Source organism: Alcaligenes sp. WGS1538, from assembly GCF_043187505.1.
GTDB lineage: Bacteria > Pseudomonadota > Gammaproteobacteria > Burkholderiales > Burkholderiaceae_B > Alcaligenes.
Genome location: NZ_CP171109.1, coordinates 904,227 through 1,017,282, shown reverse-complemented (window position 1 = coordinate 1,017,282; position 113,056 = coordinate 904,227). Strand labels below are relative to the sequence as shown.

General features: G+C 65.4%; 99 protein-coding genes, 4 tRNA genes, 1 other RNA gene and 1 pseudogene (2 of these 105 only partly in view). 43 read left to right on the top strand and 62 right to left on the bottom strand.

Translation table 11 applies throughout. The features are described from left to right. From ACF3ND_RS04725 to mutS, 5 genes are all read left to right on the top strand, one after another. A protein-coding gene (locus tag ACF3ND_RS04725) for an ABC transporter ATP-binding protein (protein ID WP_394064737.1) crosses the window boundary here: on the top strand, window positions 1–1,617 show its 3' portion. It extends 228 nt beyond the left edge of the window; the window shows 1,617 of its 1,845 coding nt (coding positions 229–1,845); its start codon lies beyond the left edge, outside the window; it ends in the stop codon at window positions 1,615–1,617. Between the two features lie 169 nt (window positions 1,618–1,786). Then, complete coding sequence (nagB, locus tag ACF3ND_RS04720) at window positions 1,787–2,551, top strand: glucosamine-6-phosphate deaminase (protein WP_394064735.1); 765 nt, start codon at window positions 1,787–1,789, stop codon at window positions 2,549–2,551. Window positions 2,552–2,717: 166 nt separating this feature from the next. After that, window positions 2,718–3,878, top strand: a complete 1,161-nt coding sequence (locus ACF3ND_RS04715; RefSeq protein WP_394064733.1) for an efflux RND transporter periplasmic adaptor subunit — start codon at window positions 2,718–2,720, stop codon at window positions 3,876–3,878. Continuing rightward, window positions 3,875–6,979, top strand: a complete 3,105-nt coding sequence (locus ACF3ND_RS04710; protein WP_394064731.1) for an efflux RND transporter permease subunit — start codon at window positions 3,875–3,877, stop codon at window positions 6,977–6,979. Before ACF3ND_RS04715 ends, ACF3ND_RS04710 begins: the two co-directional genes overlap by 4 nt. A gap of 204 nt (window positions 6,980–7,183) precedes the next feature. Then, on the top strand, window positions 7,184–9,811 hold the full coding sequence (gene mutS, locus ACF3ND_RS04705; protein WP_394065780.1) for a DNA mismatch repair protein MutS: 2,628 nt from the start codon (window positions 7,184–7,186) through the stop codon (window positions 9,809–9,811). Window positions 9,812–9,886: 75 nt separating this feature from the next. On the opposite strand, the gene ACF3ND_RS04700 is transcribed toward mutS, so the two are convergent. The 4 genes from ACF3ND_RS04700 to ACF3ND_RS04685 all read right to left on the bottom strand — a co-directional run bounded on the left by ACF3ND_RS04700 (window position 9,887) and on the right by ACF3ND_RS04685 (window position 13,616). Next, a complete protein-coding gene (locus ACF3ND_RS04700; protein WP_394064729.1) occupies window positions 9,887–10,207 on the bottom strand; it encodes a 2Fe-2S iron-sulfur cluster-binding protein in 321 nt (106 codons plus the stop codon). A gap of 28 nt (window positions 10,208–10,235) precedes the next feature. Further along, complete coding sequence (locus ACF3ND_RS04695; protein WP_394064727.1) at window positions 10,236–11,459, bottom strand: NAD(P)/FAD-dependent oxidoreductase; 1,224 nt, start codon at window positions 11,457–11,459, stop codon at window positions 10,236–10,238. Between the two features lie 82 nt (window positions 11,460–11,541). Next, a complete protein-coding gene (locus ACF3ND_RS04690) occupies window positions 11,542–12,591 on the bottom strand; it encodes a xylose isomerase (RefSeq protein ID WP_394064725.1) in 1,050 nt (349 codons plus the stop codon). Further along, entirely contained in the window at window positions 12,588–13,616 is a 1,029-nt protein-coding gene (locus ACF3ND_RS04685) for a Rieske 2Fe-2S domain-containing protein (protein ID WP_394064723.1), read from the bottom strand. Before ACF3ND_RS04685 ends, ACF3ND_RS04690 begins: the two co-directional genes overlap by 4 nt. A 209-nt stretch (window positions 13,617–13,825) precedes the next feature. Here ACF3ND_RS04685 and ACF3ND_RS04680 point away from each other — a divergent pair, with 209 nt between their 5' ends. Then, the gene (locus ACF3ND_RS04680; protein WP_394064721.1) at window positions 13,826–14,494 is read left to right on the top strand and encodes a TetR family transcriptional regulator; all 669 of its coding nucleotides are present in this window, start codon (window positions 13,826–13,828) and stop codon (window positions 14,492–14,494) included. Window positions 14,495–14,518: 24 nt separating this feature from the next. Here ACF3ND_RS04680 and ACF3ND_RS04675 read toward each other — a convergent pair whose 3' ends face one another. Next, complete coding sequence (locus ACF3ND_RS04675) at window positions 14,519–15,595, bottom strand: porin (protein ID WP_394064719.1); 1,077 nt, start codon at window positions 15,593–15,595, stop codon at window positions 14,519–14,521. Window positions 15,596–16,025: 430 nt separating this feature from the next. On the opposite strand from ACF3ND_RS04675, the gene ACF3ND_RS04670 reads away from it, so the two are divergent. Continuing rightward, the gene (locus ACF3ND_RS04670) at window positions 16,026–17,342 is read left to right on the top strand and encodes an MFS transporter (RefSeq protein WP_394064717.1); all 1,317 of its coding nucleotides are present in this window, start codon (window positions 16,026–16,028) and stop codon (window positions 17,340–17,342) included. Between the two features lie 163 nt (window positions 17,343–17,505). After that, on the top strand, window positions 17,506–18,693 hold the full coding sequence (locus ACF3ND_RS04665; RefSeq protein WP_394064715.1) for a JmjC domain-containing protein: 1,188 nt from the start codon (window positions 17,506–17,508) through the stop codon (window positions 18,691–18,693). 238 nt (window positions 18,694–18,931) lie between these two features. Here ACF3ND_RS04665 and ACF3ND_RS04660 read toward each other — a convergent pair whose 3' ends face one another. Continuing rightward, the gene (locus ACF3ND_RS04660) at window positions 18,932–19,276 is read right to left on the bottom strand and encodes an antibiotic biosynthesis monooxygenase family protein (protein WP_394064713.1); all 345 of its coding nucleotides are present in this window, start codon (window positions 19,274–19,276) and stop codon (window positions 18,932–18,934) included. A 254-nt stretch (window positions 19,277–19,530) separates the two neighbouring features. On the opposite strand from ACF3ND_RS04660, the gene ACF3ND_RS04655 reads away from it, so the two are divergent. From ACF3ND_RS04655 to trpA, 3 genes are all read left to right on the top strand, one after another. Continuing rightward, on the top strand, window positions 19,531–20,784 hold the full coding sequence (locus ACF3ND_RS04655; protein ID WP_394064711.1) for a benzoate/H(+) symporter BenE family transporter: 1,254 nt from the start codon (window positions 19,531–19,533) through the stop codon (window positions 20,782–20,784). Window positions 20,785–20,855: 71 nt separating this feature from the next. Continuing rightward, window positions 20,856–22,091, top strand: a complete 1,236-nt coding sequence (gene trpB, locus ACF3ND_RS04650) for a tryptophan synthase subunit beta (protein ID WP_394064709.1) — start codon at window positions 20,856–20,858, stop codon at window positions 22,089–22,091. Beyond that, window positions 22,088–22,915 (top strand): tryptophan synthase subunit alpha, encoded by an 828-nt coding sequence (trpA, locus tag ACF3ND_RS04645; RefSeq protein WP_394064707.1) that lies wholly within the window; start codon window positions 22,088–22,090, stop codon window positions 22,913–22,915. The genes trpB and trpA overlap by 4 nt, the downstream gene beginning before the upstream one ends. Before the next feature lie 62 nt (window positions 22,916–22,977). Here trpA and ACF3ND_RS04640 read toward each other — a convergent pair whose 3' ends face one another. Then, a complete protein-coding gene (locus ACF3ND_RS04640) occupies window positions 22,978–23,631 on the bottom strand; it encodes a GntR family transcriptional regulator (RefSeq protein WP_394064705.1) in 654 nt (217 codons plus the stop codon). A gap of 240 nt (window positions 23,632–23,871) precedes the next feature. On the opposite strand from ACF3ND_RS04640, the gene ACF3ND_RS04635 reads away from it, so the two are divergent. The 8 genes from ACF3ND_RS04635 to bioD all read left to right on the top strand — a co-directional run bounded on the left by ACF3ND_RS04635 (window position 23,872) and on the right by bioD (window position 32,204). Further along, window positions 23,872–24,357, top strand: a complete 486-nt coding sequence (locus tag ACF3ND_RS04635) for a cupin domain-containing protein (RefSeq protein ID WP_394064703.1) — start codon at window positions 23,872–23,874, stop codon at window positions 24,355–24,357. An 87-nt stretch (window positions 24,358–24,444) separates the two neighbouring features. Next, window positions 24,445–24,969 carry a TRAP transporter small permease subunit gene (locus ACF3ND_RS04630; protein ID WP_394064701.1) on the top strand — a complete coding sequence of 175 codons (525 nt, stop codon included), beginning with the start codon at window positions 24,445–24,447 and terminating at the stop codon, window positions 24,967–24,969. After that, the gene (locus ACF3ND_RS04625; protein WP_394064699.1) at window positions 24,966–26,321 is read left to right on the top strand and encodes a TRAP transporter large permease subunit; all 1,356 of its coding nucleotides are present in this window, start codon (window positions 24,966–24,968) and stop codon (window positions 26,319–26,321) included. Before ACF3ND_RS04630 ends, ACF3ND_RS04625 begins: the two co-directional genes overlap by 4 nt. A 41-nt stretch (window positions 26,322–26,362) precedes the next feature. Continuing rightward, window positions 26,363–27,484: a TRAP transporter substrate-binding protein gene (locus ACF3ND_RS04620; RefSeq protein WP_394064697.1), complete on the top strand. Its 1,122-nt coding sequence runs from the start codon at window positions 26,363–26,365 to the stop codon at window positions 27,482–27,484. 392 nt (window positions 27,485–27,876) lie between these two features. Then, window positions 27,877–29,004 (top strand): cytochrome P450, encoded by a 1,128-nt coding sequence (locus ACF3ND_RS04615; RefSeq protein ID WP_394064695.1) that lies wholly within the window; start codon window positions 27,877–27,879, stop codon window positions 29,002–29,004. Further along, complete coding sequence (locus ACF3ND_RS04610; protein ID WP_394064693.1) at window positions 29,001–30,263, top strand: aminotransferase class I/II-fold pyridoxal phosphate-dependent enzyme; 1,263 nt, start codon at window positions 29,001–29,003, stop codon at window positions 30,261–30,263. The genes ACF3ND_RS04615 and ACF3ND_RS04610 overlap by 4 nt, the downstream gene beginning before the upstream one ends. Beyond that, window positions 30,181–31,521: an adenosylmethionine--8-amino-7-oxononanoate transaminase gene (bioA, locus tag ACF3ND_RS04605; RefSeq protein ID WP_394064691.1), complete on the top strand. Its 1,341-nt coding sequence runs from the start codon at window positions 30,181–30,183 to the stop codon at window positions 31,519–31,521. Before ACF3ND_RS04610 ends, bioA begins: the two co-directional genes overlap by 83 nt. Beyond that, entirely contained in the window at window positions 31,518–32,204 is a 687-nt protein-coding gene (gene bioD / locus ACF3ND_RS04600) for a dethiobiotin synthase (protein WP_394064689.1), read from the top strand. The genes bioA and bioD overlap by 4 nt, the downstream gene beginning before the upstream one ends. Before the next feature lie 21 nt (window positions 32,205–32,225). On the opposite strand, the gene ACF3ND_RS04595 is transcribed toward bioD, so the two are convergent. Next, on the bottom strand, window positions 32,226–32,612 hold the full coding sequence (locus ACF3ND_RS04595) for a FecR/PupR family sigma factor regulator (protein WP_394064687.1): 387 nt from the start codon (window positions 32,610–32,612) through the stop codon (window positions 32,226–32,228). Next, window positions 32,605–32,823: a sigma factor-like helix-turn-helix DNA-binding protein gene (locus ACF3ND_RS04590; RefSeq protein ID WP_394064685.1), complete on the bottom strand. Its 219-nt coding sequence runs from the start codon at window positions 32,821–32,823 to the stop codon at window positions 32,605–32,607. The genes ACF3ND_RS04595 and ACF3ND_RS04590 overlap by 8 nt, the downstream gene beginning before the upstream one ends. Before the next feature lie 45 nt (window positions 32,824–32,868). On the opposite strand from ACF3ND_RS04590, the gene ACF3ND_RS04585 reads away from it, so the two are divergent. After that, on the top strand, window positions 32,869–33,168 hold the full coding sequence (locus ACF3ND_RS04585; RefSeq protein WP_394064683.1) for a hypothetical protein: 300 nt from the start codon (window positions 32,869–32,871) through the stop codon (window positions 33,166–33,168). 631 nt (window positions 33,169–33,799) lie between these two features. Here ACF3ND_RS04585 and bamC read toward each other — a convergent pair. From bamC to ACF3ND_RS04565, 4 genes are all read right to left on the bottom strand, one after another. Then, window positions 33,800–34,933: an outer membrane protein assembly factor BamC gene (bamC, locus tag ACF3ND_RS04580; RefSeq protein ID WP_394064681.1), complete on the bottom strand. Its 1,134-nt coding sequence runs from the start codon at window positions 34,931–34,933 to the stop codon at window positions 33,800–33,802. Then, complete coding sequence (gene dapA, locus ACF3ND_RS04575; protein WP_394064679.1) at window positions 34,930–35,835, bottom strand: 4-hydroxy-tetrahydrodipicolinate synthase; 906 nt, start codon at window positions 35,833–35,835, stop codon at window positions 34,930–34,932. The genes bamC and dapA overlap by 4 nt, the downstream gene beginning before the upstream one ends. 78 nt (window positions 35,836–35,913) lie before the next feature. Continuing rightward, on the bottom strand, window positions 35,914–36,564 hold the full coding sequence (locus ACF3ND_RS04570; protein ID WP_394064678.1) for a site-2 protease family protein: 651 nt from the start codon (window positions 36,562–36,564) through the stop codon (window positions 35,914–35,916). Window positions 36,565–36,728: 164 nt separating this feature from the next. Continuing rightward, window positions 36,729–37,355 carry an L-threonylcarbamoyladenylate synthase gene (locus ACF3ND_RS04565; protein ID WP_394064676.1) on the bottom strand — a complete coding sequence of 209 codons (627 nt, stop codon included), beginning with the start codon at window positions 37,353–37,355 and terminating at the stop codon, window positions 36,729–36,731. 188 nt (window positions 37,356–37,543) lie between these two features. Here ACF3ND_RS04565 and ACF3ND_RS04560 point away from each other — a divergent pair. From ACF3ND_RS04560 to ACF3ND_RS04550, 3 genes are all read left to right on the top strand, one after another. Further along, a tRNA-His gene (locus ACF3ND_RS04560) sits at window positions 37,544–37,619 on the top strand. A gap of 272 nt (window positions 37,620–37,891) precedes the next feature. Then, window positions 37,892–38,149, top strand: coding sequence for a hypothetical protein (locus ACF3ND_RS04555; RefSeq protein ID WP_394064674.1), 258 nt, complete (start codon window positions 37,892–37,894; stop codon window positions 38,147–38,149). Further along, complete coding sequence (locus ACF3ND_RS04550) at window positions 38,134–39,603, top strand: phospholipase D-like domain-containing protein (RefSeq protein ID WP_394064672.1); 1,470 nt, start codon at window positions 38,134–38,136, stop codon at window positions 39,601–39,603. The genes ACF3ND_RS04555 and ACF3ND_RS04550 overlap by 16 nt, the downstream gene beginning before the upstream one ends. 18 nt (window positions 39,604–39,621) lie before the next feature. On the opposite strand, the gene ACF3ND_RS04545 is transcribed toward ACF3ND_RS04550, so the two are convergent. Beyond that, window positions 39,622–40,416, bottom strand: coding sequence for an enoyl-CoA hydratase/isomerase family protein (locus ACF3ND_RS04545; RefSeq protein WP_394064670.1), 795 nt, complete (start codon window positions 40,414–40,416; stop codon window positions 39,622–39,624). A gap of 272 nt (window positions 40,417–40,688) precedes the next feature. Here ACF3ND_RS04545 and paaX point away from each other — a divergent pair, with 272 nt between their 5' ends. Next, entirely contained in the window at window positions 40,689–41,633 is a 945-nt protein-coding gene (gene paaX, locus ACF3ND_RS04540; RefSeq protein WP_394064668.1) for a phenylacetic acid degradation operon negative regulatory protein PaaX, read from the top strand. Between the two features lie 245 nt (window positions 41,634–41,878). Here the strand turns inward: paaX and ACF3ND_RS04535 are convergent, their stop codons facing one another. The 3 genes from ACF3ND_RS04535 to ACF3ND_RS04525 all read right to left on the bottom strand — a co-directional run bounded on the left by ACF3ND_RS04535 (window position 41,879) and on the right by ACF3ND_RS04525 (window position 44,172). Beyond that, window positions 41,879–43,597 (bottom strand): cation acetate symporter, encoded by a 1,719-nt coding sequence (locus ACF3ND_RS04535; protein ID WP_394064666.1) that lies wholly within the window; start codon window positions 43,595–43,597, stop codon window positions 41,879–41,881. After that, on the bottom strand, window positions 43,594–43,902 hold the full coding sequence (locus tag ACF3ND_RS04530; protein ID WP_394064664.1) for a DUF485 domain-containing protein: 309 nt from the start codon (window positions 43,900–43,902) through the stop codon (window positions 43,594–43,596). Before ACF3ND_RS04530 ends, ACF3ND_RS04535 begins: the two co-directional genes overlap by 4 nt. 193 nt (window positions 43,903–44,095) lie before the next feature. Continuing rightward, a tRNA-Arg gene (locus ACF3ND_RS04525) sits at window positions 44,096–44,172 on the bottom strand. A gap of 257 nt (window positions 44,173–44,429) precedes the next feature. On the opposite strand from ACF3ND_RS04525, the gene ACF3ND_RS04520 reads away from it, so the two are divergent. Beyond that, on the top strand, window positions 44,430–45,734 hold the full coding sequence (locus ACF3ND_RS04520; protein WP_394064662.1) for a phospholipase A: 1,305 nt from the start codon (window positions 44,430–44,432) through the stop codon (window positions 45,732–45,734). Between the two features lie 6 nt (window positions 45,735–45,740). Here ACF3ND_RS04520 and ACF3ND_RS04515 read toward each other — a convergent pair whose 3' ends face one another. Next, window positions 45,741–46,694: a LysR family transcriptional regulator gene (locus tag ACF3ND_RS04515; protein WP_394064660.1), complete on the bottom strand. Its 954-nt coding sequence runs from the start codon at window positions 46,692–46,694 to the stop codon at window positions 45,741–45,743. 125 nt (window positions 46,695–46,819) lie between these two features. Here ACF3ND_RS04515 and ACF3ND_RS04510 point away from each other — a divergent pair, with 125 nt between their 5' ends. From ACF3ND_RS04510 to ACF3ND_RS04495, 4 genes and pseudogenes are all read left to right on the top strand, one after another. After that, complete coding sequence (locus tag ACF3ND_RS04510; RefSeq protein WP_394064659.1) at window positions 46,820–50,377, top strand: indolepyruvate ferredoxin oxidoreductase family protein; 3,558 nt, start codon at window positions 46,820–46,822, stop codon at window positions 50,375–50,377. Between the two features lie 221 nt (window positions 50,378–50,598). Further along, a pseudogene (locus tag ACF3ND_RS04505) lies at window positions 50,599–52,489 on the top strand (LTA synthase family protein). 75 nt (window positions 52,490–52,564) lie between these two features. Beyond that, window positions 52,565–52,641 (top strand) — tRNA-Pro (locus ACF3ND_RS04500). An 81-nt stretch (window positions 52,642–52,722) separates the two neighbouring features. Then, the gene (locus tag ACF3ND_RS04495) at window positions 52,723–52,983 is read left to right on the top strand and encodes a hypothetical protein (RefSeq protein WP_394064657.1); all 261 of its coding nucleotides are present in this window, start codon (window positions 52,723–52,725) and stop codon (window positions 52,981–52,983) included. A 13-nt stretch (window positions 52,984–52,996) separates the two neighbouring features. Here ACF3ND_RS04495 and ACF3ND_RS04490 read toward each other — a convergent pair whose 3' ends face one another. Genes ACF3ND_RS04490 through ACF3ND_RS04480 form a run of 3 tightly spaced genes read right to left on the bottom strand, consistent with a single transcriptional unit; the run spans window position 52,997 to window position 55,540 of the window. Further along, window positions 52,997–53,485, bottom strand: coding sequence for a DUF421 domain-containing protein (locus tag ACF3ND_RS04490; protein ID WP_394064655.1), 489 nt, complete (start codon window positions 53,483–53,485; stop codon window positions 52,997–52,999). A 13-nt stretch (window positions 53,486–53,498) separates the two neighbouring features. Further along, the gene (locus tag ACF3ND_RS04485; protein ID WP_394064653.1) at window positions 53,499–53,915 is read right to left on the bottom strand and encodes a c-type cytochrome; all 417 of its coding nucleotides are present in this window, start codon (window positions 53,913–53,915) and stop codon (window positions 53,499–53,501) included. Continuing rightward, entirely contained in the window at window positions 53,912–55,540 is a 1,629-nt protein-coding gene (locus tag ACF3ND_RS04480) for a flavin monoamine oxidase family protein (RefSeq protein WP_394064651.1), read from the bottom strand. Before ACF3ND_RS04480 ends, ACF3ND_RS04485 begins: the two co-directional genes overlap by 4 nt. A gap of 341 nt (window positions 55,541–55,881) precedes the next feature. Here ACF3ND_RS04480 and ACF3ND_RS04475 point away from each other — a divergent pair. Beyond that, window positions 55,882–55,958: transfer RNA gene (locus tag ACF3ND_RS04475), tRNA-Pro, on the top strand. A 106-nt stretch (window positions 55,959–56,064) separates the two neighbouring features. Here ACF3ND_RS04475 and ACF3ND_RS04470 read toward each other — a convergent pair. The 3 genes from ACF3ND_RS04470 to ACF3ND_RS04460 form a co-directional block, all read right to left on the bottom strand. Beyond that, window positions 56,065–56,286 (bottom strand): hypothetical protein, encoded by a 222-nt coding sequence (locus tag ACF3ND_RS04470; RefSeq protein ID WP_394064649.1) that lies wholly within the window; start codon window positions 56,284–56,286, stop codon window positions 56,065–56,067. Between the two features lie 22 nt (window positions 56,287–56,308). Then, window positions 56,309–57,505: a S8 family serine peptidase gene (locus ACF3ND_RS04465; protein ID WP_394064647.1), complete on the bottom strand. Its 1,197-nt coding sequence runs from the start codon at window positions 57,503–57,505 to the stop codon at window positions 56,309–56,311. Window positions 57,506–57,714: 209 nt separating this feature from the next. Then, the gene (locus tag ACF3ND_RS04460; RefSeq protein WP_394064645.1) at window positions 57,715–58,440 is read right to left on the bottom strand and encodes a transporter substrate-binding domain-containing protein; all 726 of its coding nucleotides are present in this window, start codon (window positions 58,438–58,440) and stop codon (window positions 57,715–57,717) included. An 83-nt stretch (window positions 58,441–58,523) separates the two neighbouring features. Here ACF3ND_RS04460 and ACF3ND_RS04455 point away from each other — a divergent pair, with 83 nt between their 5' ends. Then, complete coding sequence (locus tag ACF3ND_RS04455) at window positions 58,524–58,925, top strand: DoxX family protein (RefSeq protein WP_394064643.1); 402 nt, start codon at window positions 58,524–58,526, stop codon at window positions 58,923–58,925. Between the two features lie 12 nt (window positions 58,926–58,937). On the opposite strand, the gene ACF3ND_RS04450 is transcribed toward ACF3ND_RS04455, so the two are convergent. From ACF3ND_RS04450 to ACF3ND_RS04440, 3 genes are read right to left on the bottom strand one after another with little or no spacing between them, the layout of a single operon-like run. After that, window positions 58,938–60,299: a sensor histidine kinase gene (locus ACF3ND_RS04450; protein WP_394064641.1), complete on the bottom strand. Its 1,362-nt coding sequence runs from the start codon at window positions 60,297–60,299 to the stop codon at window positions 58,938–58,940. Beyond that, window positions 60,296–60,961, bottom strand: coding sequence for a response regulator transcription factor (locus tag ACF3ND_RS04445; protein ID WP_394064639.1), 666 nt, complete (start codon window positions 60,959–60,961; stop codon window positions 60,296–60,298). Before ACF3ND_RS04445 ends, ACF3ND_RS04450 begins: the two co-directional genes overlap by 4 nt. Before the next feature lies 1 nt (window position 60,962). Next, window positions 60,963–61,496, bottom strand: a complete 534-nt coding sequence (locus ACF3ND_RS04440) for a PepSY domain-containing protein (protein ID WP_394064637.1) — start codon at window positions 61,494–61,496, stop codon at window positions 60,963–60,965. A gap of 221 nt (window positions 61,497–61,717) precedes the next feature. On the opposite strand from ACF3ND_RS04440, the gene ACF3ND_RS04435 reads away from it, so the two are divergent. Continuing rightward, entirely contained in the window at window positions 61,718–62,140 is a 423-nt protein-coding gene (locus ACF3ND_RS04435; protein WP_394064635.1) for a hypothetical protein, read from the top strand. Between the two features lie 206 nt (window positions 62,141–62,346). Further along, on the top strand, window positions 62,347–63,969 hold the full coding sequence (locus ACF3ND_RS04430; RefSeq protein WP_394064633.1) for an acyl-CoA synthetase: 1,623 nt from the start codon (window positions 62,347–62,349) through the stop codon (window positions 63,967–63,969). Between the two features lie 341 nt (window positions 63,970–64,310). Here ACF3ND_RS04430 and pstB read toward each other — a convergent pair whose 3' ends face one another. The 5 genes from pstB to ppk1 all read right to left on the bottom strand — a co-directional run bounded on the left by pstB (window position 64,311) and on the right by ppk1 (window position 70,368). Further along, window positions 64,311–65,090: a phosphate ABC transporter ATP-binding protein PstB gene (gene pstB, locus ACF3ND_RS04425; protein WP_394064631.1), complete on the bottom strand. Its 780-nt coding sequence runs from the start codon at window positions 65,088–65,090 to the stop codon at window positions 64,311–64,313. A gap of 35 nt (window positions 65,091–65,125) precedes the next feature. After that, on the bottom strand, window positions 65,126–65,989 hold the full coding sequence (gene pstA / locus ACF3ND_RS04420) for a phosphate ABC transporter permease PstA (RefSeq protein WP_394064629.1): 864 nt from the start codon (window positions 65,987–65,989) through the stop codon (window positions 65,126–65,128). A gap of 12 nt (window positions 65,990–66,001) precedes the next feature. Next, window positions 66,002–66,940, bottom strand: coding sequence for a phosphate ABC transporter permease subunit PstC (pstC, locus tag ACF3ND_RS04415; RefSeq protein ID WP_394064627.1), 939 nt, complete (start codon window positions 66,938–66,940; stop codon window positions 66,002–66,004). A 214-nt stretch (window positions 66,941–67,154) separates the two neighbouring features. Next, window positions 67,155–68,198, bottom strand: coding sequence for a phosphate ABC transporter substrate-binding protein PstS (pstS, locus tag ACF3ND_RS04410; protein ID WP_394064625.1), 1,044 nt, complete (start codon window positions 68,196–68,198; stop codon window positions 67,155–67,157). Between the two features lie 97 nt (window positions 68,199–68,295). Beyond that, the gene (ppk1, locus tag ACF3ND_RS04405) at window positions 68,296–70,368 is read right to left on the bottom strand and encodes a polyphosphate kinase 1 (RefSeq protein ID WP_394064623.1); all 2,073 of its coding nucleotides are present in this window, start codon (window positions 70,366–70,368) and stop codon (window positions 68,296–68,298) included. A gap of 253 nt (window positions 70,369–70,621) precedes the next feature. Here ppk1 and ACF3ND_RS04400 point away from each other — a divergent pair, with 253 nt between their 5' ends. Beyond that, the gene (locus ACF3ND_RS04400; RefSeq protein WP_394064621.1) at window positions 70,622–72,112 is read left to right on the top strand and encodes an exopolyphosphatase; all 1,491 of its coding nucleotides are present in this window, start codon (window positions 70,622–70,624) and stop codon (window positions 72,110–72,112) included. Between the two features lie 84 nt (window positions 72,113–72,196). Here the strand turns inward: ACF3ND_RS04400 and ACF3ND_RS04395 are convergent, their stop codons facing one another. The 5 genes from ACF3ND_RS04395 to ACF3ND_RS04375 all read right to left on the bottom strand — a co-directional run bounded on the left by ACF3ND_RS04395 (window position 72,197) and on the right by ACF3ND_RS04375 (window position 77,908). Then, complete coding sequence (locus ACF3ND_RS04395) at window positions 72,197–72,979, bottom strand: GNAT family N-acetyltransferase (RefSeq protein ID WP_394064619.1); 783 nt, start codon at window positions 72,977–72,979, stop codon at window positions 72,197–72,199. A 68-nt stretch (window positions 72,980–73,047) separates the two neighbouring features. Further along, window positions 73,048–74,391, bottom strand: coding sequence for a phosphoglucosamine mutase (gene glmM / locus ACF3ND_RS04390; protein WP_394064617.1), 1,344 nt, complete (start codon window positions 74,389–74,391; stop codon window positions 73,048–73,050). Next, window positions 74,388–75,230, bottom strand: coding sequence for a dihydropteroate synthase (gene folP / locus ACF3ND_RS04385; RefSeq protein WP_394064615.1), 843 nt, complete (start codon window positions 75,228–75,230; stop codon window positions 74,388–74,390). Before folP ends, glmM begins: the two co-directional genes overlap by 4 nt. Before the next feature lie 24 nt (window positions 75,231–75,254). After that, complete coding sequence (gene ftsH / locus ACF3ND_RS04380; protein ID WP_394064613.1) at window positions 75,255–77,162, bottom strand: ATP-dependent zinc metalloprotease FtsH; 1,908 nt, start codon at window positions 77,160–77,162, stop codon at window positions 75,255–75,257. Window positions 77,163–77,269: 107 nt separating this feature from the next. Then, the gene (locus ACF3ND_RS04375) at window positions 77,270–77,908 is read right to left on the bottom strand and encodes an RlmE family RNA methyltransferase (protein WP_394064611.1); all 639 of its coding nucleotides are present in this window, start codon (window positions 77,906–77,908) and stop codon (window positions 77,270–77,272) included. A 17-nt stretch (window positions 77,909–77,925) separates the two neighbouring features. On the opposite strand from ACF3ND_RS04375, the gene ACF3ND_RS04370 reads away from it, so the two are divergent. Then, the gene (locus ACF3ND_RS04370) at window positions 77,926–78,513 is read left to right on the top strand and encodes a YhbY family RNA-binding protein (RefSeq protein WP_394064609.1); all 588 of its coding nucleotides are present in this window, start codon (window positions 77,926–77,928) and stop codon (window positions 78,511–78,513) included. 97 nt (window positions 78,514–78,610) lie between these two features. On the opposite strand, the gene greA is transcribed toward ACF3ND_RS04370, so the two are convergent. Next, on the bottom strand, window positions 78,611–79,087 hold the full coding sequence (gene greA, locus ACF3ND_RS04365) for a transcription elongation factor GreA (protein ID WP_394064607.1): 477 nt from the start codon (window positions 79,085–79,087) through the stop codon (window positions 78,611–78,613). 304 nt (window positions 79,088–79,391) lie between these two features. Then, window positions 79,392–80,717 carry a solute carrier family 23 protein gene (locus ACF3ND_RS04360; RefSeq protein ID WP_394064605.1) on the bottom strand — a complete coding sequence of 442 codons (1,326 nt, stop codon included), beginning with the start codon at window positions 80,715–80,717 and terminating at the stop codon, window positions 79,392–79,394. Between the two features lie 312 nt (window positions 80,718–81,029). Between ACF3ND_RS04360 and ACF3ND_RS04355 the strand changes: the two genes are divergently transcribed. Beyond that, window positions 81,030–81,668, top strand: coding sequence for a histidine phosphatase family protein (locus tag ACF3ND_RS04355; RefSeq protein ID WP_394064603.1), 639 nt, complete (start codon window positions 81,030–81,032; stop codon window positions 81,666–81,668). A 16-nt stretch (window positions 81,669–81,684) separates the two neighbouring features. On the opposite strand, the gene ACF3ND_RS04350 is transcribed toward ACF3ND_RS04355, so the two are convergent. From ACF3ND_RS04350 to carA, 5 genes are all read right to left on the bottom strand, one after another. Then, entirely contained in the window at window positions 81,685–82,317 is a 633-nt protein-coding gene (locus ACF3ND_RS04350; protein ID WP_394064601.1) for a LysE/ArgO family amino acid transporter, read from the bottom strand. Between the two features lie 5 nt (window positions 82,318–82,322). Beyond that, on the bottom strand, window positions 82,323–83,093 hold the full coding sequence (locus ACF3ND_RS04345; protein WP_394064599.1) for an SDR family oxidoreductase: 771 nt from the start codon (window positions 83,091–83,093) through the stop codon (window positions 82,323–82,325). Window positions 83,094–83,182: 89 nt separating this feature from the next. Further along, the gene (lpxO, locus tag ACF3ND_RS04340; RefSeq protein ID WP_394064597.1) at window positions 83,183–84,079 is read right to left on the bottom strand and encodes a lipid A hydroxylase LpxO; all 897 of its coding nucleotides are present in this window, start codon (window positions 84,077–84,079) and stop codon (window positions 83,183–83,185) included. A 302-nt stretch (window positions 84,080–84,381) separates the two neighbouring features. After that, complete coding sequence (gene carB, locus ACF3ND_RS04335; protein WP_394064595.1) at window positions 84,382–87,624, bottom strand: carbamoyl-phosphate synthase large subunit; 3,243 nt, start codon at window positions 87,622–87,624, stop codon at window positions 84,382–84,384. Between the two features lie 15 nt (window positions 87,625–87,639). Then, on the bottom strand, window positions 87,640–88,809 hold the full coding sequence (gene carA / locus ACF3ND_RS04330; RefSeq protein ID WP_394065779.1) for a glutamine-hydrolyzing carbamoyl-phosphate synthase small subunit: 1,170 nt from the start codon (window positions 88,807–88,809) through the stop codon (window positions 87,640–87,642). Window positions 88,810–88,978: 169 nt separating this feature from the next. On the opposite strand from carA, the gene tal reads away from it, so the two are divergent. Continuing rightward, window positions 88,979–89,941, top strand: coding sequence for a transaldolase (gene tal, locus ACF3ND_RS04325; RefSeq protein WP_394064593.1), 963 nt, complete (start codon window positions 88,979–88,981; stop codon window positions 89,939–89,941). An 81-nt stretch (window positions 89,942–90,022) separates the two neighbouring features. Here the strand turns inward: tal and ACF3ND_RS04320 are convergent, their stop codons facing one another. The 9 genes from ACF3ND_RS04320 to ACF3ND_RS04280 form a co-directional block, all read right to left on the bottom strand. After that, the gene (locus tag ACF3ND_RS04320; RefSeq protein WP_394064591.1) at window positions 90,023–90,817 is read right to left on the bottom strand and encodes an ABC transporter permease; all 795 of its coding nucleotides are present in this window, start codon (window positions 90,815–90,817) and stop codon (window positions 90,023–90,025) included. A gap of 1 nt (window position 90,818) precedes the next feature. Beyond that, complete coding sequence (locus ACF3ND_RS04315; RefSeq protein ID WP_394064589.1) at window positions 90,819–91,625, bottom strand: ABC transporter ATP-binding protein; 807 nt, start codon at window positions 91,623–91,625, stop codon at window positions 90,819–90,821. Beyond that, a complete protein-coding gene (locus ACF3ND_RS04310) occupies window positions 91,618–92,658 on the bottom strand; it encodes an ABC transporter substrate-binding protein (RefSeq protein ID WP_394064587.1) in 1,041 nt (346 codons plus the stop codon). The genes ACF3ND_RS04315 and ACF3ND_RS04310 overlap by 8 nt, the downstream gene beginning before the upstream one ends. Window positions 92,659–92,768: 110 nt before the next feature. Beyond that, a complete protein-coding gene (gene recR / locus ACF3ND_RS04305; protein WP_394064585.1) occupies window positions 92,769–93,380 on the bottom strand; it encodes a recombination mediator RecR in 612 nt (203 codons plus the stop codon). Continuing rightward, window positions 93,380–93,706 carry a YbaB/EbfC family nucleoid-associated protein gene (locus ACF3ND_RS04300; protein WP_394064583.1) on the bottom strand — a complete coding sequence of 109 codons (327 nt, stop codon included), beginning with the start codon at window positions 93,704–93,706 and terminating at the stop codon, window positions 93,380–93,382. The genes recR and ACF3ND_RS04300 overlap by 1 nt, the downstream gene beginning before the upstream one ends. A 39-nt stretch (window positions 93,707–93,745) precedes the next feature. After that, a complete protein-coding gene (locus ACF3ND_RS04295) occupies window positions 93,746–95,842 on the bottom strand; it encodes a DNA polymerase III subunit gamma/tau (protein WP_394064581.1) in 2,097 nt (698 codons plus the stop codon). 115 nt (window positions 95,843–95,957) lie between these two features. Continuing rightward, an RNA gene (ffs, locus tag ACF3ND_RS04290) (signal recognition particle sRNA small type) lies at window positions 95,958–96,055 on the bottom strand. 16 nt (window positions 96,056–96,071) lie between these two features. Next, window positions 96,072–99,374, bottom strand: coding sequence for a UvrD-helicase domain-containing protein (locus tag ACF3ND_RS04285; protein WP_394064579.1), 3,303 nt, complete (start codon window positions 99,372–99,374; stop codon window positions 96,072–96,074). Further along, window positions 99,374–102,028, bottom strand: a complete 2,655-nt coding sequence (locus ACF3ND_RS04280; protein WP_394064577.1) for a PD-(D/E)XK nuclease family protein — start codon at window positions 102,026–102,028, stop codon at window positions 99,374–99,376. Before ACF3ND_RS04280 ends, ACF3ND_RS04285 begins: the two co-directional genes overlap by 1 nt. A gap of 279 nt (window positions 102,029–102,307) precedes the next feature. On the opposite strand from ACF3ND_RS04280, the gene ACF3ND_RS04275 reads away from it, so the two are divergent. The 3 genes from ACF3ND_RS04275 (at window position 102,308) to ACF3ND_RS04265 (ending at window position 105,356) form a co-directional block, all read left to right on the top strand. Continuing rightward, the gene (locus ACF3ND_RS04275; RefSeq protein WP_394064575.1) at window positions 102,308–103,114 is read left to right on the top strand and encodes a hypothetical protein; all 807 of its coding nucleotides are present in this window, start codon (window positions 102,308–102,310) and stop codon (window positions 103,112–103,114) included. A gap of 30 nt (window positions 103,115–103,144) precedes the next feature. After that, a complete protein-coding gene (locus tag ACF3ND_RS04270) occupies window positions 103,145–104,065 on the top strand; it encodes a DMT family transporter (RefSeq protein ID WP_394064573.1) in 921 nt (306 codons plus the stop codon). Between the two features lie 478 nt (window positions 104,066–104,543). Continuing rightward, window positions 104,544–105,356, top strand: a complete 813-nt coding sequence (locus tag ACF3ND_RS04265) for a TOBE domain-containing protein (RefSeq protein WP_394064571.1) — start codon at window positions 104,544–104,546, stop codon at window positions 105,354–105,356. Here the strand turns inward: ACF3ND_RS04265 and ACF3ND_RS04260 are convergent. Genes ACF3ND_RS04260 through modA form a run of 3 tightly spaced genes read right to left on the bottom strand, consistent with a single transcriptional unit; the run spans window position 105,337 to window position 107,507 of the window. Further along, window positions 105,337–106,062: a sulfate/molybdate ABC transporter ATP-binding protein gene (locus ACF3ND_RS04260; RefSeq protein WP_394064569.1), complete on the bottom strand. Its 726-nt coding sequence runs from the start codon at window positions 106,060–106,062 to the stop codon at window positions 105,337–105,339. The genes ACF3ND_RS04265 and ACF3ND_RS04260 overlap by 20 nt on opposite strands. Continuing rightward, window positions 106,059–106,739 (bottom strand): molybdate ABC transporter permease subunit, encoded by a 681-nt coding sequence (gene modB / locus ACF3ND_RS04255; RefSeq protein ID WP_394064567.1) that lies wholly within the window; start codon window positions 106,737–106,739, stop codon window positions 106,059–106,061. Before modB ends, ACF3ND_RS04260 begins: the two co-directional genes overlap by 4 nt. 18 nt (window positions 106,740–106,757) lie before the next feature. After that, window positions 106,758–107,507 carry a molybdate ABC transporter substrate-binding protein gene (gene modA, locus ACF3ND_RS04250; protein ID WP_394064565.1) on the bottom strand — a complete coding sequence of 250 codons (750 nt, stop codon included), beginning with the start codon at window positions 107,505–107,507 and terminating at the stop codon, window positions 106,758–106,760. Window positions 107,508–107,649: 142 nt separating this feature from the next. Between modA and xerD the strand changes: the two genes are divergently transcribed. The 3 genes from xerD (at window position 107,650) to ACF3ND_RS04235 (ending at window position 110,337) form a co-directional block, all read left to right on the top strand. Further along, the gene (gene xerD, locus ACF3ND_RS04245) at window positions 107,650–108,546 is read left to right on the top strand and encodes a site-specific tyrosine recombinase XerD (protein WP_394064563.1); all 897 of its coding nucleotides are present in this window, start codon (window positions 107,650–107,652) and stop codon (window positions 108,544–108,546) included. A gap of 16 nt (window positions 108,547–108,562) precedes the next feature. Then, entirely contained in the window at window positions 108,563–109,057 is a 495-nt protein-coding gene (gene ybaK, locus ACF3ND_RS04240; protein ID WP_394064561.1) for a Cys-tRNA(Pro) deacylase, read from the top strand. Between the two features lie 65 nt (window positions 109,058–109,122). Beyond that, on the top strand, window positions 109,123–110,337 hold the full coding sequence (locus ACF3ND_RS04235) for an MFS transporter (RefSeq protein ID WP_394064559.1): 1,215 nt from the start codon (window positions 109,123–109,125) through the stop codon (window positions 110,335–110,337). A gap of 60 nt (window positions 110,338–110,397) precedes the next feature. Here the strand turns inward: ACF3ND_RS04235 and ACF3ND_RS04230 are convergent, their stop codons facing one another. The 6 genes from ACF3ND_RS04230 to ACF3ND_RS04205 all read right to left on the bottom strand — a co-directional run. Beyond that, window positions 110,398–110,823: a PACE efflux transporter gene (locus ACF3ND_RS04230; protein ID WP_394064557.1), complete on the bottom strand. Its 426-nt coding sequence runs from the start codon at window positions 110,821–110,823 to the stop codon at window positions 110,398–110,400. Window positions 110,824–111,163: 340 nt separating this feature from the next. After that, complete coding sequence (locus ACF3ND_RS04225) at window positions 111,164–111,397, bottom strand: hypothetical protein (RefSeq protein ID WP_394064555.1); 234 nt, start codon at window positions 111,395–111,397, stop codon at window positions 111,164–111,166. Further along, window positions 111,397–112,017: a transglycosylase SLT domain-containing protein gene (locus tag ACF3ND_RS04220; protein ID WP_394064553.1), complete on the bottom strand. Its 621-nt coding sequence runs from the start codon at window positions 112,015–112,017 to the stop codon at window positions 111,397–111,399. The genes ACF3ND_RS04225 and ACF3ND_RS04220 overlap by 1 nt, the downstream gene beginning before the upstream one ends. Before the next feature lies 1 nt (window position 112,018). Beyond that, window positions 112,019–112,477 carry a hypothetical protein gene (locus ACF3ND_RS04215; protein WP_394064551.1) on the bottom strand — a complete coding sequence of 153 codons (459 nt, stop codon included), beginning with the start codon at window positions 112,475–112,477 and terminating at the stop codon, window positions 112,019–112,021. A 50-nt stretch (window positions 112,478–112,527) separates the two neighbouring features. Then, window positions 112,528–112,962: a hypothetical protein gene (locus ACF3ND_RS04210; protein ID WP_394064549.1), complete on the bottom strand. Its 435-nt coding sequence runs from the start codon at window positions 112,960–112,962 to the stop codon at window positions 112,528–112,530. Beyond that, window positions 112,952–113,056, bottom strand: partial view of a hypothetical protein gene (locus ACF3ND_RS04205; RefSeq protein WP_394064547.1) — the end only. The gene runs 246 nt beyond the window's last position; only the last 105 of its 351 coding nucleotides appear in the window; its start codon lies off the right edge, out of view; its stop codon occupies window positions 112,952–112,954. The genes ACF3ND_RS04210 and ACF3ND_RS04205 overlap by 11 nt, the downstream gene beginning before the upstream one ends.

Sequence of the window (113,056 nt, the reverse complement as noted above, 5' to 3'; positions counted from 1 at the left end):
AGCCAGCAGGGCCCCACGCTGCTGGGCATCGCCGCCGTGCTGCTGGGCAGCGTCCTGCTGCTGGGGCTGCACACCATGGTCATGCACCAGGCCCTGGCCATCAACTTTCCCATGCGGCTGCGCTGGCTGTTCCACAAGCTGATGCTCAACCAGAGCATGTCCTTTTACGCGGACGAGTTCGCCGGCCGCATCACCACCAAGATCATGCAGACCGCCCTGGCGGTGCGCGAAACCCTGTTCATGGCGGTGGAAGTGGTGGTGGGCATGGGAGCCTATCTCATCAGCATCCTGATCCTGACCGCCAGCTTCGAGCGCCTGCTGATGATTCCCTTCCTGCTCTGGGTGCTCTGCTATGCCTTCGTATGCTGGTATTTCGTGCCGCGCCTGGGCAAGATAGGCAGCGAACAGGCCGACGCCCGCGCCCTGATGACCGGCCGCATCACGGACGCCTACACCAATATCACTACCGTCAAGCTGTTCGCCCATACCCGCCGCGAGGCCGATCACGCGCGCCGCGCCATGGAGCGTTTCCAGCAGACCGGCTACGCGCAGATGCGCCTGGTCAGCCAGTTCGAAGTCGCCAACCACGTGCTGGCCACCTTGCTGCTCATCGGCTCCACGGGCCTGGCACTGTACTTGTGGTCGCAAGGACAGAGTTCGGCCGGCGTGGTGGCGGCCATCATGGCCGTGGCCTTGCGCCTGTCGGGCCACTCCCACTGGCTGATGTGGGAACTGACCAATCTTTTCGAGAACGTGGGCACCATCCAGGACGGCATCAACACGCTGACGCGCGAACCCACCGTGGTGGACGCGCCCGACGCCCGTCCCCTGCAGGTGCGGCAAGGCTGCATCGAGTTCCAGGACGTCAGCTTCGCCTACCGCGACAAGAGCCGCCAGATCATCGACAAGCTGAACCTGGTCATCCAGCCGGGCGAGCGCGTCGGCCTGATCGGGCGCTCGGGCGCGGGCAAGTCCACGCTGGTCAACCTGCTGCTGCGCTTTCACGACGTGGACAGCGGCGTGATCCGCATCGACGGGCAGGACATCGCCCACGTCACCCAGGACAGCCTGCGCGAGGCCATCGGCATGGTCACGCAGGACACCTCGCTGCTGCATCGCTCCATGCGCGACAACATCCTGTACGGACGGCCGGACGCCGCGCCGCAGCAACTGGAAGAGGCCGTAAAGCGCGCGGCCGCCGCGGACTTCATCGTCAATCTGCACGACCGCGAAGGCCGCCAGGGCCTGGACGCGCATGTCGGCGAGCGCGGCGTCAAGCTGTCCGGGGGCCAGCGCCAGCGCGTGGCCATCGCCCGCGTCATGCTCAAGGACGCCCCCATCCTGCTGCTGGATGAAGCCACCAGCGCGCTGGACTCGGAGATCGAGGCCGCCATCCAGGAAAGCCTGGACACGCTGATGCAGGGCAAGACCGTGATCGCCATCGCCCACCGCCTGTCCACCATCGCCGCGCTGGACCGCCTGATCGTGCTGGACCAGGGCCGCATCGTCGAACAGGGCAGCCACCAGGAACTGCTGCAGCAAGGCGGCCTGTACGCCCGCCTGTGGGCGCGCCAGAGCGGCGGCTTCCTGGGCGAGACGGGCCGGCAGGAACACTAGAAGACCTGCGGACAGGCCTGCGCGCCGCCCCGGCGGAGTCATTCTGTTGCCAAAAAATACTGACGGCCGCCGCGACTGACATTAGAATTCCGGGAGCTGAAGCTTCGCCCGTGCACGGCGAAGCTTTTTTTTCAACCCGATACGCACTCAATACCAGACGCTCGTCATCATGTTTCTAGTCTTCCCTGATTCCGACGCCATCGCGCGGCACCTCAGCGCACGCCTGACCGAGATCATCCGCAACGATCCGCAGGCCGTCCTGGGCCTGGCCACCGGCGGCACCATGGAGCCCATCTACGCCCGCTTCGTACAGGACGCCCTGGAAAGCCGGCTGGACGTGTCGCAGGTCAGCAGCTTCAACCTGGACGAGTATGTCGGCCTGGCGGCCGCCCATCCGCAAAGCTACAACCACTACATGCACCAGCACCTGTTCGATCACCTGGCTTTCGACGAGTCGCGCCTGCGCCTGCCCGACGGCCTGACCACGCAACTGGAGCAACACTGCCGGGATTATTCGGACGCGATCGCCTCGCACGGCGGCGTGGCCTTGCAGCTGCTGGGCGTGGGCACCAACGGCCACATCGGCTTCAACGAACCGGGCACCCCCTTCGACAGCCGCACGCACGTCGTGGAACTGTCCGAGCGCACCCGCGTGGACAACAGCCGCTTCTTCGATTCCATGGAGGAAGTGCCCACCTCGGCCGTCACCATGGGCATCCAGGACATCCTGAGCGCGCGCGAAATCGTGCTGGTGGTCACCGGCGAACACAAGGCCCGCACCATGTTGAACTACCAGGAAGGCGGCATCACGGAAAAGCTGCCCTTCACGGCGCTCAAGCTCCACGCCAACACGCACATCCTGCTGGACGAAGCCGCCGCCAGCCTGCTGGACGACACGCTCTGCCAGAGGCCGCCGCAACAGGCCTGCGCCTGATCCGCCGCCCCGACCCGTCCTGGACGGGTATTTTTTTGTCCCCTGTTTCCAAGCAGCGGTCCCCGGCCGATCCCCCTCCCTTCACTCCTTATCAACGCTCTCCACGCCATGATGACCAGGTTTCCGGCGCGCTCCGCGCCTTGCAACCCCTTTTCCATCTGGCGCCATGAACATTTTCCCCTTCTGGTCCGGCAAATGGCGCGCGCGGCTCGTGCCGATCGCCTTGATCATCCTGCCTCTGCTGTCCGCTGCGCTGCTGCTGAACCGGCCAGCCTCGGACGCGCCGGCTGCCGACCCGGCCCAAGCGGCGGCCCCCGCCGTCAGCATCGCCAGCGCCCAGCCGGCCCGATGGACGCGCACGCTGCGCGTCTTCGGCACATTGGTGGCGCAGGACGCGGTGGCCATCAGCAGCACGCTGGCCGACCTGCGCATCGCCCGCGTCCTGGTGGAGGAAGGCGACCACGTGCATGCAGGACAAGTCCTGGCCGAGCTGGACGATACGCAGCACCGCGCGCGCCTGCGGCAGGCGCAGGCCGAACTGGACAAGGCCCGCGGTGAATTGCGCGCGCATCAGGCCGAGCATGACGACGCGCAGCGTCACCATGTCCGCCTGCAGGCCTTGGGAGTGGGGCCCGTCAGCGCTCATCTGATCGAGGAACAGAAAGCCCGCGCACAGGCTGCGCTGGCGCGCATGCACGCGGCGCAGGCCCAGGTGCAGCGCGCCCATGCGGCCGTGGAGCAGAACAGCGACCAACTGGAACAGACGCGCATCCTGGCTCCCCAGGCGGGCCTGCTGTTGCAGCGCCATGCCCAGGCTGGCGCCCTCAGCGGCACGCAGCCCCTGTTCGTGCTGGCCGGCCAGGGCAGGCTGGAGCTGGAAGGCGAGCTGCCGGCCCAGGAGCTGGCCTTGCTGCAGCCGGGCCTGACCGCGCGCATTCGCCTGCGGGAACAGGAGCTGACGGGCACGGTGCGCCTGGTGTCGCCGCGAATCGATCCCTATACCCGCCTGGGCAAGGTACGGATCGCCCTGCCGGACTCCATCCCGCGAATGCAAGCCGGACAGTTCGTGCAGGCGGTGCTGGAGCTGCCCAGCCGGGACCTGTCGGTAACGGTGCCTGCAGCCTGCCTCGTCATGGACACGGCGGGCCACGCCGGCGTCATGGTCGTCAACGAACATCGGCAAGCCATCTGGCGCCGCATCCGGCCCGGCGAGCGCCACGACGGACAAGTGGAAATACTCGCCGGGCTGCAGGCCGGCGAGCATGTCGTGGCCCAGGCTGCTGCTTTCCTGCGCGACGGCCAGGAAATCATCCCGTCCGCCCCATGAGCTTCCAGCTGTCCTCCTGGGCGATACGCCGCCCCGTCCCCACGCTCGTCCTTTTCCTGATCCTGACCCTCTGCGGCTGGCACGCCTTTCGCATGCTCCCCATCCAGGCCAGTCCGCAGGTCAGCTTCCCCCTGGTGTCCATCACCGTGACCCAGGCGGGCGCCGCCCCCAGCGAGCTGGAACTGGACGTGGCGCGTCCCGTGGAAGACGCGCTGGCCGCCCTGCCAGGCCTGAGGCGCATCACCTCCACGTTGAGCGACGGCCTTTACCTGGGCATGGCGGAATTCCAGCTGGACGTGGCGCCGGACCGCGCCGTCAGCGACGTGCGCGACGCCATCGCCAAAGTGCGCGCCGAGCTGCCCGGCTCCATCCAGGAGCCGCAGGTCGCCCGCGTGGACGTGGAGAACGAAGCGCTGAGCTACTACGCCGTGGGCGGCGAAGGCCAATCGCCTGCAGACCTGTCCTGGTTCGTGGACGACACGGTGCGGCGCGCCTTGCTGGCGGTGCCCGGCGTCGAGCAGGTCGAACGCCTGGGCGGGGTGCGCCGCGAGATACGGGTGGAGCTCAAGCCCGAGCGCCTCCTGGCGCTGGACCTGAGCGCGGCCGAGGTGAACGCGCAGGTGCGCCGCCTGAACGTCAATCTGCCCAGTGGACGCGCCCGGCTGCATGGCCAGGAGCAGGCCATACGCACGCTGGGCGGGCAGCCTGACCTTGAGGCCCTGGCGGCGCTGCCGATCAGCCTGGGCGAGCGGCGCTGGGCCCGCCTTTCGGAACTGGCCGATATTCATGACGGGCATGAAGAGATCCGCCAGCAGGCCAGGCTGGACGGACGGGAGGTCGTGGCCTTCGCGGTCTACCGCGCCAAGGCCGCCAGCGACACCATCGTGGACCAGGGCGTGCGGCAAGCCTTGGCCCAGTTGCAGGACCAGCACTCCCAACTGCGGATAGAGCCCATCCTGACCCTGGTGGACTACACCTACGACAGCTTCAAGACCTCCATGACGGCCTTGCTCGAAGGCGCTGCGCTGACCGTGCTGGTGGTGCTGCTGTTCCTGCGCAACGGCCGCGCCACGCTGGTGGCCGCGCTCGCCCTGCCCCTGTCCATCCTGCCGGCTTTCGCCGTCATGGCCGTGCTGGGCTACACGCTCAACAGCATCACCCTGCTGGCCCTGACTCTGGTCATCGGCATCCTGGTCGACGACGCCATCGTGGAAATCGAGAACATCGAGCGTCACCTGGCCATGGGCAAGCGTCCCTTCCAGGCCGCCATCGACGCCGCCGACGCCATCGGACCCGCGGTGATCGCCATCACGGCGGCCATCGTGGCGGTGTTCCTGCCGGTCAGCTTCATCGGCGGCTACATAGGCCAGTACTTCGAACAGTTCGGCGTCACCGTGTCGGCGGCCGTCCTGGCCTCCCTGCTGGTGGCGCGCCTGGCCACGCCGCTGCTGGCCGCCTACCTGCTGCGCCCCGCCGCGCCGGCGCCGGCCGCGGCCGAGCACGGCTGGATGAAGCGTTACCTGGCGCTGCTGTCCCTGGCCCTGGCGCACCGCCGCCTGGCCCTGTCCAGCGGCGCAGCCATTCTTGCCTCGTCCCTGCTGCTGGTGCCGCTGCTGCCTTCGGGCTTCCTGCCCGCCGCCGACCAGGGTCTGAGCCACCTGAATGTCACGCTGCCTCCCGGATCCACCCTGCAACAGACCGATCTGCGCCTGCAGGAACTCAGCCGCGTCATCGCCCGTCACGAGGACGTCGCGCTGGTGTTCGCCACGGCGGGCGGAGCGGACTCCAGCGGCGCACAGGACGTCTCGCGCGGCCGCCTGCTGATCCGCCTGAAACCCTACGAACAGCGCCGCCGCAGCCAGAAAGACGTCGAACAGCAACTGCACGAGCAATTGTCCGGATTCAGCGACCTGCGCTACTACTTCCGGGGCCGAGGCGACGAGCGCGACCTGAGCATCGTCCTGCTGGGCGCCGACGCACAAAGCCTGTCGCGCAGCGCGCACGAATTGGCCGCGCAGATGCGCGCGCTGCCCGGCCTGGCCGGGGTGCAGGTCAACGAGCCTTTGCTGCGGCCGGAATTGCAGGTGCGGGTGAACGCCGAGCAGGCCGCCCTGAGCGGGGTCACCAGCCAGGATATCGGCGCGACGCTGCGCGTGGCCACCCTCGGAGAGACCGACACGGAATCGGCCCGCTTTTCGCTGCCCGACCGGCAGGTGCCCGTACGCGTGCTGCTGCCCGCTTCCGCCCGCCAGGACCTGGACCTGCTGAAGCGGCTGCCCATCCCAGCCGGTCCCGAAGGCGGCGCGGGGCTGCATGCGGTCGCCGAACTGAGCCTGGGCGCGGGGCCGGCGCGCATAGACAGGCTGGACCGCCAGCAACGCATTTCGGTGGACGCCGACCTGCTGCCCGGCCGGACCCTGGGGCAGGCCCTGGAAGCCATAGAGGCCCTGCCCGCCCTGCGGAACCTGCCGGCCGGCGTCACCCGCAGCGATACGGGCGATGCCGAACTGATGCAGGAAATGTTCGACAAGTTCGGCCTGGCGATGGGTTTCGGCGTGCTGATGGTCTATGCCGTGCTGGTACTCCTGTTCCGCGATTTCCTGCAGCCCCTGACCATCCTGGTCGCCCTGCCCCTGTCCATCGTGGGAGCCATCGCCGGGCTGCTGCTCTACCGGGCCGCGCTGGACCTGGCCGCCATCATCGGCATCCTGATGCTGATGGGCATCGTCACCAAGAACTCCATCCTGCTGGTGGAGTTCGCCGGCGGCAAGCGCCGCCAGGGCATGGACGCGACAACCGCCCTGCTGCAGGCCGGCCGCGAGCGCGCCCGCCCCATCGTCATGACCACGTTGGCCATGGTGGCGGGCATGGCGCCCACCCTGTTCCTGAGCGGCGCCGACGCCGGCTTTCGCGCGCCCATGGCCGTGGCCGTGATCGGCGGGCTGATCAGCTCGACCCTGCTCAGCCTGGTCTACGTGCCCGTGGTCTACAGCTACCTGGACCAGCTGCGGCACTGGCTGGGCCGCCGCCTCGCCCCGCTGAGCTCGGTCACCGCCGAGGACCGGCGCCAGGCCGAGGAGCGGGCGGCGGGGAAAGGCTGAAACTCAGGCCGGCCCAGGCTGCCGCTCAAGAAAGCCGATCTGTTCAAAATTCACCCTTGGCTTCATGGGTGAACACATACCGGCACGATCGCGACCACAAACTTGTCCCGGCACGCCTGGCCCCACCCCGCCCCCGCTCGCTACAATAGCCAATTGGCCGTCCTCGAGACGGCGTTGTTGTTGATTTCCGACCTGTACTGCGCCATGACCTCCACCGTCGACCTGTCCGCCCACACGCCCATGATGCGCCAATACCTGCAGCTGAAAGCCGAAGCCGGCTCGCATCTGCTGTTCTATCGCATGGGGGATTTCTACGAAATGTTCTATGCGGACGCGGAGCGGGGCGCGCGGCTGCTGAACCTGACGCTGACCAAGCGCGGCTCGTCCAACGGCGAACCCATTCCCATGGCCGGCGTGCCCTTCCACGCCATGGAAGGCTACCTGGCCCGTCTGGTCGCGCTGGGCGAATCCGTGGCCATCTGCGAGCAGATCGGCGACCCGGCCGCCAGCAAGGGGCCGGTGGAGCGCAAGATCGTGCGCGTGGTCACGCCCGGCACGCTGACCGACGACGCCCTGCTGCCGCCCAAGGCGGACCGCATGATCGCCGCCTGCACCACCCTCAAAATACAGCGCCAGGAGCTCGTGGGGCTGGCCTGGATGAACCTGGCCAGCGGCGAATTCATGGTGTGCCAGTGCGAGCCGGACATGCTGGAAACCGAGCTGAACCGCATCAGCCCGGCCGAACTGCTCTACCCCGAAAGCCTGCGCCATCTGCCCGAGCTGCCCGGCGCCAGCTGCCACACGCTGCCGGACTGGCATTTTGCGCAGGACGGCTCGCGCCAGACGCTGCTGAATCACTTCAAGCTGGATTCCCTGGCCAGCTTCGGACTGGACGATCTGCCCGCCGCCTCGGCGGCGGCCGGCGCCCTGCTGCGCTACGTGGGCAGCACGCAATCGCAGTCCCTGGCGCACATCAGCGCCATCCGCGTGCAGCACGGCTCGGACTTCGTGGTGCTGGACGCGGTCACGCGCAAAAACCTGGAGATCACCGAAACCATCAGCGGCGAGACCAGCCCCACCCTGTTCTCCACCCTGGACCACTGCCAGACGCCCATGGGCAGCCGCCTGCTGCGCCGCTGGCTGCACCATCCGCTGCGCCTGAACCAGGCCGCCCAGCAGCGCCAGGACATCGTCTCGCTGTTCTTCCAGTCCCAGCAGGCGGCCAGCCTGGACGCGCGCGATCCCCTGGGCCTGCTGCGCCGGGCATTGAACAGCTTCCCCGACCTGGAACGCATCGCCACGCGCATCGCGCTGCGCAGCGTGCGGCCGCGCGAACTGGCCAGCCTGCGCGACGCCCTGGCCAGCCTGCCTGAACTGCGCGCCGGGCTGGAGCAGAACTTCGGCGCCGCGGGCGGATTGCACGACCGTCTGCAGCGCCTGGCGCTGAACCCCGAACTGGCCGCCCTGCTGCAGGCCGCCATCGCCCCTGAACCCGCCCTGCTGGTGCGCGACGGCGGCGTCATCGCCGACGGCTATGACGCCGAGCTGGACGAATTGCGCAGCCTGGCCAGCGACAGCGGCGACGTGCTGATGCGCATCGAAGCCCGCGAACGCGAGCGCACCGGCATCGCCACCCTGCGCGTGGAATACAACCGCGTCCATGGCTTTTTCATCGAGGTCAGCCGCGGCCAGGCCGACAAGGTGCCGGACGACTACCGCCGCCGCCAGACCCTGAAGAACGCCGAACGCTTCATCACCCCGGAACTGAAGGAATGGGAGGACAAGGTGCTCTCGGCCAAGGACCGCAGCCTGGGCCGCGAGAAGCTCCTGTTCGACGCCCTGCTGGACCGGCTGCAGGATTATGCCGGCCCCCTGGCCCTGTGTTCCTCCGCGCTGGCGGAGCTGGACGCCCTGTCCTCGCTGGCCCTGCACGCCCTGGACAACGACTGGGTCGCGCCCGAACTGAGCGAACAGGCGGGGCTGTGGATCGAAGCCGGCCGCCACCCCGTGGTGGAGCGCAGCATCGAACACTTCACGCCCAATCATTGCGAAATGCACGCGCAGCGCCGCATGCTGCTGATCACCGGCCCCAACATGGGCGGCAAGTCCACCTATATGCGGCAGGTGGCGCTGATCGCCCTGCTGGCGCGCGTGGGCAGCTTCGTGCCGGCGCGCAGCGCGCGCATCGGCCAGATCGACCGCATCTTCACGCGCATCGGCGCGGCCGACGACCTGGCGGGCGGCCGCTCCACCTTCATGATGGAGATGACCGAGGCCGCCGCCATCCTGGCCGGCGCCACGCAGTACAGCCTGGTACTGATGGACGAGATAGGCCGGGGCACCTCCACCTATGACGGCCTGGCGCTGGCCTGGTCCATCGCGCATCGCCTGCTCAGCCACAACCAGGCGCTGACGCTGTTCGCCACGCACTACTTCGAGATCACCCGCCTGCCCAACGAACTGCCCACGGCGGCCAATGTGCATCTGGCCGCCGCCGAATCCGCTTCGGGCATCGTGTTCCTGCACGAAGTCCAGGAAGGACCGGCCAGCCGCAGCTACGGCATCCAGGTGGCGCAGCGCGCCGGCATCCCGGCCGCGGTCATCCGCCAGGCCAGCCGCGAGCTGAACCGCCTGGAAACCCAGAACGACCCCAGCGCGCAGCTGGATCTGTTCAATGCCGGCAGCGCGCCCGCCGCCCGCGAAGAGCCCGACCCCGCCACCGAGCAGGCCCTGGACCTGATGGACCAGTTCAAGCGCCTGGACGTGGACGACTTGAGCCCGCGCGCCGCGCTGGACTTCCTGTATCAGGTCAAGAAAAGCCTGAAGGACTGAAAGAAAAACGGGCCGGTGGATTCGAACCCCCGGCCCGTCCCCGGGTCAGGCCCGAAAGCCCGGCGCCTTCGGCCTTCAGTATTGACTGGCGGGCAGATGCACCATCAGCCCATCCAGTTCGGGCGTCAAGGCGATCTGGCAGGCCAGCCTGGAGTTCCCGCGCACCTCGCTGGCGCACTCCAGCATATCCACTTCCTGTTCCTGCGCAGGCGGCAGGCGCGCCTGCCACTCCGGCGGCACGTACACATGACAGGTAGCGCAAGCGCAGGCCCCTCCGCACTCCGCCACGATGCCCGGCACATTGTTCAGCACCGCGCCCTTCATCAGGCTCAGGCCCGGCTCCACCTGCACGGCGTGCGTCGCGCCGCCGTGCTCCACATAATTGATTGTAATCATCTCGGTTCCTTGTAAAGCACACCCGCGTTCAGGCGGGCACGGCGGCCAGCGCCGCCGCCAGCTTGCCGGCGCCGTCCAGTTTGTCCAGGTCCAGCTCGCGCCCCTGGGCGATGGCCTTGCGCGCCTGCATGAAATCCGCCGGCGCATTGACGCATTCGGCGGCCTGCAGGCGGGCGCCCTGCAGATGCAGCACGCAGAACCGCCCCTGCCGGACATCGCCCAGCACGTGGGTCCGCGCGCCGGCTCCGGCCAGGCCCGCCATCTGCAGCTTGGCCTCGTATTGATCCGACCAGAACCAGGGAACATCCGGCTCGGCCGGCGGCCGGCCGCACAGGTGCAGGGCCAGTTGGCGCGCCTGCTCCAGCGCGCTGGGCACGCTTTCCAGACGACGCCGGGCGCCATCGGCCAGGGTCCGCACGCTGACATCGCCGATGGCATACACCCGCGGCCACGGGCTGCGGGCGGATTCGTCCACCGGAATGCCATCCGCGCAATCCAGGCCGGCTCGCTGCAGCAGCTCCGTATTGGGCGTGGAGCCGACGCCGACCAGCACCACGTCGGCGTCCAGCTCGCGCCCGTCGCCCAGGCGCACGCCGCGCACGGCCGTCTCGCCCAGCATGGCCTGGACCTGCACGCCCAGCTCCACCGTCACGCCCCGGCTGCGGTGCAAGTGCGCCAGATGATCGGACAGCGTCGCCGACGCCAGCCGCGACAACAGGCGCGACTGCTGTTCCAGCACGACCGCCTCCACGCCCAAGGCCCTCGCCGTGGCCGCCACTTCCAGGCCAATGAAGCCGCCGCCGACGATGGCCAGGCGCCGCGCGCCCGCCAGGGCCTGCTTCAAGGCCCGGGCATGACCCAGCTCCCGCAACGGGTGCACACCCTGCAACTCCCGTCCCGGCAGGTCGAGCTCCCGGGCGCGGGCGCCGGTGGCCAGGACCAGATGGTCGAAAGCCACCTCGGATCCGTCCGCGCAGCGCAGCCGCCGGTCCTGCAAGGACAGGTCCTGCACCACGCAGCCCAGGCGTAGGTCTATGTCCTGCTCGGCATAGAAAGCGGGTGCTCGCAGCAGCAGATCCTGCTCCTGCGCTTCGCCCTTGAGCCAGGCCTTGGACAGGGGCGGGCGCATGTAGGGCGGACTGGACTCCCGGCCCAGCAGGACGATGGGGCCGCGATAGCCCTGCTGGCGCAACTGCCCGGCCAGGCTGCCGCCGGCATGGCCTGCGCCCACGATCACGAGGCGGCCGTCCATATCAGGCCTCCGTCCGCTTGTAGCCCGCTTTCCGGGCAAGGGCTGCACGTGTCTTCATGATGGTTCTCGTCTCGAAGGTGAATCAGGCGTCGATCAGGCCCGCCGCATGCAGGGCGCTGATCTCTTTCCAGGACTGCCGGATGAAGCGCGCGGCGGCCACGTTCTGCTCGAACAGGTCGTAACGCGCCGCAAGGCCGTAATCGGGCAGATTGATCATCTCGGTGGTGATGTAGCACAAAGGGCTTTGCGGATGCGTGATGTGGTAGCGCAGCACCTGGCGTATGGCCTCCTTGGAAGGCTCGAGCTGCCAGGCGTGCCAGGGGGAATGCCACTGGCCGGGGCCGGGCTTGACCATGGGATATTGGATGCCGCGCGCAAACCGGCCGTCCTCGTTGCGATGCCACAGATTGGCGGGCTGCTTGGGCGCCACGGTGCGCAACTGGGTCCATTTCACGATGTTCATGTCCAGCCAGCGCTCGCACAGCGAGCCGGACTCGAAGGGATCCAGGACCAGCTCCCCGCGCTCCACCTGCTCCCGCACCCCCGACAGGGCCAACTCCCCGGGCTGGTGCATCTTGAAGACCACGTGACTGTAGTCCAGCGTGAAGTTGAACGGGACGCCGCGCTCCTGCACGGCGCGCGCGACGGTCTCCACTCGCGGAAAAAACTCCGTCCACATGTTCACGTGCAGTTCGAAGCTGGGCTCCACGCCCAGCGCCATGCCTTCGTCATACACCTGCAGGTAGTGGTCGACGATTTCCTGGTCGCTCAACTCATGACCGTCCGCATGATGCGTGAAGGTCATGATGTTGTGGCAGGCCGCGCCGATGTCGCGGCAGATGCGCAGATTGTCGCTGAGCAGGGCCTCGTCCTGGCCCAGGCGATAGAACCAGCTGGCGGTATGCACAGGCAGGTCATGGCGCGCCATGGCCTGTTCATATTCGCGCAGATTGCCGCGCAAGGGGATGCGGTCGAAATAGTCGAACACGCCCGACTCCTTGACCATGCGGAACTGCTCGTCGATGGACGCCTCCTGCAGCCCGACCGGTTTGTCCAGTCCGGAGCGCTGCGCGCCCCGCCCGTTGCAGCCGATCAGAAACGGCGGCGCGGACTTCTGATTTGCCGTACTCATGCCGTCACCGCGCTGTCATCCATCATGCGCTCGACCATCTTGCGCATGCGGCGCGGCGCGGCATCGATGGCGATCTTGACGGTACGCCGGTCCGCATAGCGCCGCTCGTTGGCCTCGATGGCTTCCAGGATGGCCTTGTCTTCCGCGAAGGCCTCGCGGAACGAGGCCGACAGGGCGCGGTTGGTGGCCTCGTCGGCCGTGAAATTCTTGACGTGCAGCCAATGGTCGATGGAGTTCTCCGCATCCACGGGCGTGATGAAATGGCAGGCGTAGATCTGCATGCAATCGTCGCGCCGCCCCTCGGGCGCGCCCGTGCCCGTTTCGGCCGAGCCGAAGTCGATGATGGCGATGCTGGGCGCGTAGTAGTGGTAGTAGTGCCAGCGGTCCACATTGCCCTTGAAGTTGCCGAACTTGGCGAACAGGGGGATGGGCTCGGCGTCGATGATCCAGCGCCAGGTCACGAGCTTGTCCGCCTCCTCGGCATGCTGCACCGGCACGTCCTCGCTGGCGGCATTGCCCAGCGTGGTCTGGTGCACGAAGCTGACGTGCGCCGGATCGCACAGATTGTCCGCCAGGCTCAGGTAATTGGCACGGATATGCAGCGCATCGCCCTCCACGGCGCTCCAGGCCGGGTCGTGGTACTGGGGCAGGTCGAAGATGCGGCCCGGATCGGCCAGTTCGGGCTCGCCCATCCATATCCAGACCAGGCCCATGTTCTCGGCCGTGGGGAAATGGCGCACCCGGGCGCTGGCGGGCGCCATGTCCTGGCCCGGCACCCGCACGCAGCGGCCGCTGCAGTCGAACGTCATGCCGTGATAGCCGCACTCCACGCTGTCACCCTTGAGCTTGCCCTTGGACAGGGGCAGCAGGCGATGCGGGCAGACGTCCTCCAGCGCCACCACCTCGCCCGCCTGGTTGCGGAACAGCACCACGTCCACTTCGATGACGCGGTGCGCGCTCAGTTCCCGGCCGACCTGCCGGGACCAGGTCAGGGGGTACCACGTGTTGGTCACGTACTTCTGCATTGCTGTCTCCTGGATAGTCGTTGATTTGAGTGATTGCTCAAAATTCTATTTGAGCGTTTACTCAAACTCAATAGGGTAAACACCAACAAAAAGCGTACACGCTGTTTTTTTGGAGCAGGAGACAGCGGGAAAAATGCGGTCGGCTACGTTATGATGCAGGCAGCGCCCTCTTGCGGCGTCCGCTTTCCCCACCTTTCTGCGATCGCGCCATGGAAGAGACACCCGCCAGCACGAAAACCAGCGCGCCCGGCCGGCAAGGCCGGCGCGCCCGCCCCAGCAACACCACCAGCGACACCATCCTGGACGCCGCCGAATTCGTCTTCGCGCGGCACGGCTACGCCGGCGCCACCGTCAAGCGCATCGCCAAGCAGGCCAAGTGCTACGAGAGCCTGATCTACTACCACTTCGGCAGCAAGGACAAGCTGTTCGCCGCCGTGCTCAAGAACGCCTATCAGAAGCTGATAAAAGCAGAGCAAGCGCTGGAACTGGACATGGACTCGCCCGAGCAGGCGCTCAGCGACATCGTGCTGTTCATGTGGAACTACTATCAGAAGAACCCGGAACTCATCATCCTGCTGAACACGGAGAACCTGCTCAAGGGCAAGCACCTGGCCAAGCTGGGCTCCATGGACGAGTTCCTGTCGCCCGCGCTGTCCGTCATCCGGCAGGTCGTGCTCAAGGGCGGGGAAAGCGGCGTCTTCCGCCAGGACGTGGACATCCTGGACCTGTACACCACCATCATGGGCCTGGGCTATTTCTACTTGTCCAACCGCTATACGCTGTCGGTCTTCTTCGGCCGCGACTTGATGACGGACGCCGAGCGCCGGCGCTGGGGCCAGGTCATCGTGCAGACCGTCCTGGCCACCCTGCGCCCCTGACGCGCGCCAGGGGCATGCACTGCGCTAGAAGGTGTGGCGCATGCCCACGCCGACGCTGTGGCCGCGCCCGACCACATCCACCCGGTCGGAGAAATAGCTGGCGTACAGCTGCGTGCGCTTGGACAGGCCCATCTCATAACCCAGAGCCCAGGTGTTGCGCTTTTCCTCGCTGCGCCCGGTGCTGCGCGAATAGGCGTAAGACAGCAGAACCCGATCCTGGCCGCGCACCGGGATCGCAGCGCCGGCCTGGCCGCCGCGCACGCGCAGGTTCTGCAAGGGACCGCCGCGGTTGTCGATCTGCTGGAACTGGCCGTACAGCTTCACAGGACCGAAATCATAGGCCAGGCCCGCCAGCACGGCGCGCTGCTTGTCCTGGCGCCCGGCCAGATCGCCCGAGTAGCGTGAAAAGTTCAATTGCTGCAGAGCCACGGTGGCGGTCAGCGGCCCCTGGTCATACGACAGGCTGCCGCCCCACTTGTAGGCGCCGGACTCCTCGCTCCAGTCGCCGCCGGCGCCCGGATTGCCGCGCCCATACAGCACATTGAGCTTGAAGCCCCCTACTTTGGGCGACGCGTAGGCCACGGAATTGCTCCAGCTCGAATCACCCAGCAGCGGCGCGGCAACGGCGCCGTTGCCGCCATAGCTGTGATAGATGGACGGGCCGAAACCGAAGGAGCCGCCGAACGGGTTGGTGCCGACGACGGACACGAAATACGGCGTGGTGTTGCGGCCCACGGTCAGCCGGCCCCAGTCGCTCTCCAGCCCCACATAGGCGCTGCGCGAGAAGAAGTCGTCGCTGTCGTAGCGGCCCGCCTGGCCGGTGTTGACCCGCATGAAGGACTCCAGCGCGAACACGGCGCGCCAGCCCTGGCCCAGGTCCTCGCTGCCGCCCAGCCCCCAGTAGGAGGTCTGCCAGCCGCCGCTGCCCACCGTGCCGCTGCTGCCGGCCGCGCCGATGGGCTTGCTGCTGCCCGCCCAGGCGTCCACCGTCCCGTACAGCCGGACCGAGGAGTCGCCCTGCGCCAGGGCCGGCGCCGACGCCAGCGCGCCGCACACCATCAGAACCAGTCCCCAACACCCTGTTTTTTCCAATGTCTTCATTCTTTTCCTTTGTGTAGTGCGCTCCCTGTTGTCGAGGCGAAAGCCAGCGGCCGCGCCTCTCCCGATCGCGCGAGAGCTGCGCGACGGAATGGCGAAATATAGCGTATACAAAGTTTATTTACAAAGACACCGGCTCGGGTAAAAACCCTAATTTTAGTGTTTACTCAATTAAATTAATCTTCATGAACTTCGCAAACAGCGGCCTCGCATGGCTTAAGAAAATTTCATGCAGGTAAAAAAACACGCTGTAAAAGACGAAAAAAATAAAGGTGCACGCTACTAAAACAGGATCAAGCACTTGAGGAGACACACGTGCCTACACAAGCCAGATGCACCCGTTTGCAGAACTCCGGGGGGAGTTCGGGCAAACGCCGTTTTCGCGCCTTGCCGGCCGCCGCGCCGATGCGGCGCCCGTCGTAAGGAGCGCGCCATGTCCCAATCCCTGGAAAACGCCCTGAATCCGGCCCTGGCCGTGCCGCAAGACGACAACGCCGCCCTGTACGCCAAAGTCACCTGGCGCCTGATTCCCCTGCTCTGCATCTGCTATGTCGCGGCCTACCTCGACAAGATCAACATCGGCTTTGCCAAGATGCAGATGCAGGCCGACCTGGGCTTCAGCGAAACGGTCTACGGCCTGGGCGCAGGCCTGTTCTTCATCGGCTACATGCTGTTCGAAGTGCCCAGCAACCTGATCCTGCAGCGCGTGGGCGCGCGCGCCTGGATCGCCCGCATCATGATCACCTGGGGCGCCATCTCCGCCTGCATGATGTTCGTCACCACGCCCACGCAGTTCTACATCCTGCGCTTTCTGCTGGGCATCGCCGAAGCCGGCTTCTACCCCGGCGTCATGCTCTACATCACCTTCTGGTATCCCACGTTCCGGCGCGGCAAGATCATGGCGTTCTTCCTGCTGGGCATCCCCTTGTCCAGCATGATAGGCGGCCCCCTGTCGGGCTGGATCCTGACGGCTTTTTCCGGCGTGCACGGCATGCCGGGCTGGCAATGGCTGTTCCTGCTGGAAGCCATCCCGTCCGTCGTGCTGGGCGTGGCCGTGCTGGCCTGCCTGCCCAACGGGATCCAGAGCGCGAAATGGCTGAGCACTGACGAAAAACGCATTCTGGCCGACGAGCTGGAGCACGACGAACTGGCCCAGACGCACACCTCGGTGCGCGAGGCCTTTGCCAGCCTGCGCGTCTGGCTGCTGGGCGTCATCGACACCTTGCTGATGCTGGCCGTGTACGGGCTGAACTTCTGGCTGCCCACCCTGATCAAGGAATCGGGCGTGCACAGTGACCTGCACATCGGCCTGATGACCGGTCTGTCCAGCGCCCTGGCCGTCGCGGCCCTGGTCCTGAACGGCATGAGCTCGGACCGGCGCCGGGAACGCCGCTGGCACATCGCCGTGCCCGCCTTCGTCGCCGCGGCCGGCATAGGCCTGAGCCCGCTCTACAGCCATGACCCCGTCGTCACCGTGCTGCTGTTCTCCATCGCCAACCTGGCGCTGATGGCCACCTTCCCGGTGTTCTGGTGCATACCGCCCACCTTCCTGAAGGGCCGCGCCGCCGCCGCCGGCATTGCGCTGATCGCCTCCATGTCCACCTTGGGCGGCATCGCGGCCACATATCTGATGGGCGTGCTCAAGGATCTGACCCAATCCTCGCAGGCCGGACTGATCATGTTCGCCGTCTGCCTGCTGCTGGCCGGACTGCTGACCCTGACCCTGCCTCGCCACGTGGTTAACCGCTGAACTGCCCCAAGCAGTCATGGCGGACGGCGCGGTCCAGCCATGCCCGGCGGGCGTGCACCCCCGCCGGGCCGGCCCGCGCCGTTTTTTACACCCCTGATCCGCGGGCTCCCAGCCCGCGGATCAGTTAAGCTTACGGCTGACTCATTTCTTGTTCGGGCAGCCCATGAACATCGACCAGCCACTGGCCCTCCTGGGCGGCATCAGCGCGCATGAATTCATGCAGATCTACTGGCAGCGCAAGCCATTGCTGATCCGCCGCGCCATCCCCAACTTCAAGCCTTCGCTGAGCATCGCCAACATCCGCGAACTGGTGACGCGCGAAGAAGTCGAGTCGCGCCTGATCAGGCACGACGAGGACGGCTGGCACATGGAAACCGGTCCCTTCGAGGAACTGCCTCCCGCCTCCCAGCCCAACTGGACGGCCCTGGCCCAAAGCGTGGACCTGCACGACGACGCCACCGCCGCCCTGATGCGCCAGTTCCGCTTCATCGCCGACGCCCGCCTGGACGATGCCATGATCAGCATCGCCTCGGACGGCGGCGGCGTGGGACCGCATTTCGACAGCTACGACGTCTTCCTGCTGCAGGCCCACGGCCGGCGCCACTGGCGCATCAGCCAGCAAAAGGACCTGAGCCTGGTGCCCGAGCTGCCGCTGAAGATATTGCGCAACTTCCAGGCCGAGGAAGAATTCATCCTGGAACCGGGCGACATGCTGTACCTGCCCCCGCACGTGGCGCACGACGGCATCGCGCTGGGCGACTGCATGACCATCTCCATCGGTTTCCGCTCGCCCACGCTGGCCACGCTGGCGCGCGGCCTGATGGACGCCGCCTCCGATCAGCTGGCCGCCGCCAGCGGCGACGGCTACGGCCTGTATTCCGATCCTCCGCTGCCCATGCCCGACCTGCAGGCCCGCTACACCGACCCGGGCGCGGGCGCGACGCGCACCCCGGCCGCCCTTCCCGAGAATCTGGTGCAGAAGACGCTGGACGCCTTGAACGCGGTGCGCTTTGACGAGGCGCTGGCCTCGCGCTTTTTGGGCGTATGGCTGACGGAGCTGCCGGCCAATTCCTGGTTCGACATCGCCGAGGATCCCGTGGACCTGCACGATCCGGAGCTGCCCGCCGGCCGGCTGGCGCTGGATCGCTGCACCCGCATGATGTATCGCGGCGAGGAACTGTACATCAATGGCGAAGTGGCTCCCTGCCCTGCCGGCCGTTCATTGCGCCTGCTTGCGGATGAGCGGGAGATCAAGGTGGGCAGCGCCGCCTTCCAGGACTTGGACGAGGATGCGCTGGACATGCTGAACGCCTGGCTGGATGACGGCTGGCTGCAGTTCCATCCTCTCTGAGGCGTTTTCTTTCTTGTTTACTTGAAGCCGATTCCGATCGGCTTTATTTTTTTATCTATCCGAAACGGTAATTCGTATTTTTTCGATAATGGCACTTGCCGCCAATAACCACATCATCACACATTAAACAAGAAAAGCTGAAAGGAATGAATACCGGCTGGCTCGACAGGCCAGCCGGTATTCATTTCCCGCCGTCAGGCGTCGGCGCGATTCGAGACATATCGGCCGGCTTTCACGCTCAGGCCTGGCCCAGCAGGCTGTCCGACGGCGCCTGTTCGCGCTGGTGCAGGCCATAGTCGCGGATGACGGACATCACGCGCACCCGGTAGTCCTTGAAGATGCGGTCGCGTCCCGCCTTCTGCGCCGCCAGGTGGGCGTCGACATTGCGCCACTGAACCACCGCCTCTTCGTCGCGCCAGGTGGTCACGGACATGACCTTTTCGGGATTGGCCGCGCTCTGGAAGCACTCCACCGAAATGAACCCCTCGATGGGCTTGAGCAAGGGCGTGAGCTTGTTGACCAGATCCACATAATTCTGGTTCTGGCCCGGCATGGCCTGCAATTCGAACAGAACGACTATCATCTCCATCTCCTCAAGGGCTTGAATATAAAAACGCCTTCTGGAAAATCCGTAGGACCAGCGGCATGAAGTTTATAAAGCAATAAAACTAGCAATATTCAATCCATTTTTTACATGCCTGCTAGACCACTTTTCCCATTTTCAAAAGTGGTCTGCCTCAAACTCCGCAAGCGTACCGTCCAGGTAGGCCAATCAGGCGCTATAAAAGCCTTTTGGCTTCTATCCAACGCGCACCCCCTGGGGAGTCCTGCAACACCATGTCCACGTCCAAACCATCTTCAGCCATCCTGCTCAGCGACCTGACCCACCCCGTCGTGGCCGGCCTGATCTCCGTCATCGTCAACTACGGCGGCACCTTCATCCTGGTCTTCCAGGCAGCCCAGGTGGCCGGACTCAGCCCCGAACTGACGGCTTCCTGGGTCTGGTCGGTGTCCATCGGCGTGGGCGTGACCGGCCTGCTCCTCAGCTGGATCTCGCGCGAACCCATCATCACCGCCTGGTCCACGCCCGCGGCCGCCTTCCTGGTCACGGCGCTGGCCAGCACGCCCTATGCGGAAGCGATCGGCGCCTACATCATCTCCGCCGCGGCCTTCGTGGCGCTGGGCCTGTCAGGCTGCTTCGAACGGGTCATACGCCTGATTCCGGCCGGCATCGCCTCCGGCCTGCTGGCCGGCATCCTGCTGCAGTTCGGCATCGGCGCCTTCGGCGGCATGAGCGTGGATCCCATCCTGGCCGGCCTGCTCATCGTGGCCTACATCATCCTCAAGCGCTTCACGGCCCGCTACGCCGTGGTCGGCATCCTGGTCCTGGGCCTGGGCTTTCTGGTGCTGCAGAACCGGGTGGACTTCAGCGGCCTGCAGCTCCAGCTGGCCACGCCCGTCTTCACCATGCCCGTGTTCTCGCTGAACGCCCTGCTCAGCGTGGCCCTGCCCTTGTTCCTCATCACCCTGACAGGCCAGTACATGCCCGGCATGCTGGTGCTGCGCAACGACGGCTTTCGCACCAGCGCCAACCCCATCGTCACGGTCACCAGCCTGGGTTCGCTGCTCATGGCCCCGTTCGGCTCGCACGCCATGAACGTGGCCGCCATCACCGCCGCCATCTGCACCGGCCCCGAAGCCCACGAAGACCCGTCCAAGCGGTGGATCGCCGGAATCGCGGCGGGCGTCTTCTACATCCTGATCGGCGTGTTCGGCGTCACCCTGGCAGCGGTCTTCATGGCCTTTCCCAAGACCTTCATCACCACGCTGGCGGGCCTGGCCCTGCTGGGCACCATAGGCGGCAGCCTGGCTGGCGCCATGGGCGACTCCAAAACCCGTGAAGCCGCCCTGATCACCTTCCTGGCCTCGGCCGCCAACATCACCCTGTTCGGCATAGGCGGCGCATTCTGGGGCCTGCTGATCGGCCTGCTGGCCTACCTTGCGCTCAACGGCAGGATGCCGCGGCGCAAGGCCGCGCCCGCCGCCGGCCTGGCCGCCGAACCCCTGGCCGAAAAACCAGCCGCCAACTAGCACGACCCGCTGCGCCCGGCCGTGCCGGACGCAGCAGCACCCATGCCGGGCCTCCGGCCAGGAATACGATCATGAACACCCGTTCCAGCTACGCCCAACCCGACGCCCAAGGCTTCTTCGGCCGGTTCGGCGGCTGCTTCATCAGCGAAACCCTGGTGCAGGCGGTCGAACAACTGAACCACGCCTATATCCGCTACCGCGACGACCCAGACTTCCTGCGCGAGTTCCGCCAGGACCTGGCCGACTACGTCGGACGCCCCTCGCCCGTCTACTATGCGCGCCGCCTCAGCGAGGAGATCGGCGGCGCCCGCCTGCTGCTCAAGCGCGAGGACCTCAACCACACCGGCGCGCACAAGATCAACAACGTCATCGGCCAGGCCCTGCTGGCGCAGCGCATGGGCAAGCGCCGCATCATCGCCGAGACGGGCGCCGGCCAGCACGGCGTGGCCGTGGCCACCATCTGCGCGCGCGCCGGCCTGGAATGCGTCATCTACATGGGGTCCGAAGACATGCAGCGGCAAAGCCCCAATGTGCAGCGCATGCATCTGCTGGGCGCCACGGTCGCGCCCGTGACCAGCGGCAGCCGCACGCTCAAGGACGCCATGAACGAGGCCATCCGCGACTGGGTCGGCAATGTGGACACCACCTTCTACCTGATCGGCTCGGTGGCGGGCATGCACCCCTACCCGACCATGGTGCGGGACTTCCAGACCGTCATCGGACGCGAATGCCTGGAACAGCTGCCCGAACTCTTCCAGCGCCTGGGCATGGACAAGCGGCACCCGGACGCCGTAGTCGCCTGCGTGGGCGGCGGCAGCAACGCCATAGGCATCTTCCATCCCTACATAGACCATTCCGACGTACGCCTGATCGGCGTGGAAGCCGCCGGCCTGGGCCTGGACAGCGGCAAGCATTCGGCCTCGGTGCAGCGCGGCCGCCCCGGCGTCCTGCACGGCAACCGCTCGCTCATCCTCCAGGACAGGCACGGCCAGGTGCTGGACACCCACAGCATCAGCGCCGGGCTGGACTACCCCGGCGTAGGCCCCGAACACGCCTGGCTGCACGAACTGGGCCGCGCCGAATACGTGGGCGCCACGGACCGCCAGGCGCTGGACGCGTTCCACCGGCTCAGCCGCGTGGAAGGCATCATCCCGGCCCTGGAAGCCAGCCATGCCCTGGCCCATGCCTTCGAGCTGGCGGCAGGCATGTCCCGGGACCAGGCCATTCTCGTCAATCTGTCCGGGCGCGGCGACAAGGACATGGACACCGTCATGGCGCAGTCAGCCCCTCCGGGAGAGTCCTCATGAGCCGGCTCCACGATACCTTCCAGGCCTTGCGGCGCGACGGCCGCAAGGCGCTGATTCCCTACATCACGCCCGCCTATCCCTGCCCCGGCGTCACGCCGGCCCTGATGCACGCCATGGTGCAGGCCGGCGCCGACGTCATCGAACTGGGCATGCCTTTCTCGGATCCTTCCGCGGACGGCCCCGCCATCCAGGAGGCCAACGAACAATCATTGGCCAATGGCATGAATCTGCCGCAAGTGCTGGCCATCGTGGAAGAATTCCGTCGCCGGGACCAGCGCACGCCCGTGGTGCTGATGGGCTACGCCAATCCGATCGAACAATACGACCAGCACGCCAGGGCGGGCGCCTTTGCCGCCGACGCCGACCGGGCCGGCGTGGACGGGGTGCTGGTCGTGGATTATCCGCTTGAAGTGTCCGCCGAACTTTCCCGGGAGCTGCAGCGCCACGGCATGGACATGATCCTGCTGCTGACGCCCGCCACCTCCGACGAACGCATACGGCTCATTGCCGAGCGCGCCAGCGGCTATGCCTATTGTGTTTCGGTCAAAGGCGTCACGGGCGTCCGCAGCCTGGACCTGGACCAGGTGCGGCACACCCTGCGGCGCGCCCGCCGCCACATCAGCCTGCCTCTCGGGGTCGGCTTCGGCATCCGCGACGCCGCCACGGCGCAAGCCGTCGCCCAGATGTCCGACGCCGTCATCGTGGGGTCGTGGCTGCTGGAGACATTGCGCGGCAAGACCGCCGAACAGGCCCTGCAGGCGGCCGGCGCCCTGATCCAGAACCTGCGCCGCCATCTGGACGCCACCAAGGCATCCGCCTCCTGATGCTGGCCCGCGTCCGCCCCTGCGGCGGGCGCACGCCCCTTGCGGCATATGGAACGCGCCGTTCAGTCCGCTTCCATCCAGTCGATCACCAGGCGCATGGTCTGCAGCACATGCTCCGCCATGGCTTCCCTGGCCGCCGGCCCGTTGCGGGCGGCCAGGGCCTGGATGATGTCCTCGTGCTGCTGGATGTTGTCCTCCATCAGGCGCGGCGGCATCTTGGAGGCAAAGCTCAGCACGCTGGCCACGCCCCCGCCCTGCAGCTCCTGAACCAGGTCGTGCAGGCGGCCGTTATGGCTGGCCTGCGCGATCAGCATGTGGAAATCCTGGTTGTGGCTGCGCCATTGCGAGCCGCTTTCCCCCTGGATGCGTCCGCGCAGCGTCTGGGCGTACAGATCCTGGTGCCGGCGCAGGCTCTCCAGGTCCGAATCCTGCAGCCAGTCCACCGCCAGCTGGGCCGCCAGGCCCTCCAGTTCGGCGCGAATCTGGAAGGTTTCGCGGATGCTGCGCACGGAAGGAACGGCCACCATGGCGCGTCCGCTGCTGCTCAAGGCGATGACGTGCCTGGCCTCCAGCAGGCGCAAGGCCTCGCGCACCGGCGTGCGGCTGATGTTGAATTCTTCCGCCAGCTCGTACTGGCTCAAAGGGTCGCCGGGCAGATAACGGCCAGACTGGATGCGCCGCTGGATTTCCTCGGCTACTTCAATCGACGATCTCATGGTGGATGCGGCCGGGCTGCGGCCTTTGGGCTGAACAAACAATACAAGTCCGCCGCTGGAGCGGACGCGGCCGGCCCGCGCGCCGCAGCGCGCCGGCTGCCATGTCCGAAGACAAGGCGGCCAGGGCCGAAATCATCATAGGGTAATTCCGGCTGTCGTGCCTGTTTTTTCTATTTAGAATCCCTTTTACCGTTAATGGGATCCCGTTTTTAAACTATAGCATCCTGAATGGAGTTTGCAATGAGCGACATCGACACCATCACCGCCGCCAAAATCATCAACCCCGGCGGCCGAGGCGGCCCCCTGACAGAAAAGCACCAGCCCATGCAGGTCAAGCACCGCGACCAGCTGGACTGGGAGAATCTGCGCTACGAAGGCCAGCGCACCAAGATGATGTTCCACCCCACTGCGCAGGACGCCACCATTCCCAACGCCGGCGTCGTCCACTACGCCAAAGGTTCGGGTCATCCGCTGCACAACCATTACTTCGCCCAGATCTGGTACGTGCTCAGCGGCAAATTCCAGATCGACGGCAAGGTCTATGGCGAGGGCACCATGGTCTTTCACCCCGACCCTCACTACGAGCACGAACTGACCACGCTCGAAGAAGGAGAGATCCTGTACGTGCAGTACATGGGCCCCAGCACGCGCCAGCCGCCCATCTATGACGGCCGTTTCAACCTGAAGACGCGCCGCGCGCTGGAAGACGAATCCACCGCCGTTTAAGCACGGCCCGACCGCCGCCCTGCGGGGCGGCGGCCGCAACGCGTCTTCGCAGAAAGACGCACGACCATAATTTCCGGGGGCAAAAAAATGATTACATTCCGTGCCTGGCTCGATGCGCTCAACGAGCGCATCGGCCGGCTCGTCAGCCTGTCCATGCTGCTCATCCTGGCCATCGCCTTCACTGTCGTGGTGCTGCGCTACCTGTTCGGCATAGGCCTGATCTGGCTGCAGGACAGCTATGTCTGGCTGACCAGCCTGTTCTTCATCGGCCTGTCCGGCAGCGCCCTGCTGCACGACAGGCACGTGCGCGTCGAGCTTTTCTATTCCCGCATGCGCCGGCGGCGCCAGGCCCTGGTCAATGCGCTGGGCGTCGTGCTGCTGCTCTGGCCCACGCTGCTGGTCATCACGCTGACCAGCATCAAGCCGATCTCCCGATCCTGGCAGTTTCTGGAGGCTTCGCCCAACACGGGCGGCCTGCCCTTCGCCTATGTCCACAAAAGCCTGATCTACGTCTTCTGCGCCCTGCTTTTCATCCAGGGCCTGTCCTTGCTGCTGAGCTCGCTGGCCGCGCTGCTGGACAGTCGTGAACCCGCCGCAGGAGCACAGCCATGAGCCTGAACGAACTGTTGTGCATCCTGATGTTCGCCAGCGTCATGGGCGTGATGATGTTCGGCTTTCCCGTGGCCTTCACGCTCTCGGGCGTGGCGATCGCCTTCGGCCTGCTGGGCAGCGCCCTGGACGTCTTCCAGTGGCGCACCATGGGCGGAGTCATGGGCCGCATCTACGGCATCATGAGCAACGAGATGCTCGTGGCCATCCCGCTGTTCATCTTCATGGGCATCATGCTGGAAAAGTCCAAGACTGCCGAGCGGCTGCTGGAAACCGCGTCGCGCCTGTTCGGCTCCCTGAGCGGCGGCCTGGCCTTCACGGTCGTGGCCGTGGGCACCCTGCTGTCGGCCGCGACCGGCATGGTGGCCGCCACGGTGGCCACCCTGGCCATGATCAGCGTGCCGGCCATGCGCCGCGCCGGCTATCAGCCCTCCTTCATGGCAGGCTCCATCTGCGCCTCGGGCACGCTGTCGCAACTGATCCCGCCTTCCACCGTGCTGATCCTGATCGGGGACATGCTGCGCGGCGTCACCCCGCCGGGCCGGGTCGGCGGCCCGGTCACGGTCAGCGACCTGTTCGCGGGCGCCGTCGTGCCCAGCGCTCTGCTGGTGGGCCTGTTCCTGCTCTATGTGCTGTACAAGGCGATCTTCCAGCCCAAGACCTGCCCGCCCCTGCCCGGCGCCGGACGCGAACCCGTCAGCATCCGCCAGATACTGACGCAGGCGCTCGCTCCCCTTGCCCTGATCGTGGCCGTACTCGGCTCCATCCTGGCCGGCATCGCCACGCCCACGGAGTCGGCGGCCGTGGGCGCGGCCGGCGCGACCCTGATGGCCTGGGGCTGCCGGGCGCTGAACTGGTCCATGGTCCGCCAGGCCTGCCTGGCCACCGGCCATCTGGTCGCCATGGTCTACACCATCATGATAGGGGCCGCCATCTTCTCGCTGGTCTTCAAGGGGCTGGGCGGCGAACAGCTGGCGCACCACCTGCTGTCCCAGGCTCCCGGGGACACGCTGGGCGCGCTGGTCCTGGTGCTGGCCATCGTCTTCGTGCTGGGATTTTTCCTGGACTCCTTCGAGATCATCTTCATCGTGATCCCCATCTTCGGCCCGCCCCTGATCGCGCTGGGCGTGGATCCACTGATGTTCGGCGTGCTGCTGGCCGTCACGCTGCAGACCAGCTACCTGTCCCCGCCCTTCGGCTTTGCCGTGTTCTACCTGCAGGGCGTCTACAAGGACATCACGGCCGCCACGGCCTATCGGGGCGTCATGCCCTACATCTCGCTGCAGGTGGCCGCCATCACCGCCCTGCTGATCTTTCCGCCGCTGGTGCTGTGGCTGCCCTCGATCCTTTACTGAACACACGAAGTCATCCCTACCCATAACGACAGGAGACAAACATGACCCACATCGTTCCCGCTCGACGCCTGCTGCTCAAGACCGGCGTCACCGCCGGCCTGGCCGGCATTCTGACCGGCCGCCAGGCGCCCGCCTTCGCCAAAGGCAAGGTACGCTGGCGCATGGGCATGGCCTGGACCAAGACCGCTCCCGGCTACACCACGCCCGTGATCGCGCTGGCCAACTTCGTGAACACGGCCAGCCAGGGCGAATTCCAGATCGACTATTTCGGCGCCGGCGAAGTCGTGCCCGCGATGCAGACTTTCGATGCCGTGCTGGACGGCACCCTGGACTGCGGCCACGGCTACCCCAGCTACTGGGCCGGAAAGTCCATCGCCATGAACCTGGCCATGAGCATGCCCTTCGGCACCACTGCCCAGGAAAAGAACGCCTGGCTGCAGTTCGGCGGCGGCCAGGAACTGCTGGACAAACTCTACGGCCGCTTCGGCGCCAAGTTCCTGCCGCTGGGCAACTGCGGCACCCAGCCCATGGGCTGGTTCCGCAATGAAATCCGCTCGCTGGACGACCTCAAGGGGCTGAAATTCCGCGTCACCGGACTGGCCGGCCAGATCCTGGCCGAATGCGGCGTGGCCGTGGTCGGCATGCCCACCGGCGAATTGCTGCAGGCCATGCAGTCGGGCGCGGTGGACGCCTGCGAGCTGACCGGACCCTATGTGGACAGCTCCCTGGGCATCCAGCGCGTGGCCAAGAACTACTATTTCCCGGGCTGGCATGAACCTGAAGGCTTGTTCGACCTGATCATCAACCTGGAGGCGTGGGAACAGCTCCGCCCCGAACACCAGGAGATGCTCAAGGTGGGCGCCTATTACGCCAACAGCGTGATGCTCAACGAGATGACCGCCAGGAACGGCGCGGCCTTCGAAGAGCTGCGCGACAAGCACGGCGTGCAGGCCCGCCTGCTGCCCGCCGACGTGCTGCAGCGCCTGCATGACATCTCCCGGGACGTACTGGGCAAGACCTACGGCGCCGATCCCCAGGCTCGCGAGATCCGCGACAGCCTGCAAGCCTTCCTGGGCAAGGTCGCTCCCTACTCGGAATACTCCGAGCTGCTGTACATGCAGAACCGCGCCCGGCTGGCGGGGCGCAATGCGCTGCTGGCCTGACCTTCCGCCCGCCCAGCGCCCTCTCCCGGTCCGGCACAGCATGAACGGCGCCGAACCGGGAGCCGGGCAAATCACTGAAACCAGGCCGCAAGGATCGCCGTCCCCTCTCGAAATGTGAGCGGGCAAGGCGCCCTGGGCGATCCGATACCCGGCATGGATTTGTAAAAACCGGATACTCAAACCAAGGCTATTTCAGGCTTTTTTCATCTACTTCTGGCTACGTCGTTCTAAATAAGCACAAACAATTAATGGATACAGCTTGCCGGCTGTTGTTTCGGCGACCGCATGCTAGCCTGCGCTGGCTTTGGTTTCCCAGGAGGCTTGCCGTGTTCGGCGCGGAGTTTGTTGCTGATCCTTATGCGTTCTACGCCCGTTTGCGCCAGGGGCCGCCCTTGATCTGGAGTCATGATTTCTGCGGCGGAGCCTGGCTGCTCCATCGGCACGCCGACGTGCAGCAGGCGCTGCGTGACCCGGACCTGAGCGCGCGCCGCATCGGCGGCTGGGTGGCCAGGTCCGCTCTGCCGCCCTCTCCACGCCTGCAGGCTTTCAAAGGTCTGATGGCCAGGACGCTGGTCTTTCTGGACCGTCCGCGCCACACCCGGGTCCGGCGCGTGTTGAACGCCGCCTTCGCCCCCGACGCCTTGCGCACCCTGGAACCCGTCATCCGGGCCCGCTGCCGGGAAGCGGCGCAGCATCTGCAGAACAATCTGCGCGCTGGATGCGCCGACCTGATGCGCGACGTCTGCCGGCCCCTGCCGGCCCTGGTGATGATGGACCTGCTCGGCCTGCGTGAATTGCCGGTCGCGCTGTTCCAGGACTGGGCGATGCGGCTGGCGCGCTTCATCGGCCAGCCCACCCCCGATGCCGTGCTGTTGCGCGACACGCAGGAGGCGCTGCTGGACATGGCGGACTGCCTGCAATCGCCCCGCCATATCGCCCAAGACGGCCTGGCCTGGCGTCTGCTCCATGACGACAGCCTCTCCCTGCTAGGCCGGCAGGAGCGCCTTGCCCAATGCTGCATGCTGCTGTTCGCCGGCTACGAGACATCCCGGCACCTGCTCGGCAATATGCTGCTCACCCTGATCGAACAGGACGCGCTGCGCCAGGACCTGATCCGCCGCCCCGAGCGCATACCCGCAGCCGTCAGGGAATTCCTGCGCCATGACAGCCCGGTCCAGTACACGGCCCGACGACTCGGACAGGATTGCCGCTGGCACGGACAGGCCCTGCGCAAAGGGCAACTGCTGGTCCTGCTGCTGGGCGCCGCCAACCGCGACCCATCGGTCTTTCCCGATCCGCAGCGGCTGGATTTCGACCGTCCGGACCAGGCCGAATTGTCGCTGGGACACGGCATACACCGTTGCCTGGGCGCCGGCCTGGTGCAAATGGAAGCCAGGCTGGCGCTGCACGCCCTGCTGCCGCTGCTGCCCACGCTGATTGCAGGCCGGGGCCGCCGGCTCGGCCTGCCTGCCTACCGGGGCTGGGAATCCCTGCCCGTACGACAGGCCATGGCGGCATGAGCGCGCTGCAAGCGCGCCTGCGGCTCGGCCTGGCCGCCCTGCAGGACCGGGACCTGCTGCGCCGCCGCGCGCTCTGCCGCCCTTTGCCCCACGGGCGGCTGGAGCGCAACGGCCGGACGCTGCTGAGCTTCGCCGGCAATGACTACCTGGGCTTGAGCCTGCACCCCGACCTGGCGCCCGCCCTGGCGAACGCCGCCGCCGGCGCGACCGCTTCGCCCCTGGTCTGCGGCCATCACCCCGAAGCCCAGGCGCTGGAACAGGAGCTGGCCGCCTGGAGCGGTTTTCAGGCCGCGCGCCTGTTCGTCAGCGGCTACCAGGCCAGCCTGGGCGTGATCCCGGCCCTGGCCGGGCCGGGCGACACGATTTACTGCGACCGCCTGAACCACGCCAGCCTGATCGACGGCAGCCGCCTGTCCGGCGCCCGCCTGCGCGTATATCCGCATCTGGACCTGGAGCGGCTGGACGCGTTGCTCTCACGCCCCCATTCCGGGCTGAAGCTGGTGATCTCGGACAGCGTCTTCAGCATGGACGGCACGCTGGCTCCGGTGGACCGGCTGCTGGCGCTGTGCGAGCGCCATGACGCCGTGCTGTACCTGGACGACGCCCACGGCCTGGGCGTGCTGGGCGACACCGGCCGGGGCGCCCCGGAACATTTCGCGCTGACGGAGACGCAGCGGCGCAGACTGGTCTACCTGGGCACGTTCGGCAAGGCCGCGGGCCTGGGCGGCGCCTTCGTCGCCGGCGATGCAATCCTGGCGGAATGGCTGACCCAGCGCGCCCGCAGCTATGTCTACAGCACAGGGCTGGCGCCCGCGCATTGCGCCGCGCTGCGCGCCTGCCTGCCCCTGATCACGCGCGCCGCGCCGCAGCGCGCCAGACTGCAGAACCATGTCCGGCGGCTGCGCGAACAGTCGCAGGACCTGCCCTGGCCGCTGCCCCCGTCCGACACGCCCGTGCAAAGACTGATGCTGGGCGACGCCCGCACGGCCCTGATCCTGTCCGAATACCTGGCCGGCCAGGGCGTCTGGGTCCCGGCCATCCGCCCGCCCACGGTGCCGCGCGGTCAGGCGCGCCTGCGCATATCCCTGTCGGCCGCCCACGGCGACGACGACATCCTGCGCCTGGCAGACTGTCTGCGCCAGGCGGCCCATCACCTCTCCTGCCTATCGGAACGCCATGAGCAAGATCGAACTCCCTTCCCTGTCGCGCCGCAGCCTGGACGCCGTCTGGCACCCCTGCACGCAGATGCAGCACCATGACCAGGGCGTGCCGCTGCCGGCCATCGCCCGCGCCCAGGGCGCCTGGCTGCATGACCAGGACGGCAAGCCCTACCTGGACGCCATCAGCTCCTGGTGGGTGAACCTCTTCGGCCACAGCCACCCGCATATCGTGCAGGCGGTGGCGGACCAGCTGCATACGCTGGACCACGTCATGCTCTGCGGCCTGACGCACGAACCCGTGGTGCAGTTGTCCGAACAGCTGGCCGCACTGACCGGCAACCAGCTGGGACACGCCTTCTACGGCAGCGACGGCGCCTCCGCCGTGGAAGTCGCCCTGAAGCTCAGCGTCCAGTACTGGCGCAATCAAGGCCAGAGCCGCAAACACCGCTTCGTCGGCATACGGCAGGGCTACCACGGCGAAACCCTGGGCGCGCTGGCCGTGACGGATGTGCCGCTCTTTCGGGAACACTATGGCGAACAGCTGGCGACGGCTTATACCGCGGCCAGTCCGGACCTGCGCCAGACGCCGCACCCGGACGGGCATGAAGCCGTCACCCAGGCCGCGCTGGACTCCCTGGCAGACGTACTGGCCAGCCACGCCGACATCGCCGCCGTCATCCTGGAGCCCCTGGTGCAGTGCGCCGGCGGCATGGCCATGCATGCGCCCGCCTATCTGAGCGGCGTGCGCGCGCTGTGCGATCGCCACCAGGTTCACCTGATCCTGGACGAGATCGCCGTGGGCTGCGGGCGCACCGGCACCTTCTTCGCCTGCGAGCAGGCCGGCATCTGGCCGGACCTGCTGTGCCTGTCCAAGGGCATCACGGGCGGCACGCTGCCCTTGTCCGTGGTGCTGTCCAGCCATGCGCTCTACCAGGGCTTCTACCATGCCGACCTGCGCCGTGGCTTCCTGCACTCGCACTCCTATTCCGGCAACCCATTGGCCTGCCGGGCCGCCCTGGCCACGCTGGAGCTGTTCCGTCGTCTGCCCGTCTTTGAATTGCAGGCCGCCCTGGGCGCCAGGCTGGACCAGGGCCTGCAGGATCTGGCCGCCCGCCACCCCGGCATGCGCCATCTGCGCCGCTGCGGAATGATCTGGGCTTTCGAGCTGGACGCCGGCCCGGCGCGCTGCGACCACCTGGGCTTTGCCCGCCGTTTCTACCGGTCTGCCATGCAGCAGGGCCTGCTGCTGCGCCCCATCGCCGACACCGTCTATGTGATGCCGGGCTACCTGTGGCAGCAAGCCGAGACCGATCACCTGCTGTCGGGACTGCACGCGCTGCTGAAGGAGTACGCATGAACGCCTGCTTCGTGACAGGCACGGACACCGAGATCGGCAAGACCCTGGTCAGCGCCGCCCTGCTTCGCCTGCTGGCCGGCCAGGGCGCACGCAGCCTGGGCATGAAGCCCATCGCTTCCGGCGCCGAATGGATAGCGGGACGCCTGCACAATGAAGACGTGCAGGCCCTGGCCCGGCACTCCAGCGTGCGGGGCGACCCCGACCTGCTCACGCCCTACCTGTTCCAGCAGGCGGCGGCGCCGCACATTCTGGCGGCCCGGGACGGCGTGACCCTGGACCCGCGGCGTATCCAGGCGAATTTCCAGGCGCTGCGCGAGCAGGCCGACTACATGGTGGTGGAAGGCGTGGGCGGCTTCATGGTGCCGCTGGGCGCGGGCCGGACCGGCGCCGACCTGGCGCAAGCCCTGAATCTTCCGGTGATCCTGATAGTGGGCTTGCGCCTGGGCGCGCTCAACCACGCCCTGCTCAGCGCCCGGGCCATACGCGCCGCCGGCCTGCGCCTGCTGGGCTGGGTTGGCAACCAGATCGATGCGGACCTGCTGCACGCGCAAGCCAATTTGCAAAGCCTGCGCGACTATCTGCCCGGCCCCTGCCTGGGCGTCATACCGCGCCTGAACGCGCCGGACCTGGACGAGCGCATCCGCCAGGCAGCCGGACATCTGAGCCATCCCTGGGCGGGCTGAACGCGGGACGCCGCATCCTCGCTAGCCCAGGTAGCGCCCCAATCCCCCCAGAATGAACAGCCCCGCCAGCAGGCACAGGGCCCCGCCCAGCGCCAGGCGCCGGGCAGGATGCGCCAGCCAGAAGTCGGCGCAGACATCCTGCACGCGTCGCAGCCATCCGCAAGGCGCCGCATTTTTGCCGGCAGGCTGCGGACGCAGGGCAAGCCGTTGTTCGGCGCTGATGCCCTCCAGGGCTTCCCACTCCCGGCGCCAGCGCGCGTAGGCGGCTTCATGATCGGGGTCGATATGCAGCCAGGCCCGGAAAGCTGATTCGCTGCGGGCGTCGGCGTCATTGTTCAGTTTCAGCAGCCATTCCAGCGCTTGTGCGTCGATGCGCCTGACGCGCTCGTCGTCATGCTGCTCAGCCACGGCGCATGGGACTCTGATGGCCCGCACCGGGCCGGGGCTGCGCCCATTGGCTCTGGCGGCACGCCAGCATGGCCATGCGTACATGCTCCCGCACCATGCGCCGCGATGTATTCATGCGCAGGGCGATCTGCGCATGGGAGAGCCCTTCGAATCGATGCAGCACGAAGGCCTCGCGCCGGCGGCGCGGCAAGGAGCGGATCACGGCCAGCATGCGGACGGAAGCATCCTGCCCCGCGCCGGCCGCCGCAGCTTCGCCATGAGCCAGGCGCGTGCAGAAATTCAACAATCCACGGTAGTAGCGTTCCAGCATGAGAACACCTCGCACAACGATCAAACGATAATAGTTCTTATTATCTTTTCATCGTTACTGAAAGTCCAGTTGTCGCGGGCGAAAAAAGGTTCTTCGAAGAATTCCGGGGACTGGGTTGCCAAGTCGATGCCGAACTGGTTTTTTGAAGACGCCGTTCAAGGCGCAGGAAGATCGGACGGCGCTGACGGCTTGCCGGCGCGCCGCGCCGGTGCCCTGGTCGGGGCGCTTGGCCGGGCGCGTCGTTAACTCCGGCGGGTTGCTCGCCTCCCAGGCGAGCAACAAGCGCCGCCGTCGAACAGAACGACGCTTGCACCCCGCCTGCGGCAAGTCATCCGACCCGCCCCGTCCGATCTTCCTGCGCCTTGAACGGCTCAAAATGCCGATGGCATCGACCCGGCCCTAAATATCCATACCAAGCAGAAAACTCAGCGGATGGTTGATACGTTGTGCGGCTTTTGCGCGGACGTCTCGCCGTTTGGGCCAAAACAGCGGCGCCGTTCTCGCGAGGCAGGCCGGGGCGGGCCGGCGGGCGAGTCAGGGCCTTCGCCGCAGGCGGGGTGCTGGGGCGGGAGGCAAGGGGCGTGCTGCTCGAGCAGGGCGCTGGTGATTCGTCCAGTGGACGAATCACCCTGCGAGTTCACGCCCCGCCCGCCCCAGCATCCTGACCAGGGAACCCGCGCGCAGCGCGGGCGAAGGACCCAGCCAAGCCGGCCCGCCCCGGCCTGCTTCGCGAGAACCCCAGGTTCTTTCTGCTTGGCCCAAACAGCTCGCCAAACACGGAGGAATCCCCGGAATTCTTCGAAGAACTCAAAAAAAAAAACCCTGGCTACGGGAGCCAGGGTTCTGCCGTCCGGCCTTGGCGGCCGGCGTACATGCTTCAATTGCCGGGGCGCATATTGCTCGAGAGCACGTTGATGATGCGCTTGGCCGTGGGCGTGGTCTGCTCCTGGCCGTTCTGGTCCAGCACGGTCACGCGCGTGGCGTTGCCCTGGCCCGTCAGCTTGATGCGCAGCGGCACGGCTTCGGCGGTATTGCGGCTGCCGAAGATGCGGCCGATGATGTTCTGCTGCTCGATCTTCTCGCCGGTATCGGAGTCCAGATAGCGGATGAAGAACTCGCCGGCGGAACGGTCCCGATCCTCGACGGAGAAGCCGGCCGAATCGATGGCCACCCCGACCCGGCGCCATGCCCGGTCGAAGGACTCGTTCAGCAACAGCTCGGCCTGGCCGGCGGCGTCCAGCGTCTGCACCTGAGCGGCCGACGGATCCTTGGAAGCGTTGGCGACCTGCTCGCGGGCGGAATCGATGTCCGACCCCAGGAACACCATCATGCGGGCCAGCATGGCGGCGTTCAGGCCCGGATCTTCCTTGGCGTAAACCCATTTGAAGGCGGAACCGTCGGCGGTGGGCGTCTCTTCCATGTGCTGGTGCGAGACGTAGACTTCGGTCTTGTTGCCCACGCGCTCGATGCGAGTGCGGAAGCGATCCCGTTCGCCGCTGTCGAACACCTGGTCGATGATGGAGCCCAGGGCGCTGCGGATCCAGCTTTCGGGGATCTTGGCGCGGTTCTCGGCCCAGTCGGTCTGGATCAGGCCGGCGCGCGGATCCTGGGACTGGATGGTGAAGCCCTGCTCGCCCCAGAAATCCACGATGCGAGGGAAGATCTGGTCCACGGGACGGTCGATGACCAGCCAGCGCAGATCGCCGTCGCGCATGACCTGGATGCCCGCGGCCTGCGGCAGGACCTGGTCGGCGCCGCCGGTGGCCTGCTGGGCGCTGCGGCCCTGCGCGTACTGGGAATAGGAGGTGACGCCTTCCGGGGCGCGGTAGTGGGCATCGCGATTGGCCTGGGTCAGATCCGGAGGAATGCTCAGGGGATCGCCCGCCACGGTGCTCTTGTAGTCAATGGACTCCTCCTTGCCCAGGATCTGGTCCACGGAGGAACACCCCGACAGGACCAACAGGCTCAAGGACAAGCCGATCAGGCTCTTACTAGCTGGCTTAACTATCATGAAATCAGATCCGCAACTTTCAAGGATTGGCGCAATAAATCATGGTACTGCTGGCTCAACGGCGTCAATGGTAAACGATAACCGAGCTGAGTAAGGCCCATTTCTGCAACCGCCCATTTCACGGGAATGGGATTGGCCTCGACGAACAAGTTCTTGTTCAGCTCGGCCAGCTGGGCATTGAGACGGCGCACGGTGGGCACGTCCATGTCCAGCGCGGCGCGGCACAGCTGGCTCATCAGGCGCGGCGCCACGTTGGCGGTGACCGAAATATTGCCGCGCGCGCCCAGCAGGATGTAGGAGGCGGCGGTCGGGTCGTCCCCGCTGATGACCAGGAAGTCCTCGGGCGCGTCGCGCAGCAGCAGGCCGCCGCGCGCCAGGTCGCCGGTGGCGTCCTTGATGCCGATGATGTTGGGAATCTGGGCCAGGCGCAGCACGGTGGCGTTGCTCAGGTCGGCCACGGTGCGGCCGGGCACGTTGTACAGCAGCTGGGGCAGTTCCACCGCCTCGGCGATGCTGCGGAAATGCTGGTACAGGCCTTCCTGGGTGGGACGATTGTAGTAAGGCACGACGGACAGGCCGGCGTCCGCGCCCACTTCCAGCGCATGGCGGGACAGTTCGATGGCTTCGCGGGTGGAGTTGCCGCCCACGCCGGCCACGACCGGAATGCGGCCGGCGGCGTGCTCGACGGCCACCTTGATCAGTTCGGCATGCTCATCCACGGACACGGTGGGCGATTCGCCCGAGGTGCCCACGACCACCAGCACATTGGTTCCTTCCTGGATGTGCCAGTCGATCAGTTTTCGGTAGGCGGCAAAATCCAGACCCCCATCGGGATCCATGGGTGTGACAAGGGCAACCATACTGCCCTGAAGGTTGGAAATAGCAGAGTCCGAACTTGCCATGATGAGAAGAATCTCCGGATTTAAGGCGCAACAGCCGAAAAAATATTGACCTACAAGTTTAACGGATAAGCGGTCAAATCATAAGAACCATTTCAACACGCCCTCGCCCAGCGCGATCAAGGGGCGCATCAGGGTCCAGAGCACGCCGGTGAACATCAGCACGATCAGGATGATCATCCCGTAGGGCTCGATGCGCGAATATGGATAGGCGAGTCGATCGGGCAACAGGCTGAAGACCACCCGCCCGCCGTCCAGGGGCGGCAGAGGCAGGAGATTCAGGGCCATCAGCACCAGATTGACCTGTACGCCGGCGATGGCCATGCCCATCCAGAACGCGCTGTCGCCCTGCCCGATCGCCACCATCAGGTGAGCATAGAACACCCACAGGATGGCCATGAGCAGATTGGAGCCCGGCCCGGCCAGGGCCACCCACAGCATGTCGCGCTTGGGGTTGCGCAGGCGTCCCCAGTCGACCGGCACCGGCTTGGCCCAGCCGAACAGGATGCCGCCCATGCCCATCAGCGAACTGCTCAGCAGCAGCACCAGGGGCACCACGATGGTGCCCACCGGGTCGATGTGGCGCAAGGGATTGAGGCTGATGCGGCCGGCCAGCATGGCGGTGGGATCGCCGAACATGCGCGCCACGTAACCGTGCGCGGCTTCATGCAGGGTGATGCCGAAAATGACCGGCAAGGCGTAGACGGTAATTGTCTGTATGAGTGAATCCATGGCAATCCTGATTCCGGGCAAGCGGCCGGCCCGCCTGGCTAGCTGGGCGGCGGGCTTGCCGCCGGCGGGTCCGGCCGTCTGGATTGGACAGCAAGCGCTGCCCCAGGTTCAGGATTGAAACACGAATGCGCGTCCGGGCGCGAATTTTTTCCTGCCGCCCGCGGTCAGGACAGGCCCAGCAAGGACGGATCGCCCGAGCCGCGGCGCAGCACCTCGGGAGTCGCGCCGGTCAGGTCGATCACGGTGGTGGCCTGCAGGGGGCAGGGGCCGCCGTCGACCACGGCCGCCAGTTGATGGGCATAACGTTCCAGGATCTCCTGGGCGTCGTTCAGGGGTTCGTCCTCGCCCTCTGGGATCAGGGTGGTGGAAATCAGCGGGCTGCCGGCCTGCTCGATCAGCGCCAGGGCCACATTCTGGCCGGGCACGCGTATGCCTATGGTCTTGCGCGACGGGTGCGACACGCGGCGCGGCACTTCCTTGGTGGCTTCCAGGATGAAGGTCCAGGGGCCGGGCGTGGCCATTTTCAAGAGTCGGTATTGAGGATTGTCGACCTTGGCGAACAGGCTGATCTCGGCCAGGTCGCGGCACAGCAGAGTCAGGTGGTGGCGCTCATCCAGACCGCGCAGGCGCCGCAGGCTTTCCGCGGCGGACTTGTCATCCAGGCGCGCCACCACGGCATAGCTGGAGTCGGTGGGAACGGCGACCAGCCCTCCTTTGGCCAGCAGCTCGGCGGCCTGAGCCATGGCGCGTGGCTGGGGATTCTCGGGATGAACGACGAATAACTGAGACATATCGCGCTTCCTTTATTATTGGGAGGATGATTAAACCTGATGCTTGCGCAGCGCGGCAAGATCGCTTGCGTATCCGGAAGGAGAAATGCGAACGCAAGTATTGCACTTTCCAAAAAAGCCATGCTAGAATAGCTTTTTTACATCAAGGCCCGCAGGCCAAGAGTAAAAAAGCGATCAGCAGTACAGTGGTGACCGTAGCTCAGTTGGTAGAGTCCCGGATTGTGATTCCGGTTGTCGTGGGTTCGAGTCCCATCGGTCACCCCACTAAACATGCTGTTTCCCGCATTTTTCTTTCTCCTGCTTTGGTGACAAGAATCGGAAATGGTGCACGCACCTGAAAAGCCCGCCCGCTGAGCGGGTTTTTTTTGCGTCCGTTCATCGTAGCAGAGCCGGGCCGCTCACGCATCTGCATGCCGGACAAACTGTTCCCGCACCGGACCAGCGGCCGCCCCGCCCCTTTCACCGAGTCTTGGAAACTGGCACAAAACGATACTTTCTTATACCCTAGTCTGTCCCCATTTCCTGGAGGCATGCGGATGGAATACGGCTTTCCCTGTTGGGATCAGGCGCCGGCGGGCTGGGACTGGCTGGCCCAGGATGAAGACGGCCAATGGTACTGGTATGGCGTGACGCCCTCGCCCGGCATAGGCGGCGGCGTCTGGCGCGCGCCCTCGCGCCTGCAGAAACCCGCGGGCCAGGGCCGGCCCAATCCGGCGTGGGCGCAGGCCCTGTATCAACGCCCGGCCCTGCCGGACAACGACACGTCCCGCGAGTCCGCATGCAGGAACACCTGATCCATCTGCGCGCCCTGCTCCAGGACTACTGGCCGCATCTGGCTCTGGGCCTGAGCGTAGTGCTCGGCGTCTCGGCGGCCATCCACGCCGCCATGACCAAGAACGACGTGCGCGCCGCCATCAGCTGGGTGGGCGTGATCGTCATGTCGCCGCTGCTCGGCCCTTTCCTGTATCTGATCGCCGGCATCAACCGGGTGCGCCGGCAGAACCTGCTCGAGCACGGCGCTGAGGTCTTTCGCGAGCAGGCCTCCTATCTGTACCCGCCGGTGTCCGACGTCGGCCCGCTGGCCGGTCCGCAGTTCCGCTCCCTGCAGATACTGGGCGACCGGGTCAGCCGCAGCCAGCTTCGCAACGGCAACAATGTGCAGGTGCTGGACGGCGGCGACCAGGCCTATCCCGCCATGCTGCAGGCCATACGGGAAGCCCGCAGCACCATCGCCCTGCAAAGCTATATCTTCGACAGCGACCGACTGGGGCGCGAATTCGTCCAGGCCCTGGCCCAGGCGCATCAGCGCGGCGTCCAGATCCGCGTGCTGGTTGACGCCATAGGCGCCAAGTATTCGCGCGTCCCCGTGGTGCGCCTGCTGCGCCGCGAAGGCATACGCTGCGCGCTGTTCATGACCAATCCGCTGGGATTCATGCGCATGCCCTATGCCAATCTGCGCAGCCACCGCAAGCTGCTGATCGTGGACGGCGCCATCGGCTTCACCGGCGGCATGAACCTGCGCGAGAGCTTCATGGCGCAGTACACGGACGGCCATCCGTCGCGCGACACGCATTTCCGCCTGGAAGGCCCTGTCGTGGTGCAGCTGGCCGCCTCCTTCGCGCACGACTGGCAGTTCACCACCCGCGAAGCGCTGCCGCATTCGCAATGGTGCGCGGACAACTGGCAGGCGCCCAAGCCGCACGTGCCGGCACGCTGCATCTGCACCGGCCCGGACCGGTTCATGGCCAGCACGCATCACATGCTGCTGGGCGCCTTCGCGGTGGCGCAGCGTCACATCCGCATCCAGTCGCCTTATTTCCTGCCCGACCAGATCCTGCTGGGCGCGCTGAACACCGCCGCCCGACGCGGCATTCAAGTGGATATCGTGATTCCGGGACAGAACAATCTGCGCCTGGTGAACTACGCCATGACGGCGCAGCTGGACCAGGTGCTGCGCGCCGGCTGCCGGGTCTGGCGCGCCAGCGGCCCGTTCAACCATTCCAAGCTCATCACCATCGACGGCGCCTGGTCCTACGTGGGCTCGTCAAACCTGGACCCGCGCAGCCTGCGCCTGAACTTCGAGCTGGACGTGGAGATATACAGCCGCGAAACCGCGCGCCACATCCAGAACCTGATCGACAAGGAAATCGAAGACGCGCAGGCCGTCAGCCTGGAATCGCTGGGAGCGATCCCCTTCGGCAAGCGCCTGCGCAACCGCCTGATCTGGCTGGCCAGCCCCTACCTGTAACGATCCGGGCGCGCGGCCTCAGTCCCCCGTGAAGGTCGGCGACTCGCCGGCCAGGAAGGCGCGCACGCCTTCCTGGTGATCCTTGGTCTCGGCGTAGCGGAAGAAATCGTGCATCTCTCCGATGCTCAAGGGCGCGTCGCTCTTGAGCAGGCGGTTGATCATCTGCTTGTTCAATCGCGCCGCCAGCGGGCCGCCATCGCAGATGCGGGCGGCCGCGCGAGCGACTTCCTCGGCCACTTCGCCGTCGTCCACGATGCGGGTCAGCAAGCCTTTTTCCTTGGCTTCGGCCGCGCTGAACACCCGCCCTTCCAGCAGCAGCTCGCGCGTCACGGCCGGCCCGGCCAGGGACAACAGGGTGCGGATTTCCTCAGGAGCCATGGGCAGGCCCAGCTTGTTGGTCGGCGCGCCGAACCGGGCGCTCTGGCCCGCAATGCGCAGGTCGCACTGCACCGCAATCTCCAGACCCTCGCCCACGCATACGCCTTCGATCTGCGCAATGACCGGATGCGGGCAATTGGCGATTTCCTGGAGCGCCGGCGCAAGCACCTTGGTGTGATAGTGCATCACGCTGTCCAGGTCGGTGCGGACATACTGGAATTCGCTGACGTCCGCTCCGGCGGCGAACTGGCGGTCGGCGCCGCGAATGATGACCGCGCGCACGTCCATATCCTGCGAGACGGTCTTCATGTGGGCCTGCAACTGCCCCCACATGGATACGGTCAGCGCATTGAGCTTGCCCGGGTTGGACAAGGTGATGAAGACCTGATCGCCTTCGCGTTCGAGAGTCACTTCTGCGGTATTGAGTTGAGTCATAACCATCGGCTCGTCAGTTTGGTTTCGAGTTGCACCGTCGCCATCAGCGCGCGCAGGGCTCCACCCTAACATGAATGGCTTGGCGATAGAAAATCAGAAAATCCATATAAACCCTCGCCAGTTTCAGGTAGAGAGCGGGCAGGCGCTTTATAATCCAGGCAGAAACAGGCCTGGCAAGGCAGGCGATCCACCCGACTTCAGCCTCCGGGACCTGTTGACGAGCTTCAAGGAGATCGTTAACAAGCCCTGGCCCTTACAAAAACAATAGAACAATGTCCGACCTTCCCTACCGCGACCTGGCCCATTGGGCCGCCCACCATCTGGAATCTCGTCCTCCGCGCGCCAAATCCCTGGTCATGACCTTGTTTGGCGATGTCATCCGTCCGCACGGCGGCAAGCTGTGGCTGGGCAGCCTGATCCAGCTGCTGGCTCCCTTCGGCATCAGCGATCGCCTGGTGCGCACCAGCGTCTACCGTCTGGCCGAGGAAGGCTGGCTCAGCGCGCAGCGCGAAGGCCGGCGCAGCCAGTACACCCTGCGTCCCGAGGCCAGCCGGCGCTTCGAGCATGCCTACCAGCGCATCTACACGCCCACCTACCTGGCCTGGAACGGCAAATGGACGCTGGTGTTCAGCCTGCCGGGCCTGATGATGAATTCCAAGCAGCGCGCCGACCTGCGCAAGGAACTGCTGTGGGAAGGTTTCTGCGCCTTGTCGCCCACGGCCTTCCTGCACCCCAATCCGGACCACACCATACTGGACTACATCCTGCAGGCGGCCCAGGCGAGCGCCCAGGTCTACGTGGCCAAGCTGGAGCCGGCCGAGCTGCCCGAAACCCGCCCGCTGGCGCAATTGATCGAAGAAAGCTGGGACCTGGCCCTGGTGGCCAAAGGCTACGGCGAATTCATCCGGCGCTTTGCGCCCGTGCGCGAGCTGCTGGCTGGCGACCGGCGCTACAGCGACGAGCAGGCTTTCGTCGCGCGCACGCTGCTGATCCACGAGTTCCGCCGCATCCAGCTGCACGACCCGCAACTGCCCATCGAATTGCTGCCGGCCGGCTGGGCGGGCAAACAGGCTTACGAATTGTGCCGGGACATCTACCGCCAGGTCTGCGGCAAGGCCGAACAGTACATCCTGGCCACGCTGCGCGCCGAAGACGAGCACGCCCCCGAAGCGGCCCCCTATTTCTATGAACGCTTCGACGGCTTGCCGCAGGCCTGAAAAGAACACGGCGTCCCGTCTGAGCGCATGAATCCAAAGCCCCCCCGGCCGGGGGGCTTTGCTCATCCAGCAGCAAAAAAACCGGCGCGACTCGTAGTCACGCCGGCGGGAAGCCCCGTCCGCCTGTAAGGCTCGGGGCACACTGCTGAAGGCGCCCTGCGGACGCCTTCCGGAGCACGGTTGAAGAACGATATCGCCCCGCCTGGCCTCGCCGTGAACGGCGAGGCTGTCGCGAAGGCGCGTGGTCAGTGCGAAGAAGCCGCAGCCGCGCCTATGCCGGTTTCGGAGCGCACGGACTGCGCCGCGAAGCCATCGCGGTCGATCTGGGCGCGCGGGCTGTTGTCCAGCACCGAGAACAGCCAGATGGAGACGAAGGCCAGAGGCATGGAGAACAAGGCAGGCGAGGCATAGGGGAACGGCGACGAGCCTGCGGGATTGCCCAGGGTGGCTTCCCAGACCGAGGGCGAGAGCAGGGTCAGGATCAGGGCGGTGAACAGGCCCAGGAATCCGCCTATCGTGGCCCCACGCGTCGTGCAGCCCTTCCACAGAATGGACAGGAACAGCACGGGGAAGTTGGCCGAGGCGGCGATGGCGAAGGCCAGCGACACCATGAAGGCGATGTTCTGCTTCTCGAACAGGATGCCCAGCAGCACGGCGATCACGCCCAGGATCAGGGTAGTGATGCGCGAGACGCGCAGCACTTCTTCGTTGCTGGCGTCGCCCTTCTTGATCAGGGTCGAGTACAGGTCGTGCGATACGGCCGAGGTTCCCGACAGCGTCAAGCCGGCCACCACGGCCAGGATGGTGGCGAAGGCCACGGCCGACATGAAGCCCAGGAAGATGTCGCCGCCCACCGCGTCGGCCAGGTGCACGGCCGCCATGTTGGAGCCGCCGATGAGCTCGCCCGTGGCTTCCAGGAACTTGGGATTGGTGGACACCAGCACGATGGCGCCAAAGCCGATGATGAAGGTCAGGATGTAGAAGTAGCCGATCCAGGTCGTGGCCCAGAACACCGATTTACGCGCTTCCTTGGCATCGGGCACGGTGAAGAAGCGCATCAGGATGTGAGGCAGGCCGGCGGTGCCGAACATCAGGGCCATGCCGAAGGAGATGGCGCTGATCGGATCCTTGATGAAATTGCCCGGCCCCATGATGGCCTGGCCTATGCTCGATGCCTGGGCCGCATCCTTGCCGGCGGCCAGGGCGGACTCGGTCTTGACCTGCACGGCGGCGGCGAACAGCTTTTCAGGCGAGAAGCCGTATTGGGCCAGTACCATGATGGCCATGAAGGAAGCGCCGAACAGCAGCAGGCCGGCCTTGATGATCTGCACCCAGGTCGTGGCCGTCATGCCGCCGAACAGCACGTAGACCATCATCAGCACGCCCACCAGCACCACGGCCACCCAGTACTCCAGGCCGAACAGCAGCTTGATCAACTGGCCCGCGCCCACCATCTGCGCGATCAGGTAGAACAGCACCACCACCAGCGTGCCCGAAGCCGCGAAGGCGCGGATGGGGCCCTGGCGGAAACGGTAGGCGGCCACGTCGGCAAAAGTGAACTTGCCCAGGTTGCGCAGCTTCTCCGCCAGCAGGAAGGTGATGACGGGCCAGCCCACCAGAAAGCCGATGGAGTAGATCAGGCCGTCGTAGCCGTTGATCATGACGGCCGCCGAGATCCCCAGGAAGGAGGCCGCGGACATGTAGTCGCCGGCAATGGCCAGGCCGTTCTGAAAGCCCGTGATGCCGCCGCCGGCCGTATAGAAGTCGGACACGGACTTGGTGCGCGCAGCCGCCCATTTGGTGATCCACAGGGTGGCCAGCACGAAGACGCCGAACATGGCGATGGCCGTCCAGTTGGTGGCCTGCTTCTGCAGCTCGCCCAGATCGCCGCCGGCCGCCATCAGGACGGGGCTGGCCAGCAGCAGCCCCAGCGCCAGCCCGGAACGAAGAAGGGAATGCTTCATTTGCGCACCTCCTCGAGGACTTCGCGGGCCATGGCGTCGAACTTGGTGTTGGCGCGCCACACGTAGATGCCGGTGATGACCACGGCCAGCACGATGACGCCAAAGCCCACGGGGATGCCTACGGTCATGACGCCCTCGCCCAGCCGCCGGGCGAACAGCTCCTTGTCGAACGCAATGATGCCGATGTAGCTGTAATACGCCGCCAGCATGATGATGGTCAGAATCCATCCCAGGCGCAGCCGGGTCTTGACCAGTTTCTGATAACGGGGATTGGCCGTGATCCGGCCTACAAGAGGATCCTGCATGTTTTGTCTCCGTATTGTTCTGACCGCCTGATTGGCCGGCGGATCTTTTGAACCGGACCGGCCCTGGCAGGGCCGGCGACGGTGCTGTGCAGACGCCTTCCGGCGTCTATGCGGTGAACATTAGACGGCGACACTTACACCATGCTTACTGGAAAGCGGGATAAGGGTAACTGCTGAGGGATAGGTGTGACGCTGGCACGGGTGGAGGGATTCGAACCCCCGGCCCCAGGCTTAGAAGGCCTGTGCTCTATCCAACTGAGCTACACCCGCCAGGATGAAGACGCGCAAGGCCGACGGAAGGCTACCGTGGCAAGCCGTGCGGAACATTCGCCCCGGGCGCCCTGCCTGTGCACGCCATGCGAACAAGGCAACCCAAGGTAATCAGGCATTTTAGCGCGAAAACGACTTTTGCATAGCAACCAGACGCAAGCCCGGCGTAAGAACGTAAAAAACCAGGGGCACAAATACCATTCCCGCATTGCAATGGTACAGTCGTGCACGGATAAATGAGAATCATTGGGAAAGCCATGCAGACGACGAAGACCCAACGCAAACACCCGTTTCTCCTTGCCGCCCCGTTCATCGTGCTGGGAGCCGCCCTCGGCACCGCGCAGGCGGGCGTCAATTACCAGCTGCGCCAGGTGCACGCCAGCTCGGGCGAAAGCGTCAACATCGATGCGCTGGTGTTCAACGACACCGGCAGCCTCATGACCTGGACCGCCCCGCGCAACCTGGTATTGCAATGGCGCGACAACGCAGGCAATGTGGTGCGCAGCCTGGCTGAACTGGAGACGCCGAACCGCCAGGCCTCGATTCCAGTCAACAATTTCACCGCCTACAGCTGGCGCGCCGTCGTGCCCAACGGCCTGAAAGGCCTGCAGGCCGTCAACATCGAAGGCGAGCGCGTCATGCTGGCGCTGGACACCAACTCCCAGGGCAACAGCCCCATCACCTCCACGCCGGCCGTGGCCGCGGTGGTCGACGCGGGCGCCAGCGGCAATCCGCGTTCCCCCGACCCAGCGCTGCCGGCAGCCCAGGTAGCCGCCGCAGGCGCCTCCGAACACGGCCCCGCGATCAACAGCGGCCAGGGACTGCGCCCGGCGACGTCCAGCTTCGAGAATTTCCGCAACGCGATCTCCGCGCACGACCCCACCTATTTCGTGGTCGGCAACAAGGACGGCAACAATGCTCGCTTCCAGCTGAGCTTCAAGTATCGCCTGCATTCGCCGTCGGACCCCAACAATCCGCGCTTCTACGACCACTTCTACCTCGGCTACACGCAGACCGCGCTCTGGGACCTGCACTCGGATTCCAAGCCCTTTGTGGACACCACCTACAACCCCAGCCTGTTCTGGCGCAAGGACTCCATCTGGGAGTCCGAACAGAAGAGCGTCTTCGTGGGGCTGGCCACGGGCTACGAACACGCCTCCAACGGGAAGGCGGGCGCCGATTCGCGCTCCATGAACGATTTCTTCATCCAGCCTGAATTCAACTACCGTTTCGATCACGGCGCCACGCTGACTTTCGCGCCGCGCGTCAAGCACTACGTATTCATGGGCGAGAACGACGACTGGGCGGACTACCGCGGCCGTGTGGACTGGCGCCTGCGCTACGCCCAGGACAACGGGCTGGTGCTGTCGGGCCTGTACAACCGCGCCTCGCAGGGACGCGAAACCAAGGAGATCTCGATCGCCTGGCCGCTCAAGCGCACGCCGCTGAACATGAACGGCTACCTGTACGGCCAGTATTTCTCCGGCTACGCCGAAACCATGCTGGGCTACCGCGAACGCAGCCCCGGCCAGTTCCGCATCGGCCTGGCCCTGGTCCCCTAGCGCTCTCTAGAGCAGACCGCCCCCGCGCCGCCCTCCCAGGCTGGCGCGGGCCATGTCCTGCTCGCAGGCCTGGATCAGGAAGCGCTGGAACAGCGCCACCAGGCCGATGGGCTCGCGCCCCCGGGGCCAGAGCAGGCCTACTTCCATGGGCTCGACCGGATCGCTGATGCCGACCGCATGGATGCGCTTGCCTTCCAGCGACCAGGGCCGGTAGACCATGTCCGACAGGATGCTGACCCCGAATCCGTAGGCCACCAGGCCCCGCACCGCCTCCAGCGAACGCGTCTTCATGGCCACCCGCTCCGGAAAGGCGCCCTGCCCCCCATGGCGGGCCGCCGCCGTGTCCGCGTCGTCCACCGTCAGCAGGATATAAGGCTGCTCATTGATCTGCGCCAGTGTCACGCTGGATTCGCGCGCCAGCGCGTGCTGGTCGGACACCCACAGCCGCCGGCGCGAACTGGCCAGGCGATGGTGGCCGTACTGCTCCAGGTGAGCGATATTGGACAGCAGCCCTATGCCCAGGTCGATCTCCTGGCGTTGCAGAGCCTGCTCCATGGCCGGACGCTCCATGTCCACGAGGGCGATGTCGATATTCGGGTAGCTGTGCTTGAAGCGGCTGAGCAGGTCGGGCAGGAAATAGCCCAGAACGGTATAGCCGGCGGCCACGTGGATCTGGCCCCTGATGTTCTGCCGCTTCAGGTCGGCATGATTGAGCGCGTCATTGACGGCATCCAGCACGTGATGGGCATGATGAAAGAAAACCTGCCCCTGGGGCGTAAGCGCCACGCCGTGCGGCAGGCGCTCGAACAAGGGGGCGTTCAGGCGCCGCTCCAGGCTCTGCACCGCATTGCTGATCGCCGACTGGGAAACGTTCTCCGCCTCGGCGGCCGCCGAGAACTGGCCGCTCACGGCGGCGGCGATGAAATATCGGAACTGCCGCAAGGTCACTTCGTGTTTCATGGCCCATCCGTTTTTCAGATATCAGATACACGTAAATTTGATTTTACGATAGCAAAAAGCTTCACTAGACTAAAGCCATAATTACGACAACTTGCACGAACACAATTCCTGCAGGAGACAAAACCATGAATGCTCCACTCAACAAGCCCCACAAGGCCATGTTGGAGTCCGTGTCGCTGGACGATAAATACACTATCGAACAGGGGCGCGCCTACATGAGCGGCACCCAGGCGCTGGTGCGCCTGCCCATGTTGCAGAAAGAACGCGACCGGCGCGCCGGCCTGAACACGGCCGGCTTTGTGTCAGGCTACCGGGGCTCTCCGCTGGGCGGCCTGGACCTGGCATTCTGGCAGGCCGACAAGCACCTGAAGGAACACGACATCGTCTTCAAGCCGGGGCTGAACGAGGACCTGGCCGCCACGGCGGTCTGGGGCAGCCAGCAGACCAATCTGTACGACGGCGCCCAGTACGACGGCGTGTTCGGCATGTGGTATGGCAAGGGGCCGGGGGTGGACCGCTCCATGGACGTGCTCAAGCACGCCAACTCCGCCGGCAGCTCGCGCCACGGCGGCGTGCTGGTGCTGGCGGGCGATGACCACGGCGCCAAATCCTCCACCGTGGCCCACCAGTCCGAACACGTCTTCGCGGCCGCCGGCATTCCCGTGCTGTATCCGGCCAATGTGCAGGAATATCTGGACTTCGGCCAGCACGGCTGGGCCATGAGCCGCTTCTCGGGCCTCTGGGTGGCGCTCAAGTGCGTCACGGAAGTGGTCGAATCCAACGCCTCGGTGGACCTGGATCCGGAACGCGTGCGGATCGTGCTGCCGCAGATCGAGGACCTGCCCGCCGACGGGCTGAACATACGCTGGCCGGACCCACCGCTGGTCCAGGAAGCGCGCATGATGAACCACAAGTGGTATGCCGCCCTGGCCTACGTGCGCGCCAACAAGCTCAACCGTATTGAAATCGATTCCCCGCAGGCGCGCTTCGGCATCATGACCGCCGGCAAGGCCTATCTGGACACCCGCCAGGCGCTGGCCGACCTGGGCCTGTCCGATCAGTTGTGTTCCGAGCTGGGCATACGCCTGCTCAAGGTCGGCTGCATCTGGCCGCTGGACGCGCAGGATGCGCGCCAGTTCGCCACCGGCCTGACGGAAATCCTGGTCATCGAAGAAAAGCGCCAGATCCTGGAATACGCCCTGAAGGAGGAGCTGTACAACTGGCGCGACGACGTGCGCCCCAAGATCTACGGCAAGTTCGACGAGACCGAACACGGCGGCGGCGAATGGTCCATGCCGCGCTCGCCCTGGCTGCTGCCCGCGCAGGGCGAATTGTCCCCCGCCATCATTGCGCGCGCCATCGCGCGCCGCCTGAACACCATGGACATTCCGGACGAGCTGCGCGCCCGCATCCAGGCGCGCCTGGCCATCCTGGACGCCAAGGACCGCGAAGCCCGCGTGCCGCGCGTGACCGCCGAGCGCAAGCCCTGGTTCTGTTCCGGCTGTCCGCACAACACGTCCACCCGCGTGCCCGAAGGCTCGCGCGCCATGGCCGGCATAGGCTGCCACTACATGACGATCTGGATGGACCGCAGCACTTCCACCTTCAGCCACATGGGCGGGGAAGGCGTGGCCTGGATAGGCCAGCAGCCTTTCACCAAGGAAAAACACGTCTTCGCCAACCTGGGCGACGGCACCTACTTCCACTCCGGCGTCCTGGCCATACGCGCCTCGATCGCCGCCAACTCCAACATCACCTACAAGATCCTGTACAACGACGCCGTGGCCATGACGGGCGGCCAGCCGGTGGACGGGGTGCTCAAGGTTACGGACGTGATTGCCCAGGTCCATGCCGAAGGCGCCAAGAAGATCGTGGTGGTCACCGACGAGCCGGAAAAATTCAAGGGCGTGAGCCTGGCCGGCAATCCGCCTGTCTACCACCGCGACGAACTGGACCGCGTCCAGCGCGAGCTGCGCGACATTCCGGGCACCACAGTGCTGGTCTACGACCAGACCTGCGCCACCGAGAAACGCCGCCGCCGCAAGAAAGGCACCTACCCGGATCCCGCCCTGCGCGCCTTCATCAACGACACGGTCTGCGAAGGCTGCGGCGACTGCTCGGTCAAATCCAACTGCCTGTCCGTGGAGCCCCTGGAAACGCCGCTGGGCACCAAGCGCACCATCAACCAGTCCTCGTGCAACAAGGACTTCTCCTGCGTGAACGGCTTCTGTCCCAGCTTCGTCACCCTGAAAGGCGCCCAATTGCGCAAGCCGCAGGCCAAGGGCCGCTCGCTGGAGTCCTTCCACCTGGCGGACCTGCCCCTGCCCGTGCTGCCTGAGCTGGACAAGACCTTCGGCATCCTGATCGCGGGCATAGGCGGCACCGGCGTCATCACCGTCGGCGGCCTGCTGGGCATGGCGGCCCACCTGGAGAACAAGGGCGTCACGGTCCTGGACATGGCCGGCCTGGCCCAGAAGGGCGGCGCGGTGCTCAGCCACGTCCAGATCGCCCGCCATCCCGACCTGCTGCACGCCACCCGCGTGCCCACGGGCGAAGCGTCGCTGCTCATCGGCAGCGACGCCCTGGTCAGCGCCTCCACCGAGGTGCTCAGCCGCGTGAGCCGCGACCAGACCCGCGCCATCATCAACACCGCCGCCAGCCCGACCTCGGACCTGATCGGCAACGCGCACTGGAAGTTCCCTCTGAAGACGGCCTGCACCGACATCGAGAACGCCATCGGCAGCCACACCCGCTACCTGGACGCCAACGCCCTGGCCGTGCACGTGATGGGCGACGCCATCTACGCCAATCCCATCCTGCTGGGCTACGCCTACCAGCGCGGCTGGATTCCGCTGCAGATGAACAGCCTGCTGCGCGCCATCGAACTGAACGGCGTGGCCGTGGAAGCCAACCGCCAGGCCTTCCAATGGGGCCGGCTGGCCGCCGCGCGCGGCATGCAGGCGCTGATGGAAGGCTCGGAGCCCAGCGCCCGCCCCGTCGCCTTTCCCGAAACCGTGCAGTCCCTGGTCAAGCGGATGGAGGCCCACCTGAGCGCCTACCAGAATCCGGACTGGGCCCAGCGCTACCGCGACGCCATCGACCCCCTGCTGGCTCGCGAAGCCCGGCTGGGGCTGGACAAGTCCCTGCCCCTGACCCGCACGGCCGCCACTCAACTGGCCAGGCTGATGAGCTACAAGGACGAGTACGAAGTCGCGCGCCTCTATACCGACCCGGCTTTCCTGGACAAGCTGCGCGCCCAGTTCGCCGGGGAACCGGGCACGGACTATCAGATCCAGTATCATCTGGCGCCGCCCATCCTGGGACGCAAGAACAGCCAGGGCCAGCCCATCAAGAGCCGTTTCGGGCCTTCCACCATGACGCTGTTCCGCTTCCTGGCGCGGCTGCGCGGCCTGCGCGGCACGCCGCTGGACATGTTCGGCTACAGTCAGGAACGCCGCCACGAACGCCAGGGCATCGAGGATTACCTGGCCGACCTGGCCGAGGTCTGCGAACACCTGAACGCGGACAATATGGAAACCGCCCAGCGCTGGCTGAGCTACCCCGAACTGATACGCGGCTATGGCTACATCAAGGAAGCCGGACGCCTGAAGGCCTATGCGCTGCGCGAACAGCAGCGCGGCCAGTTCCGGGCGCGCACCGGACCGCGCCAGCACGTCGCCTGAGCACGCGCCAAAGCACACCGGCCCCCTCGTTCGCGAAGGGGCCGGAACTCCCCGCACCTCCCCGGGCGGTGCCGGTTCCCGCCGCTCGTTTCCAGCCCCGGACCGGATCAGGTCCGGGGCCTTTTTACCGCAGGGTCCAGCGGGAAAAACTGTCATACAATCGAGGCGAATCCAATCTTCGTTCCGCCGCCGGCGCCCGGCGCGGCGCGGGACAGCTCCTTATGCGCCACCTCATCTATCTGTTCGTTCCCTCGGCCCTGATCCTGCTAACCTCTTTCCGGCTGGCCTTCGCATTCTGGCAATGGCCGCGCGTGCGCCAGGCCGGCGGCCTCGTTCCCGTGCTGCTGGGCGGACTGCGCATCGACGCGCTGATGATCGCCGCCCTGTGCGCGCCGATCGCCCTGCTGGCTCCCTGGCTGGGCCACCATGCCTGGGCCACGACCGCAGCCGCGGTCTGGTTCACGTTCGCCTGGTTCATGCTGGCCCTGCTGGAAGTGTCCACGCCCCAGTTCATCATCGAATACGACACCCGGCCCAACCGCCTCTACGTGGACTACCTCAAGCACCCCCAGGAAGTCCTGGGCATGCTCTGGAAAGGCTACAAGCTGATGATCGCCGCCGCCCTGGCGGGCCTGGCTCTGATCGTCTGGTCGGGCTGGACGATTTTCGGCAACTCCGCCCCCGATCCCGTCATGAGCTGGTGGCTGCGCCCCCTGTGGATGCTGGCCGCCGCCGCCCTGTGCGCCCTGGCCATACGCGGCACGCTGGCGCACCGTCCCATCAATCCCTCCACCGTGGCCTGGTGCGGCGACAGCATGGTCAATACCCTGCCCCTGAACTCGCTGTACAACGTGGCCTATGCCGTCTACAGCATGAAGAACGAGCGTTCGGCGCAGGACATCTACGGCCACATGGATCCGCAGCGCATGAATGAGATCGTGCGCCAAGCCGCGCAGTTGCCGCCCGGCCCGCGCGGCCCTGCCCACCCTGCACCGCCAGCAGCCCACCCACGCCCGGCCCCGCAAGCCCAAGCTGGTGCTGATCGTCGAGGAAAGCCTGGGCGCGCAGTACGTGGGCAACCTGGGCGGCGCGGGCCTGACGCCGGAGCTGGACAAGCTGGCCCTGACGGGCTGGAACTTCCGTCGCGCCTACGCCACCGGCACCCGCTCGGTGCGCGGCCTGGAAGCCGTCAGTGCGGGCTTCCCGCCCACCGTGGCCGACGCCGCGCTGCGCCTGCCCGGCTCCCAGAGCCGCTTCTTCACCCTGGCCCAGCTGCTCAAGGAGCAAGGCTACCGCTCGCGCTTCATCTACGGCGGCGAAGCCCACTTCGACAACATGAAGAGCTTCTTCCTGGGCAACGGCTTCGACGAGCTGCATGAACAGTCCAGCTTCGAGTCGCCGCAATTCGTGGGCACCTGGGGCGCCAGCGACGAGGACATGTTCAACAAGCTGCACGAGCTGCTCAGCCGGGACGGCGACCAGCCCACGCTGACGCTGGCCTTCTCGGTCAGCAATCACTCGCCCTGGGAGTATCCGGCCGGCCGCATCCAGGTGCAGGGCGACCCGGCCACCGTGGAGAACACCGTGCGCTACGCGGACTGGGCCATCGGCGATTTCTTCCGCAAGGCGCGCGCGGCCGACTACTGGGACGACACCCTGTTCCTGATCGTGGCCGATCACGACTCGCGCGTGGGCGGCGCCAGCCTGGTGCCTCTCAAGCACTTCCATATTCCCGCCCTGATCCTGGGCGGCGGCGTGCCGGCCCGCCAGGACGAACGCATCATCAGCCAGATCGACCTGGCGCCCACCCTGCTCTCGCTCATGGGCATAGACTGCGAACACCCCATGATAGGACGCGACCTGACCCGCCAGGACAGCGGCCGGGCCATGATGCAGTACTACGAGAACTACGGCTACCTGAAGGGCGACATCCTGACCGTGCTGGCCCCGCACCAGGAACCCGGCCAGTATCGCTTCACCGCGCCGGACCAGTATGACCCCTTGCCAGAAGTCGACGCGGCCCTGGCCGAAGAAGCCCTGGCCCATGTGCTCTGGCCCAGCTGGGCCTACCACGAGCATGCCTACACCCTGCCCCACTTGCAGACCCGCTGAGGCGGCCCGGATGGCATTCACGCTGTCCGAGCCTTGACCTTGAGGCGAAATCCATCTATGATGCTTGTCTTTAGTCGGGGCGTAGCGCAGTCTGGTAGCGCATCTGGTTTGGGACCAGAGGGTCGCGAGTTCGAATCCCGCCGCCCCGACCACCCCTTTGAAAAAGCACCGTTCACCGGTGCTTTTTTGCTATTGGCCCCCTACGGGGCGGACCTGATCGGGCAAAGAACGCCATGAGCAATCTGAAAATCCTGGGTTTGAGCTGTCTGGCCCTGTTTCTGGCGCTGCTGACCCTGCCCACGGCTTTTCTGCTGCTGCCCATTCTGCTCCTGCCCGCCCTCTCGTGCCTGATCAGCATCCTGGTCTACCGGCGCGGCCTGCACGGACAGAAGCGCCCTCCAGGCCTGAAGATCATCGCGCTGCTGCCCATTCCGGTGGCGCTGACCGTTTTCTGGGTCTGCTTCCAATGGATCTCCACCGGCTACCGGGCCTGAGAAGCACCGAAACCTAGCTTTTCTTCAAAAAGCTCAGCTTTCCATTGGGCTCGATGTAGGCGACCCGAACCTCGTCCAGCGACTCGATGCCTGCGAGCCGCATCTCGCTCATGATCTCCTCCCGGGTCACGTATTCCCGCCTCATGTTGCGCCATTGCAGCTCCCCGTCGCGGACCACGCAGACCTTGCGCGCGGTCGCCAGCCTGTTCAGCAGAGGAAAGCGATACATCAGCCAATCGATGATGTACCCCCAGGCCACGATGGTGGCCGCCACCAGCAAGCCATCGGTCAGCGAATTGCTGCCGCCGGTCATGGCATTGCCGCTGGCGTCGGCAATCAGCAACAGGATCAGCAGATCGGCCGGGCCCAGCGAGCCGAGCTCGCGCCGGCCCGCCAGCCGGAGCAGGATGAACAATACGAAATACACGACGGTTCCCCGGAGCACGGACTCCAGGACCGGATTCTCCAGTTCGAAAGCCGTGCTCCAGATGGCGCCGTCCATGTCGCTCTCCCGGTCAGTTCAGATCGAAATACTGATGATCCTTGGGCCGTTGGGCCGCCACGTCCTTGGCGGTGACCTTGTCAGTGTAATTATCGCCGAAATGCGTGCGGATATAATTGACCACTTCGGCAATCTGCTCGTCGTTGAGCACGCCGCCCAGGCCCGGCATGCCCTTGTTGCCCACCATCACCATGAAAATGGGGTAGCCGGCGGCCGCCAGTTTGGGATTGTTGGCCAGGGCCGGATACTTGCCGGCTCCTTCGGCGCCTTTGCCCCCGGCCATGTGGCAGGAAATGCAGACCTGGTCGTAGATCTCCTGGCCGGTCTTCTGGGTGAATACCTCCGTGTCCCCGCCCACCACGGCCGTATCGGCCATGCTGACGTTCAGCAGGCCCGAAGCAATGAAAACAGCAAGCGATCGCAGAATCATGACTTGTCTCCTTGATTGTCGGCCTGACGATTGCCGGTCACGTGCGCGTGCAGGCGGGTGATGGCGTTCAGGGCGGACAGGATCGCGCCCTCCTGCCAGGCATTCACATACGAGGCGTGCTCGCCGGCCAGCACCAGATTGCCGTCGATCTTGCACAGATTCTCGTAGTGCGCCTTGCGCGTCTGTTCGGTCCACATGCCGTAGCAGCCCAGCGTCCAGGGCACGCGGTGCCAGGCCACGGACACGCCGCTCTCGAACTCGTCCTTGTATTGCTTGTGGATCTGCGCGCCATATTCCACCGCCTTCTGGACCCGCTCCTCCGGGCTGAGCGACGACCATTCCATGGCTGAAGGGCCGAACATGTATCCGCCCAGCAGCACGCCTTTCCTGGAGGACAACATGCCGGTGCTGGGATAGGAGATCTGCGTGATGGGCAGATCCGTATAGGTGATGCCGCCGTAGATGGCCTCATCGTCCTCCCAGAAGCGCCGCTTGAACTGCAGGCCGATCTTGACCGAAGGGGCGTACGGCACGGCGTCGATGGCGGCCAGCATTTCCTTGCTGGCGTCCAGTTCGATCTGGCTGAGGATGGACAGGGGAATCGTGCATACGCACCAGTCCGCCGTTTCCTTGGACTCCTTGCCGCTGTTGTGGTCCGTATAGGCCACGGTGACCTTGCCGTCGGCTTGCTTGATGGCCGTCACCTTGGCGTTGAAGGTGATCAGGCCCTCCAGTTCCCGGCCGAAGGCTGCGCCGATCTGGTCCATGCCGCCCACCGGCTGGAACATGGTCTGCTGGAACTCGTACAGGTCGTGGATACCCATGTTGTGCCAGCCATCGGACCGGACGATGTCGGCCAGAGCCAGGGGTTCGGAAAATATGGGCTCTGCCCCCAGCCCGCCGCCTGCATCGCGCTCGAAGCCGCGTACCGAGGAACTGGCCATGCCCTTGACATACGCCATGTTCTTGTCCAGGGCGCCCCAACTGCGCAGCGCCTCCAGCATCCGCTCCTGGTCTTCCTTGGACAGGGGCTCGTCCAGCTTGCCGGCATTGATGGCTTTGGACATCAGTTCGGCCACCTGCCCCTGGAAGTCGGCGTGGATATGGCGAAAACGCTGCGGCGTGCCGTTGAAATGGCCGCTGCTGTGCAGATAGGCGTTGAAGTTGTACTGGATGAAGGGTTCCAGCTTGACGTTCAGGCGCTTGCAGTAATCCAGCAAGGCACGGTGGTGGAAAGGAATCCGCCATGGACCGGGATTGATGTACTGGTCCTTGTCGAACTTGACGTCCTGCCTGGCTCCGCCCAGTTCGGTAAAGCTGTCCCCGCCGTGCAGCGACCAGTTGCGGCCGCCGACTTTCTCCCGGTATTCCAGAATCTTGACCTTGTAGCCCGCATTGCGCAGCTCCAGCGCCGACACCATGCCGGCCAGTCCCGCGCCCAGGACCAGCACGGTGGTGCCCTCCCTGGGCTTGCCCTCCAGCCGAATGGGGCCGTCGTAGCTGCCCTCGGCCGCATGTCCCAGCTTCATCATCGCCTGGTACATGGCGGCGCCGCCGGCGGCATACCCCACCATGGTCAGGAAACGCCGCCGTGTCAGCGTCTGGCTCTCTAGCAATATGCTCATCTCGTTCTCTCCTCTGGAAAACCCGATGAGCAGCACTCGCGCCCTGTTCTATTTTTAACCCCCGGTGCTCTGAATGCCGCCCATTTCTGAAAAACAAACAAGGATCGCAAAGCAAGGATTCAGCGTAGTCGCTTGTTTTAACTATAGCTCAGCGACTTGGACAAACCAGAGCGGGGATACATAGATTTACAGTGGAACTGCTAATTTTCACCCTAAAGCACTTAATCGCTCTTTTAATTACAGAGCAGTAACTAATTTTGACCTTAAAGCATTTATTCGTGGCGATGCACGAAGCGCTGCTTGCCAATCTCAAGAACCAGGGATATAATTTTTTTCTTAGTCGGGGCGTAGCGCAGTCTGGTAGCGCATCTGGTTTGGGACCAGAGGGTCGCGAGTTCGAATCCCGCCGCCCCGACCACCTAATGCAACGGCCTTTTTGGAAAGATCCAAAAAGGCCGTTTTCATTTTGCAGGGCAAAGCCGGCCTCGCCGTCATGGGCGAAGCCGGCTCAAAAAAGAAGGAACTCAGTCCAGCGCCTTCACCTGCCGGTCGATCTCAATGGCGCCCACGCCTTCCACCCGCTCGAGAAGATCCAGAAGAGGGCTGTCGATGGAGCCCGAGACGAGCCCGACCGTGCGCATCTCCCGCTCGACGAGCAGGCCGGCGCGCCGGCAGTCCTCCACGACCTGCTCGAAGCGGTCGCGCCAGGCATCCTGGATGATGATGTTCAATCGAATATAGGACATGGCAATCCAGAACAAAAAATGATCACGTCTTGTCCGACACGTGGACCAGGCCCGCGCCTACGTCCCGCTCCGGATCGTCCAGGGACCGCACCTGTTTCACCAGCCTGTCCCAGAGCGCCCGCCCGCGGTTGGCCTTGTCGGCCTGCGCATACAGGGCCGCCACGCCCGCCACGAACGGCGTGGCCATGCTGGTGCCGCTGATCGTGTTGTAAAGTTTCGGCCTCGTCCAGGCCGAGCGCACGTTGACTCCCGGCGCTGCGATGCCCACCTGGCCGCCATCTTTGTTCAGACCCGCGCAAGAAAAAGGCGCCACGTGAAGCTGCTCATCGACGGCGCCCACCGCCATGATGGAAGGGCAATTGGCCGGATGCCCGACCGGCGCAAGATAATCGGGACGGCGGCTTTCGTTGCCGGCCGCCGCGATCAGCATCGTACCGGCTGCCAACGCGCGCCGGGCGACTTCTTCGAACACGCGCGAATACGGTTCCCCCTCCTCGACCGGGCTGCCCAGCGACAGAGAGACGACCTGGCATTCATTCTCGATGGCCCAGTTGATGCCCTCCAGCACGCCGCCCTCGGTTCCCGAGCCCTCATTGTTCAAAACCTTGCCCACATACAGTTCCGCCTGACCCGCAACGCCGTAGCGTGGCCCTGATCCTGGCTTGAGCGGCCCGGCTGCGATGCCCGCGCAATGCGTGCCATGACCGTTCCGGTCCTGGACGTCCTCGCCATGGATGAAGGAGCGCGACACGATTGTCCGTCCCTCGAAATCCGGATGTTCCATATCCAGGCCGGTGTCCAGAATGGCAATGCGCACGCCCTTTCCCGTGTACGGCGACAGGGCCGCGCCCACGGCTCGCACCCCCCAGGTCAACTCATCGGCGACGGGATCGGCGAGCGGCGGATCGTCCTGCACGCGCGCCAGGGCCCGAACGCTGCGTTCGGGCTCCACGGCCAGGATGGGGCTGTCTTCAGCCGTCACCAGGCTCCTGAGCGAGGGCTGCTGTTCCGGCGCGCACCGCACCAGCATCACGCCGATGCTATGAAACACCACCGCGCACTGCGGCGGCAAGGTCGCGGCTCCCAGCTCCTCGTCGCCCTGCGCGCTGAGTATCTGCATGTTCGAAAGGGCGGCCAGTCGCTGAATGCCATGTTCAGGCTTGTCCTTGCGCAACAGGACAAGATAGCGACCCGTGGTTGCAGACAGATTCTTCATCATATCTCCTCCACAACTTGAACGTTGCGGCGGCAGCAGATTCCGCCGCCTCCATGACAGGCTACTCGCGGGCGCGAACCGGCGTCAACACGCCCGCCAGGCGTCCCGCCCGCCTCATAGAGGAAGACTAAAGTTCAATAACATCAATTACTTGTGGTAACCCACTCGTACTGCCCCGGCCATCCCCCGGAGCGGTGCTCATCGCTTTTTCGCTAGTCGGGCACGCTCACATTGGCCTGGCCGCTGTCGGCCAGGAACTGGGCCACCATGCCCTCGCTTTTCTGGCGCGCGATGAAGGCTTCCAGCCAGGCATGGGCCAGGGTCCGGCCCGACGGCACGGCCATGGCCTGGCGTATCACGGTGAAGCTGTCCGCCAGCACGCGCAGGCCCGTGCGCGAACGGGCGTACCGTTCCAGCGGCTGACGCACGCCGGCCGCCGCGTCCAGTTCCTGTTCCACGAACAGGTCGATGGCCGCCGCCGATGTGGGCGCGCGCACCAGATCGGCCTGCTTCAGGGTGCGGGTGAGGAACAGGTCATAGGCCGCGCCCTTGCCCACGGCGATGCACACGCCGCGCTGGTCGAGCTGGTCCACGCCCTGGTAGGCGGAATCGGCGCGCACCAGGTAGGTGCCCTCGATGTGCACATAGGCTTGTGTGAACAGGATTTTCTCGGCGCGCTTGGGGTCGATGGCCAGAAAGGCCAGGTCCCAGTCGTCCCTGTAGACGCCTTCGACCACCGACTGCGCGGCATCGTAGGAATGGAACTGCACGCTCAGCTCCAGCTCCTGGGCCACGCTGCGGGCCAGATCCGCCGACACGCCGCGCGGAGCCTGCTCGTGCTCGCCGCGCTGCGCCAGCACGGGATTGCCGTAGTTGATGGCGACGCGCAGCACGCCCGTGGGAGCCAGCTCAGCGGCGACTGCCTGTTTTTGTGTCATGGATACGCTCCGTCATACTTGTTGATCCTGTGTCCCCCTACAATACCCCACGTTGCGAACCTTTCAAATTGTGGAGACTGTGCATGTCCCGGGATGATCTTGGAAAACTGATTCTGCGCGTGGGCGTGGGCCTGCTGCTCTTGCTGCACGGCATCGCCAAGATACGCTACGGCATAGGCAATATTGAAAAAATGGTGGTGGCCAACAATCTGCCGTCCATCGTGGCCTGGGGCGTGTACCTGGGCGAGGTCGTCGCGCCGGCCCTGATGATCCTGGGCTACTACGCCCGCGCCGCGGGCCTGGTGGCCGCTCTGAGCATGGTCATCGCCCTGCTTCTGGCCCACAGCGGACAGTTCGGCTCCTTTACGGCGCAGGGGATCTGGAGCCTGGAGCTGCAGGGCCTGTTCCTGGTCGGCTGCCTGGCCGTGGGCCTGATCGGCGCCGGCAAGTACAGCGTGGGCGGCGGCAGCGGCCCCTGGAACTGACCGTTGCAGGGATCAGGCGGCCAGAACCAGGTCCAGCCGCAGGCCGCCTTTGTCGGAGGGCCCGGCCTGCACCCGGCCATGGTAGCTCTCGGCCAGTTCGCGCACGATGTCCAGTCCCAGGCCAAAGCCCGGATAGCGCTCGTCGGCCCGCTGGCCGCGCCCGAACACGCGTTCGAGCTGGCCGGGGTCCAGTCCCGGCCCGTCATCCTCGACCACCAGGTGCAGCGCGCCTTGCTCCAGGCTCACGCGGCACCAGACATGCCGGGCGGCCCACTTGCAGGCATTGTCGAGCAGATTGCCCGCCATTTCCTGCAGGTCCTGCTCTTCGCCCTTGAATACCAGCTCCCGTTCCGGCAGATCCAGATGGATCTGTTTCTCCGCATGCAGCCGCCCCATGACGCGACACAAGGCTTGCAGGCTGGCCCGCACATCCGTGCGCACGCCTATGGCGCGCACCGCCGTGGCCCTGGCCCTGGACAGGTGATGATCGACCTGGCGCTGGGCCAGGGCGACCTGCTCGCTGACCACCGCCGCCAGCTGCGGATCCGCGCCCGCGGCCGCATTGCCCATGATGGTCAACGGGGTCCTGACGGCATGGGCCAGGTTGCCGGCCTGCGCCCGCGCGCGATCCACCATGCGGGCGTTGGCGTGCAGCACGGCGTTGAAGTCGTCCACCAAGGGCTGGATCTCCGAGGGGAAGCGCCCGCTTATCTCGGGCTGGCGCCCCTCCTGCACGTCCAGCAGGCGCCGGCGCAGCAATTGCAGGGGATACAAGGCCAGCACCACCTGCAGCACGGCCGCCAGGATCAGGCCCAGCGCCAGGCCGCCCAGGGACAGGAACAGGATGCGCTGGAAGCGCTCCAGCGGCTCGGCCAGCAGCTCCCGGCTCCCCGCCACCATGATCTGCAGGCTTTGTCCCTTGTCGTTGACCTCGTCCAGCTCCTGGCGCAAGACGATCAGCGGCTGCTTCTCCGGCCCCGGCAGGGTGAAGGAGCCATGCGCGCTGCCTGCGGCGTTCGCATCCAGCGCCTCATCCCACAGCGAGGTGGAACGCAGCGCGACTGTCCATTTCCCGCCCGTCGCCTCGCGCCGGGCAATCTGCCAGTACATGCCTGAATAGGGTTGTTCGAACAGGGGGTCGCTCAGGCGGGACTGCAGGGAGAGATTGTTGAGATTCTCCAGATTGACGTCGGCCATGATCTGGTCCAGATGCGTCTGCAATCGCTGCTCGAACTGGCGATAGACATGGTCCTGGAACAGGCGGTTCAAACCCAGCCCCGCCAGGATGATGCTGACCAGGATCCAGGCCAGCGTGCCCAGCAGCAGCCGGCTGCGCAGCGAACCCAGGGCCGCGTGGCTGCGCTCCGGCTTCATGCGGCGGGATCCACCAGGCGGTAGCCCATGCCCCGCACCGTTTCGATGTAGCCGGCCGGCAGCTTCTTGCGCAGGCGCACGATGAAGACCTCGATGGTGTTGGAGTCGCGCTCGAAATCCTGGGAATAGATATGCTCGGTCAACTGCGTGCGCGACAGCACCTGGCCCGGGTGATGCATCATGAAGGCCAGCAGGCGATATTCATGACTGGTCAGGGTCAGGGTCATGCCATTGCAGCTGATGGTCGAGGAACGCGGATCCAGCTCCAGGGCGCCGACCTGCAGGCGCGGATTGGCCTGGCCCGCCGCCCGCCGCAGCAAGGCGCGCATGCGGGCCAGCAGTTCCTCCATGTGGAAAGGCTTGCCGACATAATCGTCGGCGCCCGCATCCATCCCTTCGACCTTGTCGTGCCAGTCGTTGCGGGCGGTGAGGATCAGCACCGGCATCGCGAGATCCGCCGCACGCCAGCGCCGCAGCACCGACACGCCGTCCATGCCGGGCAGGCCCAGGTCCAGGACGACGGCATCGAAAGGCTCGACTTCGCCCAGGTAATGACCTTCGCGGCCGTCATGGGCCACCTGCACCGCATAGCCCGCCCGCTCCAGCGCCTGCTGCAACTGGCCAGCCAGCGTGGGTTCGTCTTCGACGACCAGTATCCGCATCTCAGCGTCCCCCCTTGGGCGCACGCTTGGGGCCGCGCACGGCCAGGACCTCGGCCGTCAAGGCGTCCACCTTGAGGCGCAAGAGGCGGTTTTCATCGAACAGCATGCGAATGTCGTACACCCAGACTCCAAAACGATCATCATATTCAAACTGCACGCGCAGCACGCGGCCCGGATAGTCGTGCCGCAGGCGGCGCAGGACCTCGCGCAAAGGCAAGGCCTCGCCGCGGCGCACGGCCTCGCGCGCCTGGTCGTGGCCCCGGTAGGCCGGGCCCGGCGGCCAGTGCGGACTGGGCCCGAAACGTTCGGCAGGCGCCGGCAGGGGAGGCGGCGGCGGCGGAAAGTCCCGCGCGCGCAATGGCTCGTGACCGGGCCAGCAGCCTTCGTCCTCATCGGGCCAAACATATCCTTCGTGCGCATCCGGCGCACGGTCCCGGCGCGCCGCATCATGCGAATGCGCCTGCAGCAGCGGCGCCGCCGTCAGCACGGCGCCCAGAACCAGGCAGGGTATGGACAAACGCTTGGGGGTTTTCATCGGAACACGGCTGGACAAGACATAAAAGAGGGACGGAAGGATCACGCCCCTGTGTATAGCAAGTTCCAGATGAACATAACATGAACGCAGACTTCAGGCTGGATTCAGAGCCCTGCTCCCATAATGGGCACCAGGCTGATACGAACCAGCCTGACCCTTCTTTCCCAACCTGAACAGGAAAACGGCCCCTCCCCGCTTTCCGCCTCACGAAGGAGCTGTTCATGAAACACACTTCCCTGTTTGCCTCCCTGGCCCTTGCCGCCGGCCTGCTGGGCGGCACCGCCGCCATGGCCCAGGAAACCGCCAAGACTCCCCAGGCCGAAGCCGCCACCCAGCAGGCGCGCCCCGCCCGCGCCCACAAGCCACTGACGGCTGAGCAGATCAAGGATGTCGGCCCCGCCTACCAGCGTCTCAAGGATGCCGGCTACACCAAGGTGGGCAGCATCATGCAACGCGACGACAAGGTCATCGCCACCGTCGTGGACAAGGACGGAAAGGTGCTGCGCGTCAAGGCCGAAGGCGAAAACGGCGCCTTCACTCCTTGGGAGCCCAAGAAGGACAAGCGCCACCACCGCCGTGGCGGCCACGACGAATCCAAGGGCGAGGCGCAAGCCGCCCCCGCCGCTGCCAAAGCCAGCAGCTGAATCCCGAGCGCCCTCCAGGGCGGCTCTCCATAAGCGAAACCCGGCGTCTCCCCTGCGCCGGGTTTCTCTTTTCGAGCCGCTTCATGTGATAAGGCGACAAAGCAAAGCCCTTTATCTGCAAGCATCTACATACAAGCCCGGATAGGGAAAGCTCCGCGAACCGGCTAGGATAGATCGTCGCATCCGGATTCAAGGAACGTACCCTCATGCTGTCTGCTGGCTCTGGCTATACAAGCACGTATTCGCAGTTTCGCTGGTCCATCCCCGAGCACTACAACATCGCATCGGACGCCTGCGACAAATGGGCTGACGGCTCGGGGCGGCTGGCGCTGATACAGCAGATGCCCGACGGCGAGGTGCGGCGCTACACCTTCGACCAGCTCAAGGCCTGGTCCGACTCGCTGGCCGCCGCCTGGCAGGCCCAGGGCCTGTGCCGGGGCGACCGCGTCGGCATCCTGCTGGCGCAGGGGCTGGAGACCGCCATCGCGCACCTGGCCACCTACAAGATCGGCGCCATCGCCATGCCGCTGTTCACCCTGTTCGGCACGGACGCGCTGAGCTACCGTCTGAACGACTCCGGCGCACGCGCCCTGGTCACCGATCAGGCCGGCCTTGACGTCCTGCGCCCGGTCAAGCACCAGCTGACCAGCCTCAAGCGCGTCTATAGCGTGGATTCCACCCGCACCTGCCCCGAGGCCCTGTCCTTCTGGCAGGTGCTGCGCGCCTGCGAGCCCGGCGCTCCCAACCGTGCGAACACCCGCGCCGACGATCCCGCCCTGCTGATCTACACCTCCGGCACCACGGGCTCGGCCAAGGGCGCCCTGCACGCCCACCGCGTCCTGCTGGGCCACCTGCCCGGCGTGGAAATGTCGCACAATTTTTTGCAGGACGGCCAGGGCCTGATGTGGACGCCGGCCGACTGGGCCTGGATAGGCGGCCTGCTGGATGTGCTGCTGCCCGCCTGGCACCACGGGATTCCCGTGCTGGCGCACCGTTTTCCCAAATTCGACGCCGAAGCCGCCTGGAAGCTGATGGCTGACCACGGCGTGACGCACACCTTCCTGCCGCCCACCGCCCTGAAAATGCTGCGCCGCAGCCCCTCGCCGCGCAATCGCTGGACGCTGCGGCTGCAGTCGATCGCCAGCGGCGGAGAATCGCTGGGCGCGGAACTCCTGGAGTGGGCCCGGCAGGAACTGGGCATCACCATCAACGAGTTCTACGGCCAGACCGAATGCAACATGATCGTGTCCTCCTGCTCGGCCTGGTTCCCCGGCCAGGCCGGCAAGATCGGCAAGCCGGTGCCCGGCCACCGCGTGGCGGTGGTGGATGATGCGGGCCGCCCGGCGCCGGCGGGCGTGGAAGGCCACATCGCCGTGCAGCGGCCCGATCCGGTCATGTTCCTGGAGTACTGGCAACGGCCCGAAGCCACGCGCGAAAAGTTTGCGGGCGACTGGCTGCTGACCGGGGACAAGGGCATGGTGGACGAGGAAGGCTACATCCGCTTCGTGGGCCGCAACGACGACGTCATCACCAGCGCGGGCTACCGCATCGGCCCCGGCCCCATCGAGGACGGGCTGCTGGGCCACGGCGCCGTGGCCATGGCGGCCGTGGTCGGCATTCCCGACCCCGAACGCACCGAGATCGTGAAAGCCTTCGTGGTCCTGAAGGATGGCGTCGAACCGTCCGACGCCCTGGTGAAGGACATCCAGGAACACATCAAGCGGCGCGTCGCCGCCCACGAATACCCCAGGGCGATCGAATTCGTGGACGCCCTGCCCATGACGGCGACGGGCAAGGTCATACGGCACGCCTTGCGGCAGCGCGGCTAGGCGCAAGCTTATGGAACAGTTCGTCGCCGGCGTGCTGGAACTCCATTGACTGATCGATAACAGCAAAGACGCTTCACGTAATTCCAGGAGCAATTATTTGATCGATGCCGAAATGGCTTTTTGAAGGCGCCATTCAAAATACCTCTCGCATCGACCAGGCCATAACCGATTGGAAGCCTCATCGTATGGCGGTACAGGCGTCCGGCACGGCGTGGGCGGACGCCCTGCCGTCTGGGCCAAGGGTCTCCCGTAAATCGGCGAAAAACCTAAAAAAAACCCCGCCATGAGGCGGGGTTCCAGGACAATCCTGCGGCGGCGCGGCCGCCGCGATCAGGCAGGCGTCAACCGAAACGGCCGGTGATGTAGTCCTCGGTCTCCTTGCGGGCCGGCTTGACGAAGATCTGGTCGGTCTCGCCGAATTCCATCAATTCGCCCAGATACATATAGGCCGTGTAGTCCGAGCAGCGGGCGGCCTGCTGCATGTTGTGCGTCACGATGACCACGGTGTAGTCGGTCTTCAGTTCGGCGATCAGCTCTTCGATCTTGGCCGTGGAGATGGGGTCCAGGGCCGAGCAGGGTTCGTCCAGCAGCAGGACTTCGGGCTTGATGGCCACGCCGCGGGCGATGCACAGACGCTGCTGCTGGCCGCCGGACAGGCCGTTGCCGCTCTGGTGCAGCTTGTCCTTGACTTCGTTCCACAAGGCGGCCTTGGACAGGGCCCATTCCACGCGCTCGTCCATTTCGCCCTTGCTCAGGCGCTCGAACAGGCGCACGCCGAAGGCGACGTTGTCGTAGATGCTCATGGGGAAAGGCGTGGGCTTCTGGAAGACCATGCCCACCTTGGCGCGGATCAGGGAGATATCCTGCTTGGAGGTCAGCAGGTTCTCGTTGTCCAGCAGGATCTCGCCTTCGGCGCGCTGGCCGGGATACAGCTCGTACATGCGATTCAGCGTACGCAGCAGCGTGGACTTGCCGCAGCCCGAGGGGCCGATGAAGGCCGTGACCTTGTTTTCCTTGATGGACATGTTCACGTTGCGCAGAGCATGGAACTTGCCATAGTAGAAATTCAGGTTCCTGATTTCAATCTTGGTCGATTCGGCAGAGGTAGTGGTTTGACTCATAGCGATCAGGCCGACGAGGGCGCTCCGTGAAAACTTTATTTATTGCGGAAAAGGCTGCGGGCCAGAATATTGATGCCCAGAACCAGCAAGGTGATCAGGACCGCGCCGGCCCAGGCCAGGCGGTTCCAGTCCTCGAAGGGGCTGGCGGCGTATTGGAAGATCACCACCGGCAGGTTGGCCAGCGGCGCGTTCATGTTCAGGGACATGAACTGGTTGTTCAGGGCGGTGAACAGCAGCGGCGCGGTCTCGCCCGAGATGCGGGCCACGGCCAGCAGGATGCCGGTGATGATGCCCGAGCGCGCGGCGCGATAGGACACGGCCATGATGATCTTCCACTTGGGGCAGCCCAGGGCGGCGGCGGCTTCGCGCAGGCTGTTGGGCACCAGCAGCAGCATGTTGTCGGTGGAGCGCACCACCACCGGAATCACCAGGATGGCCAGGGCCAGGGCGCCGGCCCAGCCGGAGTAGTGCCCCACCTGCGCCACGTGCACCGCATAGATGAACAGGCCGATGATGATGGACGGCGCCGACAGCAGCACGTCGTTCAGAAAGCGCGTGGCCGGCGCCAGCCAGCCGCGCTGGCCGTACTCGGCCAGATAGGTGCCGGCCAGGATGCCGATGGGCGTGCCGATCAGCGTGCCCACGGCGGCCATCATGACGCTGCCCACGATGGCGTTGAGCAGGCCGCCCTCGCCGCCGGGCGGCGGGGTGCTTTCTGTCAGCAGCGACCAGGCCATGGCGCTGCTGCCCTTCTCGATCAGGGTCAGGATGATCCAGAACAGCCAGAACAGGCCGAAGATCAGGGTGGCGAAGGAAATTCCCAGCATCAGGCGGTTGAAGATCTGCCGGCGCTTGTAGATGGGATTGTCCAGACTGATGGCGGATTTTTTATCGAACATGATGTATGACCCTTAGCGCGACGAACCTTCGTTCTTGGCCAGACGCAGCAACAGCAGCTTGGAGATCGCCAGCACGACGGTGGTGATCAGGAACAGGATCAGGCCCAGTTCCAGCAGCGCGGACTTCTGCATGCCGCCCGCTTCGTTGAATTCGTTGGCCAGCGCCGAGGCGATGGAGTTGGATGGGGCGAACAGCGAGTTGGGCAGGTTGAAGGAGTTGCCGATCACGAAGGTGACGGCCATGGTCTCGCCCAGGGCGCGCCCCAGGCCCAGCATGATGCCGCCGATGACCCCGTTCTTGGTGAAGGGCAGGACCACGCGCCACATCACTTCCCAGGTCGTGCTGCCCAGGCCGTAGGCCGATTCCTTGAGCATGGGCGGCACCAGTTCGAACACGTCGCGCATCACGGCGGTGATGAAGGGGATGACCATGATGGACAGGATCAGGCCGGCGGTGAACACGCCGATGCCGAAAGGGGGGCCGGCGAAGATCTGGCCCAGCACGGGCACGCCCGCGAACAGGGAGATCAGCGAGGGCTGCACATAGGCCTGGAACAGCGGTACGAAGACGAACAGGCCCCACATGCCGTAGATGATGGACGGAATGGCGGCCAGCATCTCGATGGCCGTGCCCAGCGGGCGGCGCAGCCAGGTCGGCGACAGTTCGGTCAGGAACATGGCGATCCCGAAAGAGACGGGAACCGCGATACAGAGCGCGATCAGGGAAGTCAGCAAGGTGCCGACGATGGGCACCAGGGCGCCGTATTCGTTGTTGACCGGGTCCCAGTTGTCCGTCCAGAGGAAAGAGAAACCGTATTCGGCGATGGACTCCCGGCTTCCGTAGATCAGGGAAATGGAGATGGCGGCCAGCAGGATGAACACGAAGAACGCAAAAGAGCGCGTCATGTTCTTGAATATGCCATCCATAAGGGCGTTCTGATTTGATTTCATGTAGACAGATGAAGTGTCAGGCCGGAATGGGACAAACGAACAGACGCTGTGCCTTCAGCCCTCGGCCGCCTGGGACGGACTGTCGCCGGAAGCCGCTGAATGCGCCGTACGTTCAAGACAAAACCGTAATTTTTACATAACAAAGACGGCGCCACCTAGCGGTGGGCCGTCTCGGGAGATCAATTTACAACTGACCTGTATTTGAACACGAATCTTACTTCCAGATCGCAGCGCCGTCTTTGGACTTGATCTCGGCAGCCCAGGCGGCCTTGATCTGGTCCGTCACGTCCTTGGGCAGGGCGACGTAATCCAGCTCTTCAGCGGACTTGGCGCCGTTCTCGAAGGCCCAGTTGAAGAAGTCCAGCACGGCCTTGCCGCTTTCGGGCTTGTCCTGCGACTTGTGCATCAGGATGAACGTGGCCGAGGTGATGGGCCAGGATTCGGCGCCGGGCTCTTCGGTCAGGATCACGCCCATGCCGGGCGCGCTCTTCCAGTCGGCGTTGGCGGCGGCGGCGGCAAAGCTGGCCTGGCCGGGCTGCACGAACTGGCCGTCCTTGTTCTGCAGTTGCGTCCAGGACAGTTTGTTCTGCTTGGCGTAGGCGTACTCGACGTAGCCGATGGAGTCTTTCAGCTGGCGCACGTAGGCGGCGACGCCTTCGTTGCCCTTGCCGCCCTGGCCGGTGGGCCACTTGACGGCCTTGCCTTCGCCGACCTGGGCTTTCCAGTCAGGCGAAACCTTGGACAGATAGTTGGTCCAGCCGAAGGTGGTGCCCGAACCATCGGAGCGGTGCACGACCACGATGTCCTTGTTGGGCAGCTTCAGGTCGGGGTTCAGGGCCTTGATGGCCGGGTCGTCCCACTTGGTGATCTTGGCCAGGTAGATGTCGCCCAGGACCTTGCCGGACAGCTTCAGCTTGCCGGGCTCGATGCCTTCGATGTTGACCACGGGCACCACGCCGCCGATCACGGCCGGGAACTGGATCAGGCCTTCTTTTTCCAACACTTCGCCCTTCATGGGGTCGTCGGAGGCGCCGAAGTCGACCGTCTTGGCGATGATCTGCTGCTGACCGCCACCCGAGCCGATGGACTGGTAGTTCACGCGATTGTTGGTTTGCTTGGCGTATTCGGCAGCCCATTTGGCGTAGATGGGGTATGGGAAGGAAGCGCCCGCGCCGGTGATGTCGGCGGCCGTGGCGGAAGCTGCGAATGCGCTGAAGGCCAGAGCAATGGTTACCTTGTTAAATACACGTTTCAACATCGAGAAATCCTCTTGATGATAGTCAGAGACAGGCCCACCCTGTATGTGACGACATGTTAAACAGCCTTTATGACATGTTCGTGACAATGAAGTCTTTTCACGCTCCGCCTAGGCGGTGCATCAGGAACTGGTGCAGGCTGAAAGGAGCGCGACGGCTGCGGATGCGGCTGTAGGTGCCGTCCGAATTGGCCTTCCAGGCCAGCTGGTTGTCACGCAGCGCGAAGGTGAAGGCCTCGGAGATGACGCGCTTTTTCAGTCCCTTGTCCAGCACGGGCACGCCCAGCTCCACGCGGCGGAAGAAGTTGCGGTCCATCCAGTCGGCCGAAGAGATGAACACGTCCTCCTGCCCGTCGTTGTAGAAATAAAACACCCGCGAATGCTCCAGGAAGCGCCCGATGATGGAACGCACCTGGATGTTCTCGGACAGCCCCGGCACGCCCGCGCGCAGCGCGCAGGCGCCGCGCACCACCAGATCCACCTTCACGCCCGCCTGGCTGGCGTCGTACAGGGCCTGGATGATCTTGGGCTCCAGCAGGGAGTTCATCTTGGCCATGATGCGGGCGCGCTTGCCGGCCAGGGCGTGTTCGGTCTCCTTCTGGATGCGCGCCATCATGCTGTCGTGCAGCGTGAAGGGGGATTGCAGCAGCAGCTTGAGCGGCCGCCAGGCGCCCAGCCCCGTCAGCAGGGAAAAGACCTTGTCCATGTCCTCGCAGATGTCCTGGTTGGCCGTGATCAGCCCGAAGTCCGTATACAGGCGCGCGGTGCGCGGGTGGTAGTTGCCCGTGCCCAGGTGCCCGTAACGTCGTATGCAGCCTTCTTCGCGGCGCAGCACCAGGGCCATCTTGGCGTGGGTCTTGTGGCCCACCACGCCGTAGCTGACGTGCGCGCCCACTTCTTCCAGCTTGGCGGCCCAGTTGATGTTGGTCTGTTCATCGAAGCGCGCCATCAGCTCCACCACCACCGTCACTTCCTTGCCCGCCCGGGCGGCCGACAGCAGGATGTTCATCAGCTCGGAATCCTCGCCGGTGCGGTAGATGGTCTGCTTGATGCCGACCACGGCCGGATCGGCCGCCGCGGCCCGCAGAAAGCTGAGCACGGGCTGGAAGGACTGGTAGGGGTGATGCAGCAACTGGTCCTTGCGGGCGATCGCCGCGAAGAACTGCGCGGGATGGTCGAAGGAGGCGTCGAAAGGCGCCGGGATGGGCGCGCGGTAGTCCGGAAACAGCAGGTCCGGGCGGTCGGGCGCATTGCACAGCTGCATCAGGCGCGACAGATTGACCGGCCCGCGCACGCGGTAGGTGTCCGGCCCTTCCAGCGAGAACTCGCTCTGCAGGAAGCGCTCCAGGCTCTCGGGCATGGACTGGTCGATCTCCAGGCGCACCGCCGCCCCGAAGTTGCGCTGCGACAGTTCGCCCTGCAGGGCCGAACGCAGATTGGTGACTTCCTCCTCGTCCACGAACAGGTCGCTGTTGCGGGTGACGCGCCACTGATAGCAGCCCTTGACGTCCATGCCGGGGAACAGCTCGTTGACGAACACGCTGATGAGCGAGGTCAGCAGCATGTAGCCCTGCGGGATGCCGGCGATGTCGTCCGGCACGCGGATGACGCGCGGCAGGGCGCGCGGCGCCTGCACGATGGCGATGGTGCCGCTGCGTCCGAAGGCGTCCTCGCCGCTGAGCGCCACGATGTAGTTCAGGCTCTTGTTGTAGACGCGTGGAAACGGGTGCGCCGGGTCCAGCCCGATGGGCGTGAGCAGGGGCATGACGTCGCGCTGGAAGGTCTGGTAGGCCCATTCGCGCTGGGCCTCGGTCCAGCGCGCAGGCAGCAGCAGGCCTATGCCCTCCTCCATCAGGTTGGGCAGCACCGTCTGCATCAGCAGGCTGTTCTGCCGCTCCACCAGCTGGTGCGTGGCCTGTTGCACCCGCTCGAAGGCCTCCAGGGGCAGAAAGCCGTCGTCGCCGATCTGGTGCGGATTCTGGTGGATCTGCTCCTTCAGGCTGGAGATGCGGATTTCGAAGAACTCATCCAGATTGGAGCTGACGATGCAGATGTAGCGCAGGCGCTCCAGCAAGGGCGTGCTCGGGTTCTCGGCCATGGCCAGAACACGCTCGTTGAACTTGAGCAGCGACAGTTCGCGATTGAGCAAAGTTGAATCGGGAGAAGGCAGCATGGTGAGGTCGTTGTCCAACAGAGGAGGAAAGGATCGACAGACTTTTACTACATGAATATTACTGTTCTATGAACGAGAAGCGATCCACTACCACGGCGGCGCAGCCTTATGCCCCAACCCGCCGTCTCGAAATCCGGTATCGCCCCGGGCGCAGGAGCCGATTGCGTATCTTTTGCGAATTTTCGGGGTTATGTAACAAAACACACGATTAATGTCCTTATAATCGCACAGTATTCATCCTCAGCGATTCCTCATGGAACAACTTCTCGCCGCCGTGGATCTCGGCTCCAACAGCTTTCGCCTGTCCATCGGGCGCGTCGTCCAGCACAACGGCCATGCCCAGATCTACGCGATAGACCGCCTGAATGAATCCGTCCGGCTGGCCGCCGGCATGGGCGCCGACAAATGCATCAGCCCCGACGCCATCGAACGCGCGGTGGTCATCCTCAAGCGCTTCAACGAGCGACTGCTGGGCTTTCACCCCAACCGCGTACGCGCCGTGGCCACCAACACCTTCCGCGTGGCGCGCAACCTCAGCGAAGTGCTGCCCGCGGCCGAAGCGGCGCTCGGCTTCCCCATCGAGGTGATCTCCGGACACGAAGAAGCGCGCCTGATCTTCTCGGGCATCAGCAACGAGCTGCCGCCCTCCCCCAATCGCCGCCTGATGATAGACATCGGCGGGGGCTCCACGGAAGTCATCATCGGCAAGGGCCTCAAGCCCATGCTGCTGTCCTCCCTGTACATGGGCTGCGTCAGCTATACCGACAAGTTCTTTGCCGATGGCGTCATTACGGAAGAACGCATGCAGAAGGCCATCCTGGCCGCGCGCCGCGAGCTGGAAGGCATCACCCGCCAGTACCGCAAGACCGGCTGGCAGGAAGCCTATGGGTCCTCGGGCACGGCCAAGGGCCTGATCGCCATCCTGCAGGAAAACGGCATGTCCAAGAAGGGGATCACCCTGGAAGGCATGGAACTGCTCAAGAAGCGCCTGGTCCAGGACGGCAAGGTGGACATGCGCACGCTGCACGGCGTCAAGCCGCACCGCGCGCCCGTGCTGGCGGCAGGCCTGGCCATCATGATGGCGGCCTTCCAGGAACTGAAGATACGCCAGATGCTGCCCGGCGAGGGGGCCCTGCGCGTGGGCGTGCTGTACGACATGCTGGGCCGCGACTCCGAGCGCGACCAACGGGCCCAGACCGTGCAACAGATGATCAAGCGCTATCACGTGGACACCCGCCAGGCGCATCGCGTGCGCGAAGCGGCCCTGAGCCTGTTCCGCGAACTGCGCCTGCCGGACTCGCCCGAGACGCAGGAGCTGTCCCGTCAGCTAGGCTGGGCTGCCGACCTGCACGAAGTCGGCCTGAGCATCGCCCATGCGGACTACCACAAGCACACCGCCTATGTGCTGGAGCATGCGGACATGCCCGGCTTCTCCAACGACGACCAGGCCATGCTCAGCTTCCTGAGCCTGGGCCACCAGGGCAAGCTGGGCAAGCTCAAGCGCTTCGAGACCAGCAAGGCCTGGTGGCTGACCCTGCTCAGCCTGCGCCTGGCCGTCATCCTGATGCGCCGCCGCGAAGACATGGAAACCCTGCCTCTGCACATCGAACTGCAGGGCAAGAAAGTGCTGATTCGCCAGAACGCCGGCTGGATGGCCACGCATCCCTTGTCGCAAGCCTCGCTGCAGGCCGAGGTGCAGGCCTGGCAGACCGACCACAACGACCTGAGCCTGGAACTGGCCTGACTGCAAAACCAGATAAAAAAAAGCGCATCCCTGGGATGCGTTTTTTTTTCGCCCGTCCAGACGAGCTGCCCAACAGGGCATGGATCAGGCCAGGCCGAAGTGCCGCTTGTAGCGCTCGTCCATGGCCTGCAGGTCCAGCAGCACGGGGAAGTCCGCCGTGTTGAAGTCCGGGTCCCAGGCCGGCTCGCCGCAAATGGTGGCCCCCAGCTTCAGGTAGCCTTTGATCAGCGGCGGAATGCGCGCCGGCAAGTCGCTGTCCAGGCGTTCGACCGGATAGCGGTTCAAGGGCCGCACCTGCGGGACCTCGGGATGATCCTGCATGGACTTGCGGGCCACGCGCCAGACTTCGGCCGCCGTGACGCCGTCGTCGCGCAGGCTGACGCTGGCGCAGCCCAGCAGATAGCGGTAGCCTCCCATGCGCATGAGCGCGGCAATGCCGCCCCACAGCATCATGATGGCCGAACCGTTCCGGTAGTTCGGATGAATGCACGAGCGCCCGACCTCGACCAGGCTGGGCCGCAAGGCGTCCAGGGACCCGATGTCGAATTCGGACTCCGAATAGTAGGCGCCCGCCAGCTTGGCCTTTTCAGGCGTCAGCAGCCGGTAGGTGCCGATGACCCGGTTGCTTTCCGGCTCGGTCACCATGAAATGCTCGCACCATTGGTCGAAACGGTCCGTGTCCAGGCCCGTATGCTGGTCCGGGAAGACCGCGTTCATTTCCTCGGTAAAAACCTGGAACCGCAGGCGCTGCAGGATTTCAAGCTCTTCGTCTGTCCGAGCCAGACGCAAAGCCAATCCTCCGACGGTGTGACCGGCCCAGGTATTGGCCAGGTCAGCCGCGGATCGTGCACGCTCAAGATCTAGCATCGTGGTGACTCCAAAAACTTTAGTGCATGATGCACAAGCAATGTTTCAGGTTTTTGATAGTCAAATTACTATTTCGTTAAATCCACTGCAAGTAGAGCATCAATTCCCGATTGAGCCAGGTCAGCATCCTCGGCCTCTACCATGAGGCGCAGCTTGGGCTCGGTGCCCGAGGCCCGGATCAGTACCCGGCCGCGATCGCCAAGCTGGCTTTCCACCTGCTTCCTGGCCGCCTGCAGGCCTGCATGGCTCTGCCAGTCCTGGCCCGGCTGCAGCGGCACGTTGACCATGATCTGGGGATACATCTTGAGATCCTTCAGCAGCTCGGACAAGGTCTTGCTACTGTGGCGTAAAGCCGTCAATACCTGCAGGGCGGCGATGATGCCGTCGCCCGTGGTGTGCCAGTCCAGGCACAGCAGGTGGCCCGAGCTTTCGCCGCCGTACAGCCAGCCGCGCTGCTGCATCAGCTCCAGCACGTAGCGGTCCCCCACTTTGGCGCGCTCGAACGCAATGCCCAGCTCGCGCATGCTTTTCTCGAAGCCGAAGTTGGTCATCAGGGTGCCGACCACGCCTTGCACGGTCTGGGTCTGCTGGCGATCGCGCACGATCAGGTACAGCAGTTCATCGCCGTTGTAGATGCGGCCGTCCGCATCCACCATCTGCAGGCGATCGGCGTCGCCGTCCAGGGCGATGCCCAGGTCCGCGCCGTGCGTACGCACTTCCTCGGCCAGGCGTTCCGGATAGGTGGCGCCCACTTCCTTGTTGATATTGAAGCCGTCCGGCTGCACGCCGATGGCCACCACTTCGGCGCCCAGCTCGCGGAACACGTGCGGGGCGATGTTGTAGGCGGCGCCGTGCGCCGCATCCACCACGATCTTCAGGCCGTTCAGGTCCAGCTCGTTGGGAAAGGTGCTCTTGCAGAACTCGATATAGCGGCCGGCGGAGTCGGCCAGGCGGCGGGCGCGACCCAGCGACTCGGACTTGACCCACTGCATGGGCTCGTCGATGGCCTGCTCGATCTTGAGTTCGACCTCGTCGGGCAGCTTGGTGCCCTGGGCCGAGAAGAACTTGATGCCGTTGTCGTAATACGGATTGTGCGAAGCGGAGATGACGATGCCGGCGGCCAGGCGCAAGGTGCGCGTCAGGTAGGCGACGGCGGGCGTGGGCACGGGACCGGCCAGCAGCACGTCGATGCCTGCGGCCGACAGGCCCGCTTCCAGCGCGGACTCCAGCATGTAGCCGGAAATCCGGGTGTCCTTGCCGATCACGACAGTGGGACGACCCTTGCCCTGGTGCTGGCCGGCCAGCACCTTGCCGGCGGCGTAGCCCAGGCGCAGGGCAAATTCGGGATTGATGGTTGGACCGCCTACTTCACCACGGACACCATCGGTGCCGAAATACTTCCGATCGCTCATTCAGAGACTCCATGTTCAACCGCATTCCAGACGTCCAGGGCTTCTCGCATCGCGGCAACGTCATGGACACGGACAACTTTCGCACCCCGGGCCACGCAGGCCAGGGCTGCCGACAGACTACCGATCAGGCGCTGATCCACCGGCTTGCCGGTGACGTGCCCGATCATGGACTTGCGCGACAGGCCGATCAGCCAGGGGTAGCCGGGCACCCCTGCCTGCTCCAGGCCGCGCAGCAGCTGGTAATTATGGGCGACTGTCTTGCCGAAGCCAAAACCAGGATCCAGCATGATACGCCTGGAATCCACGCCATGCTGCTGCAAATGGTCACAGCGCTCTTGCAAAAAGTCACGAACTTGTGTCAACACGTTGTCGTAGTGCGGCTCCTTCTGCATGGTGCGCGGCTCGCCCTGCATGTGCATGATGCACAGGCCGCAGTCCGAATCGCGCACGGCCTCCAGTGCGCCGGGCATGCGCAGCGCGTAGATGTCGTTGATGATGTCGGCCCCGGCGGCCAGGCTGGCGCGCATGATCTCGGGCTTGAAGGTGTCCACCGACAGCGCCACGCCGGTGGAGCGCAAGGCCTCCACCAGAGGGATGACGCGCTCCATTTCCTGCTCCAGGGACACGGGTTCGGCGCCCGGCCGGGTGGATTCACCGCCGATGTCCAGGATGTCGGCGCCTTCGGCGATCAATTGATGGGCGTGGTCCAGCGCCCGCGGCAGATCGGCATGCTGGTTGCCGTCGTAGAAGGAATCGGGAGTGACATTCACGATCCCCATAACCAAAGGGCGCTCCAGCCCAAGCTGGAAGCGCCCACAAGACCACTCGGAGTGATTCATGAAATAGGCAATGCCTATGAGATGTTAAACAGGAGTCGTCGCGGCCGTGCCCTTGTCGCCGGCGGGGCTGGCGCCCGTGGCCGGTGGCGTGGAGCCGTCGGACGGAGAGTTGTCGCCGCCGGGCACATGGGGCGCCCGTGGAGGCAGGCCCTTCATGATGTCGTCGATCTGGTCGGCGTCGATGGTTTCCCATTCGAGCAGGGCCTTGGCCATGGCTTCCATCTTGTCGCGGTTGTCCTCGATGAGCTTGCGGGCCACGCCGTACTGCTCGTCGATGATCTTGCGGATCTCGAAGTCCACCTTCTGCATGGTGGCCTCGGACACGTGCGTCGTCTTGGTGACGCTGCGGCCCAGGAACACCTCGCCTTCGTTCTCGGCATACACCACGGGGCCGAGCGAATCGGTCATGCCGTAGCGGGTGACGATGTCGCGGGCGATCTGCGTGGCGCGCTCGAAGTCGTTGGATGCGCCGGTGGTCATCTGGTTCATGAAGACCTCTTCGGCGATACGGCCGCCGAACAGCACCGCGATCATGTTGAGCAGGCGCTCCTTGTCCATGCTGTAGCGGTCGCCTTCAGGCAGTTGCATGGTCACGCCCAGGGCGCGGCCGCGCGGGATGATGGTGACCTTGTGCACGGGGTCCGTCTTGGGCAGCATGCAAGCCACCAGCGCGTGGCCGGCTTCGTGGTAGGCCGTGTTGCGGCGCTCTTCCTCGGGCATGATCATGGTGCGGCGCTCGGCGCCCATGATGATCTTGTCCTTGGCGCGCTCGAAGTCCTGCATGTCCACCGTGCGGCCGTTGCGGCGGGCGGCGAACAGGGCGGCCTCGTTGACCAGATTGGCCAGGTCGGCGCCGGAGAAGCCGGGCGTGCCGCGGGCCAGCACCACGGGATCCACGTTGGGAGCCAGCGGCACCTTGCGCATGTGCACTTTCAGGATCTGCTCGCGGCCGCGGATGTCGGGCAGGCCGACCACCACCTGGCGGTCGAAGCGGCCGGGACGCAGCAGCGCGGGGTCGAGCACGTCGGGACGATTGGTGGCGGCGATGACCAGCACGCCCTGGCCGGTTTCGAAGCCGTCCATTTCCACCAGCAGCTGGTTCAGCGTCTGTTCGCGTTCGTCGTTGCCGCCGCCCAGGCCGGCGCCGCGCTGACGGCCCACGGCGTCGATTTCGTCAATGAAGATGATGCAGGGAGCCTGCTTCTTGGCGGTCTCGAACATGTCGCGCACGCGCGAGGCGCCCACGCCCACGAACATCTCCACGAAGTCGGAGCCGGAAATGCTGAAGAACGGCACCTTGGCCTCGCCGGCGATGGCGCGCGCGAGCAAGGTCTTGCCGGTGCCGGGCGAACCGACCATCAGGATGCCGCGCGGGATGCGGCCGCCCAGACGCTGGAAACGGGACGGATCGCGCAGGAAGTCGACCAGCTCCTGCACGTCTTCCTTGGCCTCGTCGCAGCCGGCGACGTCGGCGAAGGTGACGGGATTGGAATTTTCGTCGAGCAGGCGCGCGCGCGACTTGCCGAAGCTGAACGCCCCGCCCTTGCCGCCGCCCTGCATCTGGCGCATGAAGAACACCCAGACCCCGATCAGCAGCAGCATGGGGAACCAGGAGATGAACAGGCTGGTCAGGAAGGAAGGTTCTTCGCGGGCCTTGCCCGAAACCTGCACGCCGGACTTGACCAGCTCGGGCACCATCCACAGGTCGCCCGGCGAGGTCAGCGTGTAGCTGCGGCCGGAGTCGGGCGTGACGTGCAGGGTATCGCCCTGGATGTCCACCTTGGTGATGCGGCCGGCGCGCGCATCGTTCATGAATTGCGTGTACGTGACGCCATCGGTGGTTGCCGGCCGGCCGTCAAACTGCTTGAAAACAGTAAACAGCACCAGCGCAATGACCATCCAGATCGCGACTTTGGAAAACGAGTTGTTCAAAGCCAATCTCCTGCGATTGCGATAACTTGCCAAATATGCTGACACACACCTGAACAAGCGCCATACTTAGTTCATTCTACCCGATCCCGAGACCGGCAAGTCATAAATTACCTGGCCTTCAGACCCCGGGCAACCAGAAAAGTCTCGGCGGATTTATCGCGTGACGCCTTGGGTTTGCGTTCCACCACTCTGACAAATTTCTGCTTGAAAGATTCGACGATCTGGGAAAAACCACTACCGTGGAACGCCTTGACGATGAGCGCGCCGTCCGCAGTGAGATGCTCCGTGGCGAATTCCAGCGCCAGATCGCACAGATGCTGGATGCGGGCCGAATCGGCCGAGGCCACACCAGACAAGTTGGGGGCCATGTCTGAAATTACAAGGTCCACGGGCGCCCCGTCCAGGCTGGCGTGCAGGCGCTCGAGCATGTCGTCCTCGCGAAAGTCCCCCTGCATGAACTCGACCCCTGCGATCGGCTCCATTTCCAGGATGTCCAGCGCGATGATGCGCCCGTCCAGCACCCCGCCGGGCCCCACCATGCGCTCGCGCACCAGCTGCGACCAGCTGCCCGGCGTGGAACCCAGGTCCACGACCACCTTGCCCTTGACAGGAATCTTCTCCAGATCCAGGATTTCACTCAGTTTGAAGGCCGCGCGCGCGCGATACCCTTTTTGTTGCGCCAGTTTGACGTAGGGGTCATTTATATGCTGATGAACCCAATCTTTAGAGAATTTTTTCTTGGCCATTCCCGTACAATCTCTTTATGCCAAAACTCAACCTTACACCCCATGAGCGCAGCGATCTTCGCGCTGCTGCTCACGCCTTGCGCCCTGTCGTCCTGATCGGCGACAACGGCCTGACGCAGGCCGTGCTGAAGGAAATCAGCGTGCACCTCCAGGCCCATCAGCTCATCAAGATCCGTGTGGCCGGCGACGACCGCGAAGCTCGCCTGGAAATGCTCGAACGCATCTGCGACGCGCTGGACGCCGCCGCGGTCCATCACCTGGGCAAGATGCTGACCATCTACAAGCCCAATCCCGAACGTCCGTCCGTGTTCGGCGTTCCCGAAAAGCCCACCCGCGCCGTGCGCAAGCCTTCCGAGCCCTATACCCCCAAGAAGCTGGCGGCATCGGGCGTCAAGCGCACCCGCAGCTCGGAACGGACCCGACGCGCCGAAATGAAATCGGAACGCAGCAGCACCCAGGAAAAGAAATCATCCGCCGCTCCCCGCAGCGTGCAGAAATTCGCCGCGGTCAAGCCGGCGGCTCCTCGCAGCGCCACCCGTCGCCCGGGCAGCGCCATGTCCCTGAAGGCGGGCGCCCGTCGCGGACTGTCGTCCGGCAAGCGCTGAACGCCCGACTTCATAAATTATAAGGCCCCCGCAGAATGTGCAGGGGCCTTTCTTTTTCGGGGCGCGCCCCGAAGGCGGCGGACGGGGCCGCCGGGCATCAGATGTAGCTGATGCCGATGATCTCGTATTCGCGGATGCCGGCCGGCGCCTTGACTTCGACCACGTCGCCTTCGGACTTGCCGATCAGGGCGCGCGCCACGGGGCTGGAGATGGAGATCTTGTTGGCGCGGATGTCGGCCTCGACGTCGCCCACGATCTGGTACGTGACCTTGTTGCCCGACTCCAGGTCCTCGATCTCGACCGTGGCGCCGAAAACGACGCGGCCGTCGGCCTGCAGCGTGGACGGCTCGATGATCTGGGCGTTGGACAAGGTGCCTTCCAGTTCGCTGATGCGGCCTTCGATGAAGCCCTGGCGCTCGCGGGCGGCGTCGTACTCGGCGTTCTCGGACAGGTCGCCCTGCGCACGCGCCTCGGCGATGGCGTTGATGACGTCAGGACGTTCTACCGTCTTGAGGCGGTGTAATTCGACTTGCAAACGTTGTGCGCCCTGCGCAGTCAATGGAATCGCAGACATAATATTCCTGCTCAACAAGTAAAAGACGCTCCGCAGCGGGAGCGCCTGGAAGATAGGGAGAACCGGTGATAGGGGCGTATGCCCTGCTGCGCAGGCCAAGGCCTGCTTGCCGCCCCCGAAGGGCGTTCTTGCCTTGAGCGATCCGGCGTTCCGGCGGCCCGGCGGCAAAAAAGTCCCGCAAAGAACCGGGACTGTGAGAGCTATTGTCGGCAAACTGTCAGGAAATAGCAAGCCCCCGCGCATCGCGGGGTTTTGCCGGGTCCGCCAAGGCCTGGCGGACCCGGCATATGGCGCGCAGGCCGCGTCAGCGCGCTGCGGCGCGGCGGCCCCGCAACAGGGCGTGCAGGATGATGGCGCCGAAGGTGGCGCAACCGATGCCGTCCAGGCGGATCACGCCAAATTGCAAGGAAAAGTTGCCGGCGCCCAGGATCAGGGTGACGGCGGCCACCAGCAGATTGCGGTTGTCGCTGAAGTCGACCTGGTTGACCACCCAGATGCGCGCGCCGGAGATGGCGATCAGGCCGAACACCACTACCGACATGCCGCCCAGCACGGGGCCGGGAATGGACTGTATGACGGCGCCGAACTTGGGCGAAAAGCCCAGAAAGATCGCGATCACGGCCGCGAAGGCGAAGACCAGCGTGGAATAGATGCGGGTGGCCGCCATCACGCCGATGTTCTCGGCATAGGTGGTCACGCCCGTGCCGCCCACGGCGCCCGAGACCATGGTTGCCACGCCGTCGCCCACGAAGGCCCGGCCCAGGTAGCCGTCCAGGTCCTGGCCCGTCATGGCGCTGACCGCCTTGATATGTCCCAGGTTCTCTGCAACCAGGATGATGGCCACTGGCACGATGACCGTCATGGCGTGAGCCTCGAAGACGGGCGAGGCGAAGGTGGGCAGGCCCAGCCAGGCCGCCTGCTCGATGGCGCTGAAATCGATGGGGGTGCCGTAGCCCATGACGTTGGTGAACACCCAGTACAGCACGCAGGCCACGATCAGGCCCACCAGGATCAACAGGCGTTGCGCCACGCCGCGCGTGTACACGGCGATGCCGCCCACGCACAGCACCGTCATCAGGGCCATCAGGGAATCGAAGGTGCCTGCGCCCATGGCGCCCTTGGCGGCGATGGGCGCCAGGTTCAGGCCGATCACCGCCACGATGGCGCCGGTCACGACGGGCGGCATCCAGTGGTTGATCCAGCGCGCCGCCCCGCCCCGCGTGCGGGCGTTGAAGATCCAGACCAGCAGGCCGATCAAGGTGTAGACCAGGCCGCAGACGATGATGGCGCCCAGCGCCACGCCGATGTTGGCGTTGGCGCCGCTGCCCGCATAGCCCGTGACGGCGATCACCCCGCCGATGAAGGCAAAGCTCGAACCCAGGTAGCTGGGCACGCGCCCGCCCACGAAGACGAAGAAGATCAGGGTGCCGATGCCGGACATCAGGATGGCCAGATTGGGATCGAAACCCATCAGCAGGGGGGCCAGGATGGTGGATCCGAACATGGCCACCACGTGCTGCGCGCCCATGGCGATATTCTGCGGCGTGGCCAGGCACTCGTCGGGCTGCACCACCGTACCCGGCTCGCTGCCGGACACGCGGCGCCAGCGCGGGAAGTAGGACTGAGACATAAAAGGAAATTCCAGAAGGGAAGAAAACGGGACGGACGAACCCGGACGGCATCCGTGAGCCATCCCGGTCCGGGGATCAGGACCGGTTCATCGAGGCATAATTTTAGACATGAACGGCTGAGCTAGACAGCAAAAAACGCGGTGCGGCGCTCCTTTTGCCGCACATGCAGCGTCTGACGCAACACTGGCCGGTCCCGGCGGCTATATGCGTTATACGCATGTCGTTCTGGTTCCCCATGCCGCAAGCACTACAATGGGAGCAGCGCCAGCCCCGGCGGCCCGATGCAACTCTTTCTCTTGATGACCCTGACCATGAATACGTCCATCTGCCTGATACGCCACGGCGAAACAGCCTGGAACGCGGTCCGCCGCCTGCAGGGCTGGCAGGACATAGAACTGAATGAAACGGGACTGCAGCAGGCCCACGCCCTGCAGCGCCACCTGAGTTCGCCCGCCTTCGACATGCGGGTCGACGCCGTATTCAGCAGCGACCTGCGCCGCGCATCGGAAACCGCGCGCCTGGCCTGCCGCCACTGGGATCTGCCCGTGCAGACGGATGCAGGGCTGCGCGAGCGCGGCTTCGGCGTGCTGGAAGGCCAGCCCTGGGACGCTGCGGGGCGCCACGGCCCCGACCAGCCCGGCAACACGGTGGACATAGACTACGCCGTGGAAGGCGGCGAGTCCCTGCGCCAGTTCCAGGCCCGCGTGCTGGGCTGCTTCGAGAAGCTGGCTGCCGGGCATCCCGGCAAGAACCTGCTGGTCTTCGCCCATGGCGGGGTCATCGACATGGTCTGGCGGCGCCTGAACGGCCAGGCGCTGAACGCCAAGCGCGCCCACGCCATCCTGAACACCAGCCTGAACTATTTCAGCATCGATCCGGCCCTGAACTGGACGACTCGGGCCTGGGGGCAGTTGCCCCATCTGGAACAGGCCCTGGACGAGGCGCCGTAGCGCGCCGTCCGGCGGCCTACAGTGAGCGCGCCAGGCCCACCGCCTGCCACAGCAGGGGAAAGGCGATGGACCACATGATCACCCCGATCAGCAGCTCCAGCATGCGCCAGGCGCGAGGCTGCCTGAACAGCGGCAGCAGCAGACGCGCACCGAAACCCACGCCGAAGAACCACAAGGCCGATGACAAGGCGGCGCCAAGCACGAACCAGGGTTTCTGCTCGGCCGAGAACGACGCGCCCAGGCCGCCTATGATCAGCAGCGTGTCCAGGTACACGCCCGGATTCAGGTAGGTGACGGCCAGGGTGGCCAGAATGGTGGCCCACAAGCCCGCCCCGCCCTGTCCATCCAGCAATTCCAGACTGCTTTGCGAGCGCAGGGCGGAATGGAAGGATCGGGCGCCGTAGGCCAGCAGAAACAGGGCCCCGCCCAGCGTCAGTGTCAGGGCCAGCCAGGGCCGCGCCGCGATGACCGCGCCGACCGCCATGACCCCCATGATGATGAACAGCAGGTCCGACAGGGCGCAGATCAGTACGACAGGCAGCACATGGCGGCGCAGCAGGCCCTGCTTGAGCACGAACGCATTCTGGGCGCCGATGGCCACGATCATGGCCAGGCTCAGCATGAAGCCTTTGAACAAAGGTTGCAGCATGGGAATCAGGAATCCTGGGGCTGGCGGGGCTTGCGCGGCGCATTGCGCGCCAGAAGGTCGTACAGCCAGTTGGGAAGCAGGCGCATCAGGCGCGAAACCACGCCCATGGGCCAAGGTATGACTCGATAGGATGCGCCGCGCGCGATGGCCTTGACGGCTCGCCGGGCAAAGGCGTCGGCCGGCATCAGGAACGGCATGGAATAGGGATTGCGGGCGGTCATGGCGGTGCGCACGTATCCCGGCGCGATGGTGACCACGCGTATGCCCTGCCCCGCCAGTTCCAGGCGCAGGCTTTCGCAATAGGCGATGACGGCCGCCTTGGAGGAGCTGTACGCTCCGGCGCCGGGCAGCCCGCGTATGCCGGCCACGCTGGCGATGCCCACCAGGGCGCCGCCGCCAGCCGCCTTCATGGGCGCGACGAATGGCTCGAAAGTGGCCACCATGGCCAGCAGATTGGTGTCCAGGATGGCCTTGAACACGGCGAAGTCCTCGCGCTCCTCGGTCAGGGTGCCGGCGCTGATGCCGGCGCTGGCGATCACCACGTCCACTTTTCGCCCACAGAAAGCCAGGAAATCGTCGGCCGCCTCATGCAGGGCATGGCGGTCGCGCACGTCCACGGCATAGACGCGATGCTCGCCGGGCAGGCTGTCCGCCAGGGCCTGGAGCTCGTCCAGGCGGCGCCCCAGCAGGCCGAGGCGCGCGCCCTGCGCAGCGTACTCCCGGGCCAGGGCGCGCCCCAGTCCGCTGCTGGCGCCGGTGATGAAGACCGACAACATGGCTCAACGCTCCCGCAAACCGGTGCGCGGACGGGGAAGCCGGCGCAGAGACGCCCGGCCGACGGCGAGGCCTGCGTGCATAAGCATGATCACAGGAAGATCAGGGCCAGAATGGCCAGCACCAGCGCCCATTTGAGCACGTAGTACAGGGTCTCGTTCTTCTTCTTGATGGCCTTGCCGAAGCGGCGCACCGCATAGACGGCGCCGAAGATGCGGTTGATGCCGCCGGTGCGGTCGCCTTCCTGGTTGGGCGCCGCCGCGGCGCGCAGCAGAAACCCGCCCACGGCGTGGTTGACGGCCTGCGCCCAGCGATAGCGCATGGGGCGCTCCACGTCCGCGAACAGGATGATGCGGTTCTGGTCGGACTTGTTCTCCGCATAATGGATGAAAGTCTCGTCGAACACGACGGCCTGGCCGTCGCGCCAGTAGTAGGACTGGCCGTCCACATTGATGTAGCAGTCCGGACTGTTGGGCGTCATCAGGCCCATGTGGAAACGCAGCGAGCCGGCGTAGGGATCGCGGTGGCGCGGCAGTCGGCTGCCCGGCGGCAGCGAGGCGAACATGGCCGCCTTGATGGATGGAATGTCCTTGAGCAGGCTGGTGGTGACCGGGCACAGTTCGCGCGCCGACGGATGGTCCGCGTCATACCACTTCAGGTAGAAGCGCTTCCAGCCGGTCTTGAAGAAGGAATTGAAACCGGCGTCATTGTATTTGTCCGAGGCCTTGATGTGGCCGTCGCCGTACAGACGCTCGGCTTCGGCGCGGATCTCGTCGCAGCGCTCCAGCAACACCTTCAGTTCCGGGAAGTTCTCCAGGTCCAGGTAGGGCTTGTTGGGCACGGCCGAGAAGGCGTACATGAAGCAGTTGAGCGGCGCCGTGAAGGTGGAGTGATCCAGCACCTGGCGGGAAAAGCGATGCCGCACCCGACCCCTGAAATGCACGACCAGCGTGCATGCGATGAACAAGGCAAGAATGAACCACTTCACGACATGATCTCCATAATAAGCCCCCACGCTGCGCAGGCTGATGCCTGCTTGCTGCCCCCCGAGGGGGCGATTTTTGCCTTGGGGCGGCCCGGCGGCAAAAAAGCCCCCACGCTGCGCAGGCCGATGCCTGCTTGCTGTCCGCCTCGCGGCAGGCAGGCCGCTCGGATTCGCCAGGCATAGTACAGTCCGCAGGGACTGTACTATGTCCGGGCTCATCCCCCAAGGGGGCTTTGTTCCTTGGGGCGGCCCGGCGGCAAAAAAAAGGGCGCACCTGCGGGTGCGCCCTTCCGGCCTGATGCGCCTTAGTGTTCAGCGAGCGAAGCGTGCAGCTCCTGGACCGCGTAAACCTTCAGGCCATCGCCATGGCGCAGATACTGCAGGCCTTGGACCGCCGCCACCGCACCGGCAATGGTGGTGTAGTAGGCAAGATTAGCAGCCAGGGCGTGAGTACGGATTGTACGCGAATCGGCAATCGCGTTGCGGCGCTCTTCGACCGTGTTGATGACCAGGGCGACTTCGCCGTTCTTGATCATGTCCACGATGTGCGGGCGACCTTCGGTGACCTTGTTGACCACCTGCACGGGCAGGCCTGCCTGCTCGATGGCGGCGGCCGTGCCGCGCGTGGCGACCACCTTGAAGCCCAGCGACACCAGGCCGCGAGCCACTTCGACCGCCTGCGGCTTGTCCTGGGCGCGCACGCTGATGAAGGCCAGGCCGCTGTCGGGCAGGCGCACGCTGGCGGCCATCTGCGATTTCACGAAGGCTTCGGCGAAAGAAGCGCCCACGCCCATGACTTCGCCGGTGGACTTCATTTCAGGCCCCAGGATGGTATCCACGCCGGGGAACTTCACGAAGGGGAACACGGCTTCCTTGACGCAGTAGTAAGGCGGCGTGACTTCTTCGGTGACGCCTTGCTGGGCCAGGGTCTCGCCGGCCATCACGCGCGCGGCGATCTTGGCCAGCTGCAGGCCGGTGGCCTTGGACACGAAGGGCACGGTACGCGAGGCGCGCGGATTGACTTCCAGCACGTAGACCTCGCCGTCCTGGATGGCGAACTGCACGTTCATCAGCCCCTTGACGTTCAAGGCCTTGGCCATGAGGGCCGTCTGGCGCTTGATTTCGGCCACGGTCTCGTCGCTGAGCGAATAAGGCGGCAGGCTGCAGGCGGAGTCGCCCGAGTGCACGCCGGCCTGCTCGATGTGCTGCATCACGCCGCCCACGAACACGCGCTCGCCGTCGGCCAGGCAGTCCACGTCCACTTCGGTGGCGTTGTTCAGGAAGTGGTCCAGCAGCACGGGAGAGTCATTGCTGACCTTCACGGCTTCGCGCATGTAGCGCTCCAGGTCCTGCTGCTCGTGCACGATCTCCATGGCGCGGCCGCCCAGCACGTAGCTGGGGCGCACCACCAGCGGATAGCCGATCTCGGCGGCCAGGGCGATGGCCTCGCCTTCCGTGCGTGCGGTGCGGTTCGGCGGCTGGCGCAGGCCCAGCTTGGTCAGCAGCTTCTGGAAGCGTTCGCGGTCTTCGGCCACGTCGATGGACTCGGGGCTGGTGCCGATGATGGGCACGCCGTTGGCCTCCAGGGCGCGGGCCAGCTTCAGGGGCGTCTGGCCGCCGTACTGCACGATGGTGCCGACGGGTTTTTCGGTGTGCACGATCTCCAGCACGTCTTCCAGCGTCAGGGGCTCGAAGTACAGGCGGTCGGACGTGTCGTAGTCGGTGGACACGGTCTCGGGATTGCAGTTGACCATGATGGTTTCATAGCCATCCTCGCGCAGCGCCAGGGCGGCGTGCACGCAGCAGTAGTCGAACTCGATGCCCTGGCCGATGCGGTTGGGGCCGCCACCCAGGACAATGATCTTCTTCTTGTCGGTGGGGTTGGATTCGCACTCTTCCTCGTAGGTGGAGTACATGTAGGCGGTGTTCGTGGCGAATTCGGCCGCGCAGGTGTCCACGCGCTTGTACACGGGGCGCACGTTGAGCTGATGGCGCAGCTTGCGCACTTCGGATTCCACCGTGTCCAGCAGGAAGGCCAGGCGGCGGTCGGAGAAGCCGCGGCGCTTCAGGCCGAACAGGGTGTCGCGATCCAGATCGGCCAGCGTCTTCTGCTCCAGGGCCAGCTCGATGTCCACGATTTCCTTGATCTGGGCCAGGAACCAGGGGTCGATCTTGGTCAGGCTGTGCACTTCGTCCAGGGAAAAGCCCTGGGCGAAGGCGTCGCCCACGTACCAGATGCGCTCGGGGCCGGGCTCGCCCAGTTCGACCTGCAGTTTTTCGCGGTCGGTGGTCTTCTGGTTCAGGCCGTCCACGCCCACTTCCAGGCCGCGCAGGGCTTTCTGGAAGGATTCCTGGAAGGTGCGGCCGATGGCCATGACTTCGCCCACGGACTTCATCTGGGTGGTCAGGCGGGAGTCGGCCTGGGGGAATTTCTCGAAGGCGAAACGGGGCACCTTGGTGACCACGTAGTCGATGGTGGGCTCGAACGAGGCCGGGGTCGCGCCGCCGGTGATCTCGTTGCGCAGCTCGTCCAGGGTGTAGCCCACGGCCAGGCGCGCGGCGACCTTGGCGATGGGGAAGCCCGTGGCCTTGGAAGCCAGCGCCGAGGAACGGGAGACGCGCGGATTCATCTCGATGACGATCATGCGGCCGTTGTCGGGATTGACGGCGAACTGCACGTTCGAGCCGCCGGTGTCCACGCCGATCTCGCGCAGCACGGCGATCGAGGCGTTGCGCATGATCTGGTATTCGCGGTCGGTCAGCGTCTGGGCGGGAGCCACGGTGATGGAGTCGCCCGTGTGCACGCCCATGGGGTCCAGGTTCTCGATGGAGCACACGATGATGCAGTTGTCGGCGCGGTCGCGCACCACTTCCATCTCGAATTCCTTCCAGCCCAGCAGGGATTCCTCGATCAGCAGTTCGCTGGTGGGCGAGGCTTCCAGGCCGCGACGGCAGATGGTCTCGAATTCCTCGGGGTTGTAGGCGATGCCGCCGCCCGTGCCGCCCAGCGTGAAGCTGGGGCGGATCACGACGGGAAAGCCCGAGGTGCCGATTTCCTCGGCGATGCGCTTTTGCACCGCCCAGGCTTCGTCCATGCTGTGGGCCACGCCGGACTTGGCGGACTCCAGGCCGATGGAGGTCATGGCGTCCTTGAACTTCAGGCGGTCCTCGGCCTTTTCGATGGCTTCGGCGTTGGCGCCGATCAGCTCGACGCCGAATTTATCCAGCACGCCGTGTTTGGCCAGGTCCAGGGCGCAGTTCAGCGCGGTCTGGCCACCCATGGTGGGCAGCAGCGCGTCAGGACGCTCTTTTTCGATGATTTTTTCGACCGCCTGCCAGGTGATGGGCTCGATGTAGGTGACATCGGCCGTGTCGGGGTCGGTCATGATGGTGGCCGGATTGCTGTTGACCAGCACGGTCCGGTAGCCTTCCGCTTTCAGGGCCTTGCACGCCTGGGCACCGGAATAGTCGAATTCGCAGGCCTGACCGATGATGATCGGGCCCGCGCCAATGATGAGAATACTTTTTATGTCTGAACGCTTTGGCATGGTGCGATAGTGATCTTACGCGGCTTTTTCGGCCTGGTGGGCAGCCATCAGGCTGATGAATTTGTCGAACAGCGAGGCGATATCGCGCGGTCCGGGCGTGGCTTCAGGATGGCCCTGGAAGCAGAACGCGGGGCGATCCGTCAGCTCGAAGCCCTGCAGGCTCTGGTCGAACAAGGAGATGTGCGTGACCTTGGCGTTGGCCGGCAGCGTATCGGCGTCCACCGCGAAACCGTGGTTCTGGCTGGTGATGAACACGCGGCCGCTGGACAGTTCCTGCACGGGGTGGTTGGCGCCGTGATGGCCGTTCTTCATCTTGAGGGTCTTGGCGCCCACGGCCAGGCCCAGGATCTGGTGGCCCAGGCAGATGCCGAAGATGGGCAGCTTGCGCTCGAGCAGGCCGCGGCAGGCTTCGATGGCGTAGTCGCAGGGCTCCGGATCGCCGGGGCCGTTGGACAGGAACACGCCGTCGGGCTGGTAGGCCAGCACGTCGGCCAGCGGCGTCTGGGCGGGCACCACGGTGACCTTGCAGCCGCGGTCTGCCATCAGGCGCAGGATGTTGGCTTTCACGCCGAAGTCGTAGGCGACCACGTGGAAGCGGCCGGTTTCAGGCTGGGTGAAGCCCTGCCCCAGTTCCCAGGAGCCTTCGGTCCAGTCGTGGCGCTCGGTGGTGGACACGACCTTGGCCAGGTCCTGGCCTTGCATGCCCTTGAAGGAGCGGGCCAGCTCCAGCGCGCGCTCGGCGTCCTCGCCCACCATGATGCAGGCGCCCAGGGAGCCTTTCTCGCGCAGGATGCGGGTCAGTTTGCGGGTATCGACGCCGGAGATGGCGACCACGCCCTGCGACTTCAGGTAGTCGGGCAGGGACTGGGTGGAGCGGAAGTTGGACAGGCGGGAAGGACAGTCACGAACGACGAGCCCGGCAGCATGGGCCTTGGTGGATTCGGAGTCCTCCGGGTTGACACCGGTATTACCGATGTGCGGATAGGTAAGCGTAACAATTTGCCCGCTGTAGCTTGGGTCGGTCAGGATTTCCTGATAACCCGTCATGGCCGTATTGAAAACGATTTCAGCAACGCAGTGCCCCTCGGCACCGATTGACACCCCTTTGAATAGGGTTCCATCCGCCAGGGCTAGGATAGCACTAGTGATAGTGCGGGACTCCTCAGGAAATAAAGACGGCAGCACGTTAAAAAACCCCGGTTCTGAAATTGACATTAAACCTTCTGATTATATGCCGAATCCCCCTTCTTCCGAAAGTTAATCGGGAAAAACACTGAAAAAAGGCGCGTTTCGCCACAAAATCGTCTACAGTGGCCGATTGGCTTGATGGCTTTAAGATGGACTTGCAACAGACATGACGACTCAGCTTGAATCCCTGCGCCAGTACACCACCGTCGTGGCCGACACCGGCGATTTCGAGGCCATGCGCGCCTTCCGTCCCACGGACGCGACGACCAACCCATCCCTGATACTGAAGGCCGTCCAGCTGCCGGCCTACCGGCCCCTGCTCGATCGCGTCATCGCCGACCACCCGCAGGCCAGCCTGGCCGAGACCAGCGACCTGCTGCTGGTGGCGTTCGGCCGCCAGATCCTGGACATCGTGCCCGGCCGCGTCTCCACCGAAGTGGACGCCCGCCTGTCCTTCGACACGCCGGCCAGCATCGAGCGCGCCCGCCAGATCATCCAGCACTACGAGCGCGCCGGCGTGGACCGCGAGCGCGTCCTGATCAAGCTGGCCTCCACCTGGGAAGGCATACAGGCCGCGCGCGCCCTGCAGGCCGAAGGCATACGCTGCAACCTGACCCTGCTGTTCTCCCTGCCCCAGGCCGTCGCCTGCGCCCAGGCCAAGGTGACGCTGATCTCCCCCTTCGTGGGCCGCATCTACGACTGGTTCAAGAAAGCCGCCGGCGCCGACTGGAACGAGGACGCCAACCGGGGCGAGAACGATCCGGGCGTGCGCTCGGTGCGCAGCATCTACGAATACTACAAGACCTACGACATCCCCACCGAGATCATGGGCGCCAGTTTCCGCAACATAGGCCAGATCCAGGCGCTGGCGGGCTGCGACCTGCTGACCATCAGCCCCGAGCTGCTGGGCCAGCTGGCCGCCGCCGACGGCGAGCTCTCGCCCGCCCTGAGCGTCGCCCGGGCCAAGGCCGCCGCCCCGGAATGGCGCGCCAGCAACGAGGTGGCCTTCCGCACCGAGCTGAACCAGGACGCCATGGCCACCGAAAAACTGGCCGAAGGCATACGCCTGTTCACGGCCGACGCCATCAAGCTGGACGCACTGATCCAGCAGGCTCGGCAGCGGAGCTGAACTCCGCCCTTCCCGAACTGAAAAAAACCGGCCCCATCGCAAGACGGGGCCGGTTTTTTTCATGCGGCGCAATGGCAAACGCTAGAGCTTCTCCGTCTCGCCCCCTTTGGGCCGCCAGGCCAGCATGCGTTCTTCGAACAGGCTGACCAGGCCGTCCAGCACCAGGGCGAAGATGGTCAGGACCACGATGCCGGCGAACACGGTGTTCACGTCCAGCGTGCCTTCGGCCTGCAGGATCAGGTAGCCCACCCCGCTGGCCGAACCCAGGTATTCGCCCACCACGGCGCCCACGAAGGCCAGGCCCACGGAGGTGTGCAGGCTGGAGAACACCCAGCTGGTGGCCGAGGGAATGTAGACGTGACGCAGCAACTGGCGGCGGCTGGCGCCCAGCATGCGGGCGTTGTCCAGCAGCGTGGAGCTGACCTCGCGCACGCCCTGGTACACGTTGAAGAACACGATGAAGAACACCAGCGTGACGGCCAGGGCCACCTTGGACCAGATCCCCAGGCCGAACCACATGCCGAAGATGGGCGCCAGGATGACGCGCGGCATGGAGTTGGCGGCGGTGATGTAGGGATCCAGCAGGGCCGCCGCGCGAGGCGACAGCCCCAGCCACAAGCCGCAGCCCAGGCCGGCCACCGTGCCGATCACGAAGGCCAGCAAGGTCTCGCTCAGGGTGACGCCCAGGTGCAGGTAGATATCGCCATTGGTCACGAACCAGGCCCAGATGACCTTGATCACCTCCAGGGGCTGGCCGAAGAAAAAGGCGACCTTGGGGTCCAGGGTGAAGAAGTGCCAGGCCAGCAGGATGACGACCAGCAACAGGATTTGCCAGGCGCGCAGGGCCAGGCGGGAACGGTGAGTAGACTTCGACATATCAGGCGCGCTTTTGTTGGGCATAGCCCTTCAGGACTTCATCGCGCAGCACGGCCCAGATGGCCGAATGCAATTCGACGAAGCGGGGCTGGTTGCGGACTTCGGCCACGTCGCGGGGACGCGGGAGATCGATGTGGAATTCGCCGATGGGGCGCGTGCCCGGCCCGGCCGACAGCACCACGACGCGATCGCTCATGGCGATGGCCTCGTCCAGGTCATGGGTAATGAACAGGACGGCCTTGCGTTGCGCCATCCAGATTTCCAGCACTTCGTTCTCCATCAGCTGCCGGGTCTGGATATCCAGGGCGGAAAAAGGTTCATCCATCAGGATGATGTCCGGGTCGCGGATCAGCGTCTGGGCCAGCATGACGCGCTTGCGCATGCCGCCGGACATCTGATGCGGATAGCGGTCGCCGAAACCGCCCAGGCCGACCCGCTTGAGCCATTCCCGGGCGCGGGCGCGCGCTTCGTCCTGCGGCACGCCGGCGAACTCCAGGCCGGCCATCACGTTGGACTCGGCGCTGCGCCAGGGCATCAGCGCCTCGCCCTGGAACATGTAGCCGGCGCGCTGGTTCACCCCTTGCAGGGGCTGACCGAAGACGCGCACCTGCCCGGCGGAGGGGGCCAGCAGGCCGGCCCCCACGTTCAAGAGCGTGGACTTGCCGCAGCCGGTCGGACCGACCACGGACACGAACTCGCCAGGGGCGACCGTCAGGCTGGCGTCGCGCACCGCGGTGTACGTGCCCTTGCCGTCGCGCGAGGCAAAAACACAGCTGACGTTGTCAAGGGAAAGCGCGGCCTCAGGCATGGGGGTACTTCTTGTTGGCATTGTCGGCAAATTCGTTGGTGAAGATCTTGCTGGTGTCGATCTTGGAAGCGTCCAGGTTGGGGACGAAAGCCGCCAGCGCATTCAAGGCCGTGGCCGGGCCGTCCTCGTCCACCAGGCCGTTGGGCGAGAGCGACTCCTTGTTGGCGTCCAGGCACTGCTTGTACAGCTCCACGTCACCCAGCAGGTAGGCGGCCGGCACGGTCTTGGCGATGGTCTCGGCGTCATTGGCCTGGATCCACTTGTCGGCGCGCACGATCGCATTGGCCAGCGCCTGGGCGGTCTTGGGGTTCTTGTCCAGGAATTCCTGCGAGGCGTACAGGCAGGCCGAGGGCATGTTGCCGCCGAAGATCTTCCTGGTGTCGGCCACCGTGCGGGTATCGGCGATGACCTGGATGGCGTCTTCCTTGGCCAGGGTGCCGATCACCGGATCCAGATTGGCCATGGCGTCCACCTGGCCGGTACGCATGGCGGTCACGGCGCCGGCCCCGGCGCCCACGCCGATGAAGGAGACGTCCGAAGGCTTCAGCCCGTTCTGTTCCAGGAAGAAGTTGACCATCATGTTGGTCGAGGAGCCGGGCGCGGTCACCCCGATCTTCTTGCCTTTCAGGTCGGCCGGCGACTTGTAGTCGGGCATGGTCTTCCTGGAGACGGCCAGCACGATGGCCGGAGCGCGGCCCTGCTGCACGAACGCGCGGTAGAACTGGCCCTTGGCCTGCAGATTGATGGTGTGCTCGAACGCGCCCGAGACCACGTCGGCGCTGCCGCCCACCACGGCCTGCAGGGCCTTGGAGCCGCCCGCGAAGTCCGCGACCTTGACGTTCAGGCCTTCATCCTTGAAGAAACCCTTGAGCTCCGCGATGGACAGGGGCAGGTAGTAAATCAGCGCCTTGCCGCCTACCGCGATCGTGATGTCTTTCTTTTCCAGCTCCTGGGCGCGGCCGACGGACGGCAGCGACATGGCCAGCCCGGATGCGCCGGCCAGTTTGAGCATGTGGCGACGAGTCAGTGTCATGGGGATCCCCTTCTTGTTGTGTAGTCATAAAGTAAAGGCCTAATACTTATACTACTAAAACGAGGGGTACCGGGACGCGAGCGGCCAAATGGCCGCCAGGGCGGTCGGGCCTAGGTGGCGCGCCGCTCCATCAGGGCCCAGGCGATGGTGCCGGGATCCACATATTCCAGTTCGCTGCCGGCGGGCACGCCGCGCGCCAGGCGGGTGACCTTCAAGCCCTGGCTGCCCAGCATTTCAGCCAGGTGATGGGCGGTGGTCTCGCCTTCGGCCGTGAAATTGGTGGCCAGGATCACTTCCTGGACCTGCCCGTCGCCGGCCCGCTCCAGCAGGCGGTCGAACTGCAGGGCGTCGGGCCCTATGCCCTCCAGCGGCGTCAACCGGCCCATCAGCACGTAGTACAGGCCGCGGTAGCCGTGAGTGGCTTCGATCATGTTCTGGTCGGCGGGGGTCTCCACCACGCACAGCAAGGCGGGATCGCGGCGCGGGTTGGAACAGGTTTCGCAGACTTCCTGGACCGTGAAGCCGTTGCAGCGCCGGCAATGCCGCAGGGTCTGGGTGGCCTGCTCCAGCGCCCGGCTGAGCTGGTCCGCGCCCACCAGGTCGTGCTGCAGCAGGTGATAGGCCATGCGGCGGGCGCTGCGCTCGCCCACTCCGGGGAGGCGGCGCAGGGCCTGGATCAGAACCCGAAGCGGTTCGGGTTCGGCGATCTGCGGCTCGTTCATCAGAAGGGGAACTTCATGCCGGGAGGCAGGGGCAGGCCGGCGGTGACGCCCGCCATCTTTTCCTGCGAAGTGGCTTCGGCCTTGCGCTGGGCGTCATTGAAGGCGGCCGCGATCAGGTCCTCCAGCATGTCCTTGTCCTCTTCCAGCAGGCTGGGATCGATGGACACGCGGCGCACGTCGTGGCGACAGTTCATGACGACCTTGACCAGGCCGCCGCCCGAGACGCCCTCGACCTCGATCTCGGCCAGGGCCTCCTGCGCCTTCTTCATGTTTTCCTGCATTTGCTGCGCCTGACGCATCAAGCCGGCAATCTGACCTTTCATCATGGTGTGGTTTCCTGATTGTTGGAATTGAACGAGGGCCGCTCAGGCGGCCCGGACCAAGGGAGCTGCCTTGACCGACCCTTCCTTGACGCTGGCGCCAAAGTCCCGGATCAGGGTCAAGACAAAGGGATCCTGGGCGACCTGCTCTTCGGCCTGCCGCTGGCGCTCGGCCAGTTTGGCCTGCTCCACGGCATGGGCCGTGGCATCGCCGGTGTCGCCGTATTCGATGGCCAGCTGCACGGCCTGGCCGAAGTATTCCGACAGCACGGTGCGCAGCCGGGCCTTGCCCTGGCTGCCTTCCGTGGCCTTGATCTTGGCGCGCAGATGGATTTCCTGGCCTTGCACGCCCACCCATTCCGTCTGCCGGGCGAGCTCGGCGGCCCAACCGCTGAGCGGCAGCTCGGCCGCCACGGAAGGCCATTTCTCGGCCGTCATGCCGCCCAGGCGCACCGCGCGGCTGCCCTCGCGAGCGGGCGCCGGCACAGGCAGGCCCAGCTCGCCGTCCGGCATGAAGTTGCCCGAGGCCGGCAGGGGCGGCATGTCGTCGTCATCGTCGCCGCCGGAGGCGGCGTCCATGCCGGCGGGCTGGTAGTTCTCGAATTCGTCGTCCATGCCCTCGGACAGCCAGGCCGGCTCCTGCAGCCCGTCGTCCGCAGCGGGCGAAGCGGCTGGCTCCCGGGCGGCCGGGGCGGAGTCTTCCTGCTGACCGGGCGGCTCGTCCTGGACGGCGACGGGATCGGCTTCGGCCACGGGCGCAGGCTCAGGCGCCGGTTCTGACTGAACCGGCGAGGGAACTTGCGGAGCCGGCGCATCGGCGGACCGGCTGCTCGGCGCGGAGTCCTCCCAGGCGGGAACGAAATCATTCCTGGCAGGAGGGGGCGGGACGGGCGGAGTCGGCGCAACGCGGGCCTGGACGGGCGGCGCCTCGGCGGCCTCCCGGGCGACGGGCGCCATCGGTGGTTCGGACGGCACAGGGGCAGAAGGAAGCGCCGCCTCTTGCGGCTGCGTTCGGCCGCCTTCAGGACCGACCGGCGGCGCGGGCTGGGCCGGCACCGGTTCGGGCAGCAGGGCCAGCATGCGCAGGCAGGCCATGACGAAGCCGGCGTATTCGTCCGGCGCCAGGGACAGTTCCTGGCGGCTGTGCACGGCCACCGAGTAGAAAAGCTGCACGTGGTCGGGCGAGAGCGCAGGCGCCAGCTCGCGCACCGGGCCGGCCAGGGGGTCGTCGTCAGTGATGGTGCCGGGAATGCGTTGCTCGATGGCGATGCGCGACAGCAGCGTGGCCAGATCGGCGAGCGCCCCCGCGTAGGACAGGCCGCGCGCGGCCAGATCGTCCGCCACCGCCATGATGGCCTTGGCGTCGTAGGCCACCAGGGCCTGCAGCAGTTGCGCCAGGTGGCGCTGGTCTATGGTGCCCAGCATGGCCTGGACGGCCTGGGCGCTCAGGTCGCCGGCGCTGTAGGCGATGGCCTGGTCGGTCAGCGACAGGGCGTCGCGCATGGAGCCTGCCGCCGCCTGCGCCAGCAGGCGCAGCGCCGGAACGTCGAACTGCATGCCTTCCTGGGTCAGGATATCCTGCAGGTGCTCCACGATGGCCGGCACCGTCATCTGCTTGAGGTTGAACTGCAGGCAGCGCGACAGCACGGTCACGGGGATCTTCTGCGGGTCCGTGGTGGCCAGGATGAATTTCACGTGCGCCGGCGGCTCTTCCAGCGTCTTGAGCATGGCGTTGAAGGCATGGCCGGTCAGCATGTGGACTTCGTCTATCATGTAGACCTTGTAGCGTCCGGCGCTGGGCGCGTAGACGGCCTGCTCCAGCAGCTGCGTCATTTCCTCCACCCCGCGGTTGGAGGCGGCGTCCAGCTCCACGTAGTCCACGAAGCGGCCCGCGTCGATCTCGGTGCAGGCCCGGCAGGCGCCGCAAGGCGCGGCGGTGATGCCGGTCTCGCAGTTGAGCGACTTGGCCAGGATCCGCGACAGGGTGGTCTTGCCCACTCCCCGGGTCCCCGTGAACAGCCAGGCATGGTGCAGGCGTTGCGTGGACAGGGCGTGCGTGAGCGCGCGCACCACATGATCCTGACCGATCAGGGTGTCGAAGGAGCGAGGGCGCCATTTGCGGGCCAGAACGAGATAGGTCATGCGAATTCCGGACGGCGTGAGCCATCAGCACAGATGAGCGAAAGGAAAAGTGTACCGGATTCGGTGCCCGAGAGGAGCAGACAGACCGGGCGCGCTGGACCCGGCAAGAATGTGAAGTGGCGAGCCTGACTCCGGCACTGACTCTGCACGGCTGTGGCTGCTTCGTTCCCGACCTGACCAGGTTCACCGCCGAACCATGCGGAGGGGCCCGCCATCTCGTAGTGTAGCACTAATACGGCACCCACAGGTCCGCGCGCGGAAAATAAAGCGCGCCGCGCGCGGGCCGGCCGTCCAGCGCCGCGACCTGGGCGCAATAGCGCTCCAGCTGAGGCGCATACCGCTGCAGCATGCGTTCGCGGAACAGCTCCAGGTTCTCGCCGGGCGCCGGCCGGCTGGTCTTGTAGTCCACCACCAGCCAGTGATCCTCCTGCGAGATGGCCAGGTCGATGATGGACACCCGGCCGCTGACGTCCAGCAATGACCATTCGCGGTGCGCTCGCGCCACGCCCAGCAGCCAGCGGCCCTGCTCGGACCGCGTCGTGGCGGCCACGGCTTCGAACAGGGCCTGGCCGGCCTCGTCCAGATAGGCGCCCGGCACGCCGGCGCGCTGCAGCTGGCGCCACATCACCGGCCGGCTTTCGCGCAGGCGCTCCAGCGGCCATTGATCCAGGCCCTCGCGGCCCAGTTTCTCCAGCCAGGCGTGCGCGACCGTGCCTATCGCGGTTTCGTGGCTGGTGTCCAGCGTCCAGTTCCATGCCTGATGGGCCTGCGTGACGCCCGCCTGCAGGCCGGGCGGCAGATCGGGCAGGCGGACCACGCGCACGAGCGGCGGCCCGACCAGTTGCTCCCCCGCCCCCGTCTGGCTGTCCAGCACGGCCTGCCAGGGCGGGGCCGGCGGCGGCGTGACGGCCGACCACAGGCGGCTCAGCAAGGAGCGGCCGTCGGGTTCGCGCAGCCCCTTGTCCTGGGTAATGCTCAATTCGGCGAACAGATGCAGTTCCCGGCGCGCCCGCGTCAGGGCCACATAGAGCAGCCTATGGCTTTCCTGTTCGGCGCGTATGCGCTCGCGCGCGGCCAGGAACTGCGACACCGGGTCGCGGTCCTCGCTGGCCCGGTGCGTGATGGGCCCCAGGATCAGGCGCTCGGCGCTATGCTCCAGCCGGATCAGAGGCTCGGAATCCGCCGCCGACTGCTTGTGCAGGCCGAACAGGATCACGGTCTCGAACTCCAGGCCCTTGGACTTGTGAATGGTCATCACCTCCACGGCCTTGCCCGAACCCTGCGGCGTGGCGTACAGCGATTCCACGCGCGCCTGCAGCAATTGCTGGTCGGGCGGTCCGTAGGGACACAGTTCCTCCAGCAGGCGCAGCACCTGTTCCGCGTCGGCCTGATCGGCGACCGTGGGATAGACCCGTTCGCCGCCCAGGCGCGTCCAGCACTCCTGCACCCAGGCCGCAAAAGGCATCAAGCCGCTGCGGTTGCCTTCATCCAGCAGGACCTGGCGGGCGAACAGCAGGCGTTCACGTTCGCCCGGTTCCCAGTCCAGCGCCTCGCAGTCCCGCAGCAGCTCGGGCATGGCCTGGCGGGGATGCCGCGCGCACAGGCGGTGCAGGCTGTCCAGGCGCAGGCCTATCATGGGCGAGCGCAGCAGCGACAACCAGGCCAGGCGGTCCGCCGGATGCGCCAGGGCGCGCACCAGTTGCACGAGGTCGGCCACCACGGGACGCTGCTGCAGGGGCTCCAGTTCGACGGCGCGGCACGGTATGCCCTGCTCGCCCAGCTTGCGCACCAGGCCGCTCAAGTGCGAGCGCGCGCGTACCAGGATGGCGACCGGATGGGGGCTGCCGGAATGGCGCTGCAAGGCGGCGCCGGCGCAGCGCACGGCCTGCTCCACCGCCTCGTCCTGGGCCGTCTGCTGGGCCGGGGTTCCATCCTCGCCGCGCGCCACGCGAAAATGCCAGGATGCGTGGAACTCCACCGCCGAGCCCGGCTCGTCGGGCCTGAAGGCGATCGACTCCTCGTAGGTGACCATGCCAAGCTCGGGGTCGGATTGGCGAGGGAACAACTGCGTCCCCACCCGGTTCACCCATTCGACGAGCCGCGGATGAGAGCGGAAGTTGTTGGTCAGATTGAGCGGCTCCAGCGGCACGTCGCCCAGGCGCCGCTCCTGCCAGACGCGCAGGAACAGGCCCACCTCGGCCTTGCGGAAGCGATAGATGGACTGCATGGGATCGCCCACCAGGAACAGGCTGCGCCCGTCGCCCGGCTCCCAGCCGCTGGTCAGGCGCTCCAGCAACTGCACCTGGGACTGGCTGGTGTCCTGGAATTCGTCCACCAGCAGGTGCCGGATGGAGCGATCCATGCGCAGCAACAGCTCGCCCGGCTCCTGCGCGTCGCCCAGAGCCTCCAGCGCCCGCTGTGCGATCTCGGTGAAATCGACCTCGGACTTTTCGGCAAAGCGCAGCTTGAGCTGGGCCGCCGCCAGCCACAAGACCTGGATGAGGTTGGCCAGCACGTCCTGCTGCTGCGCCGAATACTGGCTCGGCAACAGGCGGGCCGCCGCCAGCCTGGACACCCAGGGCTCGGTGCCCAGGCAGCGGCCCAGCCAGTCGGCCAGGAGTTCTTTTTCGGCCGTCTTGGGCGGGAAGCCGTTGCGCACGGTCAGGCTCTTGCGCACGTCGCCCTTGTCCGTCAGCAGCAGGCAGGCCAGGCCGCGCCAGCGCGGCAATTCATCCATGACCGGCGCCAGCGGCTCGCCGTCCCAGTCGGCCAGGGCCAGCACCTCTCCATCGTCCAGGTTGGCCGCCGCGAAACGAGCCAGCGGCGCCAGGGTCGGCGCCCAGCCGGGCGGCATGCAGCGCCGCAACTGCTCCAGCTGCTGTTCGACCACCTCGCGCAGGCTCTCCTGCAGCACGCTCACATCCCCGCCCGCCCCCAAGGCGGGCAGCCATTGGTCGCGGCTGGCCAGCATGGCGGCCAGCAGGGCCTGGGCCTGGGCCAGGTTCACATCCATGTGTTCCAGGAAGCGCGCCACGCTGGGCATGCTTTCCGCCATCTCCAGCGTCGCCCAGGCGGCGGCCTCGTAGTGCTCCAGGGCATTGTCGGCAATCGCCGGCACGCCGCCCAGTCCGGTCACCCAGGGCATGGCGCGCACCAGGTGCGCGCACAGCGAGTCGATGGTGCGTATGCTCAGGCGCGCCGGGTAGGCCAGCAGGTCCCACTTCTGCTCGCGGTTGCGGCGCATGGCCTCGCAGGCCAGCTCCCAGCTTCGCACCCGATAGGGTTCGCTCGGGCAGGGCTGGTCGGCGGCGGCCAGTTTTTCCAGTACGCGGGCATGCATCTCGGCGGCCGCCTTGCGCGTGAAGGTGATGGCCACGATTTCCTCGGGCCGGTCCACACGCGCCAACAACCCCAGAATCCGGTCCGTTAGCAATTCGGTCTTGCCCGAACCGGCCGGGGCCTGCACCAGAAAGGAACGGTCGGGATCCAGCGCCCGGCTGCGGGCGTCACTGTCGCTAGGTTGAAAAGACATCACATTTCCCCGCCGTTGCCGACGGCATCGTACTTTTGCTGAAACAAGCGCAGGAACGGCAAGACGTCGCAATAAAGCAAGTCGTTGCGGTTCCAGATCTGATTGGCCGCCCGGCCCTGGATGAACTCATCGGCCAATCCCTGCACGGCCTGCCTCCAGGCCAGGAGCTGGGCCAGCCATTGCTGGCCGCTGTCCACTTCGGTCATGCCCGCGATCTCCATGCCCGGCGCCGCCAGTCCGCTGAACGCGACCTGGCGCGCATGCAGGCGCACAAAAGCCAGCGCGCTGACCTGCTGGCCCTGCTCCTGCAGCACGGTGGCGTAGAACGGCAGCTGCAGATTGACGGGACGGCCGCGCAGCCAGTCCTTGTCGGGACGCAGTTCGCCCATGCCCGTCTTGTAGTCCAGCAGCACATGGGACCCGTCCGCCAGGCGATCGAGCCGGTCCAGGCGCAGGCTCAGCCGCAGCGGGCCGCGCGTCCAATCGACATCCTCTTCGGTCGCCTCCAGGGCAAAGGGCGGACGCCGGGCTTCCAGCTCGGCATATTCGGCCAGCACGGCCCTGGCGCGCTCCACTTCCAGCGCGCGCAGCACCGGACCGTAATCAGCCAATTCTTCCTGCGCCGCCTGCTCCACGCTGTCGTGCAGCACCTGCGCCAGGCTGGCCCGGGCCAGGTGCTCGTGCAGGGTATCCTGGTCCTGCACGGAGCGCCAGAACAGTTCGACGGCCCTGTGCAGAAACAGCCCGCGCGTGTTCATGTCGCCCAGGCGCGCATAGTCCGGCAGCGCCTGGCCGTGCAGGCGGAACTTCACGAAAGCCCACAGGGGATTGCGCGCCTGGGTGTCGAGCACGCTGATGCCCCCGCGTATGGTTTCCTCAGCCTGCAGGGCCGGCCCCTGCGCATCGGGCAGGCTCGCCAGTTCGGCCGCCTCGCCGCGGCGCGGCGCCCACTCCAGCTCCAGCAAAGGCCAGGGCGCGATCAGGGGGCTGGGCCTGAGTTCCTGTTCGCCCAGATGCATGGGCGCGCTCAGCAGCACCTGATCCGCGCAACGCAGCAAGGCCGCCATCATCCAGCGCGCCCACTCCAGTTCGCGTTCCGGCGTGGAGCGCGGCGCCTGCGCGCGGCGCAGCACATGGGCGGGAATCAGGGGATTGGGCTTGACGGCGGCCGGCAGCACCTCGTCCGTCAGGCCCAGCACCCAGACGGCGTCCCAGCGGCCGCCTTCGGCCTCCAGGAAGCCGAGCACGTCCAGCCGCGCGCGCGGGTCGCGCTGCGGCTGGAACAGGCTCTCGCGCGCCATGCGCGCCAGGGCGCCCTGCGCGCGCAGAGCGCTGATGCGGCCCAGCACCGGGGCCTGCTGGGCAAAACACAGCATCAATTGCTCCAGCGCTTCCAGGGTCTGGAACTGCGCGCTGTCCAGGCTGGCGCTGCCGGGAAACCCCAAAGCCTGCAGGCATTGGCGCATCACGCCGGCCCACACGTCCACGCCCTGGGCGCCGGTCGGGGCCGCCTGCAGCACCGTCATGGCGCGGTCCCAGGCCTGCGCCAGTTCGGGTGCATAGCGGCTGAGCATGTTCTCGAATTCATTGCGCCGCACCACCGTCAGGCGGTTGTCGCGCCAGGCCTTGTCGATCTGGGCGCGCCCGCCCGCCTCGGGCTGGTCGGCCTGGCAAGCCCCCAGGCGCAGGGCCTGACCCAGCAAGGCGGGCTCGGCACGGCCCTTTTCGGCCAGCGTGAACAGGGCCTTGAGCCAGGCCAGGGCGGCTTCCACCAGCGGCCATTGCGCCAGGGCTCTGGCCGCCGCCACGTTGTACGGAAGCACGCCCTGCTCGGTATGCATGGCCTGGCGCAGCAGCCTGTGCACCAGCGGCAATTGCGTCTCCAGTTGCGCCGCCACAATGGCCACGCAAGCCTGGGGATTCTCGTCCAGCTGGCGGCGCGCCCAGCGCACCGCAAGCCGCCATTCGGTGTCCGCGTCCTGCGCCTGGACCCGCCACACCTGCGAGGCCTGGGGTTCCGGCTGATCCAGCCGCACTATGCGCAGCCCCATGGCCTGCAGACCCGCGAGCAGGCGCTGCAGGCGCGGGGAGAACTCATGAAAGCCATGCAGGACCAGATGAGTGTGCCGCAGGTGCAGCGCGCCTGCTTCCACCGCCGCCACCACGCGCCCGGCGGCGCGGTTGGCATCGTCCAGGTCGCCCTGCTCCAGGCCGGCGCGATAGTGGGCGCGCCACAGCAGGAAGCGTTCGTAATCCATGCTGGCCTCGGACGGATCGATCCGGATCTCCCAATCGTCCAGCAGGCTGTCGGCTTCGCAGGCAAAACGCGCGGCCTGGGCCATGTCCAGGAAGTAACCTTCGGGCTCGCATTGCTCGATGCTGTGTTCCCAACGCTGCAGGGCGGCAAAGCGATCCATGTGATGGGCGGCCGGCTGCCATTGGGACGAAAAGCACAACTGGTCGCTGGCCTGCGCCAGCCAGGCGCCCAGCGGCAGGATCTCGGGCACGGCCACGGTCCCGCCCTGCGCCGCCAGCCGGGCGGACAGCCGGCCCAGCAGTCGGCGCGCATAGCGGTTGTTGACGGTCAGCACCACCGTGCGGGCGCTGTCCAGTTCCTGCAGCTCGGCTACGGAAATGGCAGGGATGTCATGCATGTCGAAAACCGGTTAAGTTTGCAAGAAACGACCGCGCTCAGGCGGTCTGCCCGGTCATTGTAGCGGTGCAACACAACTCCTTGACCATGACGGGCATCGCTCTCGATCCTGGCCCCCTTCGAGGAAGGTCGGGCTGGAATTGTCTGCGGCAGCGGCGGTGCGAAGCGGCGCCCAATCGCAATCAAGGCAAGCGGGGCTCAACATGCCGCCCCTGAACGCACTTCGTGCCCGTCCGGATAAGCACGACTTACGGCACTCGGCCTGGTCAGGATCTTACCCATGCACAGCATAACTGGAAGCTTAAGCGCCATGAAAAAAAGATGGAAACATGCGGGCCTCGCAGCGCTTTCGTCGGAGAGCCTGCAAGCGGTCATAGACAAGGAAATCCCGGCCGTGGTCATCAGTGATTTTGCCACCCTTGCGGAATGCGATCAGCTCGCCGCGGCCATCTTGAGCATGAAAGCCAAGGAGTATGAATTCGGGAAACCCGGCTCATACCTGGGCATTCCCCTTGCCCACTACCGCAATCGCCCCAAGGAAGCATATTTTGCGCAGGTCGAAGCTGCCGAGCGGGAACGAGCAACCATCGTCAGCGCAGCCTTCGACCCCGTTGAGCGCTTCATGCATCGCATCAGGAATCAGACCGATTTCAATATCTCGATCGCTGAAGAACCGGGTTCGGGCCGGTATTTTGCAGGCATCATCAGGCTGATCCCCGGCGGCTCCGACGTCCATGTCGATTATGCGCCGACCTTTGCCAAGGGGCTGATGGCCGTTGGCGATATCTCCGCACAACTGACCTGGAACCTGTATGTCTCATCCCCTTCGCGAGGAGGCCAGACCGTTGTCTATGATCAGCCGTTCGAGTTCACCGGCATCGACAGAAGCTACAAGGCTTACGACAGCGCCCTGCTCGTCGACTGCGACTCGTTCACCTTCCAGCCCCAGGTCGGTTCCGTCGTCATCTTCAATACCGGAAATCCGCATGTGGTCCTGCCAAGTCCCGAAGGCGCCGCACGGCAAAGAATCGCGACAGGCTCCTTCATAGGCGTCATGGATCGCAGAAACCTGATCCTGTGGTCTTGAGCCGCTCGTTCGAACTCATCGGAACATGACATGAAGACGGGTTTCATTTCCGGCACGGCCTTTCTCTATGTCGTGACCATCCTCACGGGCGGGACCTCATGGTATGCCGCCAAATTACAGCTTAGCGGCGTCGCTCCCGTCATCTCGCTGATCTACCGCTTCGGAGCCGCATCCACTTTGCTTTTGCTGCTCGCGGCAATCACGGGCAAGCGCCTGCGCTACAGCTGGAGCCAGCATGCCGCCATGGCCATGCTCGGCGGCTTCGGCTTCTCCGTCGCCTTCCTGCTGATATACAAAGCAGCGGCAATGATCACCACCGGCCTGATCGCGCTGACCTACTCCGCTGTCGTCCTGCTCAACGTCGTCAATACCCGCATTTTTCTCAAGACGCCCATCACCCGGCCAGTCATGGCGGGGATCCTCCTGGGCCTGGCCGGCATGGCTCTTGTCTTCCTCCCCGAACTGCCCGCCGGAAGCTGGAGCTGGCTGGGCTTTGCCTACGCTCTCGCTGCCACATTGGCATTCTCTTTCGCCAATATCTCGGCCGTTCAGCTACAAGGCAGCGGAGTTGAAGTACTCCCTCTGACGGGCATTTCAATGGCGTATGGCGCCCTGTTCCTGCTCGGATATGCCGTCTGGACCGAACAATCGTTCACCTTCGATATGTCACCGGCCTACGCGGTTTCGTTGATCTATCTGATCATCTTTCCCTCTATCATCGGCTACACCACCTATTTCGCCGTCATCGGACGTCTAGGCGCGGAACGGGGCGCCTATACGATGCTCTTCGTTCCGCTCGTGGCATTAGCCATCTCCAGCATTACCGAAGGCTATCGCCCGACCCTCTTGGCGATCATCGGCACATTGATGATCCTGGCCGGCAACTATTGCGTCATCGTCAACAAGTTCAAGGCCGCGCGCCCTCAAGCCGGCAGCTCAAGCGCGGAATGAACAAACCGCACAGCCCCTGCGCGAACAGCGCCGTCAGGAGGACTTCGATGCCTCCCCCTGGATCAAAGCGCGCAGCCCCGCCGGACACCGGAAACGCCGCCGTATTGAATGAAAGCGGCCAGGCTTGAAAGCCTCTTCTTGACAAGCAATTGCGAACGCAGCAATGCGCCGCGCCAGAATGAAGTCCCCGCTCGCGCGGGGAACACTCCAAATACAACCCATTGACTTCAATAAAGAAATCCCAGCTCCCATTTTCCACCGACAAAATAGTCGAGAAGCTCAGCCTGCCTCCGGAATCTTCACCAAGGTTTATCATTAAACCACGATGGACGCTCAAGCCGATGCGCGCCTGCACGCGGCCCCCGCCCCTGCCCGTCCCGCCAGTCTCGTTCGCACGGATCGGGCATTTCCGCATTGCGCCTGCAGCCGACGGAACGTGGCTTGTTGAGCGCCGCCTTCCACCCTTACACTTACGCCCATGTCCAGCACACACGATACCCAAGCCGAGTTCACCAGCAGCCTGTCGCTGCGCACCGGCGAAAACACCTGGGGCAGCGCGCGCCGCATGGCCCTGCTGGCCGCGATCGGCGAGCAAGGCTCCATCTCCGCGGCGGCGCGCAGCATAGGCATCAGCTACAAGGCCGCCTGGGACGCCATCGACATCATGAACAACATGGCCGGCGAGCCCCTGGTGCTGCGCAGCACCGGCGGCCATCGCGGAGGCGGCGCCACGTTGACGCCCAAGGCGATCGAGCTGCTCGACCTGTACCAGACCTACGACCGGCTGCACCAGCGGTTCATGGCGCGCATCGGGCGCCTGATGCCCTCGGCGGCCACCCAGATGGAGCTGCTCCAGACCATGATGATGCAAACATCCGCCCGCAACCAGCTGCCCGGCACGGTCACCGCCATCAAGACCGGCGCGGTCAATGACGAAATCCATCTGGACATCGGCCAGGGCCAGAGCGTGGTGGCGTCCATCACGCAGGAGAGCACCGAGAACCTGGGCATACGCGTGGGACAGAAAGTGCTGGCTTTCCTGAAGGCGTCTTCCATCATGATAGGAACCACGGACACCCGCGGCACCCTGTCGGCCCGCAACCAGCTGCCTGGCACCATCACCCAGGTGATTCCCGGCGCCGTCAACGCCGAGGTTCGGCTGGAGCTGCCGCAAGGGCTGGCGCTGACTGCGACCATCACCCTGGACAGCACGCAGCGCCTGCACCTGGAAGCCGGCCAGCAGGCCTACGCCCTGTTCAAGGCTTCCAGCGTCATGATTGCGACGGTATGAGATCCAATGGCCGCGAAGCCTCCAGCTCTTCGGCGGCGCAGTAATCGACGATGCGCCCGTCGCGGATGCGATAGACCTCCTGCGCCAGCACGCGCGCATCCTCGGGATCATGCGTAATCAAAATGGTGGGAATCTCGAGCTGCTTCTGCAACTGGGCCAGCTCCGCCCGCAAGCGCACGCGCAGATCCTGGTCCAGCGCCGCCAGCGGCTCGTCCAGCAGCAATACCTCCGGCTCCACGGCCAGCGCCCGGGCCAGCGCGCAGCGCTGCTTCTGTCCGCCTGACAATTCGGCCGGGTAACTGTCCAGCACCGCTTCCAGGTCAAAAGCCTGCACCCAGCGCCGCGCCGCCGCGGGCAGCGTTTGCACGCGCCGGTTGAACAGGCCGGTATTCAATCCGAAACAGATGTTCTGCGCCGCCGTCAGGTGCGGAAACAGGCCGTAGTCCTGGAACAGGTAGGCCACGCGACGCTCGCGCGGCTTCAGGTCCACGCCCCGCTCCGAGTCGAAATAGATCCGCCCGTCTATGCTGATGCGGCCCCGGTCCGGTCGCAGCAGGCCGGCCACGCTCTGCACCGTCAGGGACTTGCCCGAACCGGAGGGGCCGTACAAGGCAATGTGCCTGGCGTCGGTCTGCACCTGGATGTCCAGGGTGAACTGGCGCGCCTGCGACTGCACGGTGCGCCGGATATCCAGAGTCAGGCTCATTGCACGCTCCTTTGGCGCCGCACATGCCGGGGCGAGAGGGCGCCGGCGCTCCACAGCACCAGCACGCAAGTGATTGAAATGACGGCCACCAGCACCAGGGCCAGGCTGTCCTCGCCCGCCTGCACGGCTTCATAGATGGCGATGGACATGGTCTGCGTGCGGCCCGGTATGCTGCCCGCGATCATCAAGGTGGCGCCGAACTCGCCCAGGGCGCGCGCGAACGCCAGCAGAACGCCCGCCAGGATGCCGCGCGCCGCCAGGGGCAGGCTGACCCGGAAGAAGACGGCCAGGGGCTTGAGGCCCAGCACGCGGGCGGCGTTCTCCAGGCGGGCGTCCACGTCCTCGAAGGCGGCGCGGGCCGCCTTCAGCACCATGGGGAAAGCCACCACGGTGGCGGCGATCACGGCCCCCTGCCAGGTGAACACGAGCTCGATGCCGAACTGCGACAGCCACTGCCCGAAGGCGCTGCGCCGTCCGAACAGCACCAGCAGGTAATAGCCGATGACCGTGGGCGGCAGCACCATGGGCAGGGTCAGGATGGAGTCCAGCAGGTCGCACCAGCGCGACTCCCAGCGCGACAAGCCGTAGGCGACGGCGATGCCCAGCACACAAGCGAACAAGGTCGCCCAGCCGGCGACCTTGAGCGACAACCACAAGGGAATCCAGATTGTATTCATCCCGTCCTTGCGCAACGATCAGGGTTTGGCGAAACCGTATTTTGCCAGCACCTGCTGTCCCGTTTCAGAAAGAACGAAATCCTGGAAGGCCTGGGCCTTGTCGTTGCGGCCTACACGCTGCACCAGGGCGATGGGATAAGTGACTGGTTCGGTGGTCTTGAGCGTTTCCATGACCTGCACCTTGTCCTTCATGATGGCCGCGTCCGTGGCGAACACGAAACCGGCCTCGACTTCGCCGCGCGCCACGTAATCCAGCACCTGGCGCACGTTCTGGCCCAGGATTTCGCGCTGCTTGACGGCGTCCCACTGGCCCGCCTTCTCCAGCGCGGCCTGGGTGTAGCGGCCCACGGGCACGGTGGCGGGGTTGCCCAGGGCGACGCGCTTGACCTCGGGCTTGCCCAGGTCGCCGGCATTGCCCACCTTGGCGGGATTGTCCGACGGCACGATCAGGACCACCTGGTTCTGGACGAAATTCTTGCGCGTGGCCGGATCGATCGCCTTGGCTTCTTCGGCCTTGTTCATGGCTTTCTGGTCGGCGGAGGCGAACACATCCACCGGCGCGCCGTTCACGATCTGCTGCAGCAGCACGTCCGAAGCGGCAAAGCTGGCCAGCACCTTGGTGCCGGGATGATCGGCCTCGAACTGGGTCGCCAGGTCCTTGAAGGCATTGGTCAGGCTGGCGGCGGCGGCCACCACCAGCTCGTCGGCATGGGCGGCGCCTTGCACCATCAGGGCCAGGGCGGCAGCCGACACAACTCGTTTGAACATGATTCTTCTCCTCCGGAAACAGGGTACGCCCTGTAGGCGCAAACAGGAAATATATATAGGTATATAACGAGGGTCAATGAAAACGGGCAAATAGACTCATCACGCCGGAGTGATAGCATGGAGCCCCAGGATGGATACAGCCATGACACGCAACACCCGGATCGACGATTTCATCTCCATGCTCTGGCTGCAGGACGGCCTGGCCGCCAACACGCAGCAAGCCTATCGCCAGGACCTGGAACGGCTGGCTGAATGGGCCCGCGCCGAGCGGCCCGGCAAGGAACTGGAGCAGCTGGAGGCCGCCGACCTGCAGGACTGGATCGCCAGCCAGTCAGCCGACACCAAGGCCAGCACCGCCAACCGCCGGCTGGCCACCCTGCGCCGCTTCTACGAATGGACGCTGCGCGAAGGCCTGCGCCAGGACGATCCCTGCCTGGAGCTGAACAGCGCCCGCCAGGCGCCGCGCGTACCGCACACCTTGTCCGAAGAGCAGGTGGAACGCCTGCTGGCCGCGCCCGACATCGGCGCCCCGCTGGGCCTGCGCGACCGCTGCATGCTGGAGACGCTGTACGCCACCGGCCTGCGCGTCAGCGAGCTGACCGAGCTGCCCGTGCAGAACGTCAGCCTGAGCGACGGCGTGCTGCGCGTGGACCAGGGCAAGGGCGGCAAGGACAGGCTGGTGCCGCTGGGACAGGAGGCCCTGCACTGGATCACCCTGTACCTGGGCCAGGCGCGCCCCGCCCTGCTGGGGCCGCGGCGCAGCGACTTCCTGTTCATCACCGCGCGGGGCACCTGCATGACGCGCCAGTCCTTCTGGCTGATCGTCAAGAAATACGCCTTGCGCGCCGGCATCCAGGCCCCGCTGTCGCCGCACGTGCTGCGCCATGCCTTCGCCACGCACCTGCTCAATCACGGCGCGGACCTGCGCGTGGTGCAGATGCTGCTGGGCCACGCGGACATTTCCACCACGCAGATTTATACTCACGTGGCGCGCGAACGCCTCAAGGCGCTGCACGCCGCCCATCACCCGCGCGCCTGAGCGCGCCCCGTTCATCATGGCCAAAGAAAAACACGTCAGCGAAACGCCCGCCACCCAATGGCTGCGCAAGCAGCGCATCCCCTTCACGGAACACAGCTACGACTACGTCGACCACGGCGGCGCCTCCGAGGCCGCGCGCCAGCTGGGGCTGGACCTGCACCAAGTCGCCAAGACCCTGATCATGGAAGACGAAAACGCCAAGCCGCTGATCATCGTCATGCACGGCGACCGCGAAGTGTCCACCAAGAACCTGGCGCGCCAGACCGGCGCCAAGAAGATCGCGCCCTGCAAGCCCGAAGTCGCCCAGCGTCATTCCGGCTACCTGGTGGGCGGCACCTCGCCCTTTGCCACGCGCAAGGCCATGCCGGTCTGGATAGAAGCCGAACTGCTGGACTACGACATCATCTACGTCAACGGCGGCCGGCGCGGCTACCTGGTGGGCGTCTCGCCCAAGGACCTCGTGGAGAGCCTGAAGGCGCGCAGCGTCCAGGCAGGCCTGGAGAAACCCTGAACACGCGCATTGCGCGGCCTCGTCCTTTCGCCAGATAATTGACGCCTCAAACAGAGGGGAGTCTCATGTTCCAATCCTTGCGCCATCCCGGGGTGATGACGGTCACCCTGGCGGCCGCCGGCATCCTGATGGTCACCATGGGCATACGGCAGTCCTTCGGCCTGTTCATCAATCCGATCGACAAAGCCACCGGCATGGGCATCGTGTCCATCAGTTTCGCCATGGCCGTGGGCCAACTGGCCTGGGGCGCCATCCAGCCCATCGCCGGCGCCTGTTCGGATCGCTGGGGCCCGGACCGCGTGCTGGCCGCCGGGCTGGTGATCCTGGCGCTGGGCTGCGCGGCCACGCCCTTCATCGGCACCGGCCTGGGCCTGACCATCACCATGGGCCTGCTGGCCAACATCGGCTCGGGCGCGGGCAGCTTCTCCACCCTGATCGGCGCCGCCGCCCAGCGCCTGCCGGCCAACGCGCGCGGCGAAGCATCGGGGCTGATCAACGCCGGCGGCTCCTTTGGCCAGTTCGTCTTCGCCCCTCTCGCGCAGAAGCTGATCCAGATGGTCGGCTGGATGTCCACGCTCTGGGTTCTGGCCCTGGCCGCCCTGCTGACCCTGCCGCTGATCCGCAAGCTGGGAAGCGGCGGCGCGGCCCGCCCTGCCGCCGCCGCGACGCCCGCCGCTCCAGGCCCCGGACTGAAACAGGCCGTCAAGGACGCCCTGCGGGACCGCAGCTACCTGCTGCTGAACCTGGGTTTTTTCACCTGCGGCTTTCACATCGCCTTCCTGGTCACCCACCTGCCCGGCGAGATCGACCTGTGCGGCCTGCCGCCGTCGGTGGCCAGCTGGTCGCTGGCGCTGATCGGGCTGGCCAACATCTTCGGCAGCATCGTGGCGGGCTCGTGCATCGCCCGCTACCGCAGCAAGCACGTGCTGGCCCTGATGTACGGCTCGCGCGCCCTGCTCATCATCTGGTATCTGCTCATGCCCAAGACCGACTGGGTGTTCTACCTGTTCGCCATCGGCCTGGGCTTCACCTGGCTGGCCACCGTGCCGCCCACCGCGGGAATCGTGGGCAAGCTTTTCGGCACGCGCTACCTGGCCACCCTTTTTGGATTGACCTTGCTGTCGCACCAGATCGGCGGCTTTCTGGGCGCCTGGCTGGGCGGCATCGCTCTGACCGAATTCGGCGACTACAGCTGGATGTGGTATGCCGACATAGCCTTGGCCTTGATGGCCGCCCTGGTCAACCTGCCCATACGCGAAGCGAAAATACAGACCGCATGACCCGCCGCTACAAAAGAAACAGGCCGCTGATGCGGCCTGTTTTTCTTTGTCGGCGAGGGCTCAGGCCGCGCTGCTGGGCAAGCCGAACACCCGGTCGAAGCTCCAGCTGAACGAAAAGGAATACACCAGGAAGAAGACCAGGATCGCCACTTCCATCTGCAGCGCCTCGAGCAGCCCGACCTGGTACCACCACATGTACATGGGAACGATGAACAGGATCAATCCGGCTTCGAAACCAATGGCATGCACGCTGCGGCGCAAGACACTGCGCCCCTTGACCGCCTGGCGGGATTCCCAGTATTCGAACACGGTGTTGAATACGTAGTTCCAGGCAATCGCGATGGCCGAGATGGCGATGGCGATGGGCACCGAATCCGACGTGGTCCCACCCACGAAATACGCCAGCAAAAACGACGAAAAAATGATCGCGAAGAACTCGAACAGCCCCACGTACAGCACGCGGCGCTTCCAACCCTGAAGTGTCATTGAAACCCTGCTCCTGCGCGCGAACACCGCCCCTTGGGCGGGATGCCCGGTCCGGGGAACGCGCGGTGAAAAACAAAAACAGCCAGATGCGGCACCTTCATAAGGAGCCACACAAAGCCATCAAATAATACAAGCAGCGCAAGAAAAACATATATATCAACGAAGATACCGACATTTTTTATGCACCGCGATTGAGGTTTGGCAGACCATTCATGGCGCCGCCCCAACAGGACAAGTTTTTGCCCTTGCCCGGTTGTGGGCCAGGATCTGCCGAGCCGTCATCTCCGTCAGATTATCTGCACGGCTTACCGTAATTGTACGGGTCCAGAGGCAGCCCGAGTCAATCACGACTCCAGTTGCGGTACAACTCATCAGCAGCAGCGCCATCAGCCATACGCTCGACAGCCTGATCCACATCTTGGCGCAACTGCGCCGACTCCACAACATGAGACAAGCGGATTTTTCTCTCATCGTCCACTCCTTGCGCATACTTGCCAGCGCCATAGCGCACAATCCCGAGCAACAAGCACACAACAATCACCAGGCCGCCCCACAGCCGCCATCGAATCTTCATCAAACGCCCTCCCAGATAAATGCGGGAAGCCGCCCGCGCTTCAACTTGGCCTCTACCATCGCGACAGCTTCACCCTTGGTCACTCGGCCATCCCGATCCAGATCCAGACCTGAATTTTGACGATAGGCCGCAGGCTTGGTGTCGCGATCCCAAAGCACCCAATCATTCGCTTTCCCTATCCCAGCAGGCCACAGAATCGCCATATACACATCCCCCAGCGAGTTCAGTCGGCCCCGATAGGGCATAAAGTAGGCGAGCACATAATCCAGTTGCCGCTCCGCACTCATGGCCGCCAGCTCCGCGCTGGTCGTACCCAGCGCTCGAGCCGTCGTCGGCATGAACTGAATCAGTCCGACCGCGCCGCTGCCGGCCGCATTCCTGATATCCGGCCTGAAACTTTCAGCGCTTTCAAAGGCAATGCACGCCATAAGATGGTCCGGCTCGACCATCAGCTCTTCGGCGACCTCAAACAGTCGCTCGCGGAACGCCAGGCTGACTTTCCGTCCCCAGACCAAGCGACGCAACGTCGGCCGCAGCGCCGGCTCAGGCGCCGGCGACGGTTTCTTCAGACGTAAAAAAAGGGCCCCCAGGCCCTGACGCAGCTTCCACAGTGTATTCATTTCACTTTCCGATTACTTTTTCTTTGATTTCACGCACCCAGAAGGGAATCCCCCGGTCCTGCATGCGTTTGGCCCAGCGCATCCAGGCCCCCAGTACCCACCATGCAGGCAGGCCTGCCAACAACATGCAGGGCCCCATGACGTACAGCATGCCGATCAGCCTGTGCATGTCATCTGCCAAACCCAGAAACGCCGCCAGCCTGACAGCTTGCTCCAGTACGCCGGGCCATTGGGTCATGATCCAAATCGCCACCAGCGGCCCAAACATGAACGAACTCAGGACCGTACAGACCGTACGCGCCACAAACTCTGCCGCGGTGCGCGGCGGCATCAGCAACAAGCCAATGACTGCGGCCAATGCCGCCGGCACGCCGAATGCAATAGCCACCTTAGCCGCCGCCCAACCAGCACCTGCTCCACTTGTTGGTTCCAAACTCTTCTCCTTGGTAACGGTCGGCATAACTGTCTCCCGCAAACAACCGCGAACGCGGCAGATATAAAAAAAGCCGCTTAGGCGGCTGGCTCACTCCAGGCAATTTCATCTACGGCGTCCTCATCCGGCGCCCGGGCGACACGCTCAGCGAGCCACGCATTGTGCTCCATCAAGCGCAGGACCCGCGCCTTCGCCTCCCGGCCTACACGCTGAATCTGCCCAGCGGTATGTGGACGCAGCGCCCAGTGCCCAGCGGCATCTGCGCACCAGAATGACGTGGTCCAATCCGCCGGCAAGTTCGGCAATAAGGAGTCAGTCACGCTTGCGGCCAGGTTGAGCTGATCCGTTTCTTGACTTGGATACCAGTGCGATACCCCTAGAGCTTCCGATTTAAAACCCACCAAAATCATCTTCCGGCATTCAGCAGACAGAGCAGCCACTTTTTTATCTTTACGTGCCTGCAGCTGAGCAGCAGCCGTCACCAACCGGGCGGTATCTATCTTAATTTGCATGAGTATCTTCCTGAATGGTCAGTCCTTGATCGGGTAGTGAAATAGGGCCGTCCTGGACAACATGGACAGGTTCGGGAAAGCAGGCAACAGGGTC

Bases quoted from the DNA above. Each gene is read 5' to 3' on its own strand.
- nagB (WP_394064735.1), top strand. From the start codon at position 1,787: ATGTTTCTAGTCTTCCCTGATTCCGACGCCATCGCGCGGCACCTCAGC.
- ACF3ND_RS04715 (WP_394064733.1), top strand. From the start codon at position 2,718: ATGAACATTTTCCCCTTCTGGTCCGGCAAATGGCGCGCGCGGCTCGTG.
- ACF3ND_RS04710 (WP_394064731.1), top strand. From the start codon at position 3,875: ATGAGCTTCCAGCTGTCCTCCTGGGCGATACGCCGCCCCGTCCCCACG.
- mutS (WP_394065780.1), top strand. From the start codon at position 7,184: ATGACCTCCACCGTCGACCTGTCCGCCCACACGCCCATGATGCGCCAA.
- ACF3ND_RS04700 (WP_394064729.1), bottom strand. From the start codon at position 10,207: ATGATTACAATCAATTATGTGGAGCACGGCGGCGCGACGCACGCCGTG.
- ACF3ND_RS04695 (WP_394064727.1), bottom strand. From the start codon at position 11,459: ATGGACGGCCGCCTCGTGATCGTGGGCGCAGGCCATGCCGGCGGCAGC.
- ACF3ND_RS04690 (WP_394064725.1), bottom strand. From the start codon at position 12,591: ATGAGTACGGCAAATCAGAAGTCCGCGCCGCCGTTTCTGATCGGCTGC.
- ACF3ND_RS04685 (WP_394064723.1), bottom strand. From the start codon at position 13,616: ATGCAGAAGTACGTGACCAACACGTGGTACCCCCTGACCTGGTCCCGG.
- ACF3ND_RS04680 (WP_394064721.1), top strand. From the start codon at position 13,826: ATGGAAGAGACACCCGCCAGCACGAAAACCAGCGCGCCCGGCCGGCAA.
- ACF3ND_RS04675 (WP_394064719.1), bottom strand. From the start codon at position 15,595: ATGAAGACATTGGAAAAAACAGGGTGTTGGGGACTGGTTCTGATGGTG.
- ACF3ND_RS04670 (WP_394064717.1), top strand. From the start codon at position 16,026: ATGTCCCAATCCCTGGAAAACGCCCTGAATCCGGCCCTGGCCGTGCCG.
- ACF3ND_RS04665 (WP_394064715.1), top strand. From the start codon at position 17,506: ATGAACATCGACCAGCCACTGGCCCTCCTGGGCGGCATCAGCGCGCAT.
- ACF3ND_RS04660 (WP_394064713.1), bottom strand. From the start codon at position 19,276: ATGATAGTCGTTCTGTTCGAATTGCAGGCCATGCCGGGCCAGAACCAG.
- ACF3ND_RS04655 (WP_394064711.1), top strand. From the start codon at position 19,531: ATGTCCACGTCCAAACCATCTTCAGCCATCCTGCTCAGCGACCTGACC.
- trpB (WP_394064709.1), top strand. From the start codon at position 20,856: ATGAACACCCGTTCCAGCTACGCCCAACCCGACGCCCAAGGCTTCTTC.
- trpA (WP_394064707.1), top strand. From the start codon at position 22,088: ATGAGCCGGCTCCACGATACCTTCCAGGCCTTGCGGCGCGACGGCCGC.
- ACF3ND_RS04640 (WP_394064705.1), bottom strand. From the start codon at position 23,631: ATGAGATCGTCGATTGAAGTAGCCGAGGAAATCCAGCGGCGCATCCAG.
- ACF3ND_RS04635 (WP_394064703.1), top strand. From the start codon at position 23,872: ATGAGCGACATCGACACCATCACCGCCGCCAAAATCATCAACCCCGGC.
- ACF3ND_RS04630 (WP_394064701.1), top strand. From the start codon at position 24,445: ATGATTACATTCCGTGCCTGGCTCGATGCGCTCAACGAGCGCATCGGC.
- ACF3ND_RS04625 (WP_394064699.1), top strand. From the start codon at position 24,966: ATGAGCCTGAACGAACTGTTGTGCATCCTGATGTTCGCCAGCGTCATG.
- ACF3ND_RS04620 (WP_394064697.1), top strand. From the start codon at position 26,363: ATGACCCACATCGTTCCCGCTCGACGCCTGCTGCTCAAGACCGGCGTC.
- ACF3ND_RS04610 (WP_394064693.1), top strand. From the start codon at position 29,001: ATGAGCGCGCTGCAAGCGCGCCTGCGGCTCGGCCTGGCCGCCCTGCAG.
- bioA (WP_394064691.1), top strand. From the start codon at position 30,181: ATGAGCAAGATCGAACTCCCTTCCCTGTCGCGCCGCAGCCTGGACGCC.
- bioD (WP_394064689.1), top strand. From the start codon at position 31,518: ATGAACGCCTGCTTCGTGACAGGCACGGACACCGAGATCGGCAAGACC.
- ACF3ND_RS04590 (WP_394064685.1), bottom strand. From the start codon at position 32,823: ATGCTGGCCGTGATCCGCTCCTTGCCGCGCCGCCGGCGCGAGGCCTTC.
- ACF3ND_RS04585 (WP_394064683.1), top strand. From the start codon at position 32,869: ATGAGCCAGGCGCGTGCAGAAATTCAACAATCCACGGTAGTAGCGTTC.
- bamC (WP_394064681.1), bottom strand. From the start codon at position 34,933: ATGATAGTTAAGCCAGCTAGTAAGAGCCTGATCGGCTTGTCCTTGAGC.
- dapA (WP_394064679.1), bottom strand. From the start codon at position 35,835: ATGGCAAGTTCGGACTCTGCTATTTCCAACCTTCAGGGCAGTATGGTT.
- ACF3ND_RS04570 (WP_394064678.1), bottom strand. From the start codon at position 36,564: ATGGATTCACTCATACAGACAATTACCGTCTACGCCTTGCCGGTCATT.
- ACF3ND_RS04565 (WP_394064676.1), bottom strand. From the start codon at position 37,355: ATGTCTCAGTTATTCGTCGTTCATCCCGAGAATCCCCAGCCACGCGCC.
- ACF3ND_RS04555 (WP_394064674.1), top strand. From the start codon at position 37,892: ATGGAATACGGCTTTCCCTGTTGGGATCAGGCGCCGGCGGGCTGGGAC.
- ACF3ND_RS04550 (WP_394064672.1), top strand. From the start codon at position 38,134: ATGCAGGAACACCTGATCCATCTGCGCGCCCTGCTCCAGGACTACTGG.
- ACF3ND_RS04545 (WP_394064670.1), bottom strand. From the start codon at position 40,416: ATGACTCAACTCAATACCGCAGAAGTGACTCTCGAACGCGAAGGCGAT.
- paaX (WP_394064668.1), top strand. From the start codon at position 40,689: ATGTCCGACCTTCCCTACCGCGACCTGGCCCATTGGGCCGCCCACCAT.
- ACF3ND_RS04535 (WP_394064666.1), bottom strand. From the start codon at position 43,597: ATGAAGCATTCCCTTCTTCGTTCCGGGCTGGCGCTGGGGCTGCTGCTG.
- ACF3ND_RS04530 (WP_394064664.1), bottom strand. From the start codon at position 43,902: ATGCAGGATCCTCTTGTAGGCCGGATCACGGCCAATCCCCGTTATCAG.
- ACF3ND_RS04520 (WP_394064662.1), top strand. From the start codon at position 44,430: ATGCAGACGACGAAGACCCAACGCAAACACCCGTTTCTCCTTGCCGCC.
- ACF3ND_RS04515 (WP_394064660.1), bottom strand. From the start codon at position 46,694: ATGAAACACGAAGTGACCTTGCGGCAGTTCCGATATTTCATCGCCGCC.
- ACF3ND_RS04510 (WP_394064659.1), top strand. From the start codon at position 46,820: ATGAATGCTCCACTCAACAAGCCCCACAAGGCCATGTTGGAGTCCGTG.
- ACF3ND_RS04495 (WP_394064657.1), top strand. From the start codon at position 52,723: ATGAGCAATCTGAAAATCCTGGGTTTGAGCTGTCTGGCCCTGTTTCTG.
- ACF3ND_RS04490 (WP_394064655.1), bottom strand. From the start codon at position 53,485: ATGGACGGCGCCATCTGGAGCACGGCTTTCGAACTGGAGAATCCGGTC.
- ACF3ND_RS04485 (WP_394064653.1), bottom strand. From the start codon at position 53,915: ATGATTCTGCGATCGCTTGCTGTTTTCATTGCTTCGGGCCTGCTGAAC.
- ACF3ND_RS04480 (WP_394064651.1), bottom strand. From the start codon at position 55,540: ATGAGCATATTGCTAGAGAGCCAGACGCTGACACGGCGGCGTTTCCTG.
- ACF3ND_RS04470 (WP_394064649.1), bottom strand. From the start codon at position 56,286: ATGTCCTATATTCGATTGAACATCATCATCCAGGATGCCTGGCGCGAC.
- ACF3ND_RS04465 (WP_394064647.1), bottom strand. From the start codon at position 57,505: ATGATGAAGAATCTGTCTGCAACCACGGGTCGCTATCTTGTCCTGTTG.
- ACF3ND_RS04460 (WP_394064645.1), bottom strand. From the start codon at position 58,440: ATGACACAAAAACAGGCAGTCGCCGCTGAGCTGGCTCCCACGGGCGTG.
- ACF3ND_RS04455 (WP_394064643.1), top strand. From the start codon at position 58,524: ATGTCCCGGGATGATCTTGGAAAACTGATTCTGCGCGTGGGCGTGGGC.
- ACF3ND_RS04450 (WP_394064641.1), bottom strand. From the start codon at position 60,299: ATGAAGCCGGAGCGCAGCCACGCGGCCCTGGGTTCGCTGCGCAGCCGG.
- ACF3ND_RS04445 (WP_394064639.1), bottom strand. From the start codon at position 60,961: ATGCGGATACTGGTCGTCGAAGACGAACCCACGCTGGCTGGCCAGTTG.
- ACF3ND_RS04440 (WP_394064637.1), bottom strand. From the start codon at position 61,496: ATGAAAACCCCCAAGCGTTTGTCCATACCCTGCCTGGTTCTGGGCGCC.
- ACF3ND_RS04435 (WP_394064635.1), top strand. From the start codon at position 61,718: ATGAAACACACTTCCCTGTTTGCCTCCCTGGCCCTTGCCGCCGGCCTG.
- ACF3ND_RS04430 (WP_394064633.1), top strand. From the start codon at position 62,347: ATGCTGTCTGCTGGCTCTGGCTATACAAGCACGTATTCGCAGTTTCGC.
- pstB (WP_394064631.1), bottom strand. From the start codon at position 65,090: ATGAGTCAAACCACTACCTCTGCCGAATCGACCAAGATTGAAATCAGG.
- pstA (WP_394064629.1), bottom strand. From the start codon at position 65,989: ATGTTCGATAAAAAATCCGCCATCAGTCTGGACAATCCCATCTACAAG.
- pstC (WP_394064627.1), bottom strand. From the start codon at position 66,940: ATGAAATCAAATCAGAACGCCCTTATGGATGGCATATTCAAGAACATG.
- pstS (WP_394064625.1), bottom strand. From the start codon at position 68,198: ATGTTGAAACGTGTATTTAACAAGGTAACCATTGCTCTGGCCTTCAGC.
- ppk1 (WP_394064623.1), bottom strand. From the start codon at position 70,368: ATGCTGCCTTCTCCCGATTCAACTTTGCTCAATCGCGAACTGTCGCTG.
- ACF3ND_RS04400 (WP_394064621.1), top strand. From the start codon at position 70,622: ATGGAACAACTTCTCGCCGCCGTGGATCTCGGCTCCAACAGCTTTCGC.
- ACF3ND_RS04395 (WP_394064619.1), bottom strand. From the start codon at position 72,979: ATGCTAGATCTTGAGCGTGCACGATCCGCGGCTGACCTGGCCAATACC.
- glmM (WP_394064617.1), bottom strand. From the start codon at position 74,391: ATGAGCGATCGGAAGTATTTCGGCACCGATGGTGTCCGTGGTGAAGTA.
- folP (WP_394064615.1), bottom strand. From the start codon at position 75,230: ATGAATCACTCCGAGTGGTCTTGTGGGCGCTTCCAGCTTGGGCTGGAG.
- ACF3ND_RS04375 (WP_394064611.1), bottom strand. From the start codon at position 77,908: ATGGCCAAGAAAAAATTCTCTAAAGATTGGGTTCATCAGCATATAAAT.
- ACF3ND_RS04370 (WP_394064609.1), top strand. From the start codon at position 77,926: ATGCCAAAACTCAACCTTACACCCCATGAGCGCAGCGATCTTCGCGCT.
- greA (WP_394064607.1), bottom strand. From the start codon at position 79,087: ATGTCTGCGATTCCATTGACTGCGCAGGGCGCACAACGTTTGCAAGTC.
- ACF3ND_RS04360 (WP_394064605.1), bottom strand. From the start codon at position 80,717: ATGTCTCAGTCCTACTTCCCGCGCTGGCGCCGCGTGTCCGGCAGCGAG.
- ACF3ND_RS04355 (WP_394064603.1), top strand. From the start codon at position 81,030: ATGAATACGTCCATCTGCCTGATACGCCACGGCGAAACAGCCTGGAAC.
- ACF3ND_RS04350 (WP_394064601.1), bottom strand. From the start codon at position 82,317: ATGCTGCAACCTTTGTTCAAAGGCTTCATGCTGAGCCTGGCCATGATC.
- ACF3ND_RS04345 (WP_394064599.1), bottom strand. From the start codon at position 83,093: ATGTTGTCGGTCTTCATCACCGGCGCCAGCAGCGGACTGGGGCGCGCC.
- carB (WP_394064595.1), bottom strand. From the start codon at position 87,624: ATGCCAAAGCGTTCAGACATAAAAAGTATTCTCATCATTGGCGCGGGC.
- tal (WP_394064593.1), top strand. From the start codon at position 88,979: ATGACGACTCAGCTTGAATCCCTGCGCCAGTACACCACCGTCGTGGCC.
- ACF3ND_RS04320 (WP_394064591.1), bottom strand. From the start codon at position 90,817: ATGTCGAAGTCTACTCACCGTTCCCGCCTGGCCCTGCGCGCCTGGCAA.
- ACF3ND_RS04315 (WP_394064589.1), bottom strand. From the start codon at position 91,625: ATGCCTGAGGCCGCGCTTTCCCTTGACAACGTCAGCTGTGTTTTTGCC.
- ACF3ND_RS04310 (WP_394064587.1), bottom strand. From the start codon at position 92,658: ATGACACTGACTCGTCGCCACATGCTCAAACTGGCCGGCGCATCCGGG.
- recR (WP_394064585.1), bottom strand. From the start codon at position 93,380: ATGAACGAGCCGCAGATCGCCGAACCCGAACCGCTTCGGGTTCTGATC.
- ACF3ND_RS04300 (WP_394064583.1), bottom strand. From the start codon at position 93,706: ATGATGAAAGGTCAGATTGCCGGCTTGATGCGTCAGGCGCAGCAAATG.
- ACF3ND_RS04295 (WP_394064581.1), bottom strand. From the start codon at position 95,842: ATGACCTATCTCGTTCTGGCCCGCAAATGGCGCCCTCGCTCCTTCGAC.
- ACF3ND_RS04285 (WP_394064579.1), bottom strand. From the start codon at position 99,374: ATGTCTTTTCAACCTAGCGACAGTGACGCCCGCAGCCGGGCGCTGGAT.
- ACF3ND_RS04280 (WP_394064577.1), bottom strand. From the start codon at position 102,028: ATGCATGACATCCCTGCCATTTCCGTAGCCGAGCTGCAGGAACTGGAC.
- ACF3ND_RS04275 (WP_394064575.1), top strand. From the start codon at position 102,308: ATGCACAGCATAACTGGAAGCTTAAGCGCCATGAAAAAAAGATGGAAA.
- ACF3ND_RS04270 (WP_394064573.1), top strand. From the start codon at position 103,145: ATGAAGACGGGTTTCATTTCCGGCACGGCCTTTCTCTATGTCGTGACC.
- ACF3ND_RS04265 (WP_394064571.1), top strand. From the start codon at position 104,544: ATGTCCAGCACACACGATACCCAAGCCGAGTTCACCAGCAGCCTGTCG.
- ACF3ND_RS04260 (WP_394064569.1), bottom strand. From the start codon at position 106,062: ATGAGCCTGACTCTGGATATCCGGCGCACCGTGCAGTCGCAGGCGCGC.
- modB (WP_394064567.1), bottom strand. From the start codon at position 106,739: ATGAATACAATCTGGATTCCCTTGTGGTTGTCGCTCAAGGTCGCCGGC.
- modA (WP_394064565.1), bottom strand. From the start codon at position 107,507: ATGTTCAAACGAGTTGTGTCGGCTGCCGCCCTGGCCCTGATGGTGCAA.
- xerD (WP_394064563.1), top strand. From the start codon at position 107,650: ATGACACGCAACACCCGGATCGACGATTTCATCTCCATGCTCTGGCTG.
- ybaK (WP_394064561.1), top strand. From the start codon at position 108,563: ATGGCCAAAGAAAAACACGTCAGCGAAACGCCCGCCACCCAATGGCTG.
- ACF3ND_RS04235 (WP_394064559.1), top strand. From the start codon at position 109,123: ATGTTCCAATCCTTGCGCCATCCCGGGGTGATGACGGTCACCCTGGCG.
- ACF3ND_RS04230 (WP_394064557.1), bottom strand. From the start codon at position 110,823: ATGACACTTCAGGGTTGGAAGCGCCGCGTGCTGTACGTGGGGCTGTTC.
- ACF3ND_RS04225 (WP_394064555.1), bottom strand. From the start codon at position 111,397: ATGAAGATTCGATGGCGGCTGTGGGGCGGCCTGGTGATTGTTGTGTGC.
- ACF3ND_RS04220 (WP_394064553.1), bottom strand. From the start codon at position 112,017: ATGAATACACTGTGGAAGCTGCGTCAGGGCCTGGGGGCCCTTTTTTTA.
- ACF3ND_RS04215 (WP_394064551.1), bottom strand. From the start codon at position 112,477: ATGCCGACCGTTACCAAGGAGAAGAGTTTGGAACCAACAAGTGGAGCA.
- ACF3ND_RS04210 (WP_394064549.1), bottom strand. From the start codon at position 112,962: ATGCAAATTAAGATAGATACCGCCCGGTTGGTGACGGCTGCTGCTCAG.